Annotated in this window: 71 protein-coding genes and 36 pseudogenes (1 of these 107 cut by a window edge); 47 read left to right on the top strand and 60 right to left on the bottom strand. The window is 37.5% G+C overall.

Translation table 11 applies throughout. The features are described from left to right. The first annotated feature begins 213 nt into the window (after positions 1 to 213). Positions 214 to 1,152 carry an acetyl-CoA carboxylase, carboxyltransferase subunit beta gene (gene accD, locus BTN50_RS02420; protein ID WP_096618897.1) on the top strand — a complete coding sequence of 313 codons (939 nt, stop codon included), beginning with the start codon at positions 214 to 216 and terminating at the stop codon, positions 1,150 to 1,152. A 13-nt stretch (positions 1,153 to 1,165) separates the two neighbouring features. Further along, positions 1,166 to 1,997 (top strand): annotated as a pseudogene (locus tag BTN50_RS12025) (IS5 family transposase); the annotation flags it as partial. A gap of 384 nt (positions 1,998 to 2,381) precedes the next feature. Here the strand turns inward: BTN50_RS12025 and BTN50_RS02410 are convergent. Both BTN50_RS02410 and BTN50_RS12020 read right to left on the bottom strand, forming a co-directional pair. Then, positions 2,382 to 2,891 (bottom strand): VC2046/SO_2500 family protein, encoded by a 510-nt coding sequence (locus BTN50_RS02410; protein ID WP_096618896.1) that lies wholly within the window; start codon positions 2,889 to 2,891, stop codon positions 2,382 to 2,384. 136 nt (positions 2,892 to 3,027) lie between these two features. Further along, positions 3,028 to 3,136: pseudogene (locus BTN50_RS12020) on the bottom strand (transposase); the annotation flags it as partial. On the opposite strand from BTN50_RS12020, the gene BTN50_RS10380 reads away from it, so the two are divergent. Further along, on the top strand, positions 3,119 to 3,286 hold the full coding sequence (locus tag BTN50_RS10380; RefSeq protein WP_190319706.1) for a hypothetical protein: 168 nt from the start codon (positions 3,119 to 3,121) through the stop codon (positions 3,284 to 3,286). The pseudogene BTN50_RS12020 and the gene BTN50_RS10380 sit on opposite strands and share 18 nt — an antisense overlap. 737 nt (positions 3,287 to 4,023) lie before the next feature. Here the strand turns inward: BTN50_RS10380 and BTN50_RS10845 are convergent. After that, positions 4,024 to 4,204: pseudogene (locus tag BTN50_RS10845) on the bottom strand (IS5/IS1182 family transposase); the annotation flags it as partial. Between the two features lie 150 nt (positions 4,205 to 4,354). Between BTN50_RS10845 and BTN50_RS12620 the strand changes: the two are divergent. From BTN50_RS12620 to BTN50_RS02385, 4 genes and pseudogenes are all read left to right on the top strand, one after another. Then, positions 4,355 to 4,732: pseudogene (locus tag BTN50_RS12620) on the top strand (transposase); the annotation flags it as partial. Positions 4,733 to 5,678: 946 nt separating this feature from the next. Beyond that, positions 5,679 to 6,278 (top strand): thiol:disulfide interchange protein DsbA/DsbL, encoded by a 600-nt coding sequence (locus BTN50_RS02395; protein ID WP_394336774.1) that lies wholly within the window; start codon positions 5,679 to 5,681, stop codon positions 6,276 to 6,278. A gap of 237 nt (positions 6,279 to 6,515) precedes the next feature. Then, positions 6,516 to 7,436, top strand: a pseudogene (locus BTN50_RS02390) (IS5 family transposase). 73 nt (positions 7,437 to 7,509) lie between these two features. Further along, positions 7,510 to 7,794, top strand: coding sequence for a 2Fe-2S iron-sulfur cluster-binding protein (locus BTN50_RS02385; protein ID WP_096618893.1), 285 nt, complete (start codon positions 7,510 to 7,512; stop codon positions 7,792 to 7,794). A gap of 73 nt (positions 7,795 to 7,867) precedes the next feature. Here BTN50_RS02385 and BTN50_RS09950 read toward each other — a convergent pair whose 3' ends face one another. Next, positions 7,868 to 8,038: a hypothetical protein gene (locus tag BTN50_RS09950; RefSeq protein ID WP_161492909.1), complete on the bottom strand. Its 171-nt coding sequence runs from the start codon at positions 8,036 to 8,038 to the stop codon at positions 7,868 to 7,870. A 164-nt stretch (positions 8,039 to 8,202) separates the two neighbouring features. Between BTN50_RS09950 and BTN50_RS02380 the strand changes: the two are divergent. After that, positions 8,203 to 9,021 (top strand): annotated as a pseudogene (locus BTN50_RS02380) (IS5 family transposase). Positions 9,022 to 9,209: 188 nt separating this feature from the next. Here BTN50_RS02380 and BTN50_RS12010 read toward each other — a convergent pair. From BTN50_RS12010 to BTN50_RS02370, 3 genes are all read right to left on the bottom strand, one after another. Beyond that, positions 9,210 to 9,332 (bottom strand): IS1-like element transposase, encoded by a 123-nt coding sequence (locus tag BTN50_RS12010; protein ID WP_223823263.1) that lies wholly within the window; start codon positions 9,330 to 9,332, stop codon positions 9,210 to 9,212. Between the two features lie 275 nt (positions 9,333 to 9,607). Then, complete coding sequence (locus BTN50_RS02375) at positions 9,608 to 10,954, bottom strand: glutamine synthetase family protein (RefSeq protein ID WP_096618892.1); 1,347 nt, start codon at positions 10,952 to 10,954, stop codon at positions 9,608 to 9,610. Further along, positions 10,947 to 11,720, bottom strand: coding sequence for a gamma-glutamyl-gamma-aminobutyrate hydrolase family protein (locus BTN50_RS02370; RefSeq protein WP_096618891.1), 774 nt, complete (start codon positions 11,718 to 11,720; stop codon positions 10,947 to 10,949). The genes BTN50_RS02375 and BTN50_RS02370 overlap by 8 nt, the downstream gene beginning before the upstream one ends. A gap of 806 nt (positions 11,721 to 12,526) precedes the next feature. On the opposite strand from BTN50_RS02370, the pseudogene BTN50_RS10840 reads away from it, so the two are divergent. Further along, positions 12,527 to 13,344 (top strand): annotated as a pseudogene (locus BTN50_RS10840) (IS5 family transposase); the annotation flags it as partial. 1,070 nt (positions 13,345 to 14,414) lie between these two features. On the opposite strand, the gene BTN50_RS02360 reads toward BTN50_RS10840, so the two are convergent. Continuing rightward, the gene (locus BTN50_RS02360; RefSeq protein ID WP_096618889.1) at positions 14,415 to 16,316 is read right to left on the bottom strand and encodes a polysaccharide biosynthesis protein; all 1,902 of its coding nucleotides are present in this window, start codon (positions 16,314 to 16,316) and stop codon (positions 14,415 to 14,417) included. Positions 16,317 to 16,471: 155 nt separating this feature from the next. Between BTN50_RS02360 and BTN50_RS02355 the strand changes: the two genes are divergently transcribed. The 3 genes from BTN50_RS02355 to mutH all read left to right on the top strand — a co-directional run bounded on the left by BTN50_RS02355 (position 16,472) and on the right by mutH (position 19,038). Continuing rightward, positions 16,472 to 17,434 (top strand): UDP-glucose 4-epimerase family protein, encoded by a 963-nt coding sequence (locus BTN50_RS02355; protein WP_096618888.1) that lies wholly within the window; start codon positions 16,472 to 16,474, stop codon positions 17,432 to 17,434. A gap of 20 nt (positions 17,435 to 17,454) precedes the next feature. Next, positions 17,455 to 18,009, top strand: coding sequence for a sugar transferase (locus BTN50_RS02350; protein ID WP_096618887.1), 555 nt, complete (start codon positions 17,455 to 17,457; stop codon positions 18,007 to 18,009). Positions 18,010 to 18,345: 336 nt separating this feature from the next. Continuing rightward, positions 18,346 to 19,038 (top strand): DNA mismatch repair endonuclease MutH, encoded by a 693-nt coding sequence (gene mutH, locus BTN50_RS02345; RefSeq protein ID WP_096619519.1) that lies wholly within the window; start codon positions 18,346 to 18,348, stop codon positions 19,036 to 19,038. 408 nt (positions 19,039 to 19,446) lie between these two features. Here the strand turns inward: mutH and BTN50_RS02340 are convergent. Together BTN50_RS02340 and pflA are read right to left on the bottom strand one after the other, a co-directional pair. Further along, positions 19,447 to 20,178 (bottom strand): annotated as a pseudogene (locus BTN50_RS02340) (transposase). A gap of 525 nt (positions 20,179 to 20,703) precedes the next feature. Then, positions 20,704 to 21,444: a pyruvate formate lyase 1-activating protein gene (gene pflA, locus BTN50_RS02335; protein WP_096618886.1), complete on the bottom strand. Its 741-nt coding sequence runs from the start codon at positions 21,442 to 21,444 to the stop codon at positions 20,704 to 20,706. A gap of 342 nt (positions 21,445 to 21,786) precedes the next feature. On the opposite strand from pflA, the gene BTN50_RS02330 reads away from it, so the two are divergent. Next, positions 21,787 to 21,951, top strand: a complete 165-nt coding sequence (locus BTN50_RS02330) for a transposase (RefSeq protein ID WP_096618885.1) — start codon at positions 21,787 to 21,789, stop codon at positions 21,949 to 21,951. Between the two features lie 87 nt (positions 21,952 to 22,038). Here BTN50_RS02330 and BTN50_RS02325 read toward each other — a convergent pair. Next, positions 22,039 to 22,755 (bottom strand): annotated as a pseudogene (locus BTN50_RS02325) (IS5 family transposase). A gap of 131 nt (positions 22,756 to 22,886) precedes the next feature. Between BTN50_RS02325 and BTN50_RS12005 the strand changes: the two are divergent. The 8 genes and pseudogenes from BTN50_RS12005 to minE all read left to right on the top strand — a co-directional run. Then, positions 22,887 to 23,059, top strand: a pseudogene (locus BTN50_RS12005) (IS5/IS1182 family transposase); the annotation flags it as partial. 162 nt (positions 23,060 to 23,221) lie between these two features. Beyond that, entirely contained in the window at positions 23,222 to 24,202 is a 981-nt protein-coding gene (locus tag BTN50_RS02320) for a lytic murein transglycosylase (RefSeq protein WP_096618884.1), read from the top strand. Between the two features lie 301 nt (positions 24,203 to 24,503). Then, positions 24,504 to 24,779, top strand: coding sequence for a YcgL domain-containing protein (locus BTN50_RS02315; RefSeq protein ID WP_096619518.1), 276 nt, complete (start codon positions 24,504 to 24,506; stop codon positions 24,777 to 24,779). Positions 24,780 to 25,022: 243 nt separating this feature from the next. Further along, positions 25,023 to 25,863 (top strand): annotated as a pseudogene (locus tag BTN50_RS02310) (IS5/IS1182 family transposase). A gap of 152 nt (positions 25,864 to 26,015) precedes the next feature. Further along, a pseudogene (locus BTN50_RS02305) lies at positions 26,016 to 26,834 on the top strand (transposase). 365 nt (positions 26,835 to 27,199) lie between these two features. Further along, on the top strand, positions 27,200 to 27,862 hold the full coding sequence (gene minC, locus BTN50_RS02300; RefSeq protein WP_096618883.1) for a septum site-determining protein MinC: 663 nt from the start codon (positions 27,200 to 27,202) through the stop codon (positions 27,860 to 27,862). A 19-nt stretch (positions 27,863 to 27,881) separates the two neighbouring features. Continuing rightward, on the top strand, positions 27,882 to 28,694 hold the full coding sequence (gene minD / locus BTN50_RS02295; protein ID WP_096618882.1) for a septum site-determining protein MinD: 813 nt from the start codon (positions 27,882 to 27,884) through the stop codon (positions 28,692 to 28,694). A 3-nt stretch (positions 28,695 to 28,697) separates the two neighbouring features. Further along, positions 28,698 to 28,961: a cell division topological specificity factor MinE gene (minE, locus tag BTN50_RS02290; RefSeq protein WP_096618881.1), complete on the top strand. Its 264-nt coding sequence runs from the start codon at positions 28,698 to 28,700 to the stop codon at positions 28,959 to 28,961. Between the two features lie 659 nt (positions 28,962 to 29,620). Here minE and BTN50_RS12000 read toward each other — a convergent pair. Together BTN50_RS12000 and BTN50_RS02280 are read right to left on the bottom strand one after the other, a co-directional pair. Further along, positions 29,621 to 29,932 (bottom strand): annotated as a pseudogene (locus BTN50_RS12000) (transposase); the annotation flags it as partial. A 308-nt stretch (positions 29,933 to 30,240) separates the two neighbouring features. Further along, a complete protein-coding gene (locus BTN50_RS02280; RefSeq protein ID WP_096618880.1) occupies positions 30,241 to 30,798 on the bottom strand; it encodes a hypothetical protein in 558 nt (185 codons plus the stop codon). 796 nt (positions 30,799 to 31,594) lie between these two features. Between BTN50_RS02280 and BTN50_RS02275 the strand changes: the two are divergent. Beyond that, positions 31,595 to 32,331 (top strand): annotated as a pseudogene (locus tag BTN50_RS02275) (IS5 family transposase); the annotation flags it as partial. Positions 32,332 to 32,400: 69 nt separating this feature from the next. Here BTN50_RS02275 and BTN50_RS02270 read toward each other — a convergent pair. From BTN50_RS02270 to galU, 5 genes and pseudogenes are all read right to left on the bottom strand, one after another. Continuing rightward, a pseudogene (locus BTN50_RS02270) lies at positions 32,401 to 32,605 on the bottom strand (transposase); the annotation flags it as partial. A 182-nt stretch (positions 32,606 to 32,787) separates the two neighbouring features. Beyond that, positions 32,788 to 33,873 carry a chorismate synthase gene (gene aroC, locus BTN50_RS02265; protein ID WP_096618879.1) on the bottom strand — a complete coding sequence of 362 codons (1,086 nt, stop codon included), beginning with the start codon at positions 33,871 to 33,873 and terminating at the stop codon, positions 32,788 to 32,790. A 480-nt stretch (positions 33,874 to 34,353) separates the two neighbouring features. Beyond that, positions 34,354 to 35,261 (bottom strand): annotated as a pseudogene (locus BTN50_RS02260) (IS5 family transposase). A 412-nt stretch (positions 35,262 to 35,673) separates the two neighbouring features. After that, a complete protein-coding gene (gene uvrA / locus BTN50_RS02255) occupies positions 35,674 to 38,502 on the bottom strand; it encodes an excinuclease ABC subunit UvrA (RefSeq protein ID WP_096618878.1) in 2,829 nt (942 codons plus the stop codon). A gap of 183 nt (positions 38,503 to 38,685) precedes the next feature. After that, on the bottom strand, positions 38,686 to 39,525 hold the full coding sequence (gene galU / locus BTN50_RS02250) for a UTP--glucose-1-phosphate uridylyltransferase GalU (protein WP_096618877.1): 840 nt from the start codon (positions 39,523 to 39,525) through the stop codon (positions 38,686 to 38,688). 238 nt (positions 39,526 to 39,763) lie between these two features. Here galU and BTN50_RS10830 point away from each other — a divergent pair. The 5 genes and pseudogenes from BTN50_RS10830 to clpX form a co-directional block, all read left to right on the top strand. Beyond that, positions 39,764 to 39,968 (top strand): annotated as a pseudogene (locus BTN50_RS10830) (IS5/IS1182 family transposase); the annotation flags it as partial. A gap of 52 nt (positions 39,969 to 40,020) precedes the next feature. Continuing rightward, positions 40,021 to 40,461: pseudogene (locus BTN50_RS11995) on the top strand (IS5/IS1182 family transposase); the annotation flags it as partial. A gap of 415 nt (positions 40,462 to 40,876) precedes the next feature. Then, positions 40,877 to 42,172 (top strand): trigger factor, encoded by a 1,296-nt coding sequence (gene tig, locus BTN50_RS02245; RefSeq protein ID WP_096618876.1) that lies wholly within the window; start codon positions 40,877 to 40,879, stop codon positions 42,170 to 42,172. A gap of 113 nt (positions 42,173 to 42,285) precedes the next feature. Continuing rightward, positions 42,286 to 42,909 (top strand): ATP-dependent Clp endopeptidase proteolytic subunit ClpP, encoded by a 624-nt coding sequence (gene clpP, locus BTN50_RS02240; protein ID WP_096618875.1) that lies wholly within the window; start codon positions 42,286 to 42,288, stop codon positions 42,907 to 42,909. A 138-nt stretch (positions 42,910 to 43,047) separates the two neighbouring features. After that, complete coding sequence (gene clpX / locus BTN50_RS02235) at positions 43,048 to 44,328, top strand: ATP-dependent protease ATP-binding subunit ClpX (protein WP_096618874.1); 1,281 nt, start codon at positions 43,048 to 43,050, stop codon at positions 44,326 to 44,328. 267 nt (positions 44,329 to 44,595) lie between these two features. Here clpX and BTN50_RS11765 read toward each other — a convergent pair whose 3' ends face one another. After that, positions 44,596 to 44,730: a hypothetical protein gene (locus BTN50_RS11765; protein ID WP_256386978.1), complete on the bottom strand. Its 135-nt coding sequence runs from the start codon at positions 44,728 to 44,730 to the stop codon at positions 44,596 to 44,598. Positions 44,731 to 44,819: 89 nt separating this feature from the next. Beyond that, a complete protein-coding gene (locus tag BTN50_RS09940; RefSeq protein ID WP_161492907.1) occupies positions 44,820 to 44,972 on the bottom strand; it encodes a hypothetical protein in 153 nt (50 codons plus the stop codon). A gap of 1,016 nt (positions 44,973 to 45,988) precedes the next feature. Here BTN50_RS09940 and BTN50_RS02230 point away from each other — a divergent pair. Both BTN50_RS02230 and BTN50_RS02225 read left to right on the top strand, forming a co-directional pair. Beyond that, positions 45,989 to 46,484 (top strand): annotated as a pseudogene (locus BTN50_RS02230) (hypothetical protein). Between the two features lie 470 nt (positions 46,485 to 46,954). Continuing rightward, positions 46,955 to 48,148, top strand: coding sequence for an MFS transporter (locus tag BTN50_RS02225; protein WP_096618873.1), 1,194 nt, complete (start codon positions 46,955 to 46,957; stop codon positions 48,146 to 48,148). Between the two features lie 3 nt (positions 48,149 to 48,151). Here BTN50_RS02225 and BTN50_RS10825 read toward each other — a convergent pair. From BTN50_RS10825 to BTN50_RS02200, 6 genes and pseudogenes are all read right to left on the bottom strand, one after another. After that, positions 48,152 to 48,971 (bottom strand): annotated as a pseudogene (locus tag BTN50_RS10825) (IS5 family transposase); the annotation flags it as partial. A 475-nt stretch (positions 48,972 to 49,446) separates the two neighbouring features. Further along, a complete protein-coding gene (gene ppiD, locus BTN50_RS02215; RefSeq protein ID WP_096618871.1) occupies positions 49,447 to 51,345 on the bottom strand; it encodes a peptidylprolyl isomerase in 1,899 nt (632 codons plus the stop codon). Positions 51,346 to 51,512: 167 nt separating this feature from the next. Beyond that, on the bottom strand, positions 51,513 to 51,785 hold the full coding sequence (locus BTN50_RS02210) for an HU family DNA-binding protein (RefSeq protein WP_096618870.1): 273 nt from the start codon (positions 51,783 to 51,785) through the stop codon (positions 51,513 to 51,515). A gap of 197 nt (positions 51,786 to 51,982) precedes the next feature. Next, positions 51,983 to 54,355, bottom strand: coding sequence for an endopeptidase La (gene lon / locus BTN50_RS02205; RefSeq protein ID WP_096618869.1), 2,373 nt, complete (start codon positions 54,353 to 54,355; stop codon positions 51,983 to 51,985). A 414-nt stretch (positions 54,356 to 54,769) separates the two neighbouring features. Further along, positions 54,770 to 54,907, bottom strand: a complete 138-nt coding sequence (locus BTN50_RS09935) for a hypothetical protein (protein ID WP_161492905.1) — start codon at positions 54,905 to 54,907, stop codon at positions 54,770 to 54,772. A gap of 422 nt (positions 54,908 to 55,329) precedes the next feature. Further along, the gene (locus BTN50_RS02200) at positions 55,330 to 56,100 is read right to left on the bottom strand and encodes an ABC transporter permease (RefSeq protein WP_096618868.1); all 771 of its coding nucleotides are present in this window, start codon (positions 56,098 to 56,100) and stop codon (positions 55,330 to 55,332) included. A gap of 696 nt (positions 56,101 to 56,796) precedes the next feature. Here BTN50_RS02200 and BTN50_RS02195 point away from each other — a divergent pair. The 3 genes and pseudogenes from BTN50_RS02195 to BTN50_RS02185 all read left to right on the top strand — a co-directional run bounded on the left by BTN50_RS02195 (position 56,797) and on the right by BTN50_RS02185 (position 59,157). Continuing rightward, positions 56,797 to 57,667 (top strand): annotated as a pseudogene (locus tag BTN50_RS02195) (IS5 family transposase). A 346-nt stretch (positions 57,668 to 58,013) separates the two neighbouring features. After that, positions 58,014 to 58,604: a phosphoheptose isomerase gene (locus BTN50_RS02190; RefSeq protein WP_096618867.1), complete on the top strand. Its 591-nt coding sequence runs from the start codon at positions 58,014 to 58,016 to the stop codon at positions 58,602 to 58,604. 19 nt (positions 58,605 to 58,623) lie between these two features. Then, entirely contained in the window at positions 58,624 to 59,157 is a 534-nt protein-coding gene (locus tag BTN50_RS02185; RefSeq protein WP_096618866.1) for a BON domain-containing protein, read from the top strand. Positions 59,158 to 59,305: 148 nt separating this feature from the next. Here the strand turns inward: BTN50_RS02185 and BTN50_RS02180 are convergent. From BTN50_RS02180 to BTN50_RS10820, 9 genes and pseudogenes are all read right to left on the bottom strand, one after another. Further along, positions 59,306 to 60,161 (bottom strand): annotated as a pseudogene (locus tag BTN50_RS02180) (IS5 family transposase). Positions 60,162 to 60,764: 603 nt separating this feature from the next. Then, positions 60,765 to 61,709, bottom strand: a complete 945-nt coding sequence (locus tag BTN50_RS02175) for a DUF4114 domain-containing protein (RefSeq protein WP_096618865.1) — start codon at positions 61,707 to 61,709, stop codon at positions 60,765 to 60,767. Beyond that, positions 61,709 to 62,242 carry a hypothetical protein gene (locus BTN50_RS02170; RefSeq protein ID WP_096618864.1) on the bottom strand — a complete coding sequence of 178 codons (534 nt, stop codon included), beginning with the start codon at positions 62,240 to 62,242 and terminating at the stop codon, positions 61,709 to 61,711. The genes BTN50_RS02175 and BTN50_RS02170 overlap by 1 nt, the downstream gene beginning before the upstream one ends. Then, positions 62,217 to 63,074, bottom strand: coding sequence for a hypothetical protein (locus BTN50_RS02165; protein ID WP_096618863.1), 858 nt, complete (start codon positions 63,072 to 63,074; stop codon positions 62,217 to 62,219). Before BTN50_RS02165 ends, BTN50_RS02170 begins: the two co-directional genes overlap by 26 nt. Next, positions 63,071 to 64,495, bottom strand: a complete 1,425-nt coding sequence (locus tag BTN50_RS02160) for a lipopolysaccharide biosynthesis protein (protein ID WP_096618862.1) — start codon at positions 64,493 to 64,495, stop codon at positions 63,071 to 63,073. Before BTN50_RS02160 ends, BTN50_RS02165 begins: the two co-directional genes overlap by 4 nt. Then, positions 64,492 to 65,634 (bottom strand): glycosyltransferase family 4 protein, encoded by a 1,143-nt coding sequence (locus BTN50_RS02155; protein WP_096618861.1) that lies wholly within the window; start codon positions 65,632 to 65,634, stop codon positions 64,492 to 64,494. The genes BTN50_RS02160 and BTN50_RS02155 overlap by 4 nt, the downstream gene beginning before the upstream one ends. Beyond that, positions 65,631 to 66,908, bottom strand: coding sequence for a glycosyltransferase family 4 protein (locus BTN50_RS02150; RefSeq protein ID WP_096618860.1), 1,278 nt, complete (start codon positions 66,906 to 66,908; stop codon positions 65,631 to 65,633). Before BTN50_RS02150 ends, BTN50_RS02155 begins: the two co-directional genes overlap by 4 nt. A 189-nt stretch (positions 66,909 to 67,097) precedes the next feature. Further along, positions 67,098 to 68,111: a glycosyltransferase family 4 protein gene (locus tag BTN50_RS02145; protein WP_223825580.1), complete on the bottom strand. Its 1,014-nt coding sequence runs from the start codon at positions 68,109 to 68,111 to the stop codon at positions 67,098 to 67,100. A 210-nt stretch (positions 68,112 to 68,321) separates the two neighbouring features. Then, positions 68,322 to 68,492 (bottom strand): annotated as a pseudogene (locus BTN50_RS10820) (IS5/IS1182 family transposase); the annotation flags it as partial. A gap of 123 nt (positions 68,493 to 68,615) precedes the next feature. Between BTN50_RS10820 and BTN50_RS09300 the strand changes: the two are divergent. Beyond that, positions 68,616 to 69,329: pseudogene (locus tag BTN50_RS09300) on the top strand (IS5 family transposase); the annotation flags it as partial. A gap of 315 nt (positions 69,330 to 69,644) precedes the next feature. On the opposite strand, the pseudogene BTN50_RS11675 reads toward BTN50_RS09300, so the two are convergent. The 3 pseudogenes from BTN50_RS11675 to BTN50_RS02130 form a co-directional block, all read right to left on the bottom strand. After that, positions 69,645 to 69,977, bottom strand: a pseudogene (locus BTN50_RS11675) (hypothetical protein). A gap of 8 nt (positions 69,978 to 69,985) precedes the next feature. Then, a pseudogene (locus BTN50_RS02135) lies at positions 69,986 to 70,645 on the bottom strand (hypothetical protein). Positions 70,646 to 71,000: 355 nt separating this feature from the next. After that, a pseudogene (locus BTN50_RS02130) lies at positions 71,001 to 71,845 on the bottom strand (IS5 family transposase). A 168-nt stretch (positions 71,846 to 72,013) separates the two neighbouring features. Here BTN50_RS02130 and BTN50_RS09930 point away from each other — a divergent pair. Next, positions 72,014 to 72,154, top strand: a complete 141-nt coding sequence (locus BTN50_RS09930; RefSeq protein ID WP_161492904.1) for a hypothetical protein — start codon at positions 72,014 to 72,016, stop codon at positions 72,152 to 72,154. 217 nt (positions 72,155 to 72,371) lie between these two features. On the opposite strand, the gene yfbV is transcribed toward BTN50_RS09930, so the two are convergent. Next, positions 72,372 to 72,803, bottom strand: a complete 432-nt coding sequence (gene yfbV / locus BTN50_RS02125) for a terminus macrodomain insulation protein YfbV (RefSeq protein ID WP_223823264.1) — start codon at positions 72,801 to 72,803, stop codon at positions 72,372 to 72,374. A gap of 1,424 nt (positions 72,804 to 74,227) precedes the next feature. Between yfbV and BTN50_RS02120 the strand changes: the two genes are divergently transcribed. From BTN50_RS02120 to BTN50_RS10370, 3 genes and pseudogenes are all read left to right on the top strand, one after another. Beyond that, the gene (locus tag BTN50_RS02120; protein ID WP_096618858.1) at positions 74,228 to 75,424 is read left to right on the top strand and encodes an acetate kinase; all 1,197 of its coding nucleotides are present in this window, start codon (positions 74,228 to 74,230) and stop codon (positions 75,422 to 75,424) included. Between the two features lie 168 nt (positions 75,425 to 75,592). Beyond that, positions 75,593 to 77,743 carry a phosphate acetyltransferase gene (gene pta, locus BTN50_RS02115; protein WP_096619516.1) on the top strand — a complete coding sequence of 717 codons (2,151 nt, stop codon included), beginning with the start codon at positions 75,593 to 75,595 and terminating at the stop codon, positions 77,741 to 77,743. Between the two features lie 142 nt (positions 77,744 to 77,885). After that, positions 77,886 to 78,772, top strand: a pseudogene (locus BTN50_RS10370) (IS5 family transposase). Between the two features lie 114 nt (positions 78,773 to 78,886). Here BTN50_RS10370 and topA read toward each other — a convergent pair. Together topA and BTN50_RS09920 are read right to left on the bottom strand one after the other, a co-directional pair. Beyond that, positions 78,887 to 81,508, bottom strand: a complete 2,622-nt coding sequence (gene topA / locus BTN50_RS02105; RefSeq protein WP_096618857.1) for a type I DNA topoisomerase — start codon at positions 81,506 to 81,508, stop codon at positions 78,887 to 78,889. A 611-nt stretch (positions 81,509 to 82,119) separates the two neighbouring features. Beyond that, positions 82,120 to 82,278: a hypothetical protein gene (locus BTN50_RS09920; protein ID WP_161492902.1), complete on the bottom strand. Its 159-nt coding sequence runs from the start codon at positions 82,276 to 82,278 to the stop codon at positions 82,120 to 82,122. A 333-nt stretch (positions 82,279 to 82,611) separates the two neighbouring features. Between BTN50_RS09920 and BTN50_RS02100 the strand changes: the two are divergent. Beyond that, positions 82,612 to 83,466, top strand: a pseudogene (locus tag BTN50_RS02100) (IS5 family transposase). 738 nt (positions 83,467 to 84,204) lie between these two features. Here BTN50_RS02100 and smrB read toward each other — a convergent pair. Further along, positions 84,205 to 84,735, bottom strand: coding sequence for an endonuclease SmrB (gene smrB / locus BTN50_RS02090; protein ID WP_096618856.1), 531 nt, complete (start codon positions 84,733 to 84,735; stop codon positions 84,205 to 84,207). A gap of 133 nt (positions 84,736 to 84,868) precedes the next feature. On the opposite strand from smrB, the gene prmB reads away from it, so the two are divergent. Continuing rightward, positions 84,869 to 85,801, top strand: a complete 933-nt coding sequence (prmB, locus tag BTN50_RS02085) for a 50S ribosomal protein L3 N(5)-glutamine methyltransferase (RefSeq protein ID WP_096618855.1) — start codon at positions 84,869 to 84,871, stop codon at positions 85,799 to 85,801. 94 nt (positions 85,802 to 85,895) lie between these two features. Here the strand turns inward: prmB and BTN50_RS02080 are convergent. Beyond that, positions 85,896 to 86,806: pseudogene (locus BTN50_RS02080) on the bottom strand (IS5 family transposase). An 861-nt stretch (positions 86,807 to 87,667) separates the two neighbouring features. Continuing rightward, positions 87,668 to 89,101 (bottom strand): bifunctional D-glycero-beta-D-manno-heptose-7-phosphate kinase/D-glycero-beta-D-manno-heptose 1-phosphate adenylyltransferase HldE, encoded by a 1,434-nt coding sequence (gene hldE / locus BTN50_RS02075; RefSeq protein WP_096618854.1) that lies wholly within the window; start codon positions 89,099 to 89,101, stop codon positions 87,668 to 87,670. A 161-nt stretch (positions 89,102 to 89,262) separates the two neighbouring features. Between hldE and lpxL the strand changes: the two genes are divergently transcribed. Next, complete coding sequence (gene lpxL, locus BTN50_RS02070) at positions 89,263 to 90,192, top strand: LpxL/LpxP family Kdo(2)-lipid IV(A) lauroyl/palmitoleoyl acyltransferase (RefSeq protein WP_096618853.1); 930 nt, start codon at positions 89,263 to 89,265, stop codon at positions 90,190 to 90,192. Between the two features lie 314 nt (positions 90,193 to 90,506). Here the strand turns inward: lpxL and BTN50_RS09915 are convergent, their stop codons facing one another. From BTN50_RS09915 to folD, 4 genes are all read right to left on the bottom strand, one after another. Beyond that, positions 90,507 to 90,671, bottom strand: a complete 165-nt coding sequence (locus BTN50_RS09915; RefSeq protein ID WP_161492901.1) for a hypothetical protein — start codon at positions 90,669 to 90,671, stop codon at positions 90,507 to 90,509. Positions 90,672 to 90,674: 3 nt separating this feature from the next. After that, positions 90,675 to 90,860 (bottom strand): hypothetical protein, encoded by a 186-nt coding sequence (locus BTN50_RS02065; protein WP_394336764.1) that lies wholly within the window; start codon positions 90,858 to 90,860, stop codon positions 90,675 to 90,677. A gap of 351 nt (positions 90,861 to 91,211) precedes the next feature. After that, positions 91,212 to 94,058, bottom strand: coding sequence for a bifunctional [glutamate--ammonia ligase]-adenylyl-L-tyrosine phosphorylase/[glutamate--ammonia-ligase] adenylyltransferase (gene glnE / locus BTN50_RS02060; protein ID WP_096618851.1), 2,847 nt, complete (start codon positions 94,056 to 94,058; stop codon positions 91,212 to 91,214). A gap of 912 nt (positions 94,059 to 94,970) precedes the next feature. Further along, complete coding sequence (folD, locus tag BTN50_RS02055; protein WP_096618850.1) at positions 94,971 to 95,825, bottom strand: bifunctional methylenetetrahydrofolate dehydrogenase/methenyltetrahydrofolate cyclohydrolase FolD; 855 nt, start codon at positions 95,823 to 95,825, stop codon at positions 94,971 to 94,973. Between the two features lie 519 nt (positions 95,826 to 96,344). On the opposite strand from folD, the pseudogene BTN50_RS02050 reads away from it, so the two are divergent. From BTN50_RS02050 to BTN50_RS10810, 3 genes and pseudogenes are all read left to right on the top strand, one after another. Further along, positions 96,345 to 97,265: pseudogene (locus BTN50_RS02050) on the top strand (IS5 family transposase). Between the two features lie 122 nt (positions 97,266 to 97,387). Further along, entirely contained in the window at positions 97,388 to 98,359 is a 972-nt protein-coding gene (gene hemH, locus BTN50_RS02045) for a ferrochelatase (RefSeq protein WP_096619515.1), read from the top strand. A gap of 154 nt (positions 98,360 to 98,513) precedes the next feature. Beyond that, positions 98,514 to 99,299 (top strand): annotated as a pseudogene (locus BTN50_RS10810) (IS5 family transposase); the annotation flags it as partial. Positions 99,300 to 100,083: 784 nt separating this feature from the next. Here BTN50_RS10810 and BTN50_RS11760 read toward each other — a convergent pair. Further along, positions 100,084 to 100,212 carry a hypothetical protein gene (locus BTN50_RS11760; RefSeq protein WP_256386977.1) on the bottom strand — a complete coding sequence of 43 codons (129 nt, stop codon included), beginning with the start codon at positions 100,210 to 100,212 and terminating at the stop codon, positions 100,084 to 100,086. Positions 100,213 to 100,273: 61 nt separating this feature from the next. Here BTN50_RS11760 and BTN50_RS10365 point away from each other — a divergent pair. Further along, positions 100,274 to 101,181: pseudogene (locus tag BTN50_RS10365) on the top strand (IS5 family transposase). Positions 101,182 to 101,415: 234 nt separating this feature from the next. On the opposite strand, the gene greA reads toward BTN50_RS10365, so the two are convergent. The 4 genes and pseudogenes from greA to znuC all read right to left on the bottom strand — a co-directional run bounded on the left by greA (position 101,416) and on the right by znuC (position 104,999). Next, positions 101,416 to 101,889 carry a transcription elongation factor GreA gene (gene greA, locus BTN50_RS02035; protein ID WP_201260737.1) on the bottom strand — a complete coding sequence of 158 codons (474 nt, stop codon included), beginning with the start codon at positions 101,887 to 101,889 and terminating at the stop codon, positions 101,416 to 101,418. 281 nt (positions 101,890 to 102,170) lie between these two features. Next, positions 102,171 to 103,083: pseudogene (locus BTN50_RS02030) on the bottom strand (IS5 family transposase). 376 nt (positions 103,084 to 103,459) lie between these two features. Further along, positions 103,460 to 104,245, bottom strand: coding sequence for a zinc ABC transporter permease subunit ZnuB (gene znuB / locus BTN50_RS02025; RefSeq protein WP_096618849.1), 786 nt, complete (start codon positions 104,243 to 104,245; stop codon positions 103,460 to 103,462). Then, positions 104,238 to 104,999 (bottom strand): zinc ABC transporter ATP-binding protein ZnuC, encoded by a 762-nt coding sequence (znuC, locus tag BTN50_RS02020; protein WP_096618848.1) that lies wholly within the window; start codon positions 104,997 to 104,999, stop codon positions 104,238 to 104,240. The genes znuB and znuC overlap by 8 nt, the downstream gene beginning before the upstream one ends. Positions 105,000 to 105,078: 79 nt before the next feature. Here znuC and BTN50_RS02015 point away from each other — a divergent pair, with 79 nt between their 5' ends. Together BTN50_RS02015 and BTN50_RS11990 are read left to right on the top strand one after the other, a co-directional pair. Further along, the gene (locus tag BTN50_RS02015; protein WP_096618847.1) at positions 105,079 to 105,972 is read left to right on the top strand and encodes a zinc ABC transporter substrate-binding protein ZnuA; all 894 of its coding nucleotides are present in this window, start codon (positions 105,079 to 105,081) and stop codon (positions 105,970 to 105,972) included. Between the two features lie 293 nt (positions 105,973 to 106,265). Continuing rightward, positions 106,266 to 106,403, top strand: a complete 138-nt coding sequence (locus BTN50_RS11990; RefSeq protein WP_096618846.1) for a transposase — start codon at positions 106,266 to 106,268, stop codon at positions 106,401 to 106,403. A 950-nt stretch (positions 106,404 to 107,353) separates the two neighbouring features. On the opposite strand, the pseudogene BTN50_RS02005 reads toward BTN50_RS11990, so the two are convergent. The 7 genes and pseudogenes from BTN50_RS02005 to pseB form a co-directional block, all read right to left on the bottom strand. Further along, positions 107,354 to 108,246: pseudogene (locus tag BTN50_RS02005) on the bottom strand (IS5 family transposase). A 333-nt stretch (positions 108,247 to 108,579) separates the two neighbouring features. Further along, positions 108,580 to 109,629 carry a pseudaminic acid synthase gene (gene pseI, locus BTN50_RS02000; RefSeq protein ID WP_096618845.1) on the bottom strand — a complete coding sequence of 350 codons (1,050 nt, stop codon included), beginning with the start codon at positions 109,627 to 109,629 and terminating at the stop codon, positions 108,580 to 108,582. Next, positions 109,626 to 110,204: a UDP-4-amino-4,6-dideoxy-N-acetyl-beta-L-altrosamine N-acetyltransferase gene (gene pseH, locus BTN50_RS01995; protein WP_223823254.1), complete on the bottom strand. Its 579-nt coding sequence runs from the start codon at positions 110,202 to 110,204 to the stop codon at positions 109,626 to 109,628. The genes pseI and pseH overlap by 4 nt, the downstream gene beginning before the upstream one ends. Next, on the bottom strand, positions 110,201 to 111,268 hold the full coding sequence (gene pseG, locus BTN50_RS01990; protein WP_096618844.1) for a UDP-2,4-diacetamido-2,4,6-trideoxy-beta-L-altropyranose hydrolase: 1,068 nt from the start codon (positions 111,266 to 111,268) through the stop codon (positions 110,201 to 110,203). Before pseG ends, pseH begins: the two co-directional genes overlap by 4 nt. Continuing rightward, positions 111,265 to 111,966 carry a pseudaminic acid cytidylyltransferase gene (pseF, locus tag BTN50_RS01985; RefSeq protein WP_096618843.1) on the bottom strand — a complete coding sequence of 234 codons (702 nt, stop codon included), beginning with the start codon at positions 111,964 to 111,966 and terminating at the stop codon, positions 111,265 to 111,267. The genes pseG and pseF overlap by 4 nt, the downstream gene beginning before the upstream one ends. Beyond that, positions 111,963 to 113,144, bottom strand: coding sequence for a UDP-4-amino-4,6-dideoxy-N-acetyl-beta-L-altrosamine transaminase (gene pseC / locus BTN50_RS01980; RefSeq protein ID WP_096618842.1), 1,182 nt, complete (start codon positions 113,142 to 113,144; stop codon positions 111,963 to 111,965). Before pseC ends, pseF begins: the two co-directional genes overlap by 4 nt. Then, the gene (pseB, locus tag BTN50_RS01975) at positions 113,141 to 114,136 is read right to left on the bottom strand and encodes a UDP-N-acetylglucosamine 4,6-dehydratase (inverting) (RefSeq protein ID WP_096618841.1); all 996 of its coding nucleotides are present in this window, start codon (positions 114,134 to 114,136) and stop codon (positions 113,141 to 113,143) included. The genes pseC and pseB overlap by 4 nt, the downstream gene beginning before the upstream one ends. Positions 114,137 to 114,524: 388 nt before the next feature. Here pseB and BTN50_RS01970 point away from each other — a divergent pair. After that, a pseudogene (locus BTN50_RS01970) lies at positions 114,525 to 115,343 on the top strand (IS5 family transposase); it runs 81 nt beyond the window's last position.

The raw sequence follows: 115,343 nt of genomic DNA, 5'->3' as shown, positions 1-115,343 counted from the left end.
ACTTCGTATGCACTTGAACCGACTTAATAGAAAAATGATCGTATACTAAAATTCAACAGAGATGCATGATAAAGTGAGTGATATATTTATTGAACGTGTGTGTGATCTTTGAATCTAAATTACTTGCAGCATGCGATTATTCTGTGTTTGTTGTTTACTAGCAAGCACATTAACGTTTGAGCAGGCAAATGCTCTAAAATAGAAAGGTCATTTATGAGTTGGCTTGAAAAAATTCTTACAAAAAGCAACATCAGTTCATCGCGCAAAGCTTCCATACCTGAAGGTGTTTGGACAAAATGTGCATCATGCGAACAGGTCCTTTATTACGCTGATCTAGAGCGTAACCTTCAAGTATGTCCTAAATGTAATCACCACATGCGCATGAGTGGCCGTAGTCGTCTGGAAACTTTCCTTGATGCAAGCGATTGTGTTGAGTTAGCGTCTGATCTTGAGCCTAAAGACTTATTCAAATTCCGTGACTCAAAAAAATATAAAGATCGTTTATCTGCTGCACAAAAAGCGAGTGGAGAAAAAGAAGCTCTGATTGTTATGAAAGGCCAATTGCTAAGCATGCCAGTTATCGCTGCTGCTTTTGAATTTTCTTTCATGGGTGGTTCAATGGGTGCCGTGGTTGGTGCACGTTTTGTTTGTGCTGTAGAACAAGCGATTAAAGACAACTGTGGGTTTGTATGTTTCTCTGCCAGTGGTGGTGCACGTATGCAAGAAGCACTCATGGCGTTAATGCAAATGGCAAAAACCAGTGCTGCACTTGAGCGTCTGTCTAAGCAAGGTTTACCATTTGTGTCTGTTCTTACTGATCCTACGTTTGGTGGTGTAACAGCTAGCTTTGCAATGTTGGGTGATGTTAATATCGCTGAACCTAAAGCGTTAATCGGTTTCGCTGGCCAGCGTGTGATTGAGCAGACAGTGCGTGAAAAATTGCCTGAGGGTTTCCAGCGCAGTGAATTCCTGCTAGAACATGGGGCGATTGATATGATCGTTGATCGTCGTGAAATACGTCAACGCATCAGTGGAATATTGACAAAAATAACCGGGTACCAATCATCTTTAGTTGTTCCTGTAGAAAAAATACGTGAAGGTGAAGTTGCTAAAGCTAAGCTCATTGATAGTCATGAAAATTTTATTTTCTAAATTAGATAACTAAATCATTAATCTTCGCTACAAAAGAACTAATCGGAAGCAGTATAATAAAGCTTTAATCAATCATGGCTCACTAATGTTCTGGACTGATGAAGAAGCTATTTAGCTACGGAATCAAGCTAAGCAGGGTAATTGTGAGAGATTTCGTTTATTGAATGACTGAACCATTACAATAGCTCTCATGCCTAACTGTGTATTTTCAATGTCATTGAGAGGTCTGCAAAGGTTCATTAATTTTGTTTTCAAACTTGCTCCACGGCCATTGTTATGTTCTCACTATTAATGCATTAGCAAGCGACCAGAACGGTTAACGTCGCATTGAAGACGAAAACGAGAAAGCTCATCTAGTATTTAGTCATTGATTCTACGAGACTGAAAGTCTACGATGAAAGGAAATGAAAAGTAAAAAAGCATGGCACTGATGGTCAACGTAGAGTCTTGAATAAGTTACATTTAGCAGTAGATATAAATATGTATGAAATTAGTGCTACGGAGTTAAGTTCATCAAAGGTGGCTGACGGTGTGGTGTTGTTTAATTTGCTCAAACATATTTATTGAAAAATTAATGAAATATCAGGTGATGGTGCTTATGACACAAAATAGTGTTACTCAACCGTTTGTATTAAACGAACGGCTCCACTTATCCCACTAAGTAAAAGAGTGATTTTTTAAAAGTGAGGTTAGTCGTGTAATCTAGTGGTTAGTTACCGGAAGTGATATTATTAAAATAAGCATTGGAAAATGAGATATGATTACTATAAAAGTAGCCTATCAGAGACGACAATGTTTCAAATCAAAAATTACTGAGAGGAACATTGAGCCTAAGGGATTATAGTACCTAGATGAGTTTAGTTCCCTAAATTAGGGAACTAAACTCTTAATTTACGTTTTAAACAGCTAGATTCACTTAAGTATTCAGGTTTATGAACAAACTTCATGACAAAACAACTCACTGGAATCAAACGAAGCAGAGTAATCATAGGAATCTCCCTTATTGAGCGGCTTAGACATTACGATGGTTATCATGGTTAAACGCTGATTTGCAATGTCATTGAGAGGTCTGCAAGGATTAATTAATTCTATTTTTAAACTTGCTTAACTGCTGTTATTATAATCTCCGCTGTTCATACATTATCAAGCGAATACAAACGATGAAGATTGTATTCAAGATGAAAACTATAGAATTTATTCAATACTTAGCCTCTCTTTAAATGCATTAATTATGCTTGATAATAAAACTCTTGAAATCTTTTTGAAATAATTAATTGATTATAGAGATCTATTGGATTTAGTTCAGCAATTTTATTATTTTCATTCGCTATCTTGCTCCTCTGATGTTCTGAGAGGTTATGATACACATTTTCATCTAAATTATGCGTTTCAAATACAGGAAAATGTAGAGCGGAGGGAGAAATGCAGTGGTTCAAACGTACGCTGATGATTCCAGAATGATAAAACATATTTGTTTGTTTTACAGAAAGATGATAATCAATTTCTGTGGCTGAAAGACGTTCTGGTGCAGGGAGACTGAGTGATTCACGTAAATTTGAATCTGTTGATATTTTGGGATAGGGAGGATTAGTAGGAGTTGTTACTGTCACGTTAGCTGACAACAACGTAAGTAACAAAACAAAATCAGACCGACGACCTTGTGTAACAGCATGATTTAAATGATCGCTAAGCTGCACGTCTTGAATTACATTAGTTTTATCGAGTGCATGAATTTGCATATACTTACTCAACTTGAAGGTGCAGGCTGGAGCACCTGAAACTTGTTATTTATGATGGACATCAAAGAGTCTGAAATCTTTGTATGAGTTACAGTGAACGATTGTCCAATAATTTTTTTGAGACAACGTTGACTTTTGAAATCACTGTTGTTTCTTGACTGTGCATCCATTACCTTCCATAGTCGCTCTATTAAATTGAAATTTGAGCTATGATAAGGTAGTAAATAGTGGCATTCAATATTGAGAATAAATACTACATTTTTGATGAAATTATTATTATGGTCTTCCACCACATAGAAAAACGATATGGGATTGATGAGTCACTGGATAATCCTCTCGTTGTTTATTATTTCATATTTACTGAGTACAGCATCCCTAATATCGTTAAAATGTAAAGCACCAATTAAGATGCAGACTGCCACAACTACTCGTCGCCTCGAAGACATTATCTTTCTTTTTGTGTAATGCATTCATGCGTCATTTTTGTTGTTTATGTTGGGTGAACAGTGCCAATGAATATAATGGATGTATACTCCCGCTTGATATTTTATAATTAAACGTATACTTATAAAATTAGTGATTCATTGTAGTTACTGTATCTCTTACTCCAATCTACCCATCAATATAGGTAACAGCTTGATCAGTGTGGTGGTAAGTGAACTTACTGAGTCCTTGATCATGGTCATTGTCTCAGGGGTGGAAAAGGAGTGTGTTTGAGCAACTATGTTTCAGGTTTCATACTTTCAGACTGCTCGTAATCTTTGAAGTGACGTTGAGCTATTATTTCATGGATACACAGAGTTTGATAAATTATGGTAATGTTATAATCTTAGTATGTAAGAAGTACCGTTTTTATCCGGACATATACATGGCTATCACTCGTCTTATCGTGCTAAATTTTGAATTTTAATTTCTGATTGTAAGCTATATTTTTTTAAATTTATTTACGATTATGAGTTATTTAAAAATTAAACTCCTCTAATATTTATTAGCATAGTCTTTTACAATACGTCTATGTATCCTTTATATATCGACATTTTTGCTATTTGCTTTAGCATGAGTTTTCATTTTTCAGTGGCTCACGTCTTTATTTTTCAATTTAAGTTCAGATAGCAAATTTTAAAATGATGAACTATGAGACGATGGCTTGCGTTTTAAGCATACCTAGTGCTGTCAGCTTATTTAATACTTTTGTGATGGCATAGGTTTCACCAATTCGAGCATTGTAGTCCCTTAGGCTCAATGTCCCCTCCGAGTAGTGTTGTGGCTCGAAACCTTGCGGTTTTTGATAGGGAACGTTTATGGTAATTATATATACCTTTTTTAATACTAATTTGAATAGTATAACTTCTGGTAACTGTGATCCTGCTTAGTTTTCTAAATTAGGCAACTAAATTTCGGGTCTATGAATAGTCTTCGCTACAAAACAACTCACTGGAAACCGTATAATCAAGCTTTAATCAATCGTTGCTTACTATTCATGCATTAGCAAACGATTCAAAACAATTAACGCCATATTTAAGATGAAGAATAAAGGAAGCATCCAGCACTTAACCATTAATTTTACGGGGTTTGAAGTCTATGGTGAAGGAGAATGACAAATAAAAAAGCATGGTGCTGATGGGAAACGGCGAGTTTGACGCAAGTTATATTTAATGGTAGATATAAATACGCATGCAATCATGGCTACTGAATTAAGTGCATCAAATGTGACTGATGGTGAAGTGCTACCTAACTTGCTCAAGCAGACCCACCAAAAAATCAATGAAATATTATCCGATAGTGTTTACGACACCGTTCGTATTAAACGAGTGGCGTCATTCATTCCACTAAGAAAAGGGTAATTTTTAAAACGAGATTATCGCGTAATTGAACGGTCAGGTATCAGAAGTTACATTGTTCCAATTAATACAGAAAAATGTGATATGTTTATTCGAAATGTTCCCTATTAGAAACGGTAATGTTTCGAATCAAAAAATTCTTCGGAGGAACATTGAGCCCAAGGGAGCACAATGTTATGATTAGTAAAATCTGTGCCATGTCAAAACGTTAAATACTCTGACAGCATGAGGTAAATCTAAAATGCAAGCGATGATTTAACAGTGAATTATATTGAGATTTGTTATCTGAACTCGAAGTAAGAAATAAAGTTTCACATAGCTTACAATAATCACTTCAGGAAAAAAATACATTATGCGAAGTTTTATTTAATGAATGCATGGCCTTCTAAGATTAAATTCAATCTATAAAATACATAACTTAGCCTGGAAAATGAAGTAATAAATAGAGATATTGTTCTTTTTTCAACAACCGGAGATAGTTGCTTGTTAATGCATCAGCTCCATATTTAACGGAGCAGTATATTATAGAATTAATTATATTAAAAATGCAGTATTTTATTTTTAATATAAAGCTACGCTATTTACTTACTTATAGACCGGATCTCAACCCAATAGAGCTATTGTGGTAGATGATGAATACACAGTCCAGAAACAATGTTTTTTGATGATTTTTTCAAACATTATTGGTTTTTTGATGTTCAGAATTAACGATACATTTCAGCTGCTTAAATTTGCATTTTCAAGTTAATTGAATATATATGGTGTGACTAGCAAAATGATGAAAAAATTTATTTTTTGTGCATTCCATTGATTTATTCAGGTAAAATACTAGGAACATTCAGTGCTTAACCTTTAAAAAACAATGAACTCATTTGAGGAACCGCTTCTGTTACTTATACCTTAGTGGCCAGTATCTTTAAATATATGAAGGAGCAAGATATTTATGTTGACAAAATTACTCATAATGCCAATTTTTATCATGCTAGCCTGTTCAGCTCAAGCGGCTCGCTTTAATGCTGGCGAAGATTACAAAATACTAAACTTACCATCAACTCAGGCACCAACTGTCACCGAGTTCTTTTCCTTTTATTGCCTACATTGTTATAAAAACCAAGGCTTAATGACAGAGCTCAAAAAACAAATTCCCAAAAATGCAATCTTCCAAAAGAACCATGTTTCATTCATGGGTGGTAATATAGGTAAAGCCACAATCAAAGCCTATGCAACGTTAGTAATTCTGAATATCGAAGATAGCATGGTGCCAGTTATATTCAACCGCATTCATCTCCTGCAAAAACCACCACGCACTGAAGATGAAGTTCGTCAGATATTCATTGATGAAGGGATTGACGGTGATCAGTTTGATGAGGTTTATAACAGCTTCGCTACTAATGCAATGGCAAACCGGTTTGATAAAGCATTTCAAGACTCAGGTCTTAGTGGCGTACCTGCTGTTATTGTCAATGGTAAATACCACGTAACACCAGAAACGCTCAAATCAAAGGAAGACTACTTTGCATTGATCAACTTTCTGCTAACGCAGTAATCTGATTAGTCATGAAATGTCTATATTGAATATTGGTATTCCCAGCCAAACCAGCAATGATTTTTAACACTTTAATTATGAGATGGTACGCTTACATCTACAGGTTAAGATTATGCAGTACCATCTCAAGAGCATCCGTATCCGCTCTGGTTAGTGGACAGCTTTGTTGCCTAAATGAGGAAACTCAATTATTAATCTACGCTCTAAACAACGAGGTTCATTTAAATATTTAGGTCTATAGACAAGTCTCGCCACAAAACCACCGGCCGGAAAGTGTATAATCCAGTTTTAATTAATAGTTGTTTACTAACATTTTGAATCAATGAAAAGCTGATTCAGCTATAGAACTAAACTAAGCAGTGTAATCATGGGAGATCTCGTTTATTTAGTGACTTAGCCATTAGGACAGCCTTCATGATTAAATACGTATTTCCAATGCCATGGAAAAGTTTGAAAGAATGCATTAACTTTGTTTTTAAACTTGCTCGACTGCCACTATCATGTCCTTACTATTCATGCGTTAGCAAATGAATCAAAATGGTTAACATCACATTCAAGGCGAAGAATAAAGGAACCATCCAGTACTTAGCTATTGACTCTATGGGACTCAAAGTCTATGGTGAAAGAGAGAGGAAAGTAAAAAAGCATGGGACTGATGGGAAACAGCAAGTCTGGCATATGTTGCATTTAGCAGTAAATATAAATATGTATTAAATTATTACTGCGGAATTAAGTGCATTAAATGTGACTGACGGTGAAGTGTTACCTAAGTTCTTCAAACAGATCCCACTGAGAAATCAGTACAATGTCAGCCGATAGTGCTAACGATACCAGACAATGTTGTGAAACCGTTCATATTAAACGAGCGGTTCTACTCATCTCACCAATAAAAGAGACAACTTTTTAGGAATGAGATCATCCACGTAATTGAGCGGTCAGTTACCAGAAGTTATACGGTTCAAATCAGTATTGAAAACTAAGTATGATTACTATAAACATTCTCTATAAGAGACGGCAATGTTCTGAGTCAAAAAATCACTTGGAAGAATATTGAGTCTAAGGAATCGTAATGCTCAGATTAGTGAAACCTACTCCATGATAAAAGCGTTAGATAAGTTGACAGGATTAAGTATGCTTAAAATGAAAGCTATGATGTAATAGTGAATCATGTTGGACTTTACTATCTAAATTGTAATTAAAATAGTCTTTAACACCTTAATGGAGGTTCAATGTGCCAATAGTGACTTTTCTTAAAACTGGAAACAGTATTAATTTACCTAACCATAGCTCTTTGATTGATCTTGAAGACAGCCGTGATAATGAAGTATCGTTTGGTTGCCAATCTGCTGCGTGTGGGACTTGCTTAATTGACGTTGTATCTGGTATGCAAAATATTAGCCTAAGAAATGAAGATGAACAAGATTTACTAGAAACACTTGATTTAGATGATGAAAAACTGCGGTTGGCTTGCCAGTGTGTTGTTCATGGTGACATCATTATTAATCCACAAAGTTAACGAGCTAAAATTTAGTTTCGTTTGTCTTATTGATGAGTTTAAAACTAAAATTACTTTATTTTTTAATTTGAATTCAGATAGCAAGTTCCAATATGATGAACCATGAAAACCTCACTTTTATTTTAGGCATACTTATCTCGGTCAAATTGTTTAATGCTTTTATCCTGGTGTAAGCTTTGCTAACCTGAGGATTGTGATCTCTTAAGCTCAATATTTCTCTAAAAAATTTTTTGACTCGAAACATTGTTATCTTTGACAGGAAACGTTTCTGGTAATTGGCTTTATTTTCTAGATAAGGAAGCTAAATTTTCAATTAACACTCTAAACAGCTAGGTCACTTAAATATGCAGGTCTATAAATAAACTGTGCTACAAAACAGCTAACTTGAAGTAATATAAGCGAACTTTAATCAACCGTTGCTTACTAATATTTTGGATTGATGGAGACGCTATTTAGCTATGGAATCAAACTAAGAAGGCTAATCATAGAAAATTCGTTTATTTAGCGACTCAGTTATTACTGTGGTCTTCATGGTTAAACACTTATTTTCATTGCCATTGAAAGGTCTGCAGAGATTTATTAATGTTGTTTATAAATTTACTCAATTGCCGTTGTAATGCCTTAACTATTCATGCATCAGCAAACGTTTTAAAACGGTTAACTTTAGATTCAAGATGAACAATACAGGAACCATCCAGCACTGAGTCAGTGCTGCTACGGGGGCTAGAATCTACGGTGAAGGCGAATGGTAAGTAAAAAAACATTGTACTGATAGGAGGCAGCGAGTCTGGCGTAAGTTATATTGAACGGCAGATATAAATGCGTATGCAATTATTGTTGTTGAATTAAGTGCATCAAATGTGACTCACGATTGAATGTTACTTAACTTGTTCAAATAGACTCACCGAAAAATTAATGAAGTATAAGGTGATAGTGCTTACTAGGACCCCGTTCGTATTAAACGAGCGGTTCTATTCATCTCTCCACAAAAAGAAACAACTATTGGGACCGAGGTCATCCATGTAATTTGGTGATTAGTTACCAGAAGTTATATGGTTTTAATTAGCATTAAAAAACGAGGTATGATTACCATGAACGTTCCCTATAAGAGACAACAATGTTTAGAGTCAAAAAATTTTCAGACGGACATTGAACTTCAGGGATCATAAGGCTCAGGTTAAAGAAACCTACGTAATGACAAAAGCGCTAAATGAACTGGCAGGCTAAGATGCTGCAAATGAACGTGATTGTCTAACAGTTAATCATGTTAGGATTTACTGTCTGAATTCGCGTGAGGAAATAAAGCTTTCACATGCATATGAGAGCTAACGCAAAATTTTTTGTTAACCGTGAAAAATCATGGTTCAATTTCTTCGCAGATAAGCACCACTTCTTGCTCGTCAAAAAAATAGTAATTACACAGCGAGATTTATCTGTCTTAAGATACGAATAACCGTATTAATATTGATGTGTAGCATACGAGCCACATTACGAGTATTAGTATTATTCATAGCAAGTACATATATGTGACCTTTTATACTTGGCTAACAAATGTTACAGGTATATTCAAGCCGGAAGATTTGTCAGCATGATTTACAATGATAGCGTTGATATTAGCCATGGGCTATTTTATAGTTTTAAACTACACTCATTTACTAACACGAACGATACTTAATATTAAGGGTAGCCACAACCATAACTTCTTCAAAGGTGAACATGACACTAAGTTTAATCGATTGAATATATAATAATTATATTAACTTATATATCCACCGGTGTTGGGAATATATAGTCAGTAATGTTCTTGTAATAGCTATACTGTTAGCAATAAGAACTCACGTTCCCAAGAGCTGATTACACGTTTAAAATTTTCGTGCTCTGTGCGCTTGACCGCAATGAATGCTTTTGCAAATGCAACACTTAAATACTCTGCTACTTCATCGCAATTTTCCATGGATTCCAATGCACTTTCTAAGGTGCAAGGTAATGGAGAACTTTTGATTTCATAGCTTCGTCCTTGAGCTGGTGATGTAGGTTTAAGATTTTTTATCATGCCGATGTAGCCGCACAATAAACTAGCCGCAATAACCAAATAGCTGTTAGCGTCTGCCCCGGGCAATCGGTTCTCAATGCGTCGGTTTTGTGATGAGCAATTTGGTATACGTAATCCACACGTTCGATTTTCTTCACCCCATTCCACATTGAGAGGTGCAGAGGTATGAAGAAGAAAACGACGGAAAGAGTTCACGTTTGGCGCAAAGAGAGGTAACATTTTGGGAATAAACTGCTGAAGACCTGCAATGTGTTCATAGAACAATGAAGAGCTGGTACCATCTTCATTCGTGAAGATATTAGTACCGGTATTGATATCCCAAATACTTTGGTGAAGATGCATTGCACTACCAGGCTCATCAGTTATTGGCTTAGACATGAATGTTGCGACCACATTATGTTTTAGCGCAGCCTCTTTGAGGGTGCGTTTAAACACAAATACTTGATCAGAAAGCATAAGCGGATCGCCATGACGGAAATTAATTTCCATCTGTGCAATGCCTTCTTCATGAATCAACGTATTAATCGCTAAACCTTGGGTTTCACACCAGTCATACATGTCTTCAAATAAAGGATCAAATTCATTCGCGGCATCAATTGAAAATGATTGGCGCCCTTTTTCAATGCGACCAGATCGGCCAATCGGTGGGTTTAATGGTAAAGCGGGATCAGCGCTTCGTGCGGCTAAATAAAATTCCATTTCTGGTGCAACTACAGGCTTCCAGTTACGTTCTTCATAGAGTTTGAGCACTTTTTTAAGCACATTACGAGGCGTTAATTCAATTGGATTACCCATTTTATCGAACGTGTCATGTATGATTTGCGCGGTTTTTTCTATCGTCCAAGGTAAGAGATAAACAGCATTTTCATCTGGCTTACAAATAAAATCAATGTTGGCTTCATCCAATAAGGTATAATAAATATCATCATCTACATAATCACCAGTTACCGTTTGCAATAATACACTTTCCGGCAGCCGCATTTCACCTTCGCTGATGAATTTATCAACGGGGGAAATTTTACCTCTGGCAATCCCAGACATATCGCCAACCACACATTCTACTTCGGTTATTTCATTATTGTGTAACCACTCTTTAAGCTTATCCATGGTTTTTCTCACTATTATTTGCTCTTAGTCTGCAGGCATTTCCGAAAACTTTGAAGATAACTGAATAAAAAGGATTTTTTATAACTTCCCACTCAGGATGCCACTGCACACCTAAAGCAAATTGTTTTGAATTAATTACGGAAACAGCTTCAACTAGACCATCTGGAGCGTATGCTTCTGGTCGTAATCCATTGCCTAATCTATCTACGCCTTGCGTATGAACAGAATTAACCTCGGCAGAAGTGCGGCCCCATGCTTCGTAGATAATGCCTCCTGGTTCAATATTTACTGTGTGAGAAATACCATACTGAAGATGAGCAGGTGTAATTTTGTCTTCATGATGCTCGATAAATCCACCAATGTCATGTAGCTTTTGATGAAGTGTACCCCCCATCACCACATTCATTTCTTGGAAACCACGACAAATAGCTAACACAGGAACACCTACTGTAATGGCATGTCGCATCAGTGGTAATGTCGTTGCATCTCGTTGAGGATCATAATCTGTGCTAGGTTCTTTTTTTTCTTCATCATAATGATGAGGTTCAATATTAGAAGTGGAACCTGTAAATAAAATACCGTCGCACAATGCAAGGAAAGTTTCTATAGGCAAAGTTTTCCCTAACACTGGAATGATAAGGGGACAGCAATTAGCTACCTCAAAAACACCGCTGAGGTATTTTTCTCCTGCGATATGGAAAAGATGTAATCCTAACTTACTTGTGCAACTGACTACACCTACTATAGGAATTATTGAATGGGGCATACATACCTCTATTTTTCAACCTATTACCCAATATCTGCTATTAATGTTTACCTCGACTGAGCGGATATTCGCAAAAGCACAAAAATTTTTTTCTCGTATGGTTGTTCACTATTGTATTATCTTAATGACATTGTATTTAGGTGGTTTTTACGTTTGCAAAATTATTATGCTTTTATCGTGTCCACGCTACACGTTAAAAATAAATTACGCAAGAGAGCAAATTAATATTTAGGATGAATTATTTGCTTTTTATTAATATAACTAAAACTTAATTTATTCCATTTTGTCACGTTGATTTAAATAGTAAGGATGCAATATATTATCTGCAATGTGGTTGGTGATGGTGAGTATTTATTACTTACTTACTGTCCTTACTAAGGATGAGTCATATAATTTATGCGTAAGATAAGTGACAGATATGATATCTAGTAAAAAGAATATTCTTCAAAAAATCTCTGGGGTTTCCCAATTGAAATGAAGTCACACAATTTTTCTCTTAACATGGCTCTATTTCTTACTTTGAATTCACATAGCAGATCCCAAACATGAGCATGATTAGACAATCGCTTTTATGTCAGGCATATCTAGTTTATCAGCTTATGTAACGCTATTATCATGGCTACGGTTTCATTAATCTGGGTTGTGTGATTCTTTAGGCTAAATGTTCTTCCCAGTAGCTTTTTGACTCGAACCATCGCCGTCTCTGCTATGGAATGTTTATGATAACCGTTTTTATTTCCTAAATAAAAAAACTAAATTTTCAATTAACATTCTAAACAGTTAGGCTCATTCAAATATTCAGGCTTATGAACAATCTTCGCTACAAAATAGTAACTGGAAGCCGTATAATCAAGAATCGTTCGCTAATATTCTGGATTGATGAAGCTATTCAGCTATGGAATTAAACTAAGTTGGATAATTATGGGAGGCCTCGTTTATTTAGCGGTTTAGCCATGACGACGACCCTCATAGTTAAATGCGTATTTTCAATGTCATTGAGAGGCCTGCAAGGATTCGTGAATTCTGTTTTTTACATATGCTTAACTATCATCATGCCTTAGCTATGCATGCATTAAAAAGCGATCCAAAACGGTTCAAGACGAAGAGTAAAGGAAGCACATAGCACTTAGTTATTGGTTTTACGGACCAAAAGTTTATAGTAAAGGAAAATTAAAAGTAAAAAGCATAGCACTGATGGGAAACGGTGAGTCTAGCGCAAGTTACATTTAGCAGTAGATATAAATACGCCTGAAATCATTTTGCTGAGTTCAGTGCATCAGATGTGACTGATGGTGAAGTGCTACTTAATTTGTTTCAATAGATTTACTGAATATTCAATGAAATATTAGGCGATGGTGCTTACGACACCAGATAATGTTACGCAACCGTTCGTCTTAGACGAACGATTGCACCCATTTTATCAAAAAAATAAAAAGTTTGGAAACAAGGTCATCCGCATAATTTAGCGATCAGTTATCCGAAGTTATACGGTTTAAATAAGCATTGGAAAAGGCAGCATGATTACCATAAACGTTCCCTGTCAGAGACAGAAATATTTTGAATTAAAAAACTACTGGAAGGAGCATTGAGCTTAAGAAGTCACAATGCTCAAATTAGCGAAATTTAAGGCATGATAAAAGCGTTACATGAGTTAACTGGGCTAGGCATGCCTTAAATGAAAGCAATTGGTTAATAGTGAATCGTATTGCTGTTTAGGGGTCTGCGAGGATTCATTAATCTTTGGTCAAATTTGTTCATCGGCCGTTATCATGCCCGCACTATTCATGTATTAGCAAGCAAACCAAAATGGTTAGCGTTAAGCTTTAAGCAAAAAAGAAAGGAACGATCTAGCACTTATCCATTGATTCTATAGGCTTAAAAATTTACAGTGAAGAAAAATTAAAAGTAACAAAGCCTGGTATTGATGATGAAGGTTAAGTCTGGCGTAAATTACATTTAGCAGGAGATATAAACATGCATGAATCATTGCTGTTGAATTAAGTTGATCAAATGTGGCTGACGATGAAATGCTACTTAACTTGCTCAAACAGACTGGCAGAAGAATCAATGAAATGTTAGGCGGTGGAGCTTACGATACTGAATAAACTTACGAAACCGGTCGTATTAAACGAGAGGTTTCACTTATCCTACTAAGAAAAGAAGCAATTTTTTGAAAATGAAATTATCTGTGTAATTTAGTCGTCAGTTACCAGAAATTATACGGTTTGCATGAGCATGATAAAACGCGGTATGGTTATCAAAAATGAAAATACTTTGAATTAAAACACTCTTCGAAGAAAAATTGAGCCTAAAGGATAATAAGCCTAGCTTAGCGACATCGTTTGCCATGGTGAAAGCATTACATCAGCTGACAGAGCTAGGTATGCCTAAAATGTAAATAGGTGTTTAATAGTGAGTGATCTTGGTATTTGTTATCTGAACGAAAATTAGGAAATAAAACCGCGTAGATTGATAATTTAGTTTTTTAATTTAAGAAAGAAGGTCTCAATCATTATGAGTAATTTAGCGTTTTTATTTTTGGCTATAAGTTATAGAAACTGTCATAGTCTATTGTATGAGTTTATATATTTTGAAAAATAAAGCATATTCAATAACTATAAATTTTTCTCCAGTCGAACTTTAATGCTAGACTTAATTTATCAAAAAATTTATGTGCAGTGGACACGGGTATGATTAATGTCTGATACGCATGGGAACAGTGTCAATTTTTTGATTTGGCTTGTACCCTGTTGGTGCTTCTAGTAAGATACGCCTAATACAGTCAGTATTAAAATTATGGCAACAAACGTCAAGTTTTTTTAACAAATCTTTCATTTCATCCCATCCGAGTTTTACTTCTTTAGCTGTCATGATTTTATGATGACTTGTGCTTTCTATGTTATCTCCAATTAGCAATTCTTCATAAAGTTTTTCACCTGGCCGTAACCCTAAAAAGCGAATTTCAATGTCGCCATCTGTGTCGCCTGTCTCTGATATATAACTTTTCATTCCCATCAAATTAATCATATGTTTAGCAAGATCAACTATTTTAACGGGTTCGCCCATATCGAGAACGAATACTTGTCCATTATGACCCATTGCACTAGCTTGAATAACCAACTGTGCTGCCTCAGGAATTAGCATGAAATATCGTGTAATATCTGGGTGAGTGACTGTGACAGGCCCACCTTGTCGAACTTGTTTTTTGAATAAAGGCACTACTGATCCTGACGATCCCAGCACATTGCCAAAACGAACCATAGTGAAGTTGGTTTTAGTGCTACGATCAGCAAGAGCTTGCAGTACCAATTCAGCCATACGTTTGCTTGCGCCCATAATGTTTGTTGGACGCACAGCTTTATCGGTAGATATGAGAGTAAAATTTTTAACACCCGTTGCAATCGCTGCATTTGCACAAGCTAATGTTCCAAAGACATTATTTTGGATGCCCTCAATGATATTGTCTTCGACAAGCGGTACATGTTTATAAGCAGCTGAATGATAAACAGACTCTATCTTGTATTCTGTCATCAGCTTAGTTAATCGGTTCTCTTTTTGCACCGATCCCAAAGCAGCAACTAAATGGGTTTCTAAGCCAAAATTATTTTTAAATGTTTCTAATTCTTGATGAATAGCATACAGATTGTATTCATTGAGTTCAAATAGAACTAACGTTTTGGGATTTTGAGTAAAAATTTGGCGACATAACTCTGAACCGATAGACCCGCCGGCACCCGTAACCAATACGCTTTTATCTGTTATATTTTTTTGAAGTAACTCTGTATTGGGAGACACAGGCTCCCTTCCTAGTAAATCGGCAATGTCTAAATCTTTAATATCAGTAACCCTTGCCTTACCGGAGACAATGTCTTCTACAGAAGGTACGGATTGCACTTCAATAGGCCAGTGAGATAACTCATTAATTAATCGTAACCTTTCGCCTTTGCTTATGTTATTGATGGCGAGCAAAAGTTTTACAGGTTCATAGAGAGAATGGAGTTTTTCGAATTCAGCCGATGTATAAATTTTTATTCCTGTAATAATTTGCCCTGTTTTGGCAGGATTATCGTCTAAAAATGCGACAGGATGATATTCTCCTCCTTGCATAAGAGAATAGGCAAGATCACGTCCTGTAGATCCTGCGCCATAGATTAAAACGTTTGGTTTTTTACGCCGGTAATGATGATAATATACGGTACGGATCATAATGCGAGGAGTACCGAGCGTAATCATCGCTAAGCTAGCATAAATAAATGGTACGCTTCGAGGGATAAAGGCCTGCAAGAAAAAACTGCTTATCGCAAGGGTGATAGCTGACACAACCACTGCGATAAAGATATTGCCAACCGCCGGCAGCATCATGTACCGCAGGATAGCGCGATACATCCCTAATTTTATAAAACTGAAAATAGTTATGGCACAAGTAATAAGCATGCAGAATATTGCTGCCGCATCAATGGGAAACGTTAGCGTGTCTAAACGCAGTGTCATTGCAAAATAGAGCGATAGAGTTACTGCGACAATATCGTAGATAACACTGATAATGCGCTTATTTTTGCGTTGTGCATTGAGAAGTAGTTGAATCGGAGTAAACATTAAGGTCTGAGTAACTCTCGTAGAAATTAGCATCAAAATGATTATGTTAAAACATATAATTATATATTGTCGCCTATTGTATGTAGCTTTAGTGCGACTCGCTAGTGTTGGATGGCAGAATCTTGATATGATTACTAAGACATAAAGGAATTAAGGTGAAAGTACTCGTCACAGGTGCAAGCGGTTTTATTGGAAATCGTGTATCAAACGTCGCTAAACATAAAAATTGGTCCGTGAAAAAGCAAGTCAGAAATGTAGCATTTCAAGCAAATAATACAATCGTTTGTGATATTCAAGCTCATACTGATTGGTCTGCTCACCTAAAAGATATTGATTGTATTGTTCATTGTGCTGCTTGTGTACATCAAATGAAAGGTGTGAAAAATGATGCCAACATTCTTCAAGCTTATCGAGATACCAATATTTTAGGTACATTGAATCTTACTCGTCAGGCAGTAGAGGCTGGCGTTAAACGTTTCGTATTCATTAGTTCCATTAAAGTGAATGGGGAACAAACATCCTTGGGGCAGGCATTTGTCTCTGCGGTTTCACAACCACCTAGTAATTTTTATGGTTTGAGTAAATATGAAGCAGAAATTGGGTTAAAAAAAATTGCAGAACAAACAGGACTGGAAGTTTGTATTATTCGTCCTCCATTAGTATATGGAGAAGGGGTAAAAGCTAATTTTCAATCTATGATGAATATCGTGTGCAAAGGAACTCCGTTACCATTTGGGGCTATCAATAACTACAGAAGCTTTGTTTATATTGATAATCTTGTCTCATTAGTATTGACATGCTGCACACATCCTAATGCTGTTGGGAGGACGTTTCTTGTTTCAGATAATGATGATGTGTCTACCACAAGGCTTTTAAAGCAAATCACCATTAGCATGGGAAGACCAAGTCGACTTCTACCATTGCCTCAACGTATACTTGAATATACTGCTCGTTTGCTTGGAAAAACGGATATTGCTAATCGCTTATGTGGTAATCTGCAGGTTGATATTTCAGATACGATGCAGTCGCTTGATTGGATTCCTCCCGTTAGTTTTGAACGAGGAATAGCCAAGACAGTCGATGCATATTTGAATGCCATGAAGACTAATAAGTTGTAAATTTTATAGAGAAGACTACTGTGATTAGACACCTCGATTTTCTTTTTGCCTTGTTTGGTCTTTTATTTTTGTGCCCTGTGTTGTTACTGGTTACTATGCTTAGTTATTTTGACACTAAATCTCCTATTTTTTGTCAAATGCGTGTGGGTAAAAATCAAAAGCCCTTCATGCTCATCAAATTTCGTACCATGACACCAGAAACAGCATCAGTAGCGACGCATCTAGCAAGCGCTTCTTCAGTCACTAAATTTGGTGTGTTTTTGCGAAAAACTAAATTGGATGAACTTCCACAGTTGATTAATGTGCTGAAAGGAGATATGAGTTTAGTTGGACCTCGTCCTTGTTTGTTTAATCAAAAAGAACTTATCAAAGCTAGAGAGAAAAATAGTGTATTTGATGTTTTGCCTGGAATAACTGGACTAGCGCAAGTCCATGCGATAGACATGGCTACACCAAAAAAACTTGCTGCGTGGGATCGACGAATGATTGAGATGATGTCTGTGAAAAATTACCTTATTTTAATCATGCAAACCGTCACTGGTAGTGGTTCTGGCGACAAAATAAAAAACAGCTAGATAACTTTAAATTTATGTATGCTTGTAAGCATTGAAAGCGCTTAATTTATGAATGATTCAAGACCATGCTATAAACTGACTTTATTTTTGACGTGAGTTCAGATAATAAATTTCAATATGATTCACTATTATAACTAGGTTTAAGAAACAAAGTCACCTAAATTGATAATTTAGTCCCTTAATTTAGGAGATAAAATCATTTTAATAATACGTAGTTTAAGCTTCATTTTGCTAAAAATAATGTATTGTCATTGATTGCTCATACATGTTAAAAACTAATTGATTATGCTATTAGCACTTTCAATGAAAAAAATTGAATGGATATGGGATATGGTCATGATTCCAGCCCCAACGTCAGAAGCCGAATTGCTCGACCGAGCGTATGCTTTGGCCGGTTTTACGCTGGGAGAACTCGCCCAAAAATGCCATATAACTTGTCCCGTAGATCTTCGTAGAGAAAAAGGATGGGTTGGCATGTTATTGGAAACGTGTCTTGGTGCTACAGCTGGCAATAAACAAATGCAAGACTTTCAGAACATTGGTATAGAGCTAAAATCGATACCAATAAGTTATACTGGTAAACCATTAGAAACTACATTTGTTTGTGTTGCACCACTTAAAGATGTACACGGCTTGACGTGGGAAGTTAGTAACATTCGCAATAAAATATTAAAAATATTATGGATTCCTGTCGAAGGTGAGCGAGAAATCCCACTGTGCGAAAGATATGTTGGTATGCCGTTAATTTGGCAACCTTCCATAGAAGAAGAAGCACAACTTAAGGCTGATTGGGAAGAACTGATGGAATTTATTGTATTGGGGAAAGTACATCAAATTACTGCACAGCACGGTGAACATCTACAGTTGAGGCCAAAAGCAGCAAATAGCAAAGCACTTACAAAAGCCTATGGTGTAAATGGGCAGCCAATTAGAACTATGCCAAGAGGCTTTTATTTTAGAACTCAATTTACCAGTAGAATCCTAGCAAATCATTTCATGCTTTCTAATCTCGATATCACTAAAGAATGATCTGCATGTCGTCTTTCTATTTTTGTAAGCCAGCAAGTACAGTTCAAAAGCACTAAATGAGCCATAGTGGACATTAATTCTACTATTGTAAGTTCTATACTACCGATCCTTCCAGCAGCTTTATTCCTTAAATCAAAGAACTAAATTAGTAATCTACATACATTCTAAACAGTTAAATTAACTGAAATATATGTTGTTTATGGACAAGCGTCACTACAACACAACTAACTGAAGCAGTATAATCAAGTTTTAATAAATTGTGGCTTACTAATGTTATGGATTGATGCAGAAGCCGTTCAGCTATGCAATCACATTAAACAGGATATTTGTAAAAAATTAGTTTATTTAATGATTTAGCTAAATTTGTTTTTTAATGTAGATTCAGATAGTAAATCTTATCATGACTCACTATTTAGGCATACCTGACCTGATTAGCTTATTTAGTACTTTTGTAATGACTGGGTTTTGCTAATCTGAGTGTTGTGAGTCCTTAAGTTCAACATGCCTCCGAAAAATTTTTAATTTTAAACATTGATGTCTCTGATAAGGAGTGTTGATTGTAGTCATATCCTGTTTTCCAATGCTGATTTGAACCGTATAATTTTTGGTAACTGACCACTCGTTTACGTGGATGGTCTCATTTTCAACAAGTTGCCCTTCTATCTTAGTGGTATGAGTGGAACCGTTCGTTTAATACTAACGGTTGTATAATATTATTCATTGATTCTTCGGCGGGTTTGTTTGAGCAAGTTAGATAGTACTTTACCATAAGTCACATTTGATGCTCTTAATTCAACAGGAATGATTTTATACATATTTTTATCTCCGTGGAATTAATAGCTAAGTGCTGGCTAGTGCCTTTATTCTTCGTTTTGAACGTGACGTTCACTGTTTTGGCTCGCACGTTGTTAAAGCATGAGTAGTGAGAGTATGACAATGGCAGTTAAGCACATTTGCAAACAGAATTAAGGAATCCTTGCAGACCTCTCAATGGCATTGAAAATACGTGTTGAATCATGAAAACTGCCGTCATCGTTAAGTTGCTAGATAAATAAAGTTTTTTATGATTTTTCTGCTCAGTTTGATTCCAAATCCGAATAGCTTCTTCATCAATCAGAAGGTGAGTGAGTCACGATTGATTTACATTTGATTACACTACCTCCTGTTAATTGTTTGACAGCGAGGCTTGCCATAAGCGTTAATATTTAAATGAGCCTCGCTGTTTAGAGCGTAGATTAGTAATTTAGTTCCCTTATTGAGTAAATAAAGTCATAAAATTTTAAAAATTGATCAATTTTTAGTGCATATTTCCCATTAGCTCCATTACTTTATCTGTTATAGCCTGGCTCTCAGCTGAATAAAGTGGCTATGGGAGATGATGAATGAGCCGTTAAGAAACCCAGCTGATTTTAAAAGTCAACGTTGTTTTATAAATACGATTAATTAATTTTTTACTATAACTCTTTCTACAATTGGATACATTTTCGATGCCAGAATGCATGATAGGTTTTAGGTACTCAAGCTGCCTCTTTAAGTTGATTGAGTAGAATGCCTTAATATATTGGTCTGAGTAATATTAAATAGGGTCTGACTGTTTTATTGAGCACTTATATCTTAAGCTAGTAACTATAAAGGAGCTGATGGTTTTTAGTAAAAAGTGGTTAATTAGTACACAACTGTTAGACCATAGCTTTCCAAAATATTTTTCAAGTTTTCCATAGTGTTTTTTGTCGGTGGATTGACGTCTTTCAACTCATACTCATGGCCCATAGCTTTCCATTTGTGGACGCCTAGTTGATGGTACGGCAGCATTTCAATTTTTTCGACATTATCCATGTATTTTAAAAATTCACCGAGAAGATGTACTGATTTTTGATCATTGGTGTAACCGGGTACTACCACGTAGCGGATCCATGTTTTTTGATTACGTTGATGCAAGTAGTCTGCGAAATCTAGCACACGTTTGTTGGAGACGCCGATCAAATTTTTATGAATATTGTTATTCATTTGTTTGAGATCTAAAATAACAAGATCCGTGGCATCCAAGACTTCATCAATAATACTAGAATGTTTACGAATGTAGCCATTAGTGTCAAGACAGGTATGAATGTTCTCTGCTTGCACTGCGCGAAAAAAATCGCGAACAAATTCAGGTTGAAGAATAGCTTCGCCACCTGAAGCAGTTACACCGCCACCAGATGCATTAATAAAATGGCGGTACGTTACCACTTCTTTCATTATTTCTTCAACACTCATCTCTTGTCCTTCATCGAGATCCCATGTATCACGGTTGTGACAGTACTTGCAGCGCATTAGGCAACCTTGCAGGAATACGATAAAGCGAATTCCAGGGCCGTCAACGGTACCACAAGATTCAATAGAGTGGATATGACCATTCACTGACATGAGGTTCTCCAAAAAATTATTATAAAAAGGACGTGTAATTTTATTACAGATTGGTGGTTATCTAAAGCGAATATCCCTTTTTGTATTTAACGAATTCGAGTTTAGATGGTACGTTTTAACACGATTAAGTATTCAACGATCGCTTTCATTTGAGGCAAACTGAACCCAGTTAACTTACTTAATGCTTTTATTATTTCGTAGATTTTACTAACCTTTGGAGTTTAATTTAGCTTTCATCAATCGGGACTTGCTAACATTTTGAGTTAATGTAGACGTTATTCAGCTATGGAATCAAATTAAGCCGAGTAATCATGGAGACTGTATTACAATACAACGGTTTGCATGGTTAAATGTGTATGTTGGATGCTATTGAAAGGTCTCCAAGGATCTATTAGTTCTATTTGTAAATTTTTTGAATTGCTGTTGTCATGCCCTCACTATCCATGTGTTAACAAGCGAGCCAAAATGGTGAACGTCACGTTCAAGAGGTTTTGCTTCCTAATCTGAGTTCAGATAGCATATTGCACATAATTCATGATTAAACAATTGTTTTTATTTTAAGAATACCTAGTTTCATTGGCTTATTTTATGTTTTTACCATGCGTAAGGTTCGCTAATCTGAGCATTATGATCTCTTAAACTCAATGTCCCTCCGAGTAATTTTGTTAAATCGACACATGGCCGTCTCTGATAGGGAACGTTGATGGTAATCATGCCTCGTTTTACAACGCTGATTGGAACCGTATAACTTCTGGTAACTGATCGTTAAATTCCGTGGACGATCTCGTTCCTCAAAAATTGCTCCTTTTTTTGGTGGTATGAGTGGAACCTCTCTTTTTATGCAAACGGTTTCGTAACATTATCTGGTGTCATAAGCACTATCGGTTGATATTTCATTGATTTTTCGGCGTGTCTGCTTGAGTAAGTTAGGTAGCACTTCACCGTCAGTCACATTTAATGTACTTAACTCAGCAGAAATGATTTCATGCGTATTTATATCTACCGCTAAATGTAATTTGTGCCAGACTAGTCGTTTCCCATCAGTACTATACTGTTTTACTTTTCATTTTTCTTCACCGTAGATTTTGAACCTTGTTAAATCAATGGCTGAGTACTGGACGCTTTCTTTACTTTTCGTTTTGAATGTGACGTTAACTGTTTTGGCTCGTTTGCTAATGCATGAAAAGTAAGGGCCATCGTAATGACTAAGTTGCTAAATAAATGAGGTCTCCCGTAATTCCTCTGCTTAGTGTGATTTCATAGTGGAATAGCTTTTCCATCAATCCATAATGTTAGTTAGCTACGATTGATTAAAGCTTGATTATACCGCTTCTAGTTAGTTGTTTTGTAGCGAAGATTGTTCATAGGCCTGAATATTGAAGTGAGTTAGCTGTTTAGAGTGTTGATTAAAAACTTAGTTCTCTTATTTAGGAAATAAAGCTGGTTACCATAAACGTTCCCTAGCAGAGAAAGCAATGGTTCGAGTCAAAAAACTACGGGGATAGACATTGAGTCCAAGGGATCACACTGCTAAGATTAGTGAAACCTACGCATGATAAAAGCGTTAAATAAGCTGACAGGACTAGACATTTCTAAAACGAAAGTAATTGTCTAATAGTGAATCATGTTGGTGAATATAGAAAAAATTAATGTTCACAGATATCACAAAAGCACGTGATAGTTTGAAAGTAAACGGTTTTTATTTGCAATGACTGCCACAGCTAAATGTGATGATACGACACATTAGAGTAACCATACTACGCTGTAAAGGAACGCTATGCGTAAAAAATTAGTTGACATATTCATTAGTGCTGTGTTGTTTCTATCAGTGCCGGCGGTAGCTGAAAAACCAAGTTTTGAAAATTATGTGACTGGACTCAAGCAAGAGGGCATGAATAAAGGAATTGATGCTGTGTTAATTGAACGTGCATTTCATGGTATTCGTTACCGAGAAAGAGCAGTGAAAGCTGATAGGAATCAGCCAGAAAGACGGTTAACGTTTGACGCGTATATTCCGCAAGCTGTGCCTGATTGGAAGGTAAAAAAAGCGAGATACTTGTATGACAAGCATTACGATGATTTAAAACGTATTGAAAATATTTATGGTGTTCAACCTCGCTTTCTTGTGGCACTTTGGGGAGTTGAAAGCAACTTCGGTGCTTTAACGGGTAATTATGATGTTATAGAAGCGCTAACAACGTTAGCGTATGATGGTCGGCGTGAAATTTTTTTTCGTAATGAAGTATTTTCTGCATTAAGTATTCTTCAAGCTGGTCATATTGATGTTAATTCTATGAAAGGATCGTGGGCTGGTGCCATGGGGCAGTGTCAATTTATGCCAAGTTCATTCTTGTCATTTGCTGTTGATGGAAACAATGACGGTAAAAAAGATATTTGGAATTCTAAACTGGACATTTTTGCTTCATCAGCTAATTACTTGAAAAAGGCTGGATGGGATCATGCGTATACGTGGGGACGACAAGTTATATTACCAAAGCATTTAGAATCTTCTTTGTTAGGGTTAAGTCATGACAAAGCAAGATCATTAGCTGAATGGCAATTTTTAGGTATTAAAACAATAAGTACAGGTGCATTGCCTGCAGTTGATGTTAATGCTTGGCTTATACAACCAGATGACGAACTTGGTCGTGCGTATTTAGTTTATGGAAACTACCAAAGTTTAATGAGATGGAACCGCTCACATTACTTTGCACTTGCGGTAAGTCACCTTGCTGATCGCATTCAACTAGGCCAATAAAATATGATTTTTAACTTACATACTAATGTGGGAATAATGTTCATTGGCATTTTTATTAGTACCATTTTTTTCGATCATGCATTTAATACTTCGGTTATGATTAGAAGGTAAAAGGCACCAATAATATTGTCATGCATTTTCGTTGATTTAGAGTCTTAAAGCGTTTTTTTATTGAATAACTTCGAGTAAGTACGGCGAGTTAAATTCTTCCTATTAATGCGTTATATTATGGGTTTGCTATCTACATTCAAATTAAAAAACAAAGCCATAATAATCTTAAAAATATAACGGAAGGGACATGATGCATTGTTCAATTTATAAGAGCAATAAAAAAGAATTGACATATCTATATATTAATCGAAAAGACGATTTTTCTAATGTGCCGGAACAATTACTAACAACATTTGGTAATCCCGAGTTCGTCATGGTGATAAATATAGATAAGAGAAAAAAATTAGCGTTCGCAGATATCACAAAAGTACGTGATAGCTTGAAAGTGGACGGCTTTTACTTGCAATTGCCACCACAGTCAGATGTGACGATGCAACATATTCGAGTAAACAATACTAAACTTTAAAGGAATGTTATGGGTAAAAAATTAATTGATATCTTCATTGGTGCTGCGTTGTTTCTGTCAAAACCGATGCTGACTGAAAAACTAAGTTTTAAGGGCTATGTTATTGGACTCAGGTTTTATTTTTTAATTAGAGAACTCAATTATCAATCTACGTTTTAAACAGCTAGACTCACTTAAATATTCAGGTCTATGAACAAGCTTCACTATCAAACCATTAATTGAGAGCAGTATAATCAAGCTTTAATAAATTTGAGCTCATCAACACTTTGAACTAATGTAGAAGTCATTCAGTTATGGAATCAAATTAAGCTAGGTAATTGTGGAAAATTTTGTTCATTTAACGATTTAGCTATTACGGCGATTTTCATGGTTCAACGTGTGTTCTTAATGCCATTTAGAGTCATACTTGCTCAACAGCGCTGTCATGCTCTTATTATTCATGTATCAGCAAGTGACTAAAATAGTTAACGTCACGTTTGAGACGAAGCCTAAAAAAATCAGCCAACACTGGACCATTTATTCTATAAAAGTTCAACGTCGTGCTGAAGACTAATGGGAAATAAAAAAACATGGCATTTATGAAAAACCTTGAATCTGGCGTAAGTTACATTTAGTAATAGATATAAATGTGTGTGAAATTATTGCTGCTGAGTTAAGTGCATCAAGTGTGTTGAATTGTGGCGTGCTATCTAACTTGCTCAAACAGCTTTGCCGAAGCACAATGAAATATCAGATCATAATGATTACGACACCAGACAATGCTACGCAACCCTTCGTATTAAGCGAGTGGTTCTAATCATACAACCAAGAAAAGGATCAACTTTTGGGGAACGAGTTCACTCGTGTAATTTAGCGGTTAGTTATAAGTAATTATATGGTTCAAATAAGTATTAAAAAATGAGGTATAGGAACCATAAATGCTCCCTATTTGAGATGGAAATATTTAGAGTCAAAAAAACTATTCGGAGGGACATTGAGTTGAAGGGATCACAATGCTTTGATTAACGAAATCTACGGCATGATAAAAGCATTAAATAAGTTGATAGAATTAGGTATGCCTATAACGGGAGTGATCATCTCATAGTGAATCATGTTGGAATTTACTATTTGAACCTGAATTAAAAAAATAAATCCTCTCTTAGGCTTAATGTCTCTCCGGATTTGTTTCCTAAAGCAGCGAACTAACTCATTAATCTACGTTGTTAAACAACTAGGTTTACTTAAATATTTAGGTCTATGGATAAGTTTCGCTACAAAACAACCAATTGGAAGCAGCATAATTAAGTTTTAATCATTGTGGTTCACTAAGATTATGGATTAATTAAGAAGGGATTTAACTACATAATCAAACTAAGTAAGGTAAGAATAGGAGACCTAATGTATTTAGTTACCTATTCATTACGATGGTTTTCATTGTTAAACATGTTCAACTGCCGTTGTTGTGTCCTCACTATTCATGCATTAGCAAGCGAGCCAACAAGATTAGCGTCGCGTTTAAAAACGAAGACTAAAAGAGCATACAGTACTGAGCCATTGATGCTACGAGACTAAGAGATTACGATGAGGGCGAATAAAAAATAAAAAGGCATTGCCCTGACGGTAAATGTCGAGTTTGATACAAATTACATTTAACGGCAGCTATAAATACATATGAAATCATTGTTGCTGAGTGAAGTTCATCAAATGTGAATAACCATGAAGTGCTACTTAACTTGCTCAAACAGATCCGTTAAAAAATCCATGAGATATCAGGCGATGGTGCTTACGACACAAGATAGTGTTATGAAATTATTTGTATTAAAGGAACGGTTCCATTCATCTTTTTTAAAAAAAGTAACTTATTGGAAACGAAGTTATCAGTGTAATTTAGCAGCCAGTTATCAGCAATTATACGGTTTAAATCAATATTGAAAAATGAGGTATAGTTACCATAAGCTTTTTCTATCAAAGACGGCAATGTTTTGAGTCAAAAACTTACTTGGAGGGACACCAAGCCTAAGGGATTACAACTCCTAAATTGGCGTAATCTCCGCAATGTTAATAGTATTAAATTAGCTAACAGGGCTATATATACCTAAAATAAAAGTGATCGTCTAATAGTTTCCATATTGTGGCTTGTTCTCTTAACTCGAGTTAGGAACTAAAGCTTAATAAAATAGTAACATTTCTCGTTGTCGCTTGCTGCAATGTTTTCAGGAATATATCATGCAGGTACTGCCTGGGAATGCACATAAATCATTTTGTACTAAGGATATTTTGATGATAATTTTTATTAGTATGCTTTATAACTTTACTCCTTACGTTTTTTTTCAAGACGAGGTGGCTTAATTAAAATGTGCACGAATTACTACCGTGGGACATCATAAAAAAATAATGCTCGATATAACTCAATTAAATCTGTGTTAGCTGGATAATGCATAATGACAAAACAATCTGAACTTAAAGGTAGTTCATTTACACTTTCCGTGCTTCATTTACTGGACGACGATCTTACTAGCGCGATGAATATGTTGTCAAAAAAAGTCAGCCAAGCGCCTGCTTTTTTTGATGGTGCTCCCGTGATTGTTGATATTTCTCGTCTGCATCGTCAACCAAATTTTGACGTACTCAAAGCTACCATTGCACAAAGTGGTATGTTGGTTGTAGGAATTACAGGATGTAAACAAAATAAAATTAGAGAAGCTACAAAAAAAGCAGGACTAGCAATAGTGGTGCCAGCTAAACAAAGTCGTATTAACGACCCAATTCAAACTCCAACGAAAGTAATCACGACGCCTATCCGTTCAGGTCAGCAAGTTTACGCAAAAAACGCAGACTTAGTGATACTTAATCACGTCAATGCAGGAGCTGAAATTATTGCCGATGGTAGCATTCATATTTATGGCATACTCCGTGGGCGTGTAATTGCTGGGGCAAGTGGACAAAAAGAAGCACATATTTTTTGCCAAAATTTACAATCTGAACTTGTTGCCATTGCTGGGACATATTGGTTAAGTGAAACCATTAGTGAGGAATATGCGTCTAGACCAGTTACAATTTCACTTCAAAATAATTCATTAAATATTAAACCGCTCACACTCTAACTATCCAAAGGATTGAGGAATGACACGAATTATCGTAATAACTTCTGGCAAAGGCGGCGTTGGCAAGACTACGTCAAGTGCTGCAATCGCGACTGGTATCGCTCAGTATGGAAAAAAAACGGTTGTTATTGATTTTGACATTGGCCTACGTAACCTGGACCTTATCATGGGCTGTGAACGTCGCGTGGTGTATGACTTTGTCAACGTTATCAATGGTGAAGCAAATCTCCATCAAGCATTAATAAAAGACAAACGCAGCGATAACCTTTTCGTCCTAGCGGCTTCTCAAACACGTGATAAGGATGCACTTACTAAAGACGGTGTAAGCCGAGTATTAAATGATCTAAAAGCAATGGATTTTGATTTTATCATTTGCGATTCACCAGCAGGTATTGAAACAGGTGCTCTAATGGCTTTGTATTTTGCCGATGAAGCCATTGTGACGACCAACCCAGAAGTGTCTTCTGTACGCGATTCAGACCGTATTCTTGGTATATTGGATTCAAAATCTCGTCGCGCAGAAAATGGAGAAGAACCTGTAAAAACACATCTTCTATTAACTCGCTATAATCCTGCGCGGGTGAATCAAGGTGAAATGTTAAGTGTGTCTGACGTAGAAGAAATCCTACGGATACCGTTGCTAAGTGTGATCCCTGAAAGCCCTTCGATTCTTCACGCGTCAAACAAAGGTGAATCTGTTATTCTAGATGAAGAATCAGATGCAGGGCAAGCCTACAGTGATGCGATTCGTCGTTTACTTGGCGAAAAATGTCCATTTCGCTTCCTTGAAGAAGAAAGAAAAGGATTTCTCAAAAGACTGTTTGGAGGATAGTTTATGGCATTGCTGGAATTTTTTCGTCCGAGTAAAAAATCGTCTGCTTCATTGGCTAAAGAGCGTTTACAAATTATTGTTGCAGAGCGCCGGCGCGCAGGAAGTCCTGAACCTACGTACCTACCCCAGCTTAAACAGGATATTTTAAACGTTATCCGCAAGTACGTAGACATATCACCGGAGCAAATTACCGTGGCACTAGAACAACGCGCAGATGATATTTCAGTCTTGGAATTGAACGTAACGTTGCCAGACGAAGATAAATAAACAAAAATGACCGAACAGTAACTTTTAGAAGTGACTGTGCATAAGTGAAAAACGGTCATGTATACTCGTAAGCATGAAAGATTCTTGCTTGCTTAATAATCCGTGGTTATGTTGTAGATTGACTTTATGTCCTAATTTACGTCTAGAGAACAAATTTTAACATAATGAACTATTAGACGTTTACTTGCGTTTTAGACACAAGCATACCTAGCCCTATCAGCTTATTTAAAGCTTTTATCATGGCGTAGGTTCCGTTAATTTGAGTATGGTGCTCCCTCAGGCTCAATGTCTTCTGAGTAGTTTGTTAATTCAAAATATTGAGATCTTTGATACAAAACGTCTATGGTGGCCATACCTCATTTTTTAATGCTTATTTGAACCGTATAACTTATAGCAATTGATTACTAAGTTATGCGGATGACCTCGTTTTCAATAAGTTGCTCCTTTTTTTGGTGAGAGAGTGGAACCGTTAGTTTAATGCGAACGGTTTCGTAACATTATTTTGTGTTGTAAGCACCATTGGCTGTTATTTCATTGATTCTTCGGTAGGTCTGTTTGAGAAGTTTAGGGAGCACTTCACTATCAGTCACGTTTAAGGAGCTGAATTTAGAAGCAATAATTTCATGCGTATGTATAGCTACTACTAAATATAACTTAAATTAAACACGACGTTTCCCGTTAGTGCCATGCTTTTTTATTTTTTGTGCACCTTCATCGTGAATTTTAAGCCCTGTAAAGTCAATGATTAAAAGCTGGATAGTTCCTTTAGTTTGAGTTTTAAACGCAACGTTAACCATTTTGGTTCGCTTGCTAATGCATAAATAGTGAGAGTATGACAACAGCAGTTGAGCAAGTTTGCAAACAGAATCAATGAATCTTAGCGGATCTCTCAATGGCATTGAAAATAAACGTTTGATCATGAGAACAAAAGGAATGACTAAGGAGCTAAATAAACGAGGCCGCTCATGATGATCTCGCTGAGTTTTATTTCATAGCTAAATGGCTTCTTCATCAATTCAACATGCTAGTGAGCCACGATTGTAAAGGTTGCATCATGGTAAATGCTCAGAAAAGGGCAGACGAAAACGTATGTAATATGTCTATATGTGAGCAATTTTATCCATGAATAACTTGATTATATTTAAAGGATAATGTAAATATAATTTTTAAAAATTTTGTAATAATGCTATGTATATATGCTGATTTATTTCATGTGATGGGTTGAATTAGAAAGGCCTCTATTGTAGAGGTCTTTTTTCTGTTTGGTGTTTAATGAAAATTAAAATTTAAAGCGGGTGCTAAATATAACTTGCTCATTATATGCTTCATTGAAACGTAATTGTGCACTGATAGCAAATAATTCGGTTGCATGGAAACGCACTAAGACTGAACCAAAGATGTCGTTTTCTTCATTAATGGATATGTGGCCAAGCTCGCCGCCAACTTCAAGTTGTGGACTTAACCACTGGCGAATACCTGCGTTGACTTCAACACCAAATTTAGTGTCACCGGTGAAACGGTTACGAGCTTTAAGGTTACGAAGACATAATTCACCATAGACATCAGCCCAGTTATTGGCAGGCGCATGAAAACCAATCCCGGCAGTTGTATCAAAATCATTATTGAATGCTGAGTCGGCTTCTAAACGAATATGAGCGTTTGGATGAATTGCAGTGCTAAAACCAATGCCGTAAGTAACAGGGCTAATGCCAATGCGCGTTTCGAAGTAATCATAACTGAAGTTACTCATAGTGCCCATATTTGCCATAGTTACGGCAGAGAAGGCCGCAGATGATGCAGCTGCTAGTAAAATACTAGCGATCTTAGTTTTGTGCATGGAAGTTCTCTTGTTGAATGTAATGTATAAGCGTACTTTAATAGTAGTCACTTTTGCGAAACAACAGCATAGTTCTTAGTAAGATGCTATTTAATAAAAATATGCATAATATATTTAAAATGTGAGCATGAGCATGACGTTATGTAGAGTCAATAGTTATTTTTTACTTCAAAAATATATTAATCGGTTTGAAGATATAAGATTCATAACCCGAAATTTAGCATTTATTTTTGGCTGTTTATGCATCATCTTTCATAGTCACTCTATTTGGTGGAAATTTGGATTATAAGGAGGAAAATAGTGAAGCGTAATATTAAGAACTCATGCTGAATTTTTGACAAAATAATTTCCATATTCAACCCAATACCGTAAGTAATAATTTTTTCAAGGGAGGTTCCCATGTATACTACAATTAGCAAGGTCTGATGTGACTGCTCATGAAAGAGGCTGTGTTTCCTAATCCTAGTTCAGATAGTAAATCCTAACATGATTAACGGTTAAACAATCGCTTTTGTTTTAGGCATACCTAAGCTTATTTAACGCTCTTACCATGTCGTAAATCTCGCTAATCTGAGCATTACGATCTCTTAAACTCAATGTCCCTCCAAGTAATTTTTTTAATTTGAACCATAGTTGTTTCTGCTAGGAAAGGTTTATGGTAACTAGTTTTAGTTTTTAAATAAGGGAACTAAATTTTCAATCAACATTATAAACAGTCAGGCTTACTTAAATATTCAGATCTATGAATAATCTTCGTTACAAAATAACTAACTGAAAGCAGTATAAGCACACTTTAATCAATCATGGCTAACTAACATTTTGGATTGAAGATGAAGCTATTCAACGATGGAATAAAATTAAGCAGGGTAATCATGGGAGTCCTCGTTTATTGAGCGACTTAGCCGTCACGCGGGCCCTCATGGTTCAATGCGTGTTTTCAATGCCATTGGGAGGTCTGCAAGGATTCATGGATTCTCTTTTCAAACTGGCTTAACTGCCATTGTTATGCTTTCACTATTCACACATTAGTAAGCGAACTAAAACGATTAACGTCACGTTCAAGGCGAAGAATAAAGGAAATATACAGCACTTAGCCATTAATTTTACGGGATTAACAGTTTACGGTGAAGGGGAATAGAAAGCAAAAAAGCATGATATTGATGGAAAACTGAGAACCCGGAGCAAGTTGTATTTAGCACAGATATAAATACGCATGAAATCATTGCTGCTGAGCTAAGTGCGTTAAATGTGACTAACGGTGAAAAACTACCTGGCTTATTCAAACAGATTATCGAAAATCAATGAGATATCAGCCGAAGGTGCCTGTGATATCAGATAATATTACGGAACCGTTCGTATTAAACGAGCGGTTCCACTCATCCTATCAAGAAAAAAACAACTTTTTGGGGAACGAGGTTATCCGCGTAATTTAGCGATCAGTTATCAGAAATTATACGGTTCCAATTAGCATTGGAAAACGAGTATGGTTACCATAAGCGTTCCCTATCAGAGACGGGAATGTTTCGAGTCAAATAATTACTGGGAGTGACATTAAGTTGAAGAAATCATTACGTTTAGATTAGCGAGGCTTATTTCATGATACGGTAGTTGAGCCAGTTGAAAAACAGAATTAATGAACCCTTGCAGATCTCTTAACGGCCTTGAAAATACACGTTTAACCATAAGGGCCGGTGTCTTGGATAAGTGGCTAAATAAACGGGGTCTCCCATGATTACCAGGCTTAGTTTTGATTCCGTAGCTGAATGGCTTCTGCCTGAACCTAGAATATTAGTGAGTCACTATTGATTAAAGCTTGATTATATTACTTCCAATTAGTTGTTTTGTAGAGAAGCTTGTTCATAAATCTGAATATCAAAATGAGCCTAGCTGTTTAGTGCGTAGATTGATAATTTAGTTCCCTGATTTAGGAAACAAAGTCATGTAAACAGATGATAAAACTTTTTATTTCTAAAATCTATTTACTAGACGCTAGATCTTCGGCGTCTTTGTTTTTACGCCTGCATTCTGCGCTCGATGACGAAGCGCGTGATCCAGCAGGACTATGGCTACCATCGCTTCTGCTATGGGCACAGCTCGAATACCTACACACGGATCATGGCGACCTCGAGTGATAATATCTACCGTTTCACCGTCTACATTAACGGTTTCACTAGGGATTGTGATGCTTGATGTTGGTTTAAGCGCAAGGTGCGCGATAATATCTTGACCGGATGAAATTCCACCTAGCACACCACCAGCATGGTTGGTTTTGAAGCCTTTTGGTGTTAATTCATCTCGGTGTTCACTGCCACGTTGATTAACCACGTTAAAGCCATCACCAATTTCTACGCCTTTCACGGCATTGATACTCATCAATGCATGAGCAAGATCAGCGTCTAAGCGATCAAATACAGGTTCTCCCAAACCAACAGGCACATTCTTTACAATAACTGTTATTTTTGCACCTATTGAATCGCCGTCTTTTTTGAGCTGACGGATCAATGCATCAAGTGCATCCAGCTTGTTGGCATCAGTACAGAAAAAAAAATTTTGTTTAGTTTGACCCCAATCTGTCTGATTAATAGTAATATCGCCCATTTGTGACATATATGCACGAACTTCAATGCCATATTCTTGTTTGAGGTATTTTTTTGCAATCGCACCAGCAGCAACACGCATTGCGGTTTCGCGTGCAGAAGCACGCCCACCACCACGGTAATCACGTAATCCGTATTTTTGGTGATAGGTGTAATCAGCATGGCCTGGGCGAAAGCGATCTTTGATTTTTAAATAATCTTGCGATTGTTGATCGGTATTTTTAATGATCATACCAATGGAGGTACCCGTGGTTTGTCCTTCGAATATGCCTGAAAGAAATGTTACTTCGTCAGCTTCACGACGTTGCGTAGTGTATTTAGATGTCCCCGGACGCCGGCGATCTAAATCAACGTAAAGATCAGCTTCTGTAATGTCGAGCCCTGGTGGACAACCATCCACGATACAGCCTAATGCCAATCCATGACTCTCCCCAAATGTGGTTACCCTAAAAATTTGACCAATTGTATTGCCTGCCATGATTTTCTCTATTTTTATACTAATTGCGTATTTTCAGTTTTTGCAGCATCACAGTTAATAAAGCATAAGTTCGCGGGAACAGCAAATGCTTTTTAGTGGGGTCACATCCATGATCTTGTATATTCAATCAACTTAAAGATGTAAGTTGGAACACTTTTATTTTATTATTTATTTGTGACCTTAAAGAGGTTATGTCTTTAAGTTACCCAAGCATACACCTACAAAACTTGTTAACAGAGTATAAAAAAGCAGATAGTTACACTTGTTATAAACAATGCTAATATCCTCGATTAGTCTCGAGCGCTGCGCATCAGCATTCATGCGATTATTTATTGTTCAAAAAATTTTTACTCTTGCGGTATAACTACGGCTTATTCTGGATATTTAGTAACTCGCGTTTATTTGTAAAGTGAATGAGATTTATTATATAATACGAGTTGAAAATAATAAATTTTCATATGCTAATTACTAAACGATTACTTATATTGTAGGCATACTGAGCCGAGTTAGTTTATTTAATGTTTTTGTCATTACGTAGGTTTCTTTAATCAGAGCATTGTGAGTTCTTAAGATTAATGTCCTTCAGAGTAGTTTTTGACGCGAAACGTTGCCTTTTTTGATAGGGAACGTTTATGGCAACCATACTTTGTTTTCACAGTGTTGATTTGAACCGTATAACTTCTGGTAACTGACCACCAAATTACGTCGATGCTTTCATTTCTAAGAAATTGCTTCTTTTTTATATGGTATGAGTGGAACCACTCGCTTAATACGAACGGTTGCGCAACATTGTCTGGTGTCATAAGCACCATCAGCTGATATTTCATTGCTTGTTCAGCAGATTTGTTTGAGTAAGCTAGGTAGCAATTCATCGTCAGTTACATTTGATGCACTTAACTAAGCAGCAACGATTGAATGTGTATTTATATCTATTACTAAATGTAACTTATGCTAGACTTGCGGCTTCCCATCCGTACCATGCTTTCTTACTTTCCATTTTCCTTCATCGTAGACTTTGAGCCCCGTAAAATTAATGGCTAAGTGCTGAACGCTTCCTTTATTTTTCGCCTTGAACATGATGTTAACCATTTGGATTCGCTTGCTAATGCATGAATAGTGAGGGTATGACAAAAGCCTTTGAGCAAGTTTTAAATAAAGTTAATAAATTGTTATAGGCCTCTCAACGGCATTGAAAATACGCCTTTAGCCATGAGGACTATCGTAATGGCTAAGTCGTTAAATAAACGAGATCTTTCATTATTACCCTGCTTAGTTTAATTCCATAGCAAAATGGCTTCTTCATTAATCCAGAATGTTAGTGAACCATGATTGATTAAAGTTTGATTATACTTCTTCCAGTTGGTTGTTTTATAGCGAAGCTTGGCTATAGATTTGAATATTCAAGCGACCTAGCTATCTAGGAGCGTAAATTAATAATTGAGTTCCCTGACTTAAGAAATAAAGCTATTGCTATATTGAACTTGGCATGCAGATAAAAGGATAAAATTACAAAAAAATAAGGTGCTGAGGGCTGGCCAACCTGTGAGTCATGTAGCGTTAAATTGATGTTGATGAGCATGTTTCTGTAAGCCAAAATAAATCGTTGAAGCAATAAATAAAAGTAATAAAGAAAAGGGAGGGTACTGAATGCTAAAAATAGACAAAAAAATTTAATTGAGTGGCAAACACAGTAGAAATAATATAGCCAGTATGATAAGTTCTGGTTTTATTAGCGGTTGACTAGTCACCTTTGATAGTCAGGAATTATGTTTACAACTATTTCCGAGAATATCGGCTCATTTATTTTATTTTCAATAAAGGCTTTAAAAAGTTAGCAGTGTGTGATTCTTTCACTTTTGCAACATCTTCTGGTGTACCTTCCGCTATAACAAGGCCACCACCACTTCCACCTTCTGGACCTAAATCAATAATCCAGTCAGCCGTTTTAATTACATCTAGGTTGTGTTCAATCACCACAATAGTATTTCCATGATCGCGTAGGCGATGGAGTACCGTCAATAGCTGCTGAATATCATGAAAGTGAAGGCCAGTGGTTGGTTCATCCAAAATATATAATGTTTTCCCTGTATCGCGCTTTGATAGCTCTCTAGCCAGCTTTACGCGTTGTGCTTCACCACCAGAAAGTGTTGTTGCCGCTTGACCAAGGCGAATGTAAGATAAACCCACATCCATTAATGTTTGCAATTTACGGGCAATGACGGGTACGACATCGAAATATTCACGTGCATTTTCTACAGTCATTTCAAGCACTTCATTGATATTTTTTCCTTTGTAACGAATCTCTAAGGTCTCGCGATTATAGCGCTTACTTTTACATATGTCACAATGTACGTGAACATCTGATAGGAAGTGCATTTCTACCTTTATGACACCATCTCCTTGGCATGCTTCACAGCGACCACCTTTTACGTTAAAACTAAACCTACCTACCTTATATCCACGTGCTCGTGATTCTTGCGTACCCGCAAAAAGTTCGCGAATTGGTGTAAAAATGCCTGTGTAGGTTGCAGGATTAGAACGAGGAGTGCGGCCTATAGGGCTTTGGTCAATGTCAATGACTTTGTCAAAGTGATTGATGCCTTCAATATCTTTAAACGGTGCTGGCTCGTCAGTTGTTGCACCGTGCAAATTTTGGTATGCGATTCGATAAAATGTATCATTAATCAGAGTTGATTTACCAGAGCCAGATACACCAGTAACGCAGGTAAATAAACCCACAGGCAAGGTTAGATTAACGCTATTGAGATTATTGCCTGTTGCGCCAGTTAATCTTACCACTTTCTCTGGGTTATAATGTACACGCTGCTTCGGTAGTATGATTCGTTTCTTACCACTGAGATATTGCCCTGTTAACGATGCGTCATTATTAATAATGTCTGCATACGTTCCTTCCGCGACGACATAGCCGCCATGCACGCCGGCACCTGGGCCAATATCGATGATGTGATCCGCAGCTCGAATGGAGTCTTCGTCGTGTTCAACGATGATGACGGTATTACCGAGATTACGAAGGTGAGTTAGTGTGCTCAGTAGGCGTTCGTTGTCGCGCTGATGCAGGCCAATAGATGGTTCATCGAGAACATACATCACACCGACAAGGCCTGCTCCTATTTGACTAGCAAGACGAATACGCTGTGCTTCACCACCTGATAGTGTGTCGGCGCTGCGGTATAAACTGAGATAATTAAGACCGACATTGACTAAGAAACGTAGACGGTCATGAATTTCTTTTAAGACCTTACCTGCGATTTGTGCACGTTGACCTTCTAGTACTAAGCATGAAAAAAACTGAAGGACTTCGTGAATGCTCATCTCGCAGATGGTCGGAAGATTGGTGTCAGCTATAAACACAGATCGTGCTTCTTCACGTAGACGAGAGCCTTTGCAGCTACCACATGGTTTATTTGCAATGTATTTTGCCAATTCTTCTCGTACAGCGGCTGATTCTGTATCATGGTAACGACGATTTAAATTATTTAAAATTCCTTCAAAAGGATGTTTGCGTACTGTGATATCATTTCGATCATTAATGTATTTAAAGGTAATTTCAGTTGTACCAGAGCCGCTCATAATGACATCTTGAATTTTTTTAGGCAAAGCTTGCCATGGCGTTTCGATATCAAAAGTATAGTACTCTGCCAGTGATGTAAGCATTTGAAAATAGTAAAAATTACGACGATCCCAACCACGAATGGCGCCACCAGCAAGACTAATTTCTACATTTTGTATAACGCGGTTTTCATCAAAATATTGCTGAACACCTAAGCCATCGCAGGTAGGGCAAGCCCCAGCGGGATTGTTGAATGAAAAGAGACGAGGCTCAAGCTCTCGCATGCTGTATCCACAATGAGGACAAGCAAAATTGGCTGAAAACACCATGTCATTACTATCACTATCCATGTGACTAGTAATCGCAGTACCGCCGGTAAGTTCAAGTGCTGTTTCGAATGATTCGGCCAAGCGTTGTTGTAAATTACCACGGACTTTAAAACGATCAACTACCACGGCAATAGTGTGCTTTTTATGAAGCTCTAGTGTTGGTGGATCGGATAAATCACATATTTCACCGTCGATGCGTGCGCGTATAAAACCATGTGCTACCAAATTTTTTAGTGTCTTAACGTGCTCACCCTTACGCTCTTTGACTATTGGGGCTAGAAGCATTAGTTTGGTGCCTTCTTCGAACTCTAATACTTTGTCCACCATTTGGCTGACTGTTTGCGCCACCAGTGTAACATCATGGACTGGACAACGCGGATCGCCTATTCGTGCAAAAAGAAGACGTAAGTAATCATATACTTCAGTAATGGTGCCGACGGTAGAACGTGGATTGTGAGATGTTGATTTTTGTTCGATGGAAATAGCCGGAGATAAGCCATCAATATGATCAACGTCAGGCTTTTCCATTAAAGATAAGAATTGACGAGCATAGGCTGACAGAGATTCTACATAGCGACGCTGACCTTCCGCATACAGTGTATCGAATGCAAGTGATGACTTACCAGAGCCAGATAGACCAGTAATGACAATTAATTTGTCTCGTGGGATGGTTAGATTAATATTTTTAAGATTATGAGTGCGAGCTCCTCTAACGTTGATCGTATCCATGTCCACCTTGCCTTTGGTCAGTGCGTCGTCTGATGAAATAATTAAGTTATGGAGTATCCCATAGATAGGAGTGATGGAAAAGAATAAAGCTGTATAAGTGTACAGCTTTATTGGTGTCTACCATGAGTAAAAATTAGCGCAGTAAAATGCAAGAGATATTCGCTAGCACTTTATGATGCTTGGCTAACTGTGAGTATCTGATTGTAGGTAAATATTTTCGTAGCAGTAGTTTGTTGCTTCGATAAAGCCTTTAACACTGCCGCAATCAAAACGTTTACCTTTAAATTTATATGCTAACACACAGCCGTCTTGTGCTTGCGTTAGCAGAGCGTCAGTGATTTGAATTTCGCCATTTTTATCCGGTCCTGTATTCTTAAGAATATCAAAAATATCAGGGGTTAGAATGTAACGTCCGATAATAGCAAGGTTACTTGGGGCTGTACCTGACTCTGGCTTCTCTACCATGTTGTCAATGCGGTACAAATCATCTTTGATTTCTTGACCGGAAATAATACCATACCTATGCGTTTCATTTTCAGGTACTTCTTCCACTGCTACAATAGAACAACGGAACTGCTTGTATAGCGCAACCATTTGAGCGAGTACGCTTTGATTTGGGTTGATACAAAGGTCATCTGCCAGTACTACGGCAAATGCTTCATCACCAATCAAATCGTGTCCAGTCAAGATTGCGTGACCTAAGCCTCGCATTTCTTTTTGGCGAATATAAGTGAAAGAGGCTGCATCGATAGTTGCTCGAATATCTTCCAGTAATGTTTCTTTTTTTGTGCCTAGAATCTGATGCTCTAATTCGTAGTTTTTATCAAAGTGATCCATCAAGCTGTGTTTGCCACGGCCTGTTACAATACACATGCCGGCAATGCCAGATTGGATTGCCTCATCAACACCGTATTCAATCAATGGCTTGTTAACGATAGGCATCATTTCTTTAGGCATTGATTTTGTCGCAGGAAGGAAGCGAGTTCCATAGCCAGCGGCTGGGAAAAGGCACTTTTTAATCATCAAGTATTCTCACTTATTTACATTCAAAATATTACCATTAACCAGTGATAAATTATTGGGTTACTTCAGTATGGAATTGCACTATTCAATAGGCTAAAAGCCTAATCATTTTTTTACTTTGAGTAGGCTAACAAATTTTAGGAATTTAATTTCATATTCACAACAAGGAATCTACTCAGTGTACCTTAGTTATGCGTGAGGTGTAGGTTAGTTTTAAGGTTATCAAGCCTGCAAAGCTGGTTCAAATAAACATTGTAAATCGAGGTATGGTTACAATAAACGTTCCCTATCAGAAACGACAATGATTCGAGTCAAAAAAATTTCTGGGAGGAACATTGAGTTTAAGATATTATAATGTTCAGATTAGCTAAACCTACGCCATGGTAAAAGAGTTAAATAAGCTGTTCGAGCTAGGTATAGCTAAAATAAAAGCAATTGTTTAATCGTTAATCATGCTGGGATTTATGATTTGAACGTGGATTAGGAAATAAAGCCCATGAAATCATTGCTGCTGAGTGAAGTGTATCAAATGTGATTGACGATGAAGTGTTACCTAATTTGTTCAAACAGACCCACCGTAGAATTAACGCCATATCAGGTGATGGTGCTTACGCCACCAGATAATGTTACGAAACCTTTTGTGTTAAACGAGCGGTTCCAGTCATTTCCCAAGAAGAGAATTAACTTTGGGGGAGGACGAGGTTATTAGCGTAATTTAGAGGTTCAGTTACCAAAAGTTATACGATTTAAATAAGCATTATAAAACAAGGTATGGTTACCATACAACATCCCCTATCAGAAACGGCAATGCTTAAAGTTAAAAAAATTTTTCGAAGGGACATTAAGGTTAAGGGATTACAATACCCTGATTGGCAAAACCTACGTATGATAAAAGTATTAAATAAATTGATAGGTTTAGGTATGCCTAAAATATAAGTGATCATACAATAGTTAGTCATATGGAGATTTGTTATCTAAAAGCGGGTTAGGAGACAGAGTCTCATTAATGTGATATTTAATCGTTCTATTGATAGAAGTATTAACGTATTAAAAAATAGTCTCAAATATTTTCATCAATTACCCTTGAAAGTCTGACTCCCGCCCCAATTTCACAGAAATATAGTAATAAAACTTAAAAAATAAAATTTGAATCTTCAGACTCAACAAAATGGTACACATTATAAAAATGAGCCCTAATGTTTTGAAGTTATATAAATACAAACCAATTATCATCTATATTCCGATTCATAGGTGCTATAGTGCATGGTTAGCTGTAGTATCGAAGTCTTACCGGAAGAAATTAGGCAATACCACTCAATTATTCTGAGTTAGCTTTGAGGTTAACAATACAATGCAAGTTACCGTTGGAACTACAAAAAGCCTAGAGCGTCACCTAACAATTACTGTTCCAGCAGCAAGCATTGAAGGTGCAGTGGCTACTGAATTGCGTAATATTGCTAAAAATCATCGTTTCAATGGGTTTCGTAAAGGTAAAGTGCCTTTGAAGATGGTCTCACGTATGTATGGTAGTGCTGTACGTAATGATATGATGAGTGAAGTAATGCAGCGTTATTTCATTGAAGCAATAATAAAAGAGAAAGTAAACCTAGCAGGCGTACCAATATTCACACCAGTAGATATTGAAGAAGGCAAAGACCTTGTCTTCAAAGCTTCCTTTGAAATTCATCCAAAAATTTCATTAAAAAATTTGAATAAAATTGAAGTTGTTAAGCCACAAGTAACAGTGAGTGACGAAGATGTTGCTGAGATGATCGAAACTTTGCGTAAGCAGCAAGCTTCTTGGGCTGACGTTGACGGAGTAGCTGAAGCTAATAGTCGTGTAACAATTGATTTTATCGGCTCTATTGATGATGAAGGATTCAGAGGCGATCAAGCGGAAGGGTTTGTTTTAGTTATGGGCCAAGGTCGCATGGTTTCAGATTTTGAAGATGGTATAGTTGGTAAAAAAGTAGGTGAAAAATTTATGCTGGAAGTGAACTTCCCAAAAGATTATCACACTGAAACACTGAAAGGTAGAACAGCTAAATTTGATATTAAACTGAATAAAATTGAAACGCGAACCCTCCCTGAACTTACTGATGAGTTTGTAATGCATTTTGGTGTGCAAAAAGGTGGTCTTGACGGCATGAAAAAGGAAGTGCGTAAAAACATGGAACGCGCATTAATACAAGCTGTTAAAAATAATATAAAAGAGCAAGTAATTGATGGTTTAGTTGAGCAAAATAAAATAGACGTACCTTCTGTGCTGATTGATCAAGAAGTTAGTGTTTTGCGTCAACAGGCAATTCAGTCTTTTGATAGCAAAACTGAAAATACACCAGAATTACCATGTGAATTATTTGAAGAACAAGCTAAACGTCGTGTTGTTATTGGCCTTCTGCTTGGTGAAGTAATTGAGTCTGAGGCACTAAAAGTTGATGAAAATCGGGTGCTAGCACTGATTACAGATATAGCATCTGAATATGAAGATCCAACTAAAGTTATTTCTTACTACGAAAAAGACCTGTATTTGATGAAAAATATGCGTAACATAGTTCTAGAAGAGCAAGCAATCGATGCATTGCTAGCCAAATCACAAGTTTCTGAAAAAAAGCAAGTTTTTGCTAAATTTATGAACCATGCTTAAGCTTAAATGCTAAAATTATTGAGTGGACAATTGACTTAGAATCCACTCTTCTAATAATAATGGTCCGCATGAAGTTAATTCATTCGGGCCATTTATTTTAGGGAAAGAAGACTATGAGCTTTCAAGAAAAAAATAGAATGTCTTGTATCATGGATGCACTAGTGCCAATGGTAGTTGAGCAAACCGCCCGCGGTGAACGTTCTTATGATATTTATTCCCGTTTGCTGAAAGAGCGTGTGATTTTTTTGACAGGAGAAATAGAAGATTATACAGCTAATTTAGTGGTTGCACAGCTGCTATTTCTTGAATCAGAAAATCCAGAAAAAGACATCTTCCTGTATATTAACTCCCCCGGTGGTTCAGTAACTGCAGGTATGTCGATTTATGACACGATGCAATATATTAAGCCAAAGGTGAGCACGGTATGTATGGGACAAAGTTGTTCAATGGGGGCTTTTTTATTGGCAGGTGGTGCTAAAGGTAAGCGTTATTGCTTACCAAACTCTCGTGTAATGATTCACCAGCCCCTTGGTGGTTTTCAGGGCCAAGCCTCAGATATTCAAATTCATGCGAAGGAGATTTTAACTATCAAACAAAAACTGAATATACTGCTAGCTAAGCATACTGGGCAACTACTTGAACTTATTGAGCGTGATACTGATCGTGACAACTTCATGGCTGCACAAGATGCTGTGGATTATGGTCTGGTTGATTCAATTTTAGATAAACGTGATTGATTCTTAATTCTGAGATAGCTAAGTGCCCGAGCTATGTGTTGCATAACAGTCGAATTTTTATTGTTCCGGAAATTTTCGTAGAGTTGATGTAGACTCAGATCATGGCAAGCATGGGTAAAAGTCTAAAGAGGTTAGCGAATGACAGACAAGCGAAAAGACGGTGGCAGCGGTAAGTTGCTGTACTGCTCTTTCTGCGGCAAAAGCCAGCATGAAGTACGCAAGTTAATTGCTGGACCTTCTGTTTATATCTGCGATGAATGTGTTGACCTATGTAACGACATCATTCGTGAAGAAATAAAAGAGGTCATGTTGAAGCGCGACAGTAATGAACTTCCAACACCAATTGAAATTCGTGCACATCTTGATGATTACGTAGTTGGTCAAGATAAAGCTAAGAAAGTGTTATCTGTAGCAGTATATAATCACTATAAACGCCTTAAAAAGAGTGACACGAATGTGGATGGTATTGAGCTTGGCAAGAGTAATATTTTGCTGATCGGACCTACGGGTAGCGGCAAAACACTGCTTGCAGAGACATTAGCGCGTTTTCTAGATGTGCCATTCACTATGGCTGATGCAACCACATTGACTGAAGCTGGTTATGTGGGTGAAGATGTTGAGAATATCATCCAGAAACTGCTTCAAAAATGTGATTATAATGTAGCCAAAGCTGAACGTGGCATTGTTTACATCGATGAAATTGATAAAATTTCACGTAAATCTGATAATCCATCTATTACGCGTGATGTATCCGGTGAAGGTGTACAGCAGGCATTGCTTAAGCTCGTAGAAGGTACTATCGCTTCTGTTCCACCTCAAGGGGGACGTAAACATCCTCAGCAAGAGTTTTTGCAGGTTGATACCTCTAGAATACTGTTTATTTGTGGTGGCGCATTTGCAGGGCTCGATAAAGTTGTAGATCAACGCGTAGGGAAAGGCAGCGGGATTGGTTTTGGTGCTGAAGTACGCTCAAAAAACCAAGAATCGACGTTGAGTGATTTATTTAGCAAGGTAGAGCCTGAAGATTTAGTAAAATATGGCCTAATCCCAGAGTTTATCGGCCGTCTTCCAGTAAGCGCAATTTTGAGCGAGTTGGATGAAGATGCACTAGTGCAGATTCTGCGTGAGCCTAAAAATGCACTGACAAAGCAGTATGCTGCATTACTGGAATTGGATGGCGTAGAACTGGAATTTCGTGATAACGCGTTGACCGCAATTGCGAAGAAAGCGATGGATCGTAAAACAGGTGCTCGTGGTCTTCGATCTATTGTCGAAGCGGTCTTGTTGGATACAATGTACGATTTGCCTTCAGCGAAGGGCATTATAAAAGTAATTATAGATGAATCAGTGATTAAAGGTGAGTCTGAACCGTTGTTAATTTATGAAGCAGTTACACATCAAGTTGCTGGTGCGGAATAATACATTTAAATTATAGGGTGAATTATTTATTTAACCAATAATTTATCATAAAAAAGAGTTATAATTTAAGGCCCTTCGCTTAAGAGGGAGTGGCCTTGTGAACTCTTGTTTTGCAATGTTAATTTGAACTGCATAACTTCTGGTAACTGACCGCTAAATTACGTGGATAACCTCATTACCTAAAATTACTCTTTTTTTGGTGGGATGAGTGGAACCGCTCATTGAATACGAACGGTGTCGCAAGATTATCTTGTGTCGTAAGCACCATTATTTGATATTGCATTGATTTTTAGGTGGGGTATGTTTGAGCAAGTTAGGCAGCATTTCACCGTCAGTCACATTTAATGCACTTAACCCAGCAGTAATGATTTTATGCGTATTTATCTCTACCGCTAAATGCAACTTGCGCTAGATTTGATGTTGATTGTTGGTGCCATGTTTGTTTACTTTCATTCTATCTAACCGAAACTTTTAACCTTGTAGAATTAATACTAAGTCTTGTACGGTTTTTGTAGTTTTTCTTTTGATGGTGCGTTAACCGTTTTAGTTTGTTTGCTAATGCATGAATAATGAGGGTATGCTACTGGTAATTGAAGAAGTTTGAAAACACAATAAATGGACCTTTGCAGACCTCTCAATAACATTAAAAATATTCATTTAATCATGAAAATGGTTGTAATGGCTAAATAGCTGAATAAATGAGGGTCTCCCATGCTTAGCCTGTATAGGTTGATCCCATAGCTGAATGGCTTCTTTATAAACCCCAAATATTAGTGAACCACGATTAGTAAAGCTTGATTATACTATTTCCAGTTGGCTATTTTGTAGCTAAACTTATTCATAAACTTGAATATTTAGTGAACTTAGCTGTTTAGAGCGTAGATCTATAATGTAGGAAACTAAATCAGTTTTTAAAAACACGAATAACCTCATTAATATTAATGTTGTAGCTTTCGAGTCGAGTCGTGAATATCAGCATTGTTTATAGAGAGTCCAATAATGAATTTTTTATATTCAGTGAATATGTTCACAGGTCTATTTTGGTCGGAAAGTGTGGCCGCATTATTGATAATTGTAACAGTAGTGTTTACCATGACCTATGCTGTACTTCCAGACTGCATTTATTAGCTAACATAATGGCACTTAACATTAATGTGTAGCCACAATTATTACTTAGCAAAAGACAGTATAGTGCACTAAGTTCAATCGATTGCATACATTTTTCTTCGAAAATAAGCATATTATTAGTAAGTCCTATACTAGGACGTATTAAGAGGAAGCATGTGATTCTTCGTACTAGTTTGTTTTGCTTCCTAATTCGAGTTCAAATGGCAAATTTTAATATGATTCATTATTAGATAATTGCTTTCGTGTTAGGAATACCGAGCCTTGTCAGCTTATTTAATTTTGTTATCATGACGTTGCTTTCACTAATTTGGGTTGCGTGATCCCTTAAGCTTAATATCCTTTCCTGTAGTTTTTGAGTTCAAATCATTGCTGTTTCTTCTAGGTAACGTTTATAGTAACCGGCTTTATTTCCTAAATAAGGGGACTAAATTTTCAATCAATACGTTAAACAGCTAAGCTCACTTAAATATTCAGGTCTATGAATAACCTTCGCTACAAAGTAGATAATTGAAAGCAATATAATCAAGCTTTAATTAATCGTGGCTCACTAATATTTTGGATGGACGAAGAATTAATGGAGCATCCATCACTTAGACCTTGATTTTATGGAGTTCACAGCTTGCGGTGAAGAAACATAAAAAATAAAAAAACATGGTACTGATGGCGAAGTATTACTTAACTTGCTCAAACAGACCCGCCGAAAGATCAATGAAATATTAGCTGAAGGTGCTTACGATACCAGACAATGCTACGAAATCGTTCGTATTAAATGAGCGGCTCCACTCAGGACCAAAAAAAAATAATTTTTTGAAAACGAGGTTATCCGTGTAATTTAGAGGTCAGTTACTAGAAATTATCGGTTTCAAACGTTCTCTATCAGAGATGGCAATATTTCGAATTAAAATATTCCTGAGAGGAACATTTAGTTTAAGAACTCACAATGCTGAGATTAACGAAACGTACGTTATGATAAAGCGTTAAATAAGCTGACGGGACTAGATATGCCTAAAATAAAAGCGGCTGTTTAATCGTTAATCATGTTTGGATTTGCCAGTTGAACTCGGATTAGGAAATAAAGCCATGCTAGTTTGAAACAACTTAATAAAAAATAATAGGATATTCAGAATCATCTGAAATGCATAACAAAATCATTGATACATTTATTGAACGTGTGCATTACCTTTTTATTCTAATTAACGCATTGAATATATGATCATAAATGAAAATTATATTTTCTGCGTGTTGCAGGAAGCTTTAAAAAAAGATAGGTCATGCATAAAAATCGACAAAAATAGTTAAAAAGGATAAAATATAATTATATTAATAAATTAATTTTATTGTGAGGAACAAATAATCTCTCTTTACGTTTTAAACTTGTCACATAATAATTATAAAAAATAATGCGTGTAAGTATTATATAAATAATCACAATCTTTTTTAAAGCCTGTTCATTTAGAATAAGTTTTTTTATTCAACTTAATTGTATTAGAGTAAAACATTGCAACAAAATTCAGTGCTTACACCTCATCGCAATAGCCCACTTGTGCCTGTTATTAGCCTAAGTCTATTTGCCATTGCTTCAGGTTTTTTGATGAGTCTTATTCCTCTCGCCTTAGACGAAAGAGGAATGTCATTAAATTTAGCTTCTTGGTTAGCCAGTGTTTTTTATGCTGGAGTACTGGGAGGTGCTCTGAGCAATACTAAAGTTATTTATAAATTTGGTCATCTTAATGCTCTGGTTGCCTTTCTTCTCGTCATAGTCTCAACCATTTGCATCATGGCATTTTTTTCTACACCAGTAGTCTGGCTAGGGTCACGATTTATAGCAGGTATTGCGGTTGCTGGTGTTTTTGTTGTAATCGAATCTTGGCTACTCATGGCCGAGACCGAAAAAGCGCGTGCTCGACGCCTAGGTTTGTATATGATAGCCTTGTACGGGGGTGCAGCTCTTAGTCAGCTTGGGATTGGATTATTTGGCACCGTTGGCGCCATTCCGATGATGATCGTTGCTGGTGTGATGTCAACAGCAATATTGCCGCCATTAGTATTTCGCAATGACTCACCAAAAAAAATAGTGCATCCCAGGATTAAGTTGCGAGAAATGAACAAACTACCGTCAGCAGCATACATTGGCTGTATTGTGTCGGGTTTAGTTCTTGGCGTAATCTATGGACTACTCCCTCTTGAATTAGAAAGTAAGTTTAGCCACGATCAAGTTGGTACTTTAATGGCCCTTGTGATCTTGGGTGGTATGTCCGTGCAACCACTGATCAGTTGGTTAAATGTACGTGTTGAAAAAGCATTATTAATGGCAATATTCTGCTTCACTGGTCTGCTATCAATCGCAATGATTGAAATAGCAACCATGACAGGAGGCACAATAGCAGGTTTATTCCTGTTAGGCGTATCAGCGTTTGCGCTATACCCAATCGCGATTACCCTTGCTTGTATGAAGGTGTGTGAATCAAAAATTATTTCAGTAACAGAATTGATGCTGTTGAGTTATTGCATTGGATCGGTCATTGGCCCTGTCGTAGCAGGACATGTAATGGGTGCGCAAGAAGGCTTGATGATTTACTTTGCCGTTTGTTTCGCAGCAACGCTTATCTATATGCTTATTTCAATTAAGTATAGTCGTCGCAGGACTTTGTTGTCTCATTCGAGTGTAGATAGTAAATCCCAATATGACTGACTATTAGAAGATCACTTTCATTTTAGGCATGCCTAACTCTATTAACTTATTTAACGCTTTTATCATGGCGTAGCTTTTGCCAATCTGGGCATTGTAACGCCTTAGGCTTAATGTCTTCTTCGGAAAATTTTTTTAACTTGAAACATTGTCTCTGATATGGGACGTTTATGGTAACCATTCTTCGTTTTACAACGCTGATTTGAACCACATAACTTTTGGTAACTGACAGTTAAATGACGGGGGATAATCTCGTCCTCCGAAAAATTGCTTCTTTTCTTTGTGGGGCGATTGGAACTGCTCGTTTAATATGAATAGTTTTGTAATATTGTTTGGTGTCATAAGCACCATTGCCTGATATTTCATTAGTTCTTCAGCGGGTCTGTTTGAGCAAGTTAGACAGCATTTCACCGTCAATCACATTTAATGCACTTAACCCAGCAGTAATGATTGTATGCATATTTTTATTTACCATTAAATGTAACTTGCACCAGACTGGGCGTTTACCGTTAGTGCCATGTTTTGTTACTTGCCATTAGCCTTCACCGTAGACTTTTAGTTCCGTAAAATAAATGGATGAGTGCTGGATGGTTCCTTTAATTTTTGTCTTCCACGCAACGTTAACCATTTTGGCTCGCTTGCTAATGCATGAATAGTGAGGGCATGACAACGGCAGTTGAATAAATTTGCAAACATAATTAATGAACGCTTACAGGCTTCTCAATAGCATTGAAAATACGCATGTAACCATGAGAGCCGTCGTAATGGTTAAGTTGCTCAGTAAATATGGTCTCCCATGATTATCCTGCTTAGTTTGATTCTCTAGTAGAGAGAGCAATGGTTCGAGTCAAAAAACTACTGGTAGGACATTGAATCTAAGGTATTATATCACTTAAATTAATAAAACTGTCGCCATGATGAAAGCGTTAAATGCGCTGACAAAATCAGGTGTGCTTAACACGAAAGCAATTATTTAATAATAAATTATGTTAAGATTTACTATCTGAACTCGAATTAGGAAACAAAGCCTTTCTAGTTAGTTATTTTGTAGCGGAGCTTGTTCATAAACCTGAATATCTAAGTAAGTCGAGCTATATTAGAGCGTATATTGATCACTTAGTTTCCTGATTTAGAAAACAACGTCATTTAAGAGAGATAGAATAAAGGAGTAATAAATTTTTTTATGTTTAATCTAAAAATAATAGGAGAAAAAAATTTTTCGTCAATGTGATTTCCTGATTGCGTTAGTTCGTCACGTGCGTTAAGTTCTCACAATTCATTTTAAGAAGCCTAGATAAAAACTATAAATATTGTTCAGTAGTTTTAAGAGGGTATGTTATTTTTGTATTTTGCTTTAACTGGTTGATTGTGGCCATTAGCTCACTGCTCGCAAAAGCATGTGAGATACGATTTGCCATTTGGCTTGCTAAGCTAATATCAGTGGCTTTAGGTTCCTTAACACTGTCCAATGCAACAATAATAAGATTACCATTTAAAGAGCGTGTTATACCGTATTCACTTGTATCCCCCGTAGGGGCCGGTAAAGTAAATGCTAATTCAACGACTTCACGATCCGATGACATACGCCCAACATCTGTTGCATCACTAAACACATAACCCAATGCATTCAAATTCGTGTTATTACCAACTCTTAGCTCATCAACTAAGTTCTTTGCCAACGCATGCACTTCTTTTTCACCTATTTGACGTTTAAGTAAGCTTATTACTTGAGGTTGTGCATCATCAAATGACAATACTAACTCAGGCTGAGTGTCATCGATACGTACCACAATAATATGCTCAGGAGAAAGTTCAATAATATCGGAATTTAGACCATCGTCATGTTTTTCTGATAATTGAAGGGCTTTTTGAACCTTTGGGTGAGCTAACGTCCCATTCAAATCAGACAAGGAGATAAAGTCCGTTTGTTGAACAGTGCTATTTATGGCAGATGCTGCTTCATCCAAATTATCTGGCATTTCGAATGCTTTTTCGGTCAAATCATTTGAAAGAGCAAAGAACTTATCTGCAGCATATTGTTGCTTTAACTGCACAATAATTTGGTCTCTAACCGTTTCAAAAGGCTCTGTACCTGACGCTTTGATATCATTCAGTTTAATGATGTGATAACCAAAACTAGATTTCACCACACCTGATATATCTCCTTTTTTAACGAGTGAAAATGCGGCTTCTTCAAATGCAAAATCCATGACACCAGTCTCAAACCAGTCAAGTTGGCCACCTTGTTTTGCACTAAAAGTGTCATAAGAACGCATCCTCGCCAACTCAGCAAAATCTGCACCTGCATTTAACTCTGCTAACACAACTTCTGCTTTTATTTTTGCCGTATTATCATCTCCTTGAATCATAATATGGCTGACTTTACGTTTTTCAAGAGTACTATATAATGCCAAATTAGCATCGTAATATTCTTTCGCATCTCTTTCTGTCACGTTCATAAGGTTTGCGATACTATCACCAGATAATTCAACATAAGAAATTTTAAATTGCTTAGGACGGATAAACTTCGCAGGGTTTTGTTGATAGTAATCTTGCTCTTGCTCAGCAGTGATATGAGCTTTTGCTGCGAAATCATCTGGTGATAGAGACAATGTGCGCACTGAACGAGTTTGTCTTTCTAACTTATAGAGAGATGTCAGTTCGTTTTTTAATACAAACGCACTGTTTTGGAGACCATGGATAAGTTGTTCACGAACGAGATCTTGACGCACATACTTAGCGAATTGATCTGGTGTTAAATGATTGTGTTTAAGTGTAGCTAAATAAAAGTCATTATCAAAATTATTCACTGTAGCATGAAATGCTGGCATGGAACGGATAGTTTGTTTAATTTGCTCGTCGCTCACACGCAGGCCTAATGCGTCTGCTTGTTGGTCTAACAGGACTTTATTTACCATACGATTAAGGACGTCACTGCGGAATTGTGCAAGATAATCTGGGTCGCTCAGTAAGGTAGTAAAGACGTCACCTGCCTGTGTTTGCATCTGTGCATGTTCATTTTTATAAGCCTGTTCAAATTGGTTATGACTAATATTTTGATCACCAATTTTGACTATTGGACTTTTGGAACCATCAGTTAAGTAGCCTCCTACCCCTGCAAAAACAAAGGAAAAGATAATAAGGCTTAAAATTATCTTAACCGTTAGGCTATTCGCGCCTTCACGTAGTCGCTCCATCATGATGTGCCGGCATCCCTACTAATTTAAACGCTTATTTTTTAAAAGTATAAAAGCGCATCATGAGATACGCTTTTATACTCTGACTGAATCTTATTATACTCTGATATTGCTTACTTTACAGCTTAAATTAAACATGCTGTGACATCGCGCAAAATGATATAAATAGATTAATTAACCGCGTCTTTCAGAGCTTTGCCAGCTTTAAACCCAGGCACTTTAGTAGCCGGAATGCTGATTTCTGCTCCAGTTTGAGGGTTACGACCAGTACGTGCTGAACGGCTACGAACTGAGAACGTACCGAAACCCAGCAATGCAACTTGATCGCCGTCTTTCAAAGTATCAGAAATGGCATCTAATAGTGCGTCTAGGGCGCGACCAGCAGACGCTTTAGATAGATTAGCACTTTCTGCAATTGTATCAATTAACTGCGACTTATTCACTTTTTCATCCTTTTCACAAACGAACCACAAATCCCATTTTTTGCGGTGATTAGCATTAAAAATGCGTTATATTTTTTAGATAGAGCTAACAAAACGCTGAAGCTATTATGAATTAAGGGTGTGCAGCGCTTCCATTAAGTTAGTCTTCAACAAAAAAGCTGACAAGCCTTTTACTAACTGTCAGCGTTTTACATTGCTTAATTTTGCTGCACGTCACTCTTTCGTGGTGTTACAAGCTCTATTCCGAGAGGATTATTCTGTAGTGCGAGTATCAAAACTTCATCAATCCAACGTACAGCATGAATATCGAGGTCCGCTTTAACATTGTCGGGAATTTCTTCCAAGTCACGCTCATTGTCTTTAGGAATTATGACCGTTTTAATACCACCTCGGTGTGCTGCCAATAGCTTTTCTTTCAGACCACCAATGGGCAATACTTCACCACGGAGTGTAATTTCACCTGTCATGGCCACTTCGGCTCGTACAGGATTACCCGTGAGACTAGAAACAAGCACTGTACACATTGCAATACCAGCACTGGGGCCATCTTTAGGTGTTGCACCTTCTGGCACATGGACGTGGATATCACGTTGCTCGTAAAAATCATTATTGATGCCTAATTTTTCTGCACGAGTACGAACAACCGTCATTGCTGCTTGAATTGACTCTTGCATAACATCACCTAAAGAACCAGTTTGTGACAGCTTTCCTTTGCCTGGCATGGATTCAGTCTCAATGGTAAGCAAGTCGCCTCCTACGGACGTCCACGCAAGGCCGGTAACCTGACCAATGCGATTACTTTTATCCGCTTTGCCAAAGTCAAAACGCTGCACACCCAAATAATTTTTTAAATTATTTTGGTTAATAGTGATAAATTTAACATTTTTATTTAGTAAAATTTTTTTTACTGCTTTACGACACAGTTTAGAAATTTCGCGTTCTAAACTACGCACTCCCGCTTCACGCGTATAGTAGCGAATAATCCCAACAATAGCTGAATCTTCAATGGTTATTTCATTTGGTTTCAAGCCATTACGCTGTACTTGCTTATCAACCAAATGTTGCTTTGCGATGTTTAATTTTTCGTCTTCAGTATAACCTGATAAACGAATAACTTCCATACGGTCAAGTAAAGGGCTTGAAATATTCATTGAATTTGATGTTGCTACGAACATAACGTCAGATAAATCATAGTCCACTTCGAGATAGTGGTCATTAAATGCATTGTTCTGTTCTGGATCAAGAACTTCTAACAATGCTGAAGATGGGTCGCCTCGCATATCTGAAGACATTTTGTCGATTTCATCCAAGAGGAACAGTGGATTCTTTACACCTACTTTAGCCATGTTTTGAATAAGCTTTCCTGGCAAAGATCCAATATATGTTCGACGATGTCCTCGAATTTCTGCTTCATCTCGTACGCCTCCCAACGCCATACGCGTATACTTACGTCCGGTAGCACATGCAATTGACTGACCCAAAGAGGTTTTACCTACCCCTGGCGGTCCGACTAAACATAGTATTGGACCTTTCAATTTATTGACACGATTTTGCACGGCGAGATATTCAAGAATACGTTCTTTAACACGCTCCAAACCATAATGATCCGCATTGAGAATGTCTCCAGCTTTTACTAAATTTTTTTTAACTTTTGAGCGTTTCGACCATGGTACACTCACCATCCAATCAATGTAACTACGAACTACAGTTGCTTCTGCTGACATCGGTGACATCATTTTTAATTTTTGAAGTTCTTGTTCCGTTTTCTCTTTCGCTTCCTGAGGCATTTTAGATGCTTCAATTTTCAGTTTCAGGCTCTCAAATTCATCAGGAGCATCATCAAGCTCCCCTAATTCTTTTTGGATTGCCTTCATTTGTTCATTGAGGTAATATTCTCTCTGACTCTTTTCCATTTGTTTTTTAACGCGACTACGGATACGTTTTTCAACTTGCAATAAATCAATTTCTGATTCCATTATGGTCATTAGAAATTCTAATCGTTCTGCAATATCGATAATTTCTAGTACTTGTTGTTTATCATGTAATTTAAGAGGCATGTGCGCAGCAATCGTATCAGCAAGACGTGCTGCTTCATCTATACCATTTAGTGACGTCAGGACTTCTGGTGGAATTTTTTTATTTAGCTTAATGAAACTTTCAAACTGGCTGATTGCGGTGCGTACTAATGCTGCTTGCTCACGTTCATCTATTTCTGGTGTTTGCATGTATTGTGAATCTGCAGTAAAAAAATCATCTTCACTAAATTTTTTAATTTCAACACGCTGTAAACCTTCCACCAATACTTTTACTGTTCCATCAGGCAACTTCAACAATTGCAAAATAGACGCAATAGTGCCTACTTGATAAAGGTCTTCAATAGAAGGGTCGTCGATAGCAGCATCTTTCTGTGCTACTAATAAAATCTGTTTATCATTGTCCATCGCTGCTTCTAAGCAACGGATAGATTTATCCCGTCCCACAAATAATGGGATAACCATATGGGGATAAACGACCATGTCGCGCAGAGGCAGGACCGGAATTTCAATGCGCTCGGAACGCTCCAAGTTCATATTGTTCTCTCTTCCGTTTTAGATATTAAAGAGTATATGGGGATATATTGTCACTATTCAACGGCACATGCAGCAGAAAACAAAAAAGGAAGTGATAGTATAATGTTGATCTTTTTAAGTAATTGAACGATCTAACGATTTCAAAAAATTTTTTTAATAAATTTTAATATTATAGAGGCCAACTTTTTATATTTAAGTTGGTTTTATTGCCTAATTAAGTTCAAATAGCTGGTTCTAATATGATTAACCAATAGACGTTCGCTTTGGTTTTAAGTAAACTTAATGCAGTCAGTTTATTTGACGCCTTTACTGTGGCGTATATTTAGCCAAGCTGGGTATTGTAATCCTGTAGGTTCAATGTCTCTCTTAGTAGTTTTTTTAATGCGAAACATTACCGTCCTTGATAAGGAGCATTTATGGTAACAATACCTCGTTTTTCAATGCTGATTGAAACCGCTCGCTTAATACGAACGGTTTCGTAATATTGTCTGGAGCTGTGAGCATCGCTGGATGATATTTTAGTGATTTACTCAGATACGCCCATAGAAGCATGAATGAAATATCAAGCGATGGTGTTGATGACATAAGACAGTGTTACGAAACTATTCGTATTAGACGACCGACTCCACTCATCTCGATAAAAAAGGAGCACTTTTAGGAACTAAGTTATTCGCGTGATTTAACGGTCAGTTACCAACAGTTATACGGTTCCAATCAGCATTAGAAAACGAGGTGTGGTTACCATAAACGTTCCTTATAAAAATCGGAAATATTTCGAGTTAAAAAGCTACTGGAAGGGACTTTAAACGAAGGGATTACAAGGGCCAGATTTAGCGAAACTGACATAACAGTAAAAGTGCCAGATAAGCAATAAAATTAGGGATGCCTAAAACACAAGTGATCGTCTAATAGTGAATCATGTAGGGGTTTGCTATCTGAACTTGAATTAGGAAACAAAGGTGATTTTTGCTGTATTATGTTCTTAAACCAATACCACGGCTGATCAAATACCACGCTACAGAATACAAACTTACAATAAGCATGCTCAGTACAGAGAACGATGTAACAATACTAACGTCAGATACACCCAAGAAGCCATAACGGAAGGCATTTACCATATACATAATAGGGTTTAGTTTCGATACACCCTGCCAAAACTCAGACAATAACGATAGCGAATAGAACACGCCACCCAAGTAAGTCATCGGAGTCAGAATGAATGTTGGGATCAGACTGATGTCATCAAAGGTGCGCGCGTACACCGCATTGATCAGGCCGCCCAACGAGAATACAATTGATGTCATCAACACTGTTGCAAAAATTACGTCAAGGTATACTATCTGCAACTCAATAAAAAATAACGACACTATAGAAACGATAAACCCTACTGCTAGCCCTCTGGTTACTCCGCCACCTATATAGCCTGCAATAATTACGTAATTTGGAACGGGAGCGACCATCAACTCTTCGATGTTTCGCTGCATTTTAGTATTAAAAAATGATGATGCTACATTGGAGTATGAATTAGTGATCACCGACATCATGATCAAACCAGGTATAATGTAGGCCATATAACTAAAGCCACCCATTTCACCAATACGATTGCCAATCAAGTTACCGAAAACCACAAAATACAGTGCCATTGTGATTGCAGGTGATACCAAAGTTTGCACCCAAATACGTCCAAACCGCATCACTTCTTTGATAAGTAGACTTTTAAAGGCAACCCAGTATGCTCTATTCATGCCTGTGTCTCCACACTATGTTGCAATAAATTAATAATCAATGTTTCAAACCTACTCGTTTTGTGATGCACAGAATGGGCTTAAATTTTTTGCTTTGTCAATTGCAAGAAAACTGTGCTCTTCGTAATGAATTTATGGACTTATATTTCTAGAGTGTGGTCTTCAATTTGCTGCTATTTCATGTTATTTAACGTTATCATTTGGTCATCGTTGGGAGCCAAATTTGACAAAATGTTTTAGTACCTAGCTTTTTTAAGAGCAACCACATAGACGTGTCTTCAATCCATTCACTTTGGTTAATAATCCCAATATTTTGACACAGCCTTTTCTTTTCATCGAGACTTTGTTTCCTAATTTAAGTTCAGATAGCAAATCTCCACATGATTAACGATTAAACAGTCGCTTTTGTGTTAGGCATACCTAGTTTTATCAGCTTATTGAAAGCGTTAGTCATGGCGTCGGTTTCAATAATATGAGTTGTGCGATTCCTTAGATTCAATGTCCTTCTCAGTAGTTTTTTGATTCGAACTCTTGCTGTCTCTGCTAAAAAATATTTGTGGTAACCGGCTTTGTTTCCTAGATCAGGGAACTAAATTATCAATCCATACTCTAAATAGTTAGGCTCACTTAAATATTCAGGCCGATGAAAAATTTTCGTTACAACAGAGCTACTGAAAGCAGTCCAATCAAGCGTTAATTAATCATAGTTTATTAATATTCCGAATTTATGAAGAAGCTATTTAGTTATGGAATCAAACTAAGCAGGGTAGTTATGGAAAACCTAGTTTATTTAGTAGCTTAGATATTATGAAGGCCTTCATGGTTAAATGCGCATTTTTAATGCCATTGAGAGGTCTGCAAGGATTCATTAATTCTGCTTTCAAACTTGCTCAATTGCCATTGTTATGCCCCCCACTACTCATGCATTAGCAAGCGAGGCCAAACACGGTTAGCGTCATGTTTAAGACGAAGAATAAAGGAAGTATACAACACTTAACCATTGATTCTACAGAGCTCAAAGTCTACGGTGAAAGAGAATGGAAAGTAAAAAAAATCATGGTACTAATGAAAAACGTGAATCTGGCGTAAGTTACATTTAGCGATAGATATAAAGGCGCATGCAATCCTCGCAGCTAAGTTAAGTGTATTCAATGTGACTGACGGTGAAGTGCTATCTAGCTTACTCAAAGAGACCCACTGAAAAATAAATGGAATATTAGCTAATGGTGCTTACGACGCCAGACAATGTTATAAAATCGCCTGTATTAAACGAGCGGTTCCACTCATATCGTCGAAAAAAGGGCAACTTTTTAGGAACGAGATGATTCGCGTAATTTAGCTGTCAGTGATCAAAAATTATAGAGTGCCAATCAGCATTCTAAAACGAGATATGATTACCATAAACGTTCCTTATCAGAGTCGGTAATGTTTCGAGTCAAAAAAACCACTCGGAAGAGCATTGAGCCTAAGGGAGTATAGAGCTCAGATTGGTGCAATCTGCGCCGTGATAAAAAAGTTAAATACGCGGATAGGATTAGGTATATTTAAAATAACAGTGCTCGTTTAATAGTGAATTATGCTGAAATTTGTTATCTGAACTGGAATTAGGAAACAAAGTCATGAAGCACAAGCATTCTATAATCTTAAACAGCACTGATTGACGTTAATAGATCGTAACGCAATATTTAAGCAAGACTAAATAGGGTAGATTAGCTTGGAAAGAGGATTGCATTTGGTGGTGTATCTGTTGCCATGACATTCCAAAAAAATAATATTTTTTATGCGTCTTCTCTCTGGTTAAAAATAAGGAACTATCTGCAAGGAATACAAAATTTAGACTTGAGGCTATTGCTTTTGATGGCTGTGTAAACATTATAAATTAGGTTAAGAATATTTTAATTGAAGGATAATCAATGTTAGAGAGCATTAAAAAAAATTTTACTGAAAGCATTCAAACACAAATTGCTGCTGCAGAAGCACTGTCAGAGCAAATTTCTAAAGCAGCAATGGTGTTGGTGCAATGCTTATTAAATGGCAATAAAATTCTTGGTTGTGGTAATGGTGGTTCAGCCGCTAACGCTCAGCACTTTATATCCTGCCTTTTGAATCGCTTTGAAACTGAACGCCCTAGCTTACCAGCATTGGCACTAACGGCTGATGCAGTGACACTGACAGCGGTAGCTAACGATTACCACCACGATGAAATTTTTTCAAAACAAGTGCGTGCATTTGGGCAAGCTGGTGATGTTCTGCTAGTCCTTTCAACCAGTGGCAACAGTAAAAATATGATTAAAGCAATGGAAGCCGGGGTAACCCGTGATATGTCAATTATTGCATTTACAGGTCAAGATGGTGGTGAAATGGCGGGTTTACTCGGCGAACAAGATGTTGAAATCCGTGTACCTTCCCAACGAACGGCGCGTATTCAAGAAGTGCATTTAACCACACTCCATATACTGTGTGAGCTTATTGATCAGAACCTCTTCCCAACACATGGCGAATAATAATTTCAGGAGACAGTTAATGACTCAAAGAATACTTTTAGTAATGAGCATTTTTATGCTTAGTGCTTGCTCGTTGATTGATAAACAAGATACGCGCACGGCAAAAAGAGAGTGGATGGATACACAGCATTCAATGGAAATTGCAGGTATCATAAATAAAGCTACTTTTAAGAATGATGCTCGTGTCAATGCAGCAATTTACAATGGTAAAGTGTTACTGGTAGGCCAAGCATCTAAAACATTTTCCAAGCAATCACTAGTAGACAAGATACGTGGAATAAAGGGCGTGGTAATAGTCTATGATCAAATTCGTATTAAGCAGCCCCTGTCTCTCGCCGGCGTCAGCGAAGACACTTGGCTAACAACCAAAGTAAAATTGGCCCTTATTGGTAGTAAAAAACTCAAAGAGGCTAGTGTTAAGGTTATCACAGAAGATAGTGAAGTATTCCTGTTGGGTTATGTTACCCTCGAGCAAGGAAATGAAGCTACGGAGATTACACGTAACCTTAGTGGCGTAAAACAGGTGATTAAGGGTTTCCATTACGTTGAGTAAAATAATTAAATACGATAATATCGGGTTATGTATTCATTAGATTGAACCTTATATAATATACTGTTTTTATCCTAAGTGATTACTGTGGTTACCATGAAACTTTATTCTTAATTTGAGCTTAGATAGCAAATTTCAATATGATTAACTGTTAGACGAACGCTTGTATTTTAAGTAGACTTATTTCTATTAGCTTATTAACGTTTTTATCATGGCGTAGGCTTCGCTAATCTAGGCATTATAAACTCATGAGGCTCAACTTTCCTCCGAAGAGTTGCTTGGCTCGAAACATTACTGTCTCTAATAGGAACGTTTATGGCAACCATACTTCGCTTTACAGTGTTGATTTGAACCGTATAACTGCTGGTAACTGACTGTTACATTGCGCGGATGATCTCGTTCCCAATAAATTATACCTTTTCTTGGTGGGACGCGTGGAACCGCTTGTTTAATACGAACGGTTGCGTAACATTATCTGGTGTCGTAAGCGCTAGCTGCTGATATTTTATTGATTTTCGGTGGATCTGTTAGGTAGTCTTACACCACCAGTCACATTGAGTGCACTTAACTCAGCAGCAATGATTACATGCGTATTTATCTCTGCCACTAAATGTAACTTCTATTAAACTCTCTGTTTACCGGCAGTGGCATGTTTTTTTACTTGTTATGCTCCTTTACTGTAGGCTTTTAACCCTGTAAAATGAATGGTTAAGTGCTGGATGATTCTTTTATTTTTTCGTCTTCAACGCAATGTTCACCGTTTGAGTTCGTTTGCTAATGTATGAATAATAAGGGTATGATAATGACGGTTAAGCAAGTGTAAATGCATAATTGATGAATCCTTATAAACCTCTCAACGGCACTAAAAATATGCGTTTAATCATGAGGCCAGTCGTAATATCCAAGTTGGTAAATTAACGAGCTCTTCCATGATTATCGGACTTAGTTTGATGCCATAGTTGAATGACTTCTTTATCAATACAGAATGTTAGCAAGCCAAGATTAATTAAAGCTTGATTATACTGCTTTCAGTTGGTTGTTTTGTAGCGCATCCTGTTCATAGACTTGGATATTTAAGTTAGCCTAGCTGTTTAGAGCATAGGTTGATTATTTAGTTCCCTGGTTTAGGAAATAAAGTCGCTGCTGTTAATGTTCCCTTGCAAAGACAGCGATAGTTCGAGTCAAAAAACTTCTCGGAGGGACATTGAACTTAAGGGATCATCATGCCCAGATTGGTAAAACCTACGGCATGATAAAAGTGTTAAAAATCGATAAAGTTAGGTCTGTTTAAAATGAAAGCAATTGTCTAATAGTTGATTATTTTGGAATCTGCTATCTGAACTCGAATCAGGGAATAAAGCCACTTCATATTATTCTTAATAGAGCGGAATTTTTTGCAATAATTTTGTTAAAAATGCAGTATTAGTTTTAATATTACGCTTCATTATCTTCTTTTGATAGTCCAAAGTTCAACCTGATATATCAGCTATGGAAGGTGATGAATCAGCCGTCAAGAACCAATATTTTCTTAAACAATGTATTCAATAATGTTCCACTGTGACTATTCCAGAGATCATAGGTTCTATGATGTCCGTAGTAAATAATAAATTTCAGGTGCTTAAATTTGTATTTTTAAGAGGAATAAGTATAGAATTTTTTTGTGTAATCAAAATTAAACCTGCACACATCATGAGTCCAAAAAGGCTTTGTGCCATGGGTGGTAGAGGGGCTGTAGCAATGTTTGAATTACTAAACGCATCTACGGGATCACTGTACACCATGAATATTGCGTCATTAAAGTCTTCATCAGATGGTATACTCCAGTCATTACTGCTAGGATTAACACGATTGAGATCTTCAAACCCCATGATGACTTGCTCTTCATTATTATCAGTGAACAACATGGCAACATGACGAGATGTAGCACTTGAACTACCATTTTCATAGGTAAAATCTGCCTCAGGATTCAAAAAATCTAAACCATAGAAAGTTTGATCCGTACCCGTTAAGATGCCGTCAGAAACAGTATCTCCTCCTGCATAGGAGTTTTGAGATAGGAAGAAACTAACATTCTTTTCTAATGCTATTGCTGAATCACCAACCTGCACGGTGTCACCTGTCAACAAGCTGCCTCCGCTGCCTGATTTAGACAGATTTGCAAATAAGAACCCGTATTCAATGCCCTCAACAGCGCCGAGTTCAGACAGCGAAACAACACCTGAGCTGTCAGTATCTATACTGCCTTTGTTTAAGCCTGAAAACGTATCATCGTTGAAGGTGAAATAACCTAGACTGTTTTTATAACCTGCTCCTTCGTCCAGGAAGCTAACGTATACGTTTGCATTATGATGTAATGAAAGGTAAGGGTCGTAATCTGTATTAAGAAACTCAGGATTAGCAGTCGTCGATTCAGGTAATGTTGTCTCCGCGAGATTTATCAATGCGGAGTCAACAGTGTTGTTTATGATGGTAGGTGAATTTGCGATTAATGCATAAGCTGCAGATGTGCTGCATATTAAGAATGTTCCGATAATAGTGTTAATCATGTTCTTCATTAGAGTCTCCTTTTTAGCATAATTTTATTGAAAAAAATTTGGTTAATATCTTTACAATGCTCAGGATGAGCAATAGCGAGCGCAGGACCAGGATAAAATACAGACTGAAGTCCAATTTTTATAGCAAGCGCATGCAGCATTGTTGTAAACCAAAATAATGTTCGGGGGAACTCAGTGTATAAAGTCCCGTCAAAAAGGTATCTAGTTGTGTATTGATTGTGTAACGCGAGTGTTTTCCATAAGCCCGAAAACTCATCGCCATCTGGCATAACTAACATAACAAGATAGCCATTGCAGGTAGGTATAGAAACTTGTAAACCTTTAACACCAGCATCTTCAGTGAAAGATATTGATTTAATGTTCGTAAAGCCGTGGAAACGCAAAAACTCTATCAATTGTTTTTCGGCAGAACCGTGTTTATAAATGCCTTGAGTTGGTGATGCACTTTGTGTGCGAAGTGAAAGACCACCAGTAACTAGAGCTAACAAGAGTGACAAGCTTAACCAATCAACGAGTGTGTTCTGTTTTTGCATAATGCACCCCCCAGAAGATGATTGATAGAGTTAATGCTGAAGAGGTAAATAAATAAGTATTTTCTCCTTCGGGAGAGTGCCACCATGCGTGCCATTGCATGGTTAACCCCATGCTGAATAGGCGGAGAAGATTGAGTCCAAGAGAACATACCAGTAATGCACTGATAACTATGCATTCTCGGGATGAAAACGATATATTATGCCAGCGAGCGATAGCAAACCAGCAGGTAAATGCACTGAGCAATGCAGGTAATGACGAGCAGTTTCGAAGCATTAGTACCTGATGATCGGATGGGCCAAAATACACATTTTCTATGGCATAGCCATAACCAGTAGCTAGCGACAGAATAGATGCAACTAAGCTAGCATCAATAGCGAGCACCGGTTCGGTGAACCACTTTAAGGTATAGAACACAGTTAATGCCTGTATTGCACAGACGCAAAGGATGAGTGCGCATGTACGGAGGGGTATGTTTTTGTTAGAACTTCGTAAGCCAATCAATATAGCGAGGAGCAGTAGCGAAAGCAGCGTGCTTTGAAAGCTAGGGAATGTCAATAGGATAGCGATGGCGATGACGAACAGATTGTCAGAAATTTGCGAGAATATAAGTTTACTTTTTAGCAGCAAGATAAGACCTAACCCGATACAAAGTATGGTGGGTATTGCGTCAAACTCTGCAACAGTTGGTGCTTCGCCAGAATAGAATGACAGCCACAGAGATGTGGCTATACCTGTGAGTATCACAAAAGCTAACCTTTGCAGGCTAGGTGCGGAAAACCAGTGGAGTATTTTAAGGGATGTGGTGATAGTCAACATCAAGATGGCATTCATGCTGCTAATTCCTTCAACTTAAAATAGTTTGTTCGAGGAATGAGATTGAGTTTTTGTGCAAGCAAAATAAGCGTTAACGGGGCCGTAATTAAAAATATAAAACATTGCGTAATAGACAATTCATATTGGCTTATTGTTAACCAAACTAAACAAAGACTAGTGGTTAAAATTAATGCAAATTTTGGATACGGAAGGTAGTATAGAGATTGACTAATGAAAAAGAACAGTATCATTCTTAGACCTTGCGTAAAGGCTAATGCTAACAATATGCCATAAACACCGTACATGTTACCCCACCACCAAAGAGTGCTGAGTGCGATGACTGCAGATATGGTATTAATAGCAAGTTGTGCGTAGGACGTCTCACCTGCAAAACTACCAAGATTAAGTAATTCGGACATCTCCTTAAACAATGCGGCCGCAATGAGTAATGCGGTGAACTGTGCAGCAAGCATATAGCTTTCTGGCAAGAGGAAACGAATGGCTATTGGGGCTAATATTGCAACGACAACAGCAATGATCATAACCACTATCAAACCATAGCAAGTAAAACGCATTGCGTGCGCGCGACCATCGACACTATAAAGGATGTCAAAGCGTTTTGGCATCCACCACATACTGAATGGTTGCAGTAATAGCACAACGACGAGAGCAAATTTCGCGGCAACACCGAACTGTGCAACGCTTTTTAATGAGCTCACTTCTGCCAATACCCAACGATCTAAACCGTTCAGTGAGAATGCCATCAAGCCACTTGCCATGATGGGGAGGCTATAGATAAGAGATTGCTTCGTGAGACTAGCGGAAAATCCGAATCCGGTGTCTTTTGCTTGCAGAGCTGTGAGGATAATGGCTTGCGTTATGGCGGCAATTACACTCGCTTCTAGTATGCCATCAATACCACGGTCCATGAATAACATCGCAACGGTGAGGCCTGCGTGAAAAAAAGCACGGCCGACGGCCATTGAAAAAAATGTGTAGGCGCGATTTTGCATGCGTAGCCAGCCCAGTGGTACTGCAATGCAACCTTCCAATGCGAGCATGAGTAACACGAGGCGAAGTTGATAAGTACTTAAACCTCCGGGGACGTAAGCATCTAACCATTCAGCAAGTACCCATCCGCTTGGGATCACGACAACCCCGATAAGTAAGGTAAGAGTGAAAATACGTGCGGAATTGCGTTTTCTTTTTTCTTTGTCATAGTCAGCACCAATGAAACGGTACATGGCATCTTCTAAGCCTAGACCTACTACAACACTGCCTAGAGCTGCAATACTGCTTATAATTTCTAATTGACCGAACTCTGCCTGTGGTAAATGATGCGTAATGAAAGGTAACATCAACAAGGAAATCCCTTTCATTAGTACGATACTGCTACCATAAAGCAGCGTTTGTTTGAGCACAGGTGATAGGCCTTTCATCTCTGTATTTCTTTTTGTGGAGGTGTTGTTAATACAGCAATTTGCTTAGCGACTAGATGTTCACATATTGTCATAAAACAATGATCAGTGTCATATTGATGCGCAACCTTACAGGCTGCTCGGCCTATTGTTTTAACGTCTTGAATATTGCTATGAGCCATCATCATGATGGTAGAAAGACTGTTAATGTCGTTAGGATAGTACTTCAAACAATTAATGTTTTCGGTAAGTTGCTTATCCCAAAATGCGCCGTCGGCAGGAATAATTACGCACATGCCGGCTGCCATCGCTTCTAGAATAGACAGGCCAAAGGGCTCTTGAATGCTGGTTGACACAAATATGTTGGCGCGAGCACGAATCTCATCAAGGTTTGCCGGCGAGTGGTGCCAAAATACTTTGTTCAACGGTTGGGGTGCGCCACTTATTGCTAAATTATTTTGCTGTGGGCGAATATAGCAAATGTGGGTTTCTGGGCGTTTTGACGAAGGAAACTGGCTAAGTGCTGCCATGAATGTATCTAATCCTTTCCATTTCAATAGCGATGCTGCCCAAAACATGACTGAATAGTTATATTGACATTGACTCGGCCATGATTGCTTAGGCAGGCCATTCCTAAATGTCTGTATATGTGAATGTGTGTCAACATCATTTGGATAGCCAGCGGCATTTAGTGCTGAAGATAATGATTTTTGTGTTGAATCAAGATAAAATACGCTGTTTGCAGCAATGAAGCATCGTCCAATAGTGCGTGATGGTGCTACTGGACCATGAACCATTTGTACTACACGAAAACTTAGCAGAGGTTTAACTAAGTACAATGCTAAATCGACACCAGGGCCTGATGCACCGAGTGCCGTGTGTATTTGGCCAACAAAGAGACGAAGCCAAAGTAGCTGTATTGCAATCAGTAGATGGCGAGCAAAATACATCATACCTTGTTCGGCTTTTTTTAATAGTTGAGGCATACGCAGACGAGTAATGTATGCTTGAGACGAAGACCAACTTGCTGGATCAGCTGTTAAAATTGTCACACGAGTGTCTTGACTTTTTAACTGACTCAACACATGTTTGGTTGATATTTTTGATCCCCCAGCAAAGGCTACTGGGTCAAGGATGATAATGTGTGTCAGTCTATTCATAGCACCTCGTTGTATGACGTAAGTGAATTCATGCTAGAAGACATCCACTTATATTGCTTAATAAATTTGAGAGAGGCTTGTAGCGGTGGCAGTATTTGCCAGTGACTGAGCCATTTTACCGGCATTGTAGGATCCATAATTAAAGTGCTATAAAGCAACTCAAATTTCGCCGTGTGCGAAGAAATAGTGAAGTATTTCATCACATGGCGGGCCCCATTATCTCCCATCTTAATGCGTTCCTTTCGGTTCGAAAATAAGTAATATATTGCCTGTGCAATTGCACGTGGATTTTCTGTGCGTACCAGCAAACCAGTGTGATTATGGTTAATGACGGTAGGTATACCACCTACGTTGGGGGCCACAACTGGTAATCTTGCGAGACCCGCCTCTGCAAGTGTTAAACCAAAAACCTCTTCACGAGCACCAGAGACGAAGATGTCAGCGCCACCACGCATTAGACCCACGACGTGGTGTTGTTCGCCAATTAAATGTACGTAATTTTTTAAGTGCGCTCTATGAATCTGCATTTCTAAATTTGCCCGTTCTGGACCATCGCCAATGATCACCATATGAATCGGCAAATACAGACCACGCAGCTGTCTGCACGCTTCAATCAAAAGGTCGACACCTTTACGTGTAATTAATGAACAAATGCTGACAGCAATAAATGCCTCACTTGGTAGAGACAGCATTTTGCGTAGATCGATGATAGATTGTGCTAGTAACGTCACAGTATCTATGCCGTTGGGAATGACCTGACAGCGTGTTTTTTTCACGCCGTCATTTAGCAGTTGGTCAACTACTGGCTGACTTACACCAACGGCCATACTTGCATGATGAAGGCCGAGAGTGATGCGGTCGCGTAATGGATATCGAGCATGCAAGTGGAGTACTAATGGTAACTTTCTTGCACGAGCAACAAGATTCAACCACTGGCTTGGTGCGCCGCTATTTGAATGGATAAGATCAATCTGATGATGGTCTACAATGTCTAAGCCTTGGTGGATTGATTTTTTGTAACCTGTGAAATTATATTGAGGCGTTTGCTCTCCAAATAACAATGTGAATTCACTAACGTACACCCTGATATTTAATTTTCTCACTGCGAACGCAAGCATGTCACTGTTACACCAAAGTACAGGTGTAAATATGTCTTTATTGATGTGCGTTAGCAGATCTATAAGACAACGTTCGCTACCACGAATCCAATTGTCGCCATAGTGCACAAATAGCACATTATGCGATGTAGAAAGAAGAAAATTAACAGACGTCATACTCTCTTTCTCCTGTTCGCTGATGGGTTAATTAGGTTGCTACATTAATATGAACGTTTCCTTTATCTTGGCATTGCAAGTAACGCGCCATTTTTATAATACATTGAATAAGAAATTATTTTTGCATAAGCGGTTATTTGAAAGTAACTAATACTCGTATGAGTGTTTCAATATGAGAAATGGATTATGTCATTTTGCAAAAGTTGCATAATTTTCAAGTAATTTAGGCATTACTTTTTCTGTGGAATAATGTTGCTTGATAGTTAAAATTGCTGCATTACTCCATTTTGCTTTTTGGGCAGGGTCACTCTCGCGCCAGGTTTGGATAGCCGACGTCATGCTTTCAAGGTCTCCTTCTGTAAAAATCCATCCATTTTGTTCATGAAAAATAAGTTTATTCAATGCACCGACATTAAATGTAATAACAGGGATCCCTCTTGCCATTGCTTCTAAGCATACCATAGGGAGTCCCTCAGCTCGAGAAGGAAGAATCAGTAAACCAATTTTAGGCCATATATTGTGCATTTCTCTCTGTACCCCGTGAAAAACAATATTATCAGGAGCTTTCTTCTCTAATTGTTTTCGCATTGGGCCATCGCCATAAAGATGAAGATCAAGACAAGGGAAGTATTTTGCTAAGTTGATGAAACGTTCGGGAGCCTTTTCTTTATTCAACCGTCCAACGAAAGCGATTTGTTGTCCGTGTGATTGCGAAAGTGCATGAGTATCTATGAAGTTATCGGCAAGTGTAGCTTTGCATGGCAGCGTTGATAGGATAGATGTGTTTACGGCATAGACATGATGGGCGAGAAATGCTGTGTAGCGGTCAAACCAATCATACAGCTGTATTCGTCCGTCTTTTTTTTCGCCGCTATGAAATGTGCTTGCACAGGAAATAGCCATGAAGCGAGCAATAGGGCGAACGATAATGCCCGCTTTATACCCATGTGTATGGATAATGTCGGGTTTATCTTTTTTCAGTGCGCGCCACAAAGAAGTTATGCGTCCGTCAAGTATGGTGCAATTTAGGTTTGAAAATAACAAACGACGTTGTAGTGGGTGCTCACCGTAGCTCTTAAGAAATACAACGTTAACGTAATTTCGTGTGCTCAACAAACCTAGCATTAGTTGTTCAACGTGTGACTCAATACCACCAAAACCTTGACTATCTAATACGAGCCAAATTTTTTTACTTTTCCACACTATATTTAACCTCCTAAAATATTCATGCAAGTCTTCATCGTCTTCTTTGAAGAAAATATGAAAATAACAAAAAATAGAATTAGCAAGGTTAATGCCAGTATGCCTTACGTAATAATGCAAGAGAGTATTGTCTCACTTCTAGCATTAGTTTTTGAACAACTTGATTTTTTTAATCTGAGTTTAAATAGCAAATCTCAACATAATGTACCATTAGGCGAGCATGTTCATGTTAGGCATACTTAGCCCTCTTAGCTTATTGAACGCTTTTATTAGCGCGTAAGTTTCGCTAATTTGAGTTGTGTGTTCCCTTAGGCTCAATGTTCCTATCAGTAACTTTTTTATTTAAATCATTGATGTCTCTGTTATGGAACGTTTATGGTAATCGGGTTTATTTCCTAAATCAGGAAACTAAATTTTTAGTCAAAACTTTAAACATCCAAGCTCACGTAAATATTCTGGCCTATGAATAATCTTCGCTACAAAATAACTAATCGATATCACACTAAGCCGGCTAATCATGAGAGACTTCGTTTATTTAGCGACTTAGCTATTTCAACTAATTTTGTGGTTAAATGCGTATTTTCAATGCCACTGAGAAGTCTGCAAGGATTCATTAATGCAGTTTTTAAATTTATTCAACTGCTGTTGTCATGCCCTCACTATTTATTCATTAGTAAGCGAGCCCAAATGGTTAATGTCATGTGTAAAACAAAAAATAAAGAAAGTATCTAGAACTTAATCATTATTCTACGGGGTTCAAAGTCGACGGTGAATGATAATGAAAAGTAAAAAAGCATGGTATTGATGGAAAACGGCGGGTCTGGCACAAGTTTCACTTAGCGGTAGATATAAATACGCATGAAATAATTGCTGCTGAGTTAAGTGCATCAAACGTGACTGACGATGAAGTGTTATCTAACTTCTTAAACAGATCCGCCGAGAAATCAATGAAATATCCGGCTATGGTGCTTACGACGCCAGGCATGTTACGAAACCGCTCGTATTAAACGAGCGGTTCTTTTCATCCCACTAAAAAAATGAATAATTTTTAAAAATGAGAGTATCTACGTAATTTAGCGGTCAATTACCAGCAGTTATACGGTGCAAATCAGCATTAAAAAAATGAGGTATGATTACCATAAACGTTTCCTATCAAAGACTACAATGTTTCGAATCGAAAACTTCTGAGAGGGGCATTGCTTAAGGGACTACACTGCTTAAATTATCGAAACTAACGCTACAATAAAAGTGTTAGAGAAGCTGACTAGTCTAATATGTAAGATTTTTAAATACATATATATGATTAGTCATGTCAATCGTTTTTCCTAAACAATTAAATTGTGACTTTAGCATTTAAATTCATTTTTATGCGTAGTTCAGATTAATTAAGGTTGCAGCGCTTGTATTTCACCTATATTTATGGGTATAGTGTAGTCTACGTTATCAACGTCAAAGCCATTTAGCTGTAAAATTTTTCGATGTTAACAATGATAATGCGTTTGTTACTATGTGTTGAACATTTGGTCGTAATTATCAGTCATCAAGACGAATGATGCTTTCTGCATCTCGGTCGTTTCTGTTTTGCAGTTTTTCATAGAATAGGCGGTTCATTTGCTCAATCCATTGTTCATGTAAACCTTGTGCTTTCATTTCTTTATACAGCATCAACAGATACAAGGCTAAGCCTGGAATATACATACTGGCTTTTACTACTAGTACCTTACAGACAGCAACATCAGCGTGTCCACCTAAAGGAATTAGAAGTGTCTTAATGGCACTTCACGTTTGGTGTAAGTGTGCTTTAGTTCGCCCTAGGGTACCGTGATGATAAATGTCATGTGTATACTCTGGATCAATATATGACATGATATTATCTAGCAACCTTTGCTGAAAAATTTTTGATCAAAGAGAAACGGTATCCAACTGAACCAATCATTGCCACCGATTACTTTGATCGTATCATTGATCTCTTGCTCAGAGGCGAGAAACAACATTAATGTTTCAAGCGATTTATTCTCTCAGTGAAGGGAATACTCCGTCAAGGCTTTGCCAATAGGTTTGATGGATGAACGCTAAACATCACCAGTTTATGGCTTTAGTCGAATTCCTATGGCCAGCGAATACACAAGCGTATCAACGTTTCCACTAAACTGAGTTTTGACTGTCACGGCAATATGTTGTTTAGTGTCATCCGCAAATGCATCACCTAGAATATCTGCTGTGATTAAACTTTGCTGTTTTGCTTCAAGTTTTATAAACACATTATTACACCAATCTGCACTATCGAAGTCTTTTTCGAATGAATCACGCTTATACGACACGCTGATTGGACCAAACATTAGGACAATGCGATATGTGAGTCCACACTCTGAGGAAGCACCAAATATAAGCACTTGTTTGAAAAAATGTTTCGTAAATGCATGTGGCTGCTGTGTTATTAGTAATGTTGCTTTTTTAATCTGGGTATTAGCAGCAACTTGGCAGCCAATAGGGTGACAATTGCGTATGATAACATCCTGGATCTGGGGCTGCATAACTATTTGGATAAATGTTCTACCATATAGGTATTATAGTCTGGAATTTCAGGTCTAGATGATCAGACATCACAGAAAAAGCGACGCAGAAATATGTAAAGCCACAATTAATAGTCATTGGGGTACTAGACTGAGGGAATCCTAGAGAAGCATTAATACATCAATTGACTTCTTACAAAATATAGTTCTCAGCAGCGGGTTTCCGTCTATAGGACCGTTCATCAACGAAGAGATGTCTAAGTAATCTCTTTATCAATAATACTCCCTATCATACTGGTGAGATAAAAATTGTATTATATTAATAGCTTTGGTTTCCAATGTGCGTTCAGAGAGTAAATCCGAACATGATTCACTATTAAACAATCGCTTCTATTTTAGGTATACCTAGCTTGGCCATCTTATTTGAAGCTTTTATCATGGTGCACGTTTTGCTAATCTGAGCATTATGATCTCTTAAGCTCAATGTCCCGCCTAGTAGTTTTTTGATTTGAAACATTGTCGTCTCTGATAGGGAAGGTTTATGGTGATTATGCCTCGTTGTTCTATGCTGATTGGAACTATGTAACTCCTGATAACTGACCGCTAAATTACGTGGATGACTTCGTTCAATAAAAGTTGCTTCTTTTCTTGGCGGGATGAGTGGAACCGCTTGTTTAATACAAACGGTATCGTAAGTACCATCGGCTAATATCTCATTGACTTTTGGTGAGTCTATTTGAGCAAGTTAGGTGGCACTTTACAGTCAGCCATATTTGATGTACTTAATTCATCAGCAATGGTTGTATGTACCTTTATATCTGCCGTTAAATGTAACTTGCGCCATACTCGCTGTTTTCCATCAGTGCCATGCTTTTTTACGTACCATTCGCTTTCACCGTAGATTCTGGCCCCGTAGCAGAAATGGCTAAGTGCTGGATGGCTCCCTTATTTTTCATCTTGAACCTGACGTTAACCGTTTTAGATCGCTTACTAATGCACAAATAATGAGGGTATGACAATGGCAGCTGAGCAAATTTATAAAGAGGATTAATGAATCTCTACAGACCTCGCAATGTCATTGAAAATACGCGTTTAACCATGAGGACCATTGTAATGGCTAAGCCGCTGGGTAAACGAAATCTCCTATGATTAGCTACTTAGCTTGATATCATAGCTGAATAGTTTTTTATCAATCCATAATATCAGTGAGACACGATTGATTAAAGCTTGATTATACTGATTCCTGTTTAGTTATTTTTTGTAGCAAAGTTTGCTCATAGACTTGAATACTTCAGTGAGTTTAGCTCTTTAGAGTATTGATTGAAAATTTAGTTCTCTGATTTAGAAAATACAATCGATTGCCATAGTTGTTCCCTATCAGAGGCAGCCATGTTTCGGGTCAAAACACTACTGTTAGGGATATTGAACCTAATGGATCATAATTTCCAGACTAGCGACTCTTACGTCATGATACAAGCGTTACATAAGATGCTGGAGTTAGGTGAGCTTAAAATTCAAGTGATCGTCTAATAGTAAATCATGTTGGCATTTACTATTAGAGCGTAAATTAATCAACCAAATTTTATTACTTAAAAATGTTAGTGAGTTACGATTGATTAAAGCTGAATTATATTGCTTGTAATTGGTTGTTGTTCATAAACCTATATTTAAGTAAACCTAGTTGCTTAAAGCGTAGATTGATAATTTATTTTTTTGATTTAAGAAACAAAGCCTCTTTAAAGCGCCGTTATGTCCTGAACAAGTATTCCAAAGATGATTTATCTAGTTGCTTGAACGCATAATTGAGAATTTTTGCGAGTTCCTGATAACGGGAACGACTTCTTATGGGTTGAATTGCTTCTCCTTTGCTCATAATGTTCTTGTGCAGCTCACGATACCAACTAATCAATGTTGGAGGAAGTAAAGTATCGCGACGTATTCCTAACCACCAGATTCCCTGGAGCGGTATACTTAGTGCAAATAGCGCTATGGTCATGGCTTGAGGTAATCCTGAGTAATTATTAAATGCCATTTGCATTAAAATGCTGGCCACAGCTATCACAGGTATCACTTTTACTGCGAATTTGATTGCATGAATCACTTTATTTTCGGGAAACAGTGGTATCAATTCTTTTCGCATAGCCCATTTTATCATGTATTTTTGACCATCACGAAAAATATTTCAAATAGATTTTTTATTCATACGGTGCATACTCCCCAAATAATTTTATTGGTTCGTCAATTAAAACCCTGCTACAAATCTACAAATAAAGTCTATTAATATTAACGTAAATCAACAATAGCTCATAAATTTGTGTGTATCTGCTACAGGCATCACTATTTTATGCTAACTCAAACTAATTGTTGCTCTAATTTGCTGCTTTTGCAATGATAAAAATATTATATGAATGAGCGGTTACATGAAAAATTATTAATAATAATATATTAAAAATGGATCTGTCTGGTGTTTTGCGTCTGTGTATTAGGAACCGATGAAAAATGTATCTATATCAGTAATAATTGCAGATGCTTGGGGCTTTATTTCCTAATTTGAGTTCAGATAGCAAATCCCCACATGATCCATTATCTGAACTCGGATCAAGAAACAACATCACATTCGAAGGTTGAAATACAACCATGATGTCTCAAATTCTATGTCCTCTCAAAGATTGCAGCCAGTCTGAAAAACTGATACTTAAATCATGGTAGTTCAAACAGCTACCTTGCCACTGCCAAGACAAATACTCTCATTGAGAACTACAGCGAGTTTATGTACCACTCAATTTTTCAAATTGTTGTCTATATTGATGAGCTGCTTGAAAGTGAAAGGCATGGTATAAAGAATGAAGAAGTTGCTTCATTATAATGCGTTCATCTATAAGATCTGCAAGGTGTTACACACAAATTTAATGACGCAAAACAAAAAAATTGTATTCGCTGCTATGATGCATTTATTTCATTCATTAATGCCGCTTGTTAAATACAAGCCACTAAAATAACGCATGAATGGATAAATATATCGCAGAATACAGTCCTCGAAACAATGAGTAGCCATAGTCATTCTAATGTTATCGGCGCCATAAATTTTTTCAATATTGTGGGTACCGTGGGCAGCGAGTATTAGCCAATAAATAGCGAAATATTATTTTTTTAGTAAACTGAGAGAGACTGGTCAATTAACTGATCAACTCCACATTGTTTTCGGTGAAGCGGGATATCACCAAACTAACTTAAGCAAAACACAGTATTACATTTAATATTGAGTATCATTATCTTCTTCTTGATAAACTAAATCTCAATCAAATAAAGTGGTTATGAAAAGTTATGCGCGAAGAATTAAGAAACAACGTTTATTTAAAAGGTAAAGATTATTTCAAAGAAGCTATGAAATGATTTTTCACGGTGGCTCTCCCAGAAATTTCAGGCGTTATATGACGTCTTAAATAAATGATTCATTTCAGGGAATTAAGCCTTCGTATCTAAGTGAATTGTACATATTTCTAATGTTTGCGTATTACTGAAGATATGAGTTAGTGTTATCTTTATCAATTATTTATTTTTCATAAATTAACACTTTCTTCTTTACACAAAAGGTCGTACCAAATGTCTAAGCTGGTTCTTGTTCTTAATTGCGGCAGTTCATCACTGAAATTCGCTATAGTTGACGCTCAAACAGGTGATAAACACTTGACTGGTATTGCAGAATGCCTGCAACTACCAGAAGCTCGGATTAAGTGGAAATTGAACGGTAAACATGATGCTAAATTGGGTGCAGGAGCTGCACACAAAGAAGCTCTGAGCTTCATTGTTAACACCATTCTGGCCTCAAACCCTGAACTTGCAGGAGGTCTGGGAGCCATCGGCCACCGTGTGGTTCATGGTGGTGAACAATTCACTGCCTCAGCGCTTATCTGTGAAAACGTATTGAAAGGCATTCAGGATGCGTCTATTTTTGCACCTCTTCATAATCCAGCGCATCTTATTGGTATTGGAGCAGCAAAAACCGCGTTTCCTGGTCTAAAAAACGTTGCAGTATTCGACACTGCTTTCCATCAGACTATGCCAGAAGAAGCGTATTTGTATGCACTACCATACAAACTTTATAAAGAGAACGGTATTCGTCGGTATGGTATGCACGGTACTTCTCATCTTTTTATCGCACGAAAAACTGCTTCGCTGCTTGGTAAGTCAGTGGAAGAGTTAAACATTATTAATTGTCACCTAGGTAATGGTGCATCTATATGTGCAATTAAAAACGGTCAATCTGTAGATACTTCAATGGGTATGACTCCTCTTGAAGGTCTTGTAATGGGTACACGTTCTGGTGATCTTGATCCTGCAATCATTTTTCATCTACATGAAACTCTAGGCTACAGCATTGAGCAAATCAATAATATGTTGACTAAAGAGTCTGGTCTAGCGGGTCTGACTGAAGTGACATCTGATTGCCGTTTCATTGAAGATAACTACGGTCAAAAAAAAGAGGCAACACGTGCGATGAATATTTTTTGTCACCGTCTTGCTAAATATGTTGCTGGTTACACTGCATGTCTTGACAGTCGTCTGGATGCGATCGTATTCACTGGTGGTATTGGAGAGAATTCAGGTCCAATCCGTGCACTAGTCCTTAATCGTCTTGGCCTTTTGGGCGTTGAAGTTGATCAAGAACGTAACCTAAGAGCACGCTTCGGCAACGAAGGAGTTATAACCGCTGTTAGCAGCCGTATTCCTGTGATGGTTATATCTACTAATGAAGAACTAATTATAGCACAAGACACAGCGCGTCTCGCTGAACTTTAATGCTTATCACAAGGTATTACGATTGACTCATGAAATCAATTGTTTCAGTTCTGCAGAATTGAAATATGTTATAGTCTTCTGCCACACTCAATATAATAACAAAGCCTGCAAGCAGGCGAGTTTTGATCCTGAAATAGTAAAGAGGAATCAACTGTGCCCCGTACTATCATGCTCATTCCAATCGGTGCTGGTGTAGGTCTGACAAGCGTCAGCCTAGGCGTATTGCGTGCGATGGAACGTAAAGGCATTCGCGTATCGTTTTTCAAGCCCATTTCACAATCTCGTAATGGTATTGATCAGCCTGACCTAACATCGGCCATTCTCGAAGCAAACAGCAACATGAAAGTGGCAGCATCACTTAGCATGGTAAAAGCTGAAAAGCTTATACGGACTGACCAAAATGATGTGTTGATGGAAAAAATTATAGCACGTTACCAAGAAGCAACTATTGAAGCAGAAGTGGCACTAATTGAAGGTCTTGTTACGACGCGTAACTACCCGTTTGCTAACCAAGTAAATTTTGAAATCGCAAAGACATTGGATGCTGAGATTGTATTCGTTGCGAGACCAGGCACTGATAATCTCTCGCAACTTCGTGAGCGTATTGAGGTTGCAGTATCTAACTTTGGTGGTTCGAAAAACAAGAATATTGCGGGTTTGATTATCAACAAACACAACGCCCCTGTCGACGAGCAAGGTCGTGCTAGTCCAGATCTGTCAGATATTTTTGATGAATTCAATATAGCGAAATCGACCAATGTAGAAGTGATGGAGATCTTTAACTCTAGCCCAATCCGCATTCTTGGTTGTGTACCTTGGAGTATTGATCTGATTGCAACACGTGCAAGCGATTTGGCTGCGCACTTGAATGCTAAAATTGTTAACGTGGGTGAAGTCAATACACGTAGAATTAAAAGCATCACCTTCTGTGCACATTCTATTCCAAACATGGTTGAGTATTTCCGTTCTGGTTCACTGCTAGTCACTTCAGCAGACCGTCCTGACGTTATTGTTGCTGCATGCCTTGCTGCAATGAATGGTCTAGAAATCGGTGCTTTGCTGTTGACTGGCGGTTACAGTATACCTGAACAACTTCAAAGTCTCTGTGCGCAAGCGTTTAAATCTGGCCTGCCAGTATTCGTGATCAAAAGTAACACATGGCAGACATCCCTGCACCTTCAGAGCTTCAGCTTAGAAGTACCTGCAAATGACAAAGAACGTGTTGAGTTTGTTAACGAGCATGTTGCAAGCCATATCGACGGTAATTGGATTGAATCTCTTTCTGAAGGTTCTGTCCGTGCACGTCGTCTAAGCCCTCCTGCTTTTCGTTATCAACTCACCGAGTATGCTCGTAAATCTGCTAAACGTATCGTTTTACCTGAAGGTGACGAGCCACGTACAGTGAAAGCAGCAATTATTTGTGCTGAACGTAAAATTGCTGAATGTGTGCTTCTGGGTAACCCAGATGAAATTCATCGTATTGCAGTGCAACAAGGTGTTGAGTTGGGGGCAGGTGTCACCATCATAGACTCAGAGGAAGTACGTGAAAACTACGTGGCTCGTTTGGTTGAACTACGTGGTTCTAAAGGTATGACCGAAGTTGTAGCTCGTGAAAAACTACAAGATTCAGTCTTCCTTGGTACAATGATGCTAGAAGCTGGTGAAGTTGACGGTCTGGTCTCTGGTGCAGTTCACACTACAGCAAACACGATTATACCACCGTTTCAAATTATCAAAACAGCGCCTAATACGTCTATCGTATCTTCAATCTTTTTCATGCTTTTGCCTGACCAAGTTCTCGTATACGGTGATTGTGCAATCAACCCAGATCCTACCGCTGAACAACTTGCTGAAATTGCTATTCAGTCTGCTGATTCAGCAGCGGCATTTGGTATTGAACCTCGTGTTGCAATGATCTCATATTCTACTGGTGAATCAGGCAAGGGTGCAGACGTTGATAAAGTACGTGAAGCAACTAAAATTGCGCAAGCAAAACGTCCGGATCTCATGATTGATGGGCCACTTCAGTATGATGCAGCAATCATGGAGAACGTTGCAGCATCTAAAGCGCCAAACTCGCCCGTTGCTGGTAAAGCTACTGTCTTTATTTTTCCTGATCTAAACACTGGTAATACCACGTACAAAGCAGTACAACGCTCTGCTGATTTGGTTTCTATCGGTCCTATGCTCCAGGGCATGCGTAAGCCTGTTAATGACTTGTCTCGTGGCGCACTGGTAGAAGATATCGTTTACACAGTGGCGCTGACTGCAATTCAAGCAAAACAAGTTGATGATGTAGATGCAATAGCTGCGAAATAAACATAAAGCTTATCTAATTAAAAGAGTTAATAAAGATCCATTGGCTTTTTTGTTTATGGTAACTGGTTTTATTTCCTAAATCGTGGAGCTCAATTTGCAATCAATGCTCTAAACAGCTAGGCTCACTTAAATATTCAGGTCTATGCATAAGTTTTATTATAAAATAACTAACTGGAAGCAGTATAATCAAGCTTTAATCAATCGCGGTTCATTAAGATTATGGATTGATGCAGAAGCTATTTAGCTATGGCATCAAACAAGCATTGTAATCATGGGAGACCGAGTTTATTTAGCGACTGAATTATTACGACAGTTCTAATGGTTAAATGCGTATTTTGAATACCATTGAGAGGTCTGTAAGGATTCATTAATTCTGCTGTCAAACTTGCTTAACCGCCGTTATCATGCCCTCACTATCCTTGCATAAGTAAGCGAGTCAAAGTGGTTAACGTTACGTTCAGGACGAAGAATAAAGGAACCATCCAGCACTGAGCCCTTAATTTTCAAGCGCTCAAAGTCCACGGTGAAGGAGAATGGAAAGTAAAAAAGTAAGGTATTCATGGAAAATGGCAGTCTGACATAAGTTACATTTAGCGGTAGATAGAGATACGTATGAAATGATTACTGCTGAGTGAAGTGCAACTTAACTTGCTCAAACAGACCTTTTAAAAAATCAATTAAATATGGGTCGATGGTGCTTACGATACCAGATAATATTGCGAAACCGTTCGTATTAAACGAGGGTTCCTTTCATCGCACTAAGAAAAGGAGCACTTTTGGGGAAAAAATTATTTTTATAATTTAGTGCTTAGCTACAAGTCATTATATGGTTTAAAAAATTAAAAAATAAAGTGTGATTACCATAAAGACTCTTTATCAAAAACGGCACTGTTTCGAGTCAAAAAACTACTCGGAAGAACATTAAGCTTAATAGATTATAATGTACAAATTAATAAAATCTTCACCATGATAAGAGCGTTAAGTAAACTGACATGGCTCAGCATACCTAAAACGAAAGTGTTCGTTTAATAGCTCATCATGTTAGGATTTATTATCTAAATTTAAATTAGAAAGCAAAACCATTAAAATTTTGTGCAGTCAAGAATTTTCACAAAGAATCAAATTTTAATTTTGGTATGTAGTTCATCTTTTTTTACGTTTGTCTATGACTTCCCATTGACCATCAATCAATAAGCTAGTCCAACCTGATGGCTTACCATCGTCTTCGGTACGAACATAACTCTCTTTGCTTTTACGGCTAAAGCGAACCACAGCTTTACGACCATCAGGGTCTTGAGCAGGTGCATCAGCGAGGTACTTATACTTCCCTGGTATGCGATCTTTAAAGTACGCTAATTCTTCAACCAATGGTGCACGTGTTTCTCTAGACTTCGGGAAGTTACTTGCAGCTAAGAACAAACCAGATGCTCCATCACGCAGTACGAAGTATGAGTCTGAGTTTTCACAAGGAAGCTCAGGAAAATGCACAGGGTCTTCTTTTGGTGGCATAATCTCACCGTTTTTCAAAATTTTACGTGTATTCTTACAGGTTTTAGCGATACAATCCATATATTTACCAAAACGTCCACTTTTTAAGATCATATTAGAACTACACTTGTCACACTCAACTAGAGGGCCCTCATGGCCTTTTAGATTGAATTCACCCTTCTCAACCATATAACCATCACAGCTTGGATTGTTACCACAAACATGCAATTTGCAATTTTTGTCAATGAGGTAAGCATCCATAGCGGTTTTGCATATTTGACAACGTTTCTTCGCTCGTAACGCGACGGTTTCAATGTCTTCTGCTAATACATGTACTATGCCTTCTTCATCCATTAGATTAATGGTGGTTTTGCAACGCTTGTTAGGCGGCAACACATAACCAGCGCAACCTAAAAATACGCCAGTAGATGCGGTACGGATGCCCATTTTACGAGTACAAGTTGGACAATCTATATCAGTCAGTACGATGTTGTTAGGTTTCATGCCGCCTTCAAGTTCATCTAATTCAGCCTTGGTAAGGTCATTACTAAAGGCTTTGAAAAAATTATCCAGTACGATTTTCCAATTTTTACTACCCATTGCAATTTGATCAAGATTCTCTTCCATGCGTGCAGTAAAGTCATAGTCCATTAAGTCAGCAAAACTACGGTTGAGACAACTAGTTACAATTTCGCCCATCTTCTCGGCATAAAAATGGCGCTGTTGGATACGCACATAACCACGCTCTTGAATCGTTGAAATGATAGACGCATACGTGGAAGGACGACCGATACCGCGTTTTTCAAGTTCTTTAACCAATGCAGCTTCAGTAAAGCGTGCAGGTGGCTTAGTAAAGTGTTGCTTAGGTTCAACCTTATCAAGCGATAACCACGCACCAATATCAACGTGCGGTAACGTTGTATCTTCATTCTTATCCATAGGGCGATGAATGCGCTTCCAACCGTCAAAGCGCAGTGTACGACCCTTCGCTTTCAACGTAAAGTTTCCTGCTTTCACTGTAATGGTGCCAGTATCATATTTAGCTGGTTTCATTTGGCACGCAATGAACTGGCGCCAAATTAGATCATATAAACGTTGTGCGTTAGAATCCATACCTTGCAGATCATCAGCTTTCACATCAATGCTTGAAGGACGAATCGCTTCGTGCGCTTCTTGCGCATTGCCTTTTGAACTATATTTGATCGATGCTGACGGTAAATATTTATCGCCATACTCATTGCTAATAAACTGACGTGCTGTTTCAACCGCTTCTAGGCTCAAGTTGGTCGCGTCAGTGCGCATGTAAGTGATGTAACCACCTTCATATAAACGTTGTGCCAGCATCATGGTTTTCTTTACACCAAAACCTATATAAGTACTTGCGGCTTGTTGCAGCGTTGACGTAATAAAAGGTGCTGGTGGCTTGCTAGACGTTGGGCGATCTTCTCGATCAGATACTTTATAACTGGCTTTCTGCAACTCATCCGTTGCTGCCATTGCTTGGGTTTGGTTTAACGGTTTAAATGCCTTATCATTTTGCTGCGCAACTACTAGACGAAGTGTACTTTGGCTAGGAACTGTCGTATCAGCATGAATATTCCAATACTCTTGCGGAATAAACGCTTTGATTTTATGCTCACGCTCAACCAGTAGCTTAACAGCGACCGACTGAACACGACCTGCCGACAGACCACGAGCTACTTTTTTCCAAAGTAATGGCGATACCATGAAGCCCACCACGCGATCGAGAAAGCGGCGTGCTTGTTGAGCGTTCACGCCATCCATGTTTAATTCACCAGGAGTTTGGAAAGCTTGCTGAATAGCATTTTTGGTAATTTCATTAAATACAACGCGCTTGAAGCGATTTTCATCGCCACCAATGACCTCTCGTAAGTGCCAAGCTATTGCTTCACCCTCGCGGTCTAAATCCGTTGCGAGATAGATAATTTCAGCCTTCCCAGCTAACGTTTGCAACTCAGATACCACCTTTTCTTTTCCTAGTAGTATTTGATAATTAGCTGTCCAACCACGAAAGGGGTCAACACCCATTTTGTTAATTAATGACTTTTTATTTTTTTCTTTTTTAACGCGTTCTTTTTCTTCCATACTCAACCCCTTGGTTGACATAGAAGTGGCTTTTTTACCGCCTTGAGAGGCTCCGGTAGGCAAATCGCGAACATGACCCACGCTTGATTTAACGATGAAGTTCTTGCCCAGATACTTATTAATTGTTTTTGCCTTTGCCGGGGACTCTACTATAACAAGAGATTTACCCATAGTGACCAATACGCCTTCGCGTTTAAAATTCAATTTATTAATTTAAATCATATGCATTTATGGTGGCTAGCTGCCACTATCTATAATATTGAGCGACTAGAGCTGAATATCAACTTGTTTTTTTTAAGTGCTCTTAGATTGGTGCGATTTACGCAGTTATTGCCTTTGTGTAAACAATCAATCCTACTTATCGGAAGATTAGCGTAGTCTCACAACTAAAAGCATACTGATTATTACCATTGACACATGTTGCTTTACCATTCCGCAATAAATTTTTTTGGCTTAGATCACACTAATATAGGCTTGAAAACACATTTCTTTATCATCTATCAGAGGCTCTGTTTCCTAATCTGAGTTCAGATGGTAAATTCTAGTATTATTAACGATTAGACAATCGCTTTCGTTTGAGGTATACTTAACTTGTGAGTTTATGTGATGCTTGTATCATGGTGTAGGTTATGCCAACAATAAAATTATACCTTCTTAGGCTCAATGTACTTGTGAGTGATTTTTTGACTTGAACCATTGGTGTTTCTGGCTGGATACGTTTATGGTGAGTATATTCTGTTTGATAATGTTGATTTGACCGTATAACTATGAGTAATTGACTGTTAAATTACGCGGATGACTTCCTTCGTTATAAGTTGCTCCTGTTCTTGGTGGAATGAGTGTAGCTGTTCGCTCAATACGAATTGTGCCGTACGCACCATTACCTTATGTTTCATTGATTCTTCGGCGGGTTTATTTAGGTAAGTCAGGTAAGACTTCATCGTTAGTCATATTTGATGCACTTAATTCAGGTAATGATTGTTCACGGATTTATATCTATTACTACATGTCACTGGCACTAGACTCTACGTTCTCATCAGTACCATGCTTTTTTATTTGTTATTCGTCTTCACCGTAGACTTGGAGCCCCGTAAAATCAACGGCTAAGTATTAGATTGTTCCTTTAGTCTTCGTCTTGAATGGGCTTAGTTTCCTCAATAATAGAACGAAATTATCAATTTACGTTCTAAACAGCTAGAGTCACTTAAGTATTCAGGTCTATGAATAAACTCCGCTACAGAATAACCAACTGGAAGTAGTATAACCACGCTTTCATCAATCATGGTTCACTGGCACGCTGGATTGATGCAGAAGCTATTTAATTATGGCACCAAGTTAAACTGGATAATTATGGAAGACTGCATTTATTTAGCAATTTAGCCATTACGACGGTTTTCATGGTTAAACGCGTATTTTCAATACCATTGAGAGGCCTGAAAGGATTCATTAATTCTGTTTTCAAACTTACTCATCTGCCATTATTATGCTCTTACTATTCATGCATGAGCAAGTGAGCCAAAATGGTTAACGTCGTGTTCAAGAGGCAGAAAAAAGGAACTATTCAGCACTTAGTCATGGATTCTACGGGACTAAAAGTCTACGGTGAAGGCGAATGAAAAGCAAAAGAATATGGTACTGATGGGAAACAGTGAGTCTCGCACATGTTACATTTAGAGGTAGATATAAATTCCTATGCAATTATTATCTCAATTAAGCGTATCAAATGCAATTGAAGGTTAAGTGCTACTTAATTTGCTTGAATAGATCCATCGAAGAATTAATGAAATATCTAGAAACAGTGCTTATGACACTAGACAATATTACGAAATCGTTCGTATTAAGCGAATGATTACACTCATCCCACCAGGAAAAGAAGCAATTTTTGGCGAAAGAAATAATCCACGTAATTTAGTGGTAAGTTGTCAGCAGCTATGTGGTTCAAATCAGTATTGAAAAGCGAGGTATGGTTACATAAATGAGCGGCAACGTTTTTAGTTAAAAAGCTACGGGGAGGGACATTGAATCGAAGAGAGAACAATGTGCAGATTAAAGGAATCTACAGGATGATAAAAGTGTTTAATAAGTTGACAGAGCTAGCTATGTTTAAAACAAAAGTAATTGTTTTATAGTTAATCATGTTGGGATTGGCTGTCTACACGCGAATTAGGAAATAAAGCTTATTAAAGACGGGAATATTCTGCGTAAACAAACTCTCTGGAGGAACACTGGGGGCAAATCTCTGAGCGTTTTATCATTTTCGAAGATGCTTTAGACTGGTAGTATTAGTCTGAATGATAGACAAAAGTAGTCCTAGTATGCACATTTACATTATACGCCATGGCGAAGCTTAGCCCTTTACTGCCAATAACGAATAAAGGATTCTGACAATGCGTGGTAAGCAACAATCTGCTGCACTGGCTCAGTAGCTTTCTGAACAACTACCAAATGGAAAATTAGAATTAGTATTAATTAGCCTATACCTTCCTTCGTGCACAACAAACTTGGTTAGCGTGTGAAAAGAAGTTCCCTAAAACTATCCGTGTACTTATAAATGATGACATTACACCTTATGGTGATAGTGAGCTCATTGCTTCTTATTCGAGCGCTTTGGCATCTGTAGATAATCGAATGTCCATTTTAGTGATCTCACATTTGTCGTGGATAGGACATTTAATGGCCGAATGGATCCTAGGTTTGCAACCTCCTATGTTCTCAACCTCATCGTTGACATGTATTGGCTACAATCCAGAGTTTGAAGCCAGTGATTGACTTTGGCTGGAAAAAACTTCTGAAGTGTAGCCTAGGTAAGAACCATATAAAAATATTAGTTGGACATTTTAAAAGGTTTTTACTACAGTAGTTTTGTATTATATTTCTGGTGTTTCAATTAAAACTAGCAGTGCGCCATGACCACCAAATTGTAATGCTGCTTGGTAAAATGCCAGTACATCAGGATGTTGAGCAAGCCAAAGAGGTGTTTTATGTTTCAATATGTGCTTGCCAATACCGTGCATTATGCAAGCACAGTGTATGTTTTCTTTGATGCATTCTGCGATGAATGCACTAAGTTCTCGCTTTGCTTCTACTTGCGTCATGCCATGTAGATCGAGAAATATATCAGGTACATAAACACCATTTTTTAAGCGGTTCACTTCGTATTTGGGTACCCCCGTTCGCGCATATTGTGTTGGTTCATCCTTTTTGAGCATTGGCTCGAATTCGTCAGAGAAATAATACGAATAGTCGCGCGTTGAAGACTTAGATATTTTTGCTTTAAATTGTGTGGCTTTCTGGTATCTAAGAAGGTTTATGGTATCCTGCTGCAATTTTTTAGTGCCTTTTACCGCATTACGGAACGCCAATAAATCATCGTTAGAGATCGGAGTATGTTTACTCATAAATCAAGTCCAAATGTTGTTCAACGCATTATACCAGAAAAGTGGTAGATACTTTTTGTTGAACTTAGCATCACCTTTTTGCAGAGTAGGAGTTGATGATTGCAGTAGGCAACATAGGCTAGTGGAGGTTATTGTGGATAATATTATCATTGATGAAGTTGTCAATGAAATGAGTACGTTACAAGACATGCTGCGTTGGACGGTAAGCCGTTTTAATGCGGCAGGATTATTTTATGGCCATGGAACGGACAATTCATGGGATGAAGCGGTACAATTGGTGTTACCCACCCTCTATCTTCCTATTGATCTGCCTGCTGAAATGCGTTTTTCTCGTCTAACTGTTAGCGAACGTCATCGTATTTGTAGACTAGTAGTTCGTCGTATTAATGAACGCATACCAGTGGCTTATTTAACAAATAAAGCGTTCTTCTTAGGCCTTGAGTTCTTTGTAGATGAACGTGTATTAGTACCACGATCACCTATTCGTGAGTTGATTGCAAACCGTTTCGAACCAATGCTACCTGTTGAACCAATACGTATCCTGGATTTGTGCACTGGAAGTGGTTGTATTGGTATTGCGTGTGCTTACGTATTTCCGAAGGCAGAAGTGGATTTGGTGGATATTTCTATAGATGCTCTAGCGGTTGCGGAAATAAATATTCAAAATCATATTCTCAAGCAAAAAATATTCCCATTACATTCTGATCTATTCCGTGATTTACCGCAATATAAATATGATTTGATTGTCTCTAATCCACCATACGTGGATGAAGAAGACATGAGCGCATTACCAGACGAATTCCGCCATGAACCTGAACTTGGATTGGCTGCAGGTTCTGACGGTTTGAAACTTATGCGTCGTATTATCGCGAATGCCCCTGATTACCTGACGGAACAGGGTATATTGATTTGTGAAGTGGGAAATTCTATGGTGCACGTTAATGAGCAGTATCCAGAATTACCCCTGATTTGGTTAGAGTTTGAGAATGGTGGTTATGGTGTTTTCATGATGACTTACCAAGATTTGGTGAGTATTGCGAATCAGTTCTCAATTTATAAGCACTGATTTTCTATATTGAAGAGGATTAATGTAGCTATGTTTCAAAAGGGCTTCGTTTCCTAACGTTAGTTCGAGTAGGCAGTTCCAAGATAGTTAGTTGTTAGATAAAAACTTTAATTTTAAGTATACCTGACTCTATTAATTTATTTGGTGCTTTAATTATTATATAAATTATAGAATCGTAATTCCTTAGGTTAAATATCCCTCCAAATCATTTTATGACTCGAAAGATTGCCTTTTCTAATAAGGCATGTTTATGGTAACCATACTTTATTTTTTAATGCTGATTTGAAACGTATAGCTCCTGGTAACTTACTGCTACATTATGGGAATGACTGTTTTCCCTAAAAGCTGCTTTTTTCCTTGGTGGGATGAGTGGAACCACTCATTGAATACGAATGGTTGCGTAATATTGTCTAGTGTCATAAATATCATTGCCGGATATTTTATTGATTTTTCGGCGGATCTGTTTGAGCAAGTTAGGTCGCACTTCACCGTCAATTACATTTAGTATACTTAACTCATAAGCAATGATTGCATGCGTATTTAGATCTTCTCTAAATGTAACTTGTGCCAGACTTACCGTTGTTTATCAGTGCCATGCTCTTTTACTTTCCATTCGCCTTCACCATAGATTTTTAGCACCGTAGAATCAACGGCTAAATGCTGGATGGTTCCTTTTGTCTGTGTCTTGAACGTGGCGTTAACTGCTTTGGCTCGTTTGCTCATGCATGAATAGTGAGGCTATGATAACTGCAGTTGAGTAAGTTTAAAATAAAATTAATGAATTTTTTTAGGACTTTCCATTGTATTGAAAATATGCGTTTAACCATGAAGGCCGTTATTAATGGTTAAGTAGCTAATTAAACGAGGTCTCCTATGATTACCCAGCTTAGTTTAATTCCATAGTTGAATGGCTTCTTCATCAATCCAGAATGTTAGTGAGCCACGATTGATTAAAGCTTGATTATAATGCTTCCAGTGAGTTGTGTTGTAGCTAAGATTATTTATAGACTTGAATATTTAAGTGAACTTAACTGCCTAGAGTATTGGTTGAAAGTGTAGTTGCCTTATTTAGGAAATAAAGCCTGTTACCATAAACGTTTCCTAGCAAAAACAGTAATGGCTCAAGCCAAAAAATTATTGGGAGGGACTTTGAACCTAAGGGATCACGTAACTTAGATTAGTGAAACCTGTGCCATAATAAAAGCGTTAAATCAGCTGACTGCGCTAGGTATACTTAAAACAAAAGCGCTTGTTTAATTGTTAATTATCTTGGGATTGGCTATCTGAACTCGAATTAAGAAATAAAGCCTTTAACATTAAATATAAACACATATGCAATCATTCTGCTGAGTTAAGTTTATCAAATGTGACTGACAGCGAAGTGTTGCCTAATTTATTCAAACAGACTCGTTGAAAAATAAATGAGATATCTAACTATGGTGCTTACGGCACAAGGCGATGTTATGAACCCGTTTGTATTAAACGAGCGCTTCCACTCATCTTACCAAAAAAGACGCAACTTTTAAAGAACAAGAGTATCCTCCTCATTTAGAGGTCAGCTATTAAAAATTATATAGTTTAAATCAGCATTGTAAAACTAAGTATGGTTGCTATAAGCCTTCCCTATCAGAGGTGGTAATGTTTTGAGCTATAAATTCTTCGGAAGGGCTTTCTATCAATCGTGGTATCGAAACTTTAAAACCTATAACATCCACTTTATCTACCGTTCCTTCACACATGCATTCCTTACATTAGTCAGTCACACGAGCATATTCAAGCTCATGAAAAGTGTTTTGATTCTGATTTACTTCTATTTTACCCATGGTCAGGTAGAGTTAATAAAATTATGAGATGAAAACGTCTCGTTTATGAATTATGCCCGCTTAAGATAGAATTGATAATTTCAGTAGTCGAACAACCACCTTCAAAATTCAGCACGAGTACATTACCACCCGCAGCAATCACTTCTTTACTACCAGCAATATCTTCGGGTTTATAGTCACCACCTTTTACTAACAGATTAGGCAATATTTTGCTGATCAGACGTTGTGGTGTCTTTTCACTGAACGAAACAACCCAATCAACTGCACTCAACCCGGCCAATACCGCCATCCGACGGTCAGCAGGGTTCACGGGGCGACCTGCACCTTTCAGGCCATGAACAGACTCATCAGTATTCACAGCAACAATTAAACGATCACCCAACCTAGCGGCTTTATTGAGGTAAGCAACATGACCTGCATGCAGAATATCGAAGCAGCCATTGGTCATAACTACAACTTCACCACGTGCCTTTGCTATTTTTACAGCCGCGATCAATGGTTCTTCCGTCACCACACCAAAACCTGATTGATGACTACCATGAATTGCTTCAGTTAGTTCAATCGTCGATAGGGTTGATGTACCCAATTTGCCAACAACCACACCTGCAGCGGCATTTGCCAGCGCACAAGCTTCACACATTGATTTTCCGGCTGCAAGTGAAGATGCTAACACTGAAATCACAGTATCACCAGCCCCCGTCACGTCATACACTTCTTTTGCAAGTGTTGGCAGACTTAGTGGCTCATGACTTGCACGTAGAAACATCATACCGTGATCGCTACGTGTTACTAGTAATGCATCAAATTCGAGCTGATGAATAAGTTTTAAACCTTTCGTAACGATGTCCTCTACAGTCAAACATGCACCAACAACGGCTTCAAATTCACTTATGTTTGGCGTTAGTATTGTGGCACCTCGATAATGCTCAAAATTTGCGCCTTTTGGATCCACCAAAGTAGGAATGCCTGCGCTACGTGCTAATTGGATCATAGATTGAACATTTGCCAAAGTCCCTTTTGCATAATCAGATAAGATCATTACTTTAGTGTGCAGTAATGCCATTTCAATTTGCTCAAGGATTGGCGCAAAATTAACGCTGTGAAAGTCTTCTTCAAAATCTAGGCGAATTAGTTGTTGATTTTGGCTCATTACGCGTAATTTAGTGATAGTAGGAAGTTCTGCTAAACGAATAAAGTTACAGTCAACGTTCAGTGAAGTGAGGATTGTATTCAGTATATTGGCTTGCTCATCTTGACCAACTATACCAATCAATCTTGCTTTACCTCCTAATGCAGCAATATTCATTGCCACATTAGCTGCACCACCAGGACGCTCTTCTATTTGGTTGATTTTTACCACAAGCACAGGAGCTTCTGGAGAAATACGTCCTGCTGGACCGTACCAGTAACGATCAAGCATTACATCACCAACGACTAATACATCGGCTTTCTGGTAGTCAGGTAAAGTAAGTTTCATTGTAATCTCCAAGGACATAAGGACGTGTGCGATATTACCACAATGCTTACAGAGCCAATGCTTCCCAGCAAGGAAACACATTGAAATATGCAACTTAAACGTGTTTTCAGTTAGAATATCACTCTTGGATTCAGGTTTTATTTAGGAAGCACATTTTTATCATGAGCAAAAACCACGACGCACCAAGATTCCAATGGTCTTTCCTCCATCCAAAATACTTACATACTTGGATTGGGGTTAGCATGATGTTTCTAATTAGTTGGTTACCGTACCGTCTTCAGCGTTTTTTAGGCCGTAAACTTGGTTTACTGATCATAAAATTTTTTAAAAGCCGCAAAAAAATAGCTGAAAAAAATCTTTTACTTTGTTTTCCGGAAATGACTGGGGGTGAACGAGAAGCCATGTTGAAAGAAAACTTTGAACACATGGGCATGGCATTATTTGAAACATGTATGGCATGGTTTTGGCCAAAGTGGCGAATTAATAAGCACATGACTTATGTTGGTTTTGAAAATCTTAAGCAGTTAAAAGCTGACAAAAAGGGTGGGTTGATTATTGGCATTCACTCATTCAACCTTGAACTGGGTGTTCGTGCATTTGGCACTCACTCGCCAGGGTATGGCGTGTATCGTGCAAACACCAATCCTGTCTATGACTGGTTCCAATACCGCGGACGTACTCAAGATAATGGTGTAATTGAACGGCGTAACGTGAAACGCATGGTGCGAAAGTTGCGTAAAGGTGAATTAATTTGGTATGCACCAGATCATGATTATGGACGCCATTACTATGTTTGGGCTTCTTTGTTTGCGGTAAAAAGAGCCTGTACTACTACAGGAACACATTTGCTAGCTTCAGCAGGCAGAGCAGTCGTAATGACATTTACTATTACCCGAGATCGTGAAGGAACTGGTTATACTATGACACTCGATCCGCCCATGGATGCATTCCCGTATAATGATGGGGAAGCTGCAGCTATATATACAAATAAGTTTGTCGAACGTTCAATCCTTCGAGCCCCAGAGCAATACATGTGGTTACACCGTAGATTTAAAAGTCGCCCAGACGGAGAACCGTCATTATATGACTGAGATTTTGGTTGTGTATTAAATTAGTTGATTGATAAAGGTAATGCGCGCATTCAATTAATATATTAATAACGTTGTTATGATGGAGTATAATGCTTTAGGCTTAATGTTCTTGCGAACTGTTTTTAACTCAAAATATTTTTATTTTTTATAAAAAATGTTTATGGTAATCATATCTCGTTTTCCGATGCTAATTTGAATCGTATAACTACTAGTAACTAATCACTAAATTATGCCAATAACTTCATTTTTAAAAAATTGTTCTTTTTTTGTGGGATGAGTAGAAGTACTCATTCAACTCGAACGGTTGCGTAATATTACTTGGTGTCATAAGCACTATCGTTTGATATTTCATGGATTTTTCGGTGAGTCTGTTTGCAAAAGTTAGGTAGTACTTCACCATTAGTCATATTGAATGCATTTAACTCAGCAGTAATAATGTCATGCGCATTTAGATCTACCGCCAAATGTAATTGGAGCAAGACTTACCGTTTCCCATCAATACTATGCTTTGTTACTTTCCATTTGCTTTCATCGTAGGCTTGTAGCCATGTAGAATTAGTGAGTAAGTGCTGAATGGTTCTTTTAATCTTCGTTTTGAACATGACATGAACCATGTTATCTCGCTTGCTAATAAATTTTTGCAGACCTAGCAATGGTATTGAAAACATGTGTTCAACCATGAAGGCCATTGTAATGGCTAGGTTGCTAAATAAATGAGGTCCCCCATGCTTACCATGTTTAGTTTCATTCCATAGCTGAATGGCTTCTTCATGAATCTAGAATGTTAGTAAACCTAGCTATTTAGAGTGTAAATTGATCATTCAGTTTCTTGAATTAGGAAATGAAGCTGGTAAAATTCAGATATACAAAAATTAGGTGTAAGATTACTGAGACTTATTGTGCAGCCCTTTTAAAATTATTCAATCACTGAAAATGAGTGACATCAAGCACGTTTGCTGGTGTTTTCATGTTACTTATTTTAAACTTATTCGAAATTACTTTTTCTTAAATCTTGTGTCCTACTCTATCCATGTCTCCCATGCTACACGCACGACATTACGTTCTGCCAAAAAGCTATTTTCCGCAATCTCAATCGATTCATCGAGTAGATTAAGACGATGGATTTCATTACGCATCGTGACATACGCATCACGAAGGTTTAGCATTTGTGCTGTATCAATAAAACCAACTTGTGCCATGTCTTCGAGAATGCGTACATTATCACTCCAACGAGTCAATTCAGGCTCATCACGACTGTTAGCTAGTACCAGATATTGAGTTAAAAATTCAATATCTGTGATTCCATAAAGGTCATGTTTTATATGAAATTTTTTTTTCTTTTTGCTACTTAGATGGTTATGCATTTTCATACGCATATTTGCCACTTCTTGACGTAATGAGTCTCGGTCACGTGCTTGTGTTAGCACTTGTTTGCGTACGTTTGCAAATCCTTTGCCTAATGCTACATCACCATAAATCATGCGTGCACGCACTAAAGCCTGGTGTTCCCAAGTCCATGCTTCATTATTCTGATAATCTTGAAAAGACTCGAGTGTAGTAGCTAACTTGCCTGATACACCTGATGGGCGAAGGCGTGTATCAATTTTGTATAACACTCCTGATGTAGTATGAGTCGAGAATAAATGGACAATACGTTGAGCTAATCGCAGATAAAACTGATGGCCATCGATTTTTTTAAGGCCATCAGTACACACATCATTGGGACAGTCATGTAAAAATATTACATCCAAATCAGAATTATAACCTAGCTCAATTCCCCCTAGCTTCCCATAACCAATCACAGCAAAACCACGTCCATCACGCTCAGCAAGGTGCAATGGCTGTCCGTATTTTTCCGTCATTTGATACCATGCCTGATTTACAACCGCTTCAATAATAGCTTCCGATAAATATGTCAAATGATCACTTACTTTCATTACGGGTAGTATTTCGGCAATATCAGCCGCCGCAATACGTAATAATTGAATTTGCTTATATTGTCGGGTTATTTCCATTTGTTGTTCCATATCTTCTTCAGGAATACGTGCAAGAAATTCAAATAATTCATTGTGGTATTGCTCGAGTGGTGTAGGATTGTAGAGATGTTGAAGATTGAGCAATTCGTCCAACAAAATTGGTAATGCTGCCAATTGATCGGCAACCATGGGACTAGCGCTGCATAATTTAACCAGTTGTGTTATTGTACTGCGGTGCTCATCAAACAATTCAAGATACGTAGTACGGGTCGCTATGTTGACTAACAATTTTAGCACACGCTCAAGTACAGCAAAGCCATCTTCTCGGCGCAAAATATGGCTAAGCACCTCTGGCATCAAACGATTAAAGACCTTTCGACCTCTTGGTCCCAGTGTGCGTTTAGCAAGTTCTTCTTTGAAATTTAATAATGCATTCGCTTTCTCAACCGGATGCTTAGTACTCATGTCTTGTAGAATTTTTTTAACGAGTTCCGTGTCTCGTGCTGCATTCCAAACTTTACTATAAATGGCATTATTTTTTTGGCTTTCGGTTTCTTCGTTATTCCCGATGATATCATCAAATACTTGATGTACATCTAGCATATACGTGTGAATATTTTTGTTAAGATTGGTCCAGCTAGTTTCATCCATCACGATGGCTAAACGTAATTGATCGATACTGTTATCTGGTAATGTCTGCGTTTGTTTATCACCGATTGCTTGAAGTATATTTTCTACCCGTCGCAAATAACGATATGACGCTTCTAAGGTATCCAGATTTTGTTCTGGCAACAGGTTCAACGTGCGCAATGCATGTAAGGTTTGGAATAAACCACGTTGACGTAACATAGGATCACGACCGCCACGAATTAGTTGACAAGATTGGACAATGAATTCTACTTCTCGAATACCACCCGGTCCCAATTTGATATTATTGGTCAGACCGCGACGTTTTACTTCACTACGAATCATTTCCTTCATGCGTCGTAATGCTTGAATAACGCTGAAATCAATATAACGACGAAAGACAAACGAACGAAGCATTTGGTATAAAGATTGATAACAATGAAATTGTTCATTACCCATCACGCGGGCTTTGATAAGGGCGTAACGCTCCCAGTCACGACCTTGTTCTTGATAATAATCTTTAAGCGCAGCAAAGCTCATAACTAGTGGGCCACTGTTTCCAAAAGGACGAAGACGCATATCGACGCGATAACAGAATCCATCAAACGTTTGTTGACTCAAGGCCTTAATTAGACGCTGCCCAAGACGCGTGAAAAATTGTACATTTGAAATACTGCGACGCACATCGCTAGTTCTACCATTTTCTGGGTAAGTAAAGATCAAATCAATATCAGAGGAAAAATTAAGTTCACCACCACCTAGTTTACCCATCCCAAGGATTAACATCGGTTGCGCATTCCCATTGATGTCAAGCGGTGTGCCCCATTCCTTGCAGCAATAACAATAAAGCCAACCATAGGCTTCCATAATTATAGCTTCTGCAAGTGTAGAGAGGTGAGAAAGGCTATCTTCTAACGCTATGGTGTTATTAAAGTCATGCCATGCTAACCACACCATTTCCTGACGACGAAAACGGCGTAATTCACGCATTAAACCATTTTCAGCTAGCTGATTATCTAAACGAGTTTTAAGACATTTTCGGTACGCTTTTTGACGATGATCAGAGGCAAGATTATCCTGCAACCAAGGTAGTAAAGTTTCGTCATGTTGCATTGACTCGCCAATAAAATCACTCAACGCCAATGTTCGCTCAAGTAATTGACGTTGTTCACCCTGCCAGTTTGCAAGGTTATCTGCTTGCGCATGAGATAATGCATCAAGTACTCGGTTAGCATAGTATGCTAGTTTAGCAGGCAGTGACATCTATTTCTGTCCTATCAACTTCGTAGTTAGTGAATTCAATTGATCTTATTGGTTAAGTCACTCAATAAAACCACCATAAATTCTATAATCATAGTACTGTTTGCTAAGGAACCTGTATCAAATGCGTTTGATAATATTAGTTTTCTGCAGTGTTAGGATGTCAAATAATGGCAGTTCAGTTTAGACCTGAAATCAAAATAATAATGTCGTAACTTGGCTTTGTTTTTTAATTCGAGTTCAGATAACAAATCTGAAAATGATTCACTAATTAGATAATCGCGTGCGTGTTAGACATACCTAATCTTGTCAGTTTGTTGAATGCTTGTATCATGGCGGTGGTTTCACTAATCTGAGTTGTGTGATTTCTTAGACTCAATGGCTCTACCAGTAGTTTTTGACTCGAACCATTGCTGTCTCTGCTATGAAATGTTTATGGTAACCTGCTTTATTTTTTAAAGTCAGGGAACTAAATTTTCAATCAATACTCTAAACAGTTAGGCTCGCTTAAACATTAGGGTCTATGCATAAATTTTGTTATAAAACAACTAATTGAAAGTAGTATAATTAAGCTTTAATCAATTGTGGCTGACTTATATTCTGGTTTTATGAAGAAGCTATTTAGCTATGGAATCAAACTAAGCAGGGCAATTATGGGAAACCTCTCAATGGCATTGAAAATACTCGCTTAATGATGAGGGCTAAGTATGCCTAAAACGCCAATAATTATTTTATAGTGAATCATACTGGAATTTACTATTTAAACGCAAATTAGAAAATAAAGCTTTGTTTTTTCCCAACGATTAGCACGAAGTTTTGATATATAGTGCATTTTTTATGTGCAGTTTAAGTTCACTACAAAAAGTACTCATGGATATTTTAGCGCTTTTTACTGTAAAATAAACGTAAATTAATTTATGAATGAAACTGTTCACATGCTAATAGCGTATTTTCAATCAAAGTAGCTACAGTCATTGGGCCTACACCACCAGGTACGGGGGTAATATGACTGGCTTTTTCTTTGGCGACATCATGTTCAACATCACCTATCAATTTTCCATTATCTAGTCGATTAATTCCAACGTCTATAACTACAGCGCCAGGCATTATCCAGTTACCCGGAATGAAGTTTGGTTTACCTACTGCAACAATTAATAAATTTGCGTGACGTACGTGATATTCTAGGTCTTTTGTAAAGCGATGACACGTTGTTGTCGTACAGCCTGCCAGCAGTAATTCCATTGTCATAGGACGACCTACGATATTTGACGCACCGACAACAACCGCGTGCATTCCACGTACAGCAATATTGTAGCGATTAAGCAATGTTATAATGCCTTTTGGTGTGCATGCACGTAATTTTGGAATGCGTTGGCACAGACGGCCGACATTATATGGGTGAAATCCATCGATGTCCTTTTCTGGGTGAATACGTTCTAATATATTGATTGGATTCATCTGCGCGGGGAGAGGAAGTTGGACCAATATACCATCGATGACAGGGTCATTATTTAATGTATCGATTAAAGTTAATAGATCTATTTCACTAGTGGTCAGTGGGCAGGCATAAAATTTTGAAATAAACCCGACTTCTTTACAAACACGGCGCTTACTATCTACATACATCTGAGACGCTACGTCATTACCCACGAGAACAACGGCAAGCCCAGGTGTGCGTAGACCTGCAGTTTTGCGTTCTTTAACGCGTGCGGCGACTTCCAAACAAACCGCTTGAAAAATGATTTTTCCATCTATGATTTGAGCAGACATGATGTTCCTTGAGCAGTAGAAAGGCAGGTAAGATGACGTATTTTGGCAAAAAATTTATGATATATCTATAACATTAATATTTACTTTATTCAGAATTTGCTAGGCTTTGTTTCCTAGTTCAAGTTCAGGTAGTCAACCCCAACAGAATGAATGATTAGACGCCCGCTTTCGTTTTAGGCATATCTAATTCGGTCAATTTATTTAACGTTTTATCATTGCGTAGGTTTCGCTAATCTGGGCATTGTAACCCCTTAGATTCAATGTTTTTTTGAAAAATTTTATAACTTGCGGGACATTGTTGGCTCTGATAGGGAACGTTTATAGCAACTATGCTTCGTTTTTCAGTGTTAATCTGAACCGTCTAATTTCTGGTAACTGACGGCTAAGTTGCACAGATGACCTAGTTCTCCAAAAATTCTTTTTTTTATATATGAGACGAATGTGACTTTGTTTATTAAAGAAGGACTAAATGTTCAATCAATACTCTAAACAGTTAAGCTCACGTAAACATTTAGATTTATGAATAATTTTCGTTACAAAATAACTAACTGGGAATAGTGAACCAAGTTTTAATTAATTGTGTGTCATTAACATTTTGGAGTGATGAAGAAGCTATTCAGCTATGGAATTAAACTAAGCAGGGTAATCAGGGGGAGACTGCGTTTATTTAACGACTTAGCCATTGTGATGGCTCTCATGGTAAAATGTTTATTTTCAATGCCAATGGGAGGCCAACAATAGTTCATTAATTTTATGTTCAAACTTACTCAATTGTCATGGTCATGTCTCCACCATTAATGCATTAGCAAGCGATCTGAAATGGTTAATACCACGTTCGGGATGAAGAATAAAGGAAAAATCCAGAACTTATTCATTTATTCTATGGGGGTTCAAAGTCTACGGTGAAGGAGAATGGATAGTAAAAAGGCATGGTACTGATTGGAAACGACGAGCCTGGTGCCAGTTACATTTAGCAGTAGATATAGATATGCATGAAATTATTGCTTCTGAGTTAAGTGCATCAAATGCGACTAACAGTGAAGTGTTATCAACTGGCGCCAGACTCGTTGAAAAATCAATGAAATATCAGTCGATGGTGCTTACGACACCAAGCAATCTTACGAAACCGTTTGTATTAAACGAATGGTTCCACTCAACCCACCAAGATAAGAAAAGGAATAACTTTTAAAAACGAGGTCATCCGCGCAATTTAGCGGTTAGCTACCAGAAGTTATACGATTCCAATCAGCATTGAAAAATGAGGTATGGTTACCATAAACGCCCCTATCAGAGACGGGAAAGCTTCGAATTAAAACGCTACTGGGAGGAACATTGAGCTTAAGAGATCATAGTGCTCAGATTAGCGAAACTTAAGCCCTGATAAAAGCATTAAATAAGCTGATAGGGCTAGGTATGCCTAAAATAACAGCGCTTGTTTAATCGTCAATTATCTTGAGATTTGCTATCTGCGCTAGAATTAGGAAATAAAGCTTGTTGATACTAATAGTCGTACACATATGATAATATTTTTTATGGGCGACTTACTTTTGAAGCAGGGTGAAATGGGAAATAAAGAACAAAAAATGGGTGTTCTTTTAGTGAACATAGGAACGCCTGATGCACCCACAGCTAAAGCTGTTAGTGCTTTTTTGAGTGAGTTTTTACATGACCAACATGTTGTTGATATAATGAGCTGGTTCTGGAGTCCTTTTCTGCATGGTGTGATTCTGCCAGTGCGTTCTTCAAAAATTGCCAAGCTTTATCAAAGAATTTGGATGAATGCTGGGTCACCACTCATGGTTTATTCTCAACGTCAAAAAATTGCTCTTGAAAAGCTGGTTAATATGCCTGTTGTGTTAGGTATGACATATGGACAACCGAGTATATCGTGCGCAATAAAATTATTGATGGCACAAAATTGTGAAAAAATTTTAGTTTTTCCGCTTTATCCTCAGTATTCAAGAACAACAACAGCAGCAGCTTTTGACAAACTAGCTAAGTCGCTTAAATTTAAATCAGTATTACCCGAATTTCGTTTTATCCATTATTATTATGATGATACAGCATACATTGACATCTTAGCTCAGTCGGTAGAATCGTATTGGAAAGTAAATGGTAAACCTGATATATTGCTTTGTTCATATCATGGTATACCAAAGCGTTATGCGGATAATGGTGATCCTTATCGTGAACATTGTTATACTACCACGAAAAGATTAATTGAACGTTTGAATTGTCATATGAAAATTCAAACTACATTTCAATCGAGGTTTGGTCTAAAAAAATGGTTGCAACCTTACACTGATAAAACTTTAAAGCAATTACCCAAAGATGGAGTTAAACGTGTTGATATCATTACTCCTTCTTTTTCGGTTGATTGTTTAGAGACGCTAGAAGAAATTGCAGAACAATGTGATGGAATATTTAAAGATGCTGGTGGGGAAGTCTTTAATGTCATTCCGTGTCTCAATGATTCACCTGCACATATTGAAATGATGCGACAACTTGTAGGACACTATACTGAGGGTTGGTAATTGTAATCGTGAGTTTATATAGGCCTTGTTTTCTAAATCAGAGAGCTAAATTTTCAATCTACGCTCTAAGCGCTAGGTTCATATTTAAATGTTCAAGTCTATAGAGAAATTTAGCTACAAAGCAACAAACGGGAAGCAGTATAATTAAGCTTTAATTAATCGTGATTCACTAACATTGTGGGTGGATGAAATAATCATTTAGCTATGTAATCAGACTAAGCAGGATAATCGTGGAAGACCTCGTTTGTTTAGTGACTGAGCTATTACGATTGCTCCTATGGTTAAACGCGTATTTTTAATACCATTGAGAAGTCTGTGAAGATTCATTAATTCTGTTTACAAACTTGTTCAACAGCCGTTTCTATTCATGTATTAGCAAGCGAGTTAAAACGGTTAACGTCGTGTGCAAGATGAAGACTAAAGGAACAATTTAGCACTTAGTTATTGATTCTATGGGGTTCAAAATTTATAATGAAGTCGAATGGGAAGTAAAAAGTATGGTACTGATGGAAAACAGTGAATCTAGCGTAAGTAAGTTACACTTGCAGTAGATATAAATACGCATAAAATGATTACTGCTGAGTTAAGTACATCAAATGTTACTGATGGTGCAGTGTTATCTAATTTACTCAAATAGACTTGCCGAGAACCAATGAAATATTAACCGATGATGTTTATGGTACCTGACAATGTTACGTAACCGTTCGGATTAAACAAGTGGTTCTACTCACCCAATCAATAAAAAAGCAACTTTTAGGGAGAGAGGTTATCCACGTAATTTAGCGGTCAGTTACCAAAAATTATATAGTTCAGATTAGCCTTGAAAATGAAGTAGTGTTACTATACACTTTCTCTATTAGAGATGGCAATGTTTTGAGTTAAAAAATTACTTTGAGAGATATTGAGCTTAAAAGATCATAATGCTCAGATTAACGAAATTTAAGGCATAATAAAAGCGCTAAATAAGCTGATCGAGCTAGGTACGCCTAAAACGAAGTGAGCGTCTAATAATTAGTTAGATTGGAATTCGCTATCTGAATTTGAATTAGGAAACGAAACCTATTACTTACAGCGGCAACGTTAGTGTCCACTGTAGCCTATTCTATATTTTGATATCATTTTTGCTGGCTGACAAAATGGCACTTAACATCAACGGTAGCCCTAATAGTCATTTCTCGGAAATGGATACATTACATCAATTAAATCTGTAGAATACATGATTAGCGCACGGATATAACTATTATAATTAATTTTAGCCTGCTTTAATATTCATAGATAAAATATAAATATGAGCAAAATTTAGTTCAATATTAATTGTATTTTAGTCTATAACTATAGCATACTTGCTTCTTGTTAAGAAGCATTGTTTGACATTATCGTCGGAATAGTAATTCATTGTTTTCCAAATAAATGCAGTTATAAGTATAGACATTACGACTAATATTTGTATAAGTCTCCCAGTAGTTAATTTTTTTGCTGCCATAATTTACTCGGTATTTTAATTTAACTGAGCTAAAAAATATTACTTAGTCTAAGCCAACTATTATTATAACTCTGTATGTTACTAAAAAATATAGTATAATCAAAGATAAAACTGCTACTAGTTACAATGATGACTTGTTTTTTAATTCAAGTTAAGATATTAAGCCTCAATATGGTTCACTTTTAGACAATTACTTTCGTGTTAGGCATACTTAATTTTGGCAGCTTATTTAACGTTTTTATTATGGCGTAGGTTTGCTAATTTGAGCATTGTGATCCCTTAGACTCAATGTCCCTTCAAGTAGTTTTTGGACTTGGAGTATTGCTGTCTTTGCTATGGAACGTTTATGGTGATCGGTTTTGTTTCTCAATAAGGGACTAAATTTTTAATTAACATTCTAAACAACTAGGTTCACTTAAATATTTAGGTCTATGAACAAGCTTTGCTATAAAATAACTAGCTGGAGGCAGTATAATCAAGCTTTAATCAATCGTGGGTTCACTACAATTCTGGATTAATGAAGAAGTGATTCAGTTATCGAATCAAATTAAGTAGAGTGAGCATGGAAGAGCTAGTTTATTTAGTGAATTAGCCATTGCGACAGCCCTCATGGTTAAACGCGTATTGTCAATACTATTGTGAGGCATACTAAGATTCATTAACTCTGTGTTCAAACTTGCTTAACTACCGTTATCATGCTCGTACTATTGATGCATGATCAAGTGAGCTAAAATAGTTAATGTTACGTTCAAGATGAAGACTAAAGGCACTATCCAGCACTGAGCCATTGATTCTACGGGGCTTCAAATCTACGATGAAGGTGAGTGAAAAAGTAAAAAAATGGGATTAATGTAAAATAGCAAGTTTTGCGCAAGTTACATTTAGCAGTAGATATAAATACGCATTAAATCATTGCTTTTGAATTGAGTTCACCAAATGTACCTGACGGTCCAGTGATACCTAGCTTATTCAAATAGACTCGCCGAAAAATTAATGAAATATCATGCGATGGAGTTTATGATACCAGAGAATCTTACGAAACTGTTCGTATTAAACGAGCGGTTCCACACATCTCTATTGAGAGAAGAAGCGATTTTTTAAAAATGAGATTATCCGCGTAATCACCACAGTTATATGGTTCAAATCCGCATTGAAAAACAAAGGGTATTAATTACAAATATTTTTTATGAAAAATAGTAATGGTTTAAATCAAAAAATTTTTCGAAGAGGCATGGAGCAAAAGAAATTTTAATCCTTAAATTGACAAAATGACAGCATGATACAAGTGTTAGATAAGCTGATAGGGCTAGGTATGCCTAAAACGAAAGTGATCGACTAATAGTCAACCAAGTTGAGATTAGCTGCCTGAATTTGAATTAGGAAGCAAAACTTGTTGGTGTCCCCTATGGTTTATTCCGTACTTTTGAACTGCACTGTCTTGCTGACAAAATAGTACTTCACAGTAACAATAACTCACCAAGAGCATGAATATTTTACACTAAGTATGAACTAGTGACTACACAGCTAATAAAATTTATGGAAAGTCGTAACAACTGTTAACAGTTTATTTAACTTACGTGTATTCAACACTAGTAATCTCAAACTCTTTTATACCGCCTGGTGTTTTGATAGAAACTTCGTCTCCAGCTTCTTTGCCAATCAAACCACGTGCAATCGGTGAATTAACAGAGATTAAATTTTTTTTTATATCTGCTTCATCATCGCCAACAATTCTGTATGTTACTTCATCATATGTATTGATATCAATCAATGTGACGGTTGAACCAAAAATAATTTTACCCTTTTTTGGTAGCTTTGAAATATCGATAATCTGTGCGACAGATAGCTTGTATTTAATATCTCGAATCTGTGCTTCACAGATACCTTGTTCTTCTCGTGCAGCATGATATTCAGCATTCTCTTTAAGATCCCCCAACTCTCTCGCTGCACTAATTGCTTGAGTGATTATAGGACGACGTTTTAGCAAACGGTTCAGATCTCCACGAAGCTGCTGTTCACCACGAACAGTCATTGGTATTTTATTCATTAATGACAATACCTCAATCACCAAAACCCTTGGTCTTGACGAAAAAAAAGTTACGCCCATACAATAGTGGGAGCGTCACAAGTAAATATATGTTCATTTAGTTTAAACAAGTTGCGTTCTTAGATCATCAATCATTTGCATTTCCACTTTAATTACACCTCTTTATTTATGGATTTATTTCTGTAATCATGGGACTGAATCATCAATCAACGCTTGAAACAGTTAGGTTACTAAAGTATTTAGGTGACATTGTTTCTTCATTTAAATTTAGATAGTAAATCCTAACATGATTTACTATGAAACATACCTAGTCCTGTTAGCTTATATAACGCTTTTATCATGGCATAAATTTTGCTAATTTGGGCATTGTGATCCCTGTGGCTCAATCTTCCTCCGAATAGTGTTTTGATTTGAAACACTAGAGTCTTTAATATAGAACGTTTATGGTAACCATACCGCGTTTTCCATAGCTGATTTGAACTGTATGATTTTTGGTGCTGACCGCTAAATAACGTGGATAGCCCCGTTCCCAAGAAGTTGCTCTTTTTCTGAGTAGTATGATTGGAACGGCTCGTTTAATGTGAACGGTTTCGTAACATGTCTGGTGTTGTAAGCTCCATCGGCTAATATGTTATTGATTTTTCAGCGGGTCAGTTTGAACAAGTTGGGTAAGACTGTACCGTTAATCACATTTGATGCATTCAACTTAGCAGCAATGATTTCATGCGTATTTATATTTACTACTAAATGTAACTTGCGCAAAACTCGCCATTTCCCATTAATCCCATGCTTTTTTACTTTCCACTTATCTTTACCGTAAACTTTACGCCCGTAGAATCAATGGCTAAGTGCGGAAAATTTCTTAATGTTTCGTTTTGAACGTGATGTTAATTATGTTGACTCGCTCACTAAGACATGAATAGTGAGGGCATGACAATGACAGTTAAGTAAGTTTAAAAACAAAATTAAGGAATTCTCGTAGACCTCTCAATGGTATTGAAAATATGCGTTTAAGCATGGGACTGTCGTAAGGGCTAAGTTGCGAAATATACGAGGCCTTTCACGATTACTTTACTTAGTATGATCATATAGCTAAATAGTTTCTTCACTAAGTCAGAATGTTAGTGAGTCATAATTGATTAAAGCTTTATTATACGGTTTCCAGTTAGTTGTTTTGTAGCAAAGCTTGTGCATAGGTCTGAATCTTTAAGTGAGCTTAGCTGTTTAGAGGGTGGATTGAATATTTAGTTACTTTATTTAGGAAATAAAGCCGATTATCATAAACGGTTCCTCTAGCAGAAATAGTAATGATTTCGAATCAACAAACTCTTCGGTGAGACACTGAGTCTAAGGGATTATAACAATATGTCCACATTGGCTAAACCTACGTTATGATAAAAATTGTAAATGAGTTGATAGGGCTCGGTATGTTTAAAATAAAAGTCATTGTATAATAGTTAATTATGTCTGATATAGACACTCTGAACTAAAATTAAAAAAATAAAGCTATTTAACTATAAAAAATATGTTATTAAACTATTTATTTATAATACCTCAATGGTAAATAGATTTATTCTGCTTGCTTTCGAAACTGGCTAATCAAGAAAAGCAAACCAGCAACCACTACAACTGAAGGGCCTGCAGGCGTATCTTTAAAACACGAAAGCATTATACCACCAATGACAGAAATTATACCAAATATGCTCGCGAACAGCGCCATTTTTTCAGGACTGCTAGCAAAACGACGAGCCGTTGCAGCTGGGATGACCATTAAAGACGTAATTATCAGTGCTCCAACAAATTTCATTGCAATTGCGATAATTAACCCAACCATCAACATCAATATGAGTCGGAAGCGCTCAACATTATATCCATTGATGCGTGCAAGATCTTCATTTACAGTAATGGCTAATAAAGGGTGCCATAGTTTAATGAGACTGATATTTACAATCGCACACCCTAAGGCAACCCAACTCACGTCTGTAGTAGATACAGAAAGTAGATCACCAAAAAGATATGCAATTAAATCAACACGTAAATCAGTCACCAAACTAATAGATACTAGCCCGAGCGAGAAGGAAGTATGAGCAATGATGCTAAGCAATGTATCAGCAGAAACATTACTTCTGTGTTGCAGTCCAACAAGTAGCATGGCTGTCAATAAACAGCTGATAATCAATGCTACATTCAAATTTACTTGAAAGATGAAGCCAAGGGATAATCCGAGCAAAGAAGCATGTGCGAGAGTGTCCCCGAAATACGCCATGTTTCGCCAGATAACGAATGAGCCTAATGGTCCAACTGTCGTAGCAATTAATAATCCTGCTAGAATAGGCATCATAAGAAACTCAAGCATTCGAATGGTCTCCATGTTTATCTGAGCTAATAGAGCTATCTAATAAAGTGGGGTCATGGTTGTGATGGTACCAGGCGAGTTGTTCACTTTCTTGTCGCCCAAATAGTGCAACGTATTCAGGGTGTGATGAGATTAAGTCGGGAGTCCCTGAACAGCAGATATGGTGCTGCAAACAAATAACCTCGTCAGTTTTTGCCATTACCAAATGCAAGTCGTGTGAAACCATTAAAATACCGCAATTTAGCATTAATTTGAGCTTGACAATAAGGCTATAGAGCTCAAATTGACCGGTTACATCGATCCCTTGAACTGGCTCATCCAACACTAATAAATCTGGTTTCCTCAGGACTGCACTGGCGAGTAATATTCGTTGGGTTTCACCACCAGAAAGAGTATACATATTTAAATTACGAAGCTTTGAAGCTCCTACTAACGCTAGCACATTATCTATTTCTTTTTTATCTAAGTTTTGATTCAGTCTTAGAAACCTTTCCACGCGGAGGGGTAGAGCATCATTGAGATGTAATTTTTGTGGTACATAGCCTACCTTTAAATTATGCGCTCGTTCTACGCTACCTTCGGTTGGCTTATTTAGACCAATGACGGTTTTTACTAATGTTGACTTTCCTGCACCATTAGGGCCAATTAGTGTGGTAATTTTTCCTCTATATAGGGAAAAGGCCACTTTATCTAGAATGCTTCTACCATTAAAAATTACGGAAACGTTGTGTAGTGTAACGAGATGTGTCGACATAAATTAGACATGAAAATTAAACTGTAATGTTATAATATAACTTTTTTTTATTATTAAATCATTAACTCTGGGAATTTTTATGAAAATAATACTTGTACGTTTGCTAGTTGTGTCAGCAATGGTGAGCTCTTTTTTTACAAATGCCTTACCCATGAGTATCCTTACTACAATAAAGCCTTTGGCGTTGATCGCAAATGAGATTGCAGGGCCAAATGCACGTGTTGACACTCTTCTTCCTTCTAGTGCCTCTCCACATGATTATGCGTTGAAACCTTCAGACATTAAAAAAATAAAGATAGCCAACCTTGTTGTGTGGACAGGGCCAGAGTTGGAGCTACCTCTTCAAAAAATTCTTTCTAGTCAAAAGAATGCGCTTCAATTGACGAATTATCCAGAAATGCCAGTACGGTATTATGGTGAACAAGCAGGGCATGATCACCATGGTCATGATCACTCTGGAGTAGATGGACACATTTGGCTTGGTCCAGAGCAAAGTAAAGTTATTGCAAAAGCTATTGCAGTTTATTTGTCTCGCATAGATCCAGCAAATGCTGCTAGTTATGAAAGTAACTATACTAAGTTTATTGTTGGCGTAGCATCAACAACAAAAAATTTAAAAGTACAGTTTGCGAACAATCAGCACAAAGGCTATTTCCTTTTTCATGATGCGTATGGATATTTTGAAGATACATTTGGGTTAAAATCAAAGGGTTATTTGACGGTTGATCCTGCAAGAAAACCGGGTGCACAAACGTTGGTTTCTATTCGTACTGTTCTACAAAATAAAGAAGCTCAATGTATATTTACGGAACCTCAGTTTAATTCTTCGATTGTCAAGAGCGTGTCTAGAGGTACGGGAGTGAAACTTATTGAGTTAGATCCAATGGCAATAAATCTTGATGTAGACAAGCAACGTTATAAAGATTTTTTAATGAAATTAGGTAATAGTTATCTGGACTGCTTTCAGCCGTAATCATGGTTAAAATTCGATTGTTAGATGGTGTAAAAAAGTTATTATTTGATAAGTAGTAAGAGGGAAATAAAAATATATTTTATGAATATAATAGTTAAGGAATCGTAGTTTCATTTCTTAGCTTATTAAGCTATGCGCTAAATGTTTCAGTAAGCTTTGCTACAAAACAACCAACGGAGAGCCTACATATACTCAATTAACTTGAAAATGCAGGCTTGATAACCTGAAACTTATTATTTATTCGGGCCGGCTTTTTTTAATTCAAGTTCAGATGGCAAATCCTCATATGATTCATGCTTAAATTATTTAGCGACTTAGTCATTACGATGGTTCTTGTGATTAAATACGTATCTTCAATACCATTGAGAGGTCTGCATGGATTCATTAATTCTGTTTTTAAATTTGCACAAACAGACCTGTTAAAAAATTAATGAAATATTAGCCAATAGTGCTTACGAAACTATTCGTATTAAACGAGTCGTTTCACTTATTTTTCTAAAAAAAAGAGTAATTTTTTGAAAATGAAGTTATCCGCGTAATTTAGCGACTAGTTATCAGAAGTTATATTATTTCAGTCAGCATTGAAGAATGAGGTATGGTTATTGTAACCGTTTTCCATGAAAAACGACAATGTTTCGAATTAAAAAACTACTAGAAGGGACATTGGGCTGAAGAGATTATAATGATTAAATTAGCGTAACTAATGCTATAATAAAAGCATTAAAGACGTTGACCGGATTAAGTGTTCCTACAATAACAGTGGTTGTTTAATAGTGAATCATATTGGGCTTTATCATCTGAACTTGAATTAGGAAATAAAGTCTTAATACTGTGATTAATTGCTTAGAATGAAGGTTTTCTAGTTCTAGGGTATAAATATTTTATACAATATCATTAAATTTAGATATTCTTGTGTTTGGTTGACTCGAATCTTACTTATAGTTTCGTGATTTTTTTTGATGTACCACTTCTGCTCATGTAAAATTAGGTGTTTACAGTTAATATTGTAAAATAGATTAATTTTAAATAAATTATTATATTTTTAAAAAAGCCACGTTCTACTATTAGTTGAAAGTGGCTTTTTAGCTTCTACTACTTTACTTTATAGTTGTTATTTTATTGTATGTATTATAACAATGCTCCTTTTAAGACTTACTTAACCAAACCATCAAAAAGAGTTAAAAAATAGCAACAAATATTGTAATACTTGGAGGAATACCATAATAATTACCTTGATCCATAACTTTTTTTTAGAATAACATTAATAAATATTATTGCAATATTTTTATAAATTTTTTTAAAATTTGAGAAGTCAATCACTATAATTTCGATTTTGTCTCCTAATTCGAGTTCAGATGGCAAAGCCCAACATGATTATCTATTAGATAATTGCTTTTATTTTAAGCAGATTTAGCCCTATCAATTTATGTAATGCTTTTACCATGTCGTAGGTTTCGCTAGCCGGAAAATTATAATTTCTTAGGTTTAATGTACCTCCTAGTAGACTCTAAATATTGCTGCCTATGGAAGGGAACATTTAGAGTAACCACACTTTGTTTTTCCATGCCGAATGGAACCATATAACTTCTGGTCACTGATTGTTAGATTACACGGATGACTTCGATCCCCAAAAATTGTTCTTTTTCTTGGTGGAATTAGTGGAAGTGCTTGTGTAATACGAACGGTTTTGTAATATTTTGAGTATCTGTTGTAAGCTCCATTGCTTGATATTTCATTGATTTTTCGGTGGGTTTGTTTGAGCAAGTTAGGTAGCGCTTCCCCGTCAGTCACATTTGATGCATGTAATTCAGCAGCAATGGTTTCATGCGTATTGATACCTACTGTTAAATGTAGTTTACACTAAGCTCGCCGATTCTTATCAGTGCATGCTTTGTTACTTTCCATTCGTCTTTACCGTACATTTATAACCCCCGCAGAATCAATGGCTAAGTGCGGGATGGTTTTTTTAGTTTTTAACGCAACGTTAACCGTTTTGGCTCGTTTACTAATGCATGAATAGTGAAGGCATGATAACGAGAGTTGAGCAAGTTTGAAAACAGGATTAATGAATTTTTACTGATCTTTTAATGATATTGAGAATACGTGTTTAACTATGAGGATCGTGTAATGGTTAAGTCGCTAAATAAACGAGGTTTACCCTACTTAGTTTGATTTGATAGCTGAATGGCTTCTTCATCAATCCAGTATGTTAGTGAGTCTCGATCAATTATATTGCTTCCTATTAATTGTTTTGTAGCGAAGTTTCTTTAACAGATCTGAATATTTCAGTTAGTCTAGTTGTTTAGAACGTAGATTGATAATTTAGTTTTTTGTTTGAGGAAACAAAGCCCATATCTAGCCCTGTCAGCTTATGTAACGATTTTATCATGGTGTAGGTTTCGTCAATCTGGGTATTATAAAACGTTTACAATAGCATTGTTGACGCTTTTTATATGAAACATAACGCACCTATTAAGAGGGTCATCTGACCCTCTGCACTAGCATGAAATAATAAAAAAACAATTGAATATTTAAAGTTAACATAAATATATGGTACAGTTATTGGCATATTCCTTGAACGCTGAAACTACCTTGAAATTATATAATTTATTGAATTAAATTCCATTTAAGGGCGGTACCAGCGCGAATATCATCTGTTGCTCTTGTGCCAATCACATCATCGTAGAATTTTGGCGCAAGACCGAAGCCAGGTCTCACACTACGAATATTCGCAAATGTCAAAGTTTCACCCGCTTTTATATCGAGACATACATACAAAGAACGGCGGAGTTGTTTGTTGTCTTTTTCAACGTCTTTTAGCTGGTAACCTGCGCTTCCGAGAGCTTGCCATGCTATTTGTGTGTCACGACACAATACTGCCAATTCATCTGGTTCCAATGAAAAGGTGGCGTCTTGACCAAAATCATTTCGGCTCAAGGTAAAATGTTTTTCAATTACGGCAGCCCCAAGCGCAACGGCAGTGACTGACACTATTGTACCTAATGTATGATCTGACAGTCCTGTCACTACATCAAAACGTTCAGATAAATCAGGAATGGTACGCAAATGACTTTGCAAAGCTGGCGCTGGATAAGCGCTAATGCAATGCAGTAATACCAGTTCTCGGCATCCGCAGTTTCTTGCTGTGGTAACAGCTTCTGCTATTTCTTGAGCACTTGCCATGCCCGTAGAAATGAACATAGGCTTACCTGTTTTTGCCACGTAACGAATGAGTGGCAAGTCTATTGCTTCGAATGAGGCAATTTTATAAGCAGGCGCATTGAGATCTTCGAGCAAATCCACGGCAGTAAAATCGAAGGGTGATGAAAATAGTGTAATACCTAGTTCTTGTGCCTTATTGAAGAGAGGCTTGTGCCAATCAAACGGGGTGTGAGTTTCTTGGTATAGATCGTAAAGGGAGCGCCCGTCCCAAAGCCCCCCGTGAATTTTAAATTCTTCGGAATCGCAGTTTAAAGTGATGGTATTGGCGGTGTAAGACTGCATTTTTACTGCATTAGCCCCTGCTTGTTTCGCCATGACTAAGATTTGAAAGGCACGTTGTAGTGAACCATTATGGTTCGCCGACATTTCCGCAATGATGTAAGGTTTATGACCTTGGCCAATTTTCTGTCCATCTATAGTGATCACTTGCGTCATAGTGCCATGCTCTGCTGTGAGAAAATCCTGAGTTGTTTCCTGACGCCAGCTTCGTGGGAAAGCCAAACGTCGTTTGTTACTACTAAATTGAAGTAAGAAATCATTTTTTTTTGTTGGTTATGAAAAATAGTTTTTGCGTCAATTCGCGTAAAGCCGAGCTTGTTGTGGAGATGAAGCACTTTAGGATTAATAGCTAACACTCGGCTATTAATCTGTTTCAACCTAAGTGAGTCAAAAGCATGATTCAGTGTAGCATGTAGTATCACAAGCCCTATGCCTTTACGTGTATTAGGGTTTTTATAAAATCCCCATTCCGCACATGCATTTTTTTGATTAATATTAGTAAATGAAACAATGCCTACATCGTTATTTTCAATACTTACTAAGTAAAAGAGCTTTGTGCTATCTTGCTGTATACGTTCAAACCACGTTATGTGTTCGTCTGATTTTATTTCGTGGGTAGTAAACATTTTTTTGCGAGTTGCTGGTGTGTTTCGCCATTCACGGACAATACTGAGGTTAGATCGTGTCATTGCTTTTAGTAATACGGTCGCTGAAAAAATTTGTTGTGTCAAGAGGCTGCCTCCATAGCTTTTACCACTCGATTAGCACCATTACCATCAATATCAGATTCAGGTAATCGCCAAGGTAATTTGTTCCAATGTTCAACTAACCATGTGAGTTCATTGGTGTAATCGAAAGGTGTTATGTTATTACTTAAACCGAGGTATCGGTAGAGTCCTGAGTTCGCAAGGTGTTCTGCCATTTCTCGTTGATTTTCTGCTACTGATACAAGTGTACTGGGTAGTCGCAAATATGTGCGTTCTATCGCACTAACCCCTACACCACCGAAGGCATACCGAGAATGTGCAAGTTGAGTCTCAAATTCAGGTATGTTTTTTACTAAAGTGATAAATGGAGGAAGAAATTTTTCAAGTAACTGTGTTTTTCGTGGGTTTGATATGCCGTAGATTAGCACCACTTGAAATGGCAGGTTGGGGATGCATTGACAAGCCGTGAGAAATTTCAAACATTCGCCTGTTGGGTCCGATCCACTGAAAAACACGATAACTTGGTTTTTAATGTTTTCTTCATGTATGTTTTTTAGTTCAATAAAGCTGTCGCGTAGCAAGGCGAATTTCAGCCCGAGCAATCGCTGACTAGATGGAGGAATCAATGAGTGATATCGGTTCTTGAAGTTAGGCCAAGGATTATGATCAAACAAAATGTCACAGTTATGTTGTCGATTGGCTAAATCATCAATGGCTAAGAGCTTTGTGTCGTGGCGTTTCATCAATGATTGCCATTGAGTATCCAAAGCATAGTGATCACATACAATCCAATCAAAAGAAGCTTCTTTCAGCGTAGTTAAGCATTGCCTTGCGTCTTTTTTTTGGTTTACTCTTAACCAAGGCTGGTAGTCATTGTAGTTAGAGGCTGTGATTTTTTCAATCGTTGGTAATGCAACTGTCGATATGCCTTGCTGACAGCAATAATCAATGAGGTTACCTTTTAGCGCGCGACTTAATATGGTTACTGTGTGATTACGTGCGAGTAGTTTTTTTGATAGCACTAAGCAGCGCATTATGTGCCCAGTACCAATTTGTTCTGAGGCATCAACACGAATCATAACGTTCATAACTCGTCTCGTTGCGAGAGAATTTCGTAAAGCATTTCAGCGCGTACCCAGTCGTCAGGCTCATCAATATCTTGCACACGAAAATGCGGAATATGAACGGATTTAGAATGTGGTGCAAAAATTGGTAACCCAGAGGCGAACGCACCCGGTCTACCCCAATAAAACATACCGGCATCATGAAAAGCGGGCTCTAAATCCTGCGAACGTGTCGATAAGTGTTCAGGCCAGAACATCTCAACATTACCTTCATGGTTCATGCGAATACTACGCTGAATTGGAAAGGGAAAACGTGTGCAGGCAAAAGTGTATTGTATATTTTTTTCAGTCAGTAAAACTAGACTTTTTTTAAGGTCAGAAGGACGGGCGAATGGCACTGTGGCGTAAAGACAGCATATAGCACTGATGGCTCGCTCATCATTTTTTTCTAGCCATTCGATTGCATGCTTGATTACATCAAGTGTAGTGGCATGGTCGTTGGCGATATCAGTAGGTCGAATAAAGGGTATCTCTGCGTCGTATTTTTTAGCTATGCTTGCAATTTTATAGCTGTCTGTCGATACGATAATACGATTAAAGAGTTCTGATTTTTTTGCTAAATCAATGGAATAAGCAATAATTGGTTGATCAATAAAAGTCTTAATATTTTTCCAAGGAATGCGCTTACTTCCCCCGCGTGCAGGGATAATACAGACTTTCATCTTTTGCTTTTAATTCTGGCATTAAGTGCAGACGAGATAGCATTCGAGAGCGTTGCAACCACTTGGTCTTGCTCGTCTTCTGTCATGTTAAAGAATAATGGTAAGCTCAATGCTGCATGGTAGTATTCTTCAGTGGTAGGGAACTGTCTCCAATTGAATCCAAGTTTTTGATAATGCGGCTGGGTATGAACGGGAATGTAGTGTACGTGTACACCAATGCCTTGTTCCCGCATCACATCAAAAACGTGACGGCGGTAAGAAGGATTTTCCAGTTGAATAACATACAAATGCCATGCCGATTTGCAGTCAATGAGTAATGTCGTTGTAGTGAGCGGAAGAGAATCTAGTTTTTCATTATAGCGTACAGCAAGTTGATTTCGTCGTTCGACAAATTCATCAAGGCGGGTTAACTGAGATATACCGAGAGCAGCTTGCAGATCTGTCATGCGGTAATTGAAACCAAGAGCCGTTTGCTCGTAATACCATGCGCCTTGGTTGGTATCTTTTAGTTCTGCAGGGTCATTAGTAATTCCATGACTACGCAAATTTTTCATGGCTTTTGCTAGTTCAATATTGTTCGTAATTGCCATTCCACCTTCAGCAGTGGTGATGATTTTTACAGGATGGAAGCTAAATACCGTGATGTCACTGTATCGGCAGTTTCCGACATATTGATTTTGGTATTTGGCGCCGATAGCATGGGAAGCATCTTCAATTACAGCGAAGCCATAACATTTCGCGAGCGTATTAATTGCTTCCATGTTGCAACTTTGCCCACACATGTGCACGGCCACCAATATATCAGGAAGTTGGTCTGCTTTCTCTGCGACAATCAGCTTTTTTTTGAGCTTTTGTGGACACAAGTTGTAAGTGGCAGGGTCAATATCTACAAAATCAACGTTCGCATCACAATACAAGCCACAGTTGGCAGAAGCGACAAAGGTATTGGAAGATGTCCATAACCGCTTGCCTACACTGAGTCCTAATGAGAGGCATGCTAAATGAAGACTAGATGTAGCACTGTTCGTGGCAACGCCAAATTTTGCACCGACTTTGTTGGCAACAGCACGCTCGAATGCGTCTACTTTAGGGCCTTGAGTTATTAAGTTTGATGACAGTGCTTCGATAACGGCATTAATGTCTGCTGGACAAATGGTTTGTTTGCCATAGGGGATCATGATTGCTGCTCACATTCTAAAATTTGTTTAATATTCAAAAATGCAGGGTTACTGCCAGAATGATATTCAAACCCTTCAGGAACGGGTAATCCTGTTTCTCCCAATGGGTTATAGGAATAGTCGTAATCTGTTGAATAAAATTTAATCGTAGGTTGCATCACATAGTGATCATTAAATTCAAGCATGAGGTGAGAGTCATCACTTGAGCACATGATTTCATGCATTTTTTCTCCTGGACGAACACCAACTTCCTTTATTGGCAAGCCGTTACCATAAGCGGTGGCAAGATCGATTAGACGTACCGAAGGAATTTTAGGGACGAGAATTTCTCCACCTTGCATTCGTGCAAAGTTCTTTAATACAAAATCGACGCCTTGTTGCAAAGTAATCCAAAAACGTGTCATTTTGGGATGTGTCACAGGCAGTGATTTTGCACCCTCAGCAGCAAGTTTTTTAAAAAATGGTACGACGGAACCACGAGAACCGACAACGTTACCATAACGAACAACAGCGAACTGAGTCTGACTTCCACCACGCATATTATTCGCTGCAACGAAAAGTTTGTCAGAGCAAAGTTTGGTTGCACCATAGAGATTATTTGGACTAGCCGCCTTGTCTGTTGATAGTGCAATGACTTTAGATACATCATTGGCAAGAGCGGCACGAATAACGTTTTCAGCTCCATGCACGTTAGTTTTAATACATTCCATAGGATTGTATTCAGCTGCAGAGACTTGCTTCAGTGCTGCCGCATGGATAATATAATTAACGTCATTCATTGCCTGCATCATTCTATCACTATCACGTACATCACCAATAAAATATCGCATACACGGATCGTTAAGTTCTTGCTGCATTTCGAACTGTTTGAGTTCGTCTCGTGATAAAATAATGAGGCGTTTAGGCTTGTAACTAGCAAGGAGAGTGCGAATGTATTTTTTTCCAAATGATCCGGTTCCACCAGTGATCAAAATTGACTTGCCATTGAACATTTCAATCCTTAAGCATTAGTATCCGTATTTAAAATAATTTTAACTAGCAGCTTAAATTTTCATTAAAGAAAAACATTATATTATAATTATATATTAAAAAAGGGCAATATTGCCAGGAGTTACCTTTTTAAAAAGCGTTTTTATTGGGTAATTTGCAGGTAAGGAACCTCATTATGCCTTCAATAAGTTTATTATAGTTCGAAGATTGTATTTTGTTGATTGCGAGAATCCTATATTTAACACATTATACTAAGTTCAATTGCTTGAATACATGATCTCTGCATTAATGCGGTTGTTAATGTTTTAAAACGATATTCTTTCCTAAAGCAGAGAATTAAATTATCAGCCTACGTTTTAAATGGCTAGGTTTGCTTAAATATTCAGGTCTATGCATCAGAGTCGCTACAAAATAACTAACAGGAAGCAGTATAATCAAGCTTTAATCAATCTTGGCTCATGAACATTCTGGATTAATGAAAAAGCAATTTAGCTATGGAATTAAACTAAGCAGAGTAATTGTGGGAGGCCTCGCTTATTTAGCTACTTAGCCATTACGACAGCTCTCATGGTTAAACGAGTACTTTCAATGCCATGGAGAGGTCTGAAAGGACTCATTAATTTTGTTTTCAAACTTGCTCAACGACTGTTGTCATGCTTTCACTATGCATGCATTAATAAGCGAGCCAAAACGGCAAATATCGCGTTTAAAAAGAAGACCACAGGAATCACTAAGTACTTAGCCATTGATTCTGTGGGGCTCAAAGTTTATCGTGAAAGTGAATAGTGAGTAAAAAATCATGGCACTGATGGTAATAGGCGAGTTTAGCGTAAGTTACATTTAGCGGTAGATATAAATATGCATGCAATCATTGCTGCTGGGTTAAGTGTATCAAATACGACTGACGATAAAGTCTTACTTAACTTACTAAAACAAACGCACCGAAAAATTAATGTAATATGAGCTGACAGTACTTACGGCATCAGACAATGTCACGAAACCGTTCGTATTAAACGAGCAGTTCCACTTATCCTATCAGAAAAAAGTTATACGTGTAATTTAGCGGCCAGTTATCAGTAGTTACGCGGCTCAAACACGTATTGGAAAACGAAGTATGGCTACGATAAATGTTCCCTATTATATATTGTAGTGTTTAGAGTCAAAAACTTATTAGGAGGAATATTGAGCCTAAGGGATTACAATGCCCAG

This window comes from Candidatus Enterovibrio altilux (assembly GCF_002381345.1).
Lineage (GTDB): Bacteria > Pseudomonadota > Gammaproteobacteria > Enterobacterales > Vibrionaceae > Enterovibrio > Enterovibrio altilux.
The sequence above is the reverse complement of the archived record's forward strand: the minus strand, read 5'-3'. Positions and strand labels throughout refer to the sequence as shown.

Coding starts and splice junctions, on each gene's coding strand:
- accD (WP_096618897.1), top strand. CDS start 214: ATGAGTTGGCTTGAAAAAATTCTTACAAAAAGCAACATCAGTTCATCG.
- BTN50_RS02410 (WP_096618896.1), bottom strand. CDS start 2,891: ATGCAAATTCATGCACTCGATAAAACTAATGTAATTCAAGACGTGCAG.
- BTN50_RS09950 (WP_161492909.1), bottom strand. CDS start 8,038: ATGTTTCGAGTCAAAAAATTTTTTAGAGAAATATTGAGCTTAAGAGAT.
- BTN50_RS02375 (WP_096618892.1), bottom strand. CDS start 10,954: ATGGATAAGCTTAAAGAGTGGTTACACAATAATGAAATAACCGAAGTA.
- BTN50_RS02370 (WP_096618891.1), bottom strand. CDS start 11,720: ATGCCCCATTCAATAATTCCTATAGTAGGTGTAGTCAGTTGCACAAGT.
- BTN50_RS02360 (WP_096618889.1), bottom strand. CDS start 16,316: ATGTTTACTCCGATTCAACTACTTCTCAATGCACAACGCAAAAATAAG.
- mutH (WP_096619519.1), top strand. CDS start 18,346: ATGATTCCAGCCCCAACGTCAGAAGCCGAATTGCTCGACCGAGCGTAT.
- pflA (WP_096618886.1), bottom strand. CDS start 21,444: ATGTCAGTGAATGGTCATATCCACTCTATTGAATCTTGTGGTACCGTT.
- BTN50_RS02330 (WP_096618885.1), top strand. CDS start 21,787: ATGGTTAAATGTGTATGTTGGATGCTATTGAAAGGTCTCCAAGGATCT.
- BTN50_RS02320 (WP_096618884.1), top strand. CDS start 23,222: ATGCGTAAAAAATTAGTTGACATATTCATTAGTGCTGTGTTGTTTCTA.
- BTN50_RS02315 (WP_096619518.1), top strand. CDS start 24,504: ATGCATTGTTCAATTTATAAGAGCAATAAAAAAGAATTGACATATCTA.
- minC (WP_096618883.1), top strand. CDS start 27,200: ATGACAAAACAATCTGAACTTAAAGGTAGTTCATTTACACTTTCCGTG.
- minD (WP_096618882.1), top strand. CDS start 27,882: ATGACACGAATTATCGTAATAACTTCTGGCAAAGGCGGCGTTGGCAAG.
- minE (WP_096618881.1), top strand. CDS start 28,698: ATGGCATTGCTGGAATTTTTTCGTCCGAGTAAAAAATCGTCTGCTTCA.
- BTN50_RS02280 (WP_096618880.1), bottom strand. CDS start 30,798: ATGCACAAAACTAAGATCGCTAGTATTTTACTAGCAGCTGCATCATCT.
- aroC (WP_096618879.1), bottom strand. CDS start 33,873: ATGGCAGGCAATACAATTGGTCAAATTTTTAGGGTAACCACATTTGGG.
- uvrA (WP_096618878.1), bottom strand. CDS start 38,502: ATGGATACGATCAACGTTAGAGGAGCTCGCACTCATAATCTTAAAAAT.
- galU (WP_096618877.1), bottom strand. CDS start 39,525: ATGATTAAAAAGTGCCTTTTCCCAGCCGCTGGCTATGGAACTCGCTTC.
- tig (WP_096618876.1), top strand. CDS start 40,877: ATGCAAGTTACCGTTGGAACTACAAAAAGCCTAGAGCGTCACCTAACA.
- clpP (WP_096618875.1), top strand. CDS start 42,286: ATGAGCTTTCAAGAAAAAAATAGAATGTCTTGTATCATGGATGCACTA.
- clpX (WP_096618874.1), top strand. CDS start 43,048: ATGACAGACAAGCGAAAAGACGGTGGCAGCGGTAAGTTGCTGTACTGC.
- BTN50_RS09940 (WP_161492907.1), bottom strand. CDS start 44,972: ATGTTATTGAGAGGTCTGCAAAGGTCCATTTATTGTGTTTTCAAACTT.
- ppiD (WP_096618871.1), bottom strand. CDS start 51,345: ATGATGGAGCGACTACGTGAAGGCGCGAATAGCCTAACGGTTAAGATA.
- lon (WP_096618869.1), bottom strand. CDS start 54,355: ATGAACTTGGAGCGTTCCGAGCGCATTGAAATTCCGGTCCTGCCTCTG.
- BTN50_RS09935 (WP_161492905.1), bottom strand. CDS start 54,907: ATGCTTCTATGGGCGTATCTGAGTAAATCACTAAAATATCATCCAGCG.
- BTN50_RS02200 (WP_096618868.1), bottom strand. CDS start 56,100: ATGAATAGAGCATACTGGGTTGCCTTTAAAAGTCTACTTATCAAAGAA.
- BTN50_RS02190 (WP_096618867.1), top strand. CDS start 58,014: ATGTTAGAGAGCATTAAAAAAAATTTTACTGAAAGCATTCAAACACAA.
- BTN50_RS02185 (WP_096618866.1), top strand. CDS start 58,624: ATGACTCAAAGAATACTTTTAGTAATGAGCATTTTTATGCTTAGTGCT.
- BTN50_RS02175 (WP_096618865.1), bottom strand. CDS start 61,709: ATGAAGAACATGATTAACACTATTATCGGAACATTCTTAATATGCAGC.
- BTN50_RS02170 (WP_096618864.1), bottom strand. CDS start 62,242: ATGCAAAAACAGAACACACTCGTTGATTGGTTAAGCTTGTCACTCTTG.
- BTN50_RS02165 (WP_096618863.1), bottom strand. CDS start 63,074: ATGAATGCCATCTTGATGTTGACTATCACCACATCCCTTAAAATACTC.
- BTN50_RS02160 (WP_096618862.1), bottom strand. CDS start 64,495: ATGAAAGGCCTATCACCTGTGCTCAAACAAACGCTGCTTTATGGTAGC.
- BTN50_RS02155 (WP_096618861.1), bottom strand. CDS start 65,634: ATGAATAGACTGACACACATTATCATCCTTGACCCAGTAGCCTTTGCT.
- BTN50_RS02150 (WP_096618860.1), bottom strand. CDS start 66,908: ATGACGTCTGTTAATTTTCTTCTTTCTACATCGCATAATGTGCTATTT.
- BTN50_RS09930 (WP_161492904.1), top strand. CDS start 72,014: ATGTTTCGGGTCAAAACACTACTGTTAGGGATATTGAACCTAATGGAT.
- BTN50_RS02120 (WP_096618858.1), top strand. CDS start 74,228: ATGTCTAAGCTGGTTCTTGTTCTTAATTGCGGCAGTTCATCACTGAAA.
- pta (WP_096619516.1), top strand. CDS start 75,593: ATGCTCATTCCAATCGGTGCTGGTGTAGGTCTGACAAGCGTCAGCCTA.
- topA (WP_096618857.1), bottom strand. CDS start 81,508: ATGGGTAAATCTCTTGTTATAGTAGAGTCCCCGGCAAAGGCAAAAACA.
- BTN50_RS09920 (WP_161492902.1), bottom strand. CDS start 82,278: ATGAAGTCTTACCTGACTTACCTAAATAAACCCGCCGAAGAATCAATG.
- smrB (WP_096618856.1), bottom strand. CDS start 84,735: ATGAGTAAACATACTCCGATCTCTAACGATGATTTATTGGCGTTCCGT.
- hldE (WP_096618854.1), bottom strand. CDS start 89,101: ATGAAACTTACTTTACCTGACTACCAGAAAGCCGATGTATTAGTCGTT.
- lpxL (WP_096618853.1), top strand. CDS start 89,263: ATGAGCAAAAACCACGACGCACCAAGATTCCAATGGTCTTTCCTCCAT.
- BTN50_RS02065 (WP_394336764.1), bottom strand. CDS start 90,860: ATGTTTTCAATACCATTGCTAGGTCTGCAAAAATTTATTAGCAAGCGA.
- glnE (WP_096618851.1), bottom strand. CDS start 94,058: ATGTCACTGCCTGCTAAACTAGCATACTATGCTAACCGAGTACTTGAT.
- folD (WP_096618850.1), bottom strand. CDS start 95,825: ATGTCTGCTCAAATCATAGATGGAAAAATCATTTTTCAAGCGGTTTGT.
- hemH (WP_096619515.1), top strand. CDS start 97,388: ATGGGAAATAAAGAACAAAAAATGGGTGTTCTTTTAGTGAACATAGGA.
- greA (WP_201260737.1), bottom strand. CDS start 101,889: ATGAATAAAATACCAATGACTGTTCGTGGTGAACAGCAGCTTCGTGGA.
- znuB (WP_096618849.1), bottom strand. CDS start 104,245: ATGCTTGAGTTTCTTATGATGCCTATTCTAGCAGGATTATTAATTGCT.
- znuC (WP_096618848.1), bottom strand. CDS start 104,999: ATGTCGACACATCTCGTTACACTACACAACGTTTCCGTAATTTTTAAT.
- BTN50_RS02015 (WP_096618847.1), top strand. CDS start 105,079: ATGAAAATAATACTTGTACGTTTGCTAGTTGTGTCAGCAATGGTGAGC.
- BTN50_RS11990 (WP_096618846.1), top strand. CDS start 106,266: ATGCTTAAATTATTTAGCGACTTAGTCATTACGATGGTTCTTGTGATT.
- pseI (WP_096618845.1), bottom strand. CDS start 109,629: ATGACGCAAGTGATCACTATAGATGGACAGAAAATTGGCCAAGGTCAT.
- pseG (WP_096618844.1), bottom strand. CDS start 111,268: ATGAACGTTATGATTCGTGTTGATGCCTCAGAACAAATTGGTACTGGG.
- pseF (WP_096618843.1), bottom strand. CDS start 111,966: ATGAAAGTCTGTATTATCCCTGCACGCGGGGGAAGTAAGCGCATTCCT.
- pseC (WP_096618842.1), bottom strand. CDS start 113,144: ATGATCCCCTATGGCAAACAAACCATTTGTCCAGCAGACATTAATGCC.
- pseB (WP_096618841.1), bottom strand. CDS start 114,136: ATGTTCAATGGCAAGTCAATTTTGATCACTGGTGGAACCGGATCATTT.